We start from the raw sequence: 115,343 nt of genomic DNA, 5'->3' as shown, positions 1-115,343 counted from the left end.
CTCCTTTCTTTGGTCCGGGTATTAACGGGCTATATGATAAGACATGTCTGATACGTTCACGTTGGTTTTGAGTGAATTGATTTGAATAGCTGATAGCATAATCCATGATATTATAAGAGATAAACTCTATACCGTCACATCCTGTTCGTTTTACCAAATTTTCAAATGTATATTTTGCTTCCTCATTCTCATATATATAGTCACAATAGCTATCATACTCTTGTTTGTTATAGCTTTTAGTATCTTTGCAATAATCAGTATCTTCACACGTTCCATTAGTTGTTTCGGCAAAGACATGATGTAGTCCTAGATAATGTCCTAATTCATGAGCTAACGTGACAGTGATGTCTGCTGTAGTATATTTAGTTGAAGTAGATTCTTCATTAATATATAGACTGTTAATAGAGACACATAGTGGGAATTGTAAATTTGCTAATGTTAGATGAGAGTAGTCTGTTTTACTAAGCCCTTCTAAATAGTGGTTACCTGCAGTAGAAAAAGGAATATGGGAGATACCTAATGTTATTAAATTAGAATTAGAGCCCGAATCGAAGTTATAAACCATAATATTGATATATGAGTTCGGATCCCATAAGTATTTTACATATTTACCCGAATCATCATTCATAAAATCATCGCAGTTGATTGGATATGATTCTGACCATTGGATATATTCTACTCCGGGATTGGGTAATGTTTCTCCATTTTTATCTGTTGTTGCTAATGTAAAAGTAAGATTCATGTCTACGCTGTTATTCTTGTTTTTATACAGGCTGTTTACTTTGTCAAGTATATAGGATAAACGGCTTGAATTTACTTTCTGTAGAGAATTTCTATCTTCTTTATACAATACATGAAAGATAACAGGGATTTTATAATGGTATTCTTCAGCAGTGTTGGTAGAGCCATTTTGAGTTATTTGAATTGTTTTGCTAACCTTATGGCTTATAATAGTGACAGTGGCTGTTCTGGAAGCAGATTCCAAATTAGCATTAATAGTTAAGATTAACTTTCCATCATTTTCCCCTTTTTGTGTATTAGGAATACACCATTGTTTATTACTTGTTACAGTCCATGAAGAACTGCAAGTAATATCTATCGTCAATGATTCACCGCTTGCACTAATGTTATTGAACTTTGATTCTGATATATTTAACGTGGCAGAATCCGAATCATCGCATCCTATTAATATCCATAGTAATGGAAGAAGAAAAATTAATCTTGTTTTCATAAATAAAAGAGTTTTATATAAAACGCATGTTTCAAAGATAATGTTTTGATCTGAAATAGGATGGTTTATTTCAGTAAATATTCTACCTCCTTAAACATATAGCCTTTTTTGTTAAGCATCTCATCTTCCAGTATTAATCTTCCTTCGGGTTCTACACAAATGATTCGTGCAAGAAATTCACCGTTGGCATCTTTAAAACGATGCATTCCTTTCTTTCTGAAAAGAGACATTTCATATTGACAGGCTATTGATTCCGTATTCCCTTTTTTGAGGAAGTTATAATAAGACTGGATGCGCAACATGATGTTCTTCAGTATTTCAAATAGATCGAACTCTTTTCCGGTGATTTGTCGCAGTGAAACAGGATTAGGGGCAGAACTGTGAAATGTTTCCTGATTAATATTGATCCCGATTCCTGCAATACTTTGACTGATGTTCCGTCCCATCAGATCGTTTTCTATCAACATTCCACATATTTTCTTTTCTTTCCAATAAATATCGTTCGGCCATTTGATAGAGATATCGGTGGTATAGGTCTCCAGTTCTTCCTTAATAGCCAAAGAAATAATTTGTGAAATAAGAAACTGGCGTCGTGCTTCCAGGAATTCAGGGAAGATGACGGTGCTGAAAAGAAGATTCTTACCGGAATCTGATTCCCAAGAGTTGCCGCGTTGTCCACGACCGGAAGTCTGGAAGTCGGCGACTACGACAGTGAGTTCTTCCACTTTCTGTTTAGAACAGAGAGACTGCAGATAGTTGTTGGTAGAATTAGTCTCGCTGATATGAATCAATGGAACCGGGAATATTTCAGGGGAGAGCATCATATTCTGCACGTAACTTTTTGGTAAATTTTTTGATTACCTCGTCATAAGAGTGATCAATCAGTTGCTTGATCAATTTATCATCCACATCTCGGTCAAAGAATATCTGATTCCAGTATTTCTTGTTGAAATGCCATGCACCTTCCACACCATTATAATGGTCACGCAATTCAATGGCATATTCAGGATCGCATTTCATGGTAATCCTGTCAGGTGTATTGAAATTGATACATAAAAACATTTTACCCATGACCCTGATGGTTAGGAAATCATCACCGAAAGGTGTATCTTCCGTTACAGCTTTTTTGTTGAGGCTGTATTCTCTGGCTGTCTCTATATTCATAATTCTATCAATTATATACTCATTCGGTGTCTTTCAGCGTTGAATTTTAAAATAAAGGAGGGTAAAATGCTTCCTCTATATGTTCAATCTTGAAATTTATCTCATCGCCTACTATCGTAATGATATCAAAGCGTACAGGAGTATCAAGCTGAAACAATCTGATATAGGTATCCGCTGCGCGTACCGTACGTCTTATTTTGGGTAAATCAACAGCGTCTTCCGGTTCGGCAAATAGGGTATTGCTGCGGGTTTTCACCTCTACTACAATCAGTTCATTGTCCTTTGCTGCTACAATGTCCAGTTCGAAATGTCCTTTTCTCCAGTTCCGGTCACGGATGCAATACCCTTTCTGTTCAAGATAAGCTACAGCGGCATTTTCTCCGGCTTTTCCTAAATCATTATGTTTAGCCATCTTTTTTTGCAAATTTACTGCTTTTATTCTTTGTATTTACAGAAGTAAAAGTAATTTTGCAGAAGATATGAGAAAAAGGAGTAAAAAGTGCCTGAAAATGCATGTCGAATGTACCAAAAGGGAACGACGAATGAGCATTTTGTTGAGCGACGAAGAACAGCTGATTGTAGATCGTTATCTGGAGAAATATAAGATAACGAACAAATCCCGTTGGCTTCGTGAAACCATTCTCATGTTTATCCATAAAAATATGGAAGAAGATTATCCGACCCTTTTTGGTGAACATGACATGAGACGATAATCGATAATTAAAAATTAATAATTGAAAATTAAAGGGGGATGCTGGACGATATTTACTTCATGAAACAGGCTTTGATAGAGGCAGGCAAAGCTGCTGATCGGGGAGAAGTTCCTGTTGGGGCTGTCGTGGTTTGTAAGGAGCGGATTATCGCACGTGCCCATAATCTCACAGAAACATTGAATGATGTAACGGCTCATGCCGAGATGCAGGCTATTACAGCTGCTGCCAATGTGCTTGGTGGCAAATATCTGAACGAATGTACTTTGTATGTCACAGTTGAACCTTGCGTGATGTGTGCAGGAGCTATCGCTTGGGCACAAACTGGCAAGCTAGTATTTGGTGCCGAAGATGAAAAACGCGGCTATCAGAAATATGCAGGTTCAGCTCTACACCCTAAAACTGTGGTTGTAAAAGGAGTAATGGCTGACGAATGTGCTGCACTAATGAAAGAGTTCTTTGCTGCGAAACGAAAATAGAAGCGGTATCCTGTTTATTTGATTTCCTCAAAATCTACATATTCACCATCATCCTGGGTGAATATTTTTTTATGTCTTTTTTCCGAAATATTCTCGGAATATATTTCCTCTTCATCATTAATCGGACGACGATTTCCCTGGTCATAGTCCTGTTGGTTTGTATGTCCCGATTCCGTTTGTCTCGGGCGGGATGAAGATGAACCACGTCCTAATCCGAAAATAGTTCTTAGTATGAAGCCGACAATAGAAAGGCCAAATACAAAAATGGCGATGATAAAAATGAGTATAAATAAAAGTATATGCATTGGGCTATGATTTTTATGTTGTTACTTCGATAAAACTCATAGTACAACAAACGTGCCAAGAGATTGTTTATTTACTTTTTCTTGTAAAAAGTGAAAGTAAAATATACCATACAATGATGGCGGCGAAGCTGCTGATCCCCAGAAATATAAGGAGGGGAATACAGATAATCAGGAATATAAAACTGATTTTGTTGTCATTCCATGACAGATTTTTAAATTTCAGCGAAAACATCGGTATTTCTGATACCAGTAGTCCAGAAAACAGACAGACAAGTATAAGAAGGTAGACAGGATGGCAGTTGTCTGATATCAGGAAATCATGCGCCCCTGCTACTAGAGAGGCCCAGAACAACGCATTGGCAGGAACCGGAAGTCCGACAAAAGAACTGGTCTGTCGCGTGTCATTATTGAATTTAGCCAGACGCAATGCTGAAAAAACAGAAATTAAGAATGCCAAATAGGGTAGGTAAGGAGCGATGAACTCCATACTTGCCGGATAATACATTTCTTTGAACAGAGAGAATACGATCAGTGAAGGAGCAACTCCAAAACTGACATCATCTGCCAATGAGTCCAAGTCTTTTCCGATAATGGAATGTGCGTTGAGCATACGAGCCAACAATCCGTCGAAGAAGTCGAAAATGGAACTTAAAGCAATGAAAAGTAGAGCCAGTTCATATTTCCCTTCAAAAGCCATAACACAGGCAATACAACCGGAGAAAAGGTTTAGGCAGGTTACGGTATTCGGAATACTGTTTTTAATAACGTTTGTCATTGTGACAGAATTATTTAAGTTTGGCGATAACCGTTTGGTTACCGGTCGTTAATTGTCCCATGCTGACACATACTTCTGTGCCAATGGGTAAATACACATCCACACGGGAACCGAATTTGATAAATCCCATGTGTTCGTCAATATAACATTCTTCTCCTACTTCAGCGTAGGTGACAATACGGCGTGCCACTGCACCAGCAATTTGCCGGGTGAGTACTTCCACTCCTTCCGGAGTTTCGATCACTACCGTAGAACGTTCGTTTTCTGTGCTGGCTTTCGGCAACCATGCTTTCATAAAGTTTCCATTATGATGTGCTACCTTTTTAATGGTACCGTCCACCGGATACCAGTTGGCATGTACATTCACAATGCTCATGAAGATGGATATCATTAACCGGCGGTCATGGAAATATTCGTTTTCATCGACTTCTTCGATGACGACGATTTTTCCATCGGCAGGTGCAACGACAATCTTTTCAGTGTCCTGTCCGAAGAGACGGATCGGACATCGAAAGAAATTCACCATCAGCAGATAGACTGCTATACTCGCTACTGCTACCACATAAAATGGTATTTTGCAATCGATTCCCCAATAAAGAGCCGCATTAATCAATAGCAATAGCAAAAAGCTAGCCCATAATATATGTGTTCCTTCGCGGTGAATACGTATTTTTTTCAATTTCTTTAGTCGGCCCATGAATGCTGTTTAATGATATTGTCTGCAAAAATATACTTAATTTAAAAATTCAGCAAGTAAATGAGCATAGAAATGCGAATGTTGATAACTTTTTGAGGATTATTTTTGTTTATAACCCAGGAGGTAGTAATTTTATGCCTTCAAATTAACTACTTATCATTATGCAGGATTTCGTTCATTTACATGTCCATACTCAATATTCTTTGTTGGATGGTCAGGCTAGTGTAGCTCGTCTGGTCGATAAAGCCATGAAGAATGGGATGAAGGGTATTGCCGTGACCGATCATGGAAATATGTTCGGTATCAAGGAATTTACGAACTACGTCAATAAAAAGAACAGTGGTCCGAAAGGTGAAGTCAAGGATCAGAAGAAGCGAATTGCAGGAATTGAGGCCGGCACGATAGAGTGCGAGGATAAGGAGGCGGAGATTGCTGCTTGCAAAGCTAAGATTGTGGAAGCGGAAAACAAACTATTCAAACCGATTATCGGTTGTGAAATGTATGTGGCACGCCGCACCATGGACCTGAAAGAAGGCAAGCCCGACCAGAGTGGTTATCACCTGATCGTATTGGCTAAGAATGAAACAGGTTATCACAATCTTATTAAATTAGTATCGCACGCGTGGACGCGTGGTTATTATATGCGTCCGCGTACTGACCGTAGCGAACTGGAAAAATATCACGAAGGACTTATTGTCTGTTCGGCCTGTCTTGGTGGTGAGGTGCCGAAACGGATTACTGCCGGACAATTTGCAGAAGCCGAAGAAGCAATACAATGGTATAAGAACTTGTTTGGGGATGACTACTATTTGGAATTACAACGCCATAAAGCGACTGTCCCCCGTGCCAATCACGAGTGTTATCCGTTACAGGTGAATGTGAATAAGCATCTGATAGAGTATGCTAAGAAATTCAATATCAAACTGATTTGTACGAATGACGTTCACTTTGTAGATGAAGAGAATGCGGAAGCGCACGACCGTTTGATCTGTTTGAGTACCGGTAAGGATTTGGATGATCCTACCCGTATGCTTTATACCAAACAGGAATGGATGAAAACACGCGAAGAGATGAATGAACTCTTCGCTGACGTGCCTGAAGCATTGAGCAATACATTGGAGATTCTTGACAAGGTAGAATATTACTCTATCGATCATGCACCTATCATGCCTACTTTTGCTATTCCGGAAGATTTCGGAATGGAGGAAGGCTATCGGGCGAAGTTTACAGAAAAAGACTTGTTCGACGAGTTTACTCAGGATGAACATGGCAATGTGGTATTGAGTGAAGAGGATGCGAAAGCGAAAATCAAACGTTTGGGTGGCTATGATAAACTCTATCGTATTAAACTTGAAGGAGACTATCTGGCAAAACTAGCTTTTGACGGAGCTAAGAGAATTTATGGCGAACCTCTGACGGAAGAAGTCGAAGAACGAATGAATTTTGAGTTGTACATCATGAAAACAATGGGTTTCCCCGGTTATTTCTTGATTGTACAGGACTTTATCAATGCCGCACGTAAGGAACTGGGTGTATCGGTTGGTCCGGGACGTGGCTCGGCTGCCGGTTCGGCGGTGGCTTATTGTCTGGGTATTACGAAGATAGATCCTATCCAATATGATTTGCTGTTTGAGCGTTTCTTGAATCCGGATCGTATTTCCTTGCCTGATATCGATGTGGACTTTGATGATGACGGTCGTGGTGAGGTGCTTCGTTGGGTGACGAATAAATATGGTCAGGAAAAGGTGGCGCATATTATTACGTATGGTACCATGGCGACAAAGATGGCTATCAAGGATGTTGCACGTGTGCAAAAGTTGCCTTTGTCAGAATCAGACCGTTTGTGTAAATTGGTTCCTGACAAGATTCCTGACAAGAAACTGAATTTGCCGAATGCCATTGCTTATGTTCCCGAATTGCAGGCAGCAGAAGCGTCATCTGATCCACTGTTGCGGGATACGATCAAGTATGCCAAAATGCTCGAAGGCAACGTACGTGGTACGGGTGTGCATGCCTGCGGTACGATTATCTGTCGTGACGATATCACCGACTGGGTACCTGTCAGCACTGCTGATGATAAGGAAACGGGTGAAAAGATGCTTGTCACTCAATATGAAGGTTCGGTCATTGAAGATACCGGATTGATTAAGATGGACTTCCTCGGTCTGAAAACCTTGTCTATCATTAAAGAGGCCGTTGAAAATATCCGTTTAAGTCGTAATATTGAGGTGGATGTTGATGCGATCGATATCTCTGATCCGGCTACTTATAAATTATATAGTGACGGACGTACAATTGGTACATTCCAGTTTGAATCTGCCGGTATGCAGAAGTATTTGCGTGAATTGCAGCCTTCTACATTCGAAGATTTGATTGCCATGAATGCCCTCTATCGTCCGGGACCGATGGATTATATACCTGATTTTATTGATCGTAAACATGGCCGCAAACCGATTGAGTATGATATTCCGGTAATGGAGAAATACTTGAAGGATACGTATGGGATTACGGTCTATCAAGAACAGGTGATGCTTTTGTCGCGCTTATTGGCCGATTTTACCCGTGGTGAGTCTGATGCGCTTCGTAAAGCGATGGGTAAGAAGTTGCGTGACAAGCTGGATCACATGAAACCTAAATTTATTGAAGGCGGAAGAAAGAACGGACATGACCCGAAAGTGCTTGAGAAGATTTGGACAGACTGGGAAAAGTTTGCGTCTTATGCTTTCAACAAGTCGCATGCTACGTGCTATTCGTGGGTAGCTTACCAGACAGCTTATCTGAAAGCGAATTATCCTTCTGAATACATGGCGGCTGTGATGAGTCGAAGTTTGTCTAACATTACCGATATCACGAAACTGATGGACGAATGTAAAGCAATGGGTATTCAGACACTGGGGCCGGATGTGAATGAAAGTAACCTGAAGTTTACCGTAAACCATGATGGCGATATTCGTTTTGGACTTGGAGCTGTCAAAGGTGTAGGTGAAGCTGCCGTGCAAAGTATTATGGAAGAACGCAGGCTGAATGGTCCTTTCCTTGGAATCTTTGATTTTGTACAACGTGTCAACCTCAATGCCTGCAACAAGAAAAATATGGAATGTCTGGCATTAGCCGGAGGATTTGATAGTTTTCCGGAACTGAAACGGGAACAATATTTTGCTGTAAACTCTAAGGGGGAAGTGTTCCTGGAAACATTGATGCGTTATGGTAACCGTTATCAGGCAGATAAGGCGGCTGCCGTCAATTCCCTGTTCGGCGGCGAAAACGTTATTGATGTTGCAACTCCTGAAATACCTCAAGGGGTAGAACGTTGGAGTGATCTTGACCGTCTGAACCGTGAACGTGATTTGGTTGGTATCTATCTTTCCGCTCACCCGTTGGATGAATTCTCTATCGTATTAGAACATGTTTGCAATACACGTATGGCGGATTTGGAAGATAAAGCCGCACTTGTCGGTCGTGAAATAACGATGGGAGGGATTGTGACCAGTGTTCGTCGTGGAGTCAGCAAGAACGGAAATCCGTATGGTATCGCCAAGATCGAAGATTATTCAGGTTCTACCGAGATACCATTCTGGGGAAATGACTGGGTGACTTACCAGGGATATCTTAATGAAGGAACGTTCTTGTATATTAAGGCCCGCTGTCAGGCCAAGCAATGGCGGCAAGATGAGCTGGAAGTGAAAATCACCTCTATGGAACTTCTTCCCGACGTGAAAGAAGAACTGGTGCAGAAGATCACGATTATCATTCCCCTGTCTGTCTTGAACTCGGCTTTGGTCACTGAACTTGCTACTCTGACAAAGGAACATCCGGGAAATACGGAACTATACTTCAAGGTGACAGATGATGCTGATGTAACTCATATGTCGGTTGATTTGATTTCCCGTCCGGTTAGACTTTCAGTAGGCCGGGATTTAATAACATATTTAAAGGAACGTCCCGAACTGGGATTTCATATAAATTGATTATATGTATTTTCTCAGATGAATATCAGTCCCTTAATAAATGGCAAATATAAAAAGTATTTGGCAAAAACTAAGGTACAGTAAAATATGAAATCCGGTTTCTGTATTAACCCTCCTTTTTAATCAATTAAACAGGAGGGTTAATAGTGAGAATAATATTGTCTGCTTTAGCCTTTTTTGAGTTTTTTGTATTCTTTAGGAGGCATTCCCATGATTTTATTGAATAGACGTGAGAAGTAATAAGGATCGTCAATGCCTATTTTGTAGCAGACTTGGTTGATTTTTATGTTTGTGAAGTCCAACAGATAGCATGCCTGTTGGATTTTGAGCATATTAAAATAAGTCAGGGGGGAATATCCTGTTCGTTGGCTGAATAGTGAAGAAAAACGAGAAATTGAATAGCCCGTATGTTTGGCGATTTCTTGGAGTGTTAGTTTTCGTTCAATGTTCTCTTTCATGTAGTGTATTGTTTCAATGATTATATCTGTAGAGTTTGAATCCTGTTGAACGGCTCCTCTATATTGCTGAAGATATCTTAATGTTCCAAGATAGTGATAGAAGATGGAGCAGGTATATAATAGGTTTTCGTGGCTATATCCCATTCCTAGCGTATGCAAAATCTCCTCAAACATATCTATTCGGTTATTAATTCGGGAATGTATTCCTGGTTTGATTTCTATGGGATGTGAACATTGCGCAGAAAAATAGGGAGCCAACTTTCCTTTGAAGTGTATCCAATAGATAGTCCATGGTGAATCATCAGCAGAGCCATAGGAGTGAGGAATTCCAGCAGGCAAGATGAAATACTCATTGGCATTGACAGTATATCTTTTCCCATTTAGTTGATACCATCCTTTACCTTCATAACAATAAATAAATACATACTGGGAAATAGGCTCTGACCGCTCGATAAAGTGAAACTTTGCTTTGGGGTAATAGCCGATATCAGTAATATGTAAATGAGTCGATACGGGATTTTCTTCCATTTCATGTATAATGAATTGGGGAAGTACAACAGCTCTTTCGCCGCTAAATCCATCTTTTTTTTAATCATAGTATTATTATTGAAAGTGTTGTTAGAGTTTTATGGCTAATTATATAAAGCTATGTAGAGAATTAGCAATGTAAATGAATACAAATATATATATTATATAAATATAGTCAGTTTGTTATATTGCATTTTAACATAGTAGATAGTAGTGATTGCTTCTTTTCTTCTGATTGACTTATGGTCTTTATGCTATTTTTGTGGTCTGTGTTTTGCTAAGTAGTAAAATAGTCCATCTTTATATATTTTTTTCTATTTTCTGTATTGATATTATTGTTTTTCTTTGCAGCAACTTCTATTGATATATTATGAAAAAGAATAATGTTTATCTGTTATTGATTTGCCTGGTCTCGGCTATGGGTGGGCTGTTATTCGGCTATGATTGGGTAGTGATTGGTGGTGCTAAAATTTTTTATGAACCTTTTTGGGGATTGGAAGATTTGCCTGTGCTTCGCGGTTGGGCTATGAGTAGTGCTTTGGTCGGATGTTTGGTTGGAGCTTTACTCTCAGGACGTTGGAGTGACCGTTATGGACGTAAAAAAATGCTGATTATTGCATCATTTCTTTTTGTGTTGTCCGCTTATGGAACGGGCGCGGTTAATGATTTCGACTGGTTTATTTTTTATCGGATTGTGGGTGGATTTGGCATTGGAATCGCATCCAATATATCCCCTGTGTATATAGCGGAAGTAGCTCCAGCTCCGGTTCGAGGAAAATTCGTTTCTTTAAATCAATTAACTATTGTATTAGGTATATTGATGGCTCAACTTGCTAACTGGCAGATAGGAGAGTATTATGCGGCAGATTCAACGACTCTTAGTGCGGAAAGCGTGGAGTGGGCTTGGAGATGGATGTTTTGGGGAGAGTTGGTGCCTGCAGGGCTGTTTTTTATTCTTGCATTTATGATCCCTGAAAGCCCGCGTTGGTTAGCGGCTAATCAACAGATGGATAAAGCGCAAGTTATTTTAGCTCGAATTGGTGGAGATGACTATGCAAAGCAGACCTCGTCAGAGATAATTCGGCTAGTTACAGAGCAGCAACAGCAAAGCAATTGGAGACAACTTTTTCATCTGTCAGTTCGAAAGGTGCTGATAATAGGTATCGTACTGGCTATCTTTCAGCAATGGTGTGGTATTAATGTTATTTTCAATTATGCGCATGAGATATTTTCCGCGGCTGGTTATCAAGTCTCTGATGTTTTGATGAATATTGTGGTGACAGGTGTTACCAATGTTATTTTTACATTTGTGGCTATCTACACTGTAGATAAGTGGGGGCGCCGGAATCTAATGTTTATAGGTTCAATTGGATTGGCGGCAATCTATCTTATTTTGGGTACATGTTATTATTGCGGGGTGAGCGGATGGCCAATGTTGTTGCTCGTCATATTGGCCATTGCTTGTTATGCCATGTCATTGGCTCCTGTTGTCTGGGTAGTACTTTCTGAAATATTTCCGGTGAGAATACGGGGAATGGCAATGGCTCTTTCAACATTTTTTTTATGGGTGGCCTGCTTCTTCTTGACGTATACATTCCCTATTCTTAATGAATCTGTAGGAGCAGCAGGTATATTCTGGTTGTATGGTGGCATTTGTTTGGCGGGCTTTCTTTTTATCCGGTCAAATTTGCCTGAAACAAAAGGAAAGACATTAGAAGAATTAGAAAAAGAATTAATAAAAAATAGATAAAACATGATTGAAGAAGTAAAAGTTTGGGAGGAGGATATTCTTCTTCCTACCTATGCTATCGGCAAAGCTGAGAAAAATCCCATGTTTCTTGAGAAGCGGGTATATCAAGGTAGTAGTGGAGTTGTTTATCCATATCCTGTTATTGAAAAGATAGAAGATACTTGTAAGGAGCAAAGTTATCATGTTATCTATCTGGAAAATGAATATATCAAAGTCATGATTTTGCCCGAATTGGGAGGACGCGTACAAATGGCGTATGACAAGGTGAAACAGCGTCATTTTATATATTATAATCATGTCATAAAACCGGCTTTGGTGGGATTAACCGGACCATGGATTTCTGGAGGTATTGAGTTTAATTGGCCACAACACCATCGTCCGAGCACTTATTTGCCGGTTGACTATCATATAGAAAAGAAAGAAGATGGTAGTGCAATCGTTTGGGTAAATGAAAGAGAGCGTATGTTCCATCAAAAAGGTATGGCTGGTTTTACATTACGTCCGGGATGTGCCCGACTTGAAATACAAGGGAAAGTATATAATCCGACTCCTTTCCCTCAAACATTCTTGTGGTGGGCCAATCCTGCTGTCGCAGTGAATGAATATTATCAGTCGGTGTTTCCCGAAGATGTTAATGCAGTTTTCGACCATGGTAAACGTGACGTTTCTCGTTATCCTATTGCTACAGGAACCTATTATAAAATGGATTATTCCTCCGGAGTTGATATCTCTCGTTATAAAAATATCCCTGTACCTACTTCATATATGGCTATACGTTCAAAATATAATTTTGTAGGTGGATACGAGAATGATACACGTGCAGGAGTTTTACATGTGGCAAACCACCATATTTCACCAGGTAAGAAACAATGGACATGGGGTAATGGAGACTTTGGCCAAGCATGGGATCGTAATTTAACGGATACAGATGGTCCGTATATTGAGCTAATGGCCGGTGTGTATACAGACAATCAACCTGATTTTACATGGCTGCAACCTTATGAGGAAAAAACATTTGTCCAATATTTTATTCCTTATAGAGAATTGGGGGTAGTGAAAAATGCTTCTGAAGACATATTGATGAATATTGAAATAGGAGTGGACTGTGCAATTTTGAAGGTATTTGCTACGTCAACACAAACCGAACTTCATATAACTGTAACTCAATTTGGGAATACAGTCCTTGATATTATCAGAGATATTACTCCTGAAAATGATTTAAGAGAAAAGGTCGAAATTATAGAGATTAAAGACGTATGTGTCACTATCTCTAATTCCAAAGGAAAGTGCTTGTTGAAATGGAGACCAGAGCCAGAAGACATTAAGGAGGTACCGGAAGCGGCTAAGGCGGTTTTAGATCCGAAAGATGTCTCGACTACAGAACAACTGTATCTAACCGGTTTGCATCTGGAACAGTATCGCCATGCTACTTATATGCCTACTGATTATTATCAAGAGGCCCTGAACAGAGATCCGAGTGATGTCCGAAATAACAATGCTATGGGGCTTTGGCTATTGCGTAAAGGACAGTTTGCCAAGGCTGAATCTTATCTACGTCAGGCAGTAAAGACTTTGACAGAGAAAAATCCGAATCCTTATGACGGAGAGCCGCTATATAACTTGGGACTCTCTCTTAAATATCAAGATAAGCTTGCTGAAGCATATGACTATTTTTATAAGGCATGCTGGAATGATGCATGGCAGCATATGAGTTATTATTCTTTAGCACAGATATCAGCAACATGGAATGACTGGGAAAATGCGCTTTATGAAGTAGACAAATCATTAATGCGGAATTGGTGTAATTTACGAGGTAGGCATCTGAAAACAATCGTTTTGCGTCATTTGGGAGAAGTGGATAAAGCTTTGGCATTGATAGAGGAATCACTGTCTTATGATTATTTTAACTTTGGATGTAGTTTTGAAAAATACCTTATAACTGGAGATGAAGAAAATCTGCATTTATTGATGACACAAATGCGTAGAGAAAGCCATAATTACGAAGAGCTTGCTTTGGATTATGCCTCATGCGGATGTTGGGAAGAAGCACTTAAAGTGGTGAATGCCGCAATTGATTTTTCGGTATCACAACCGACACTATTATATTACTATAAGGCTTGGTTTCTGCTTCGGCTTGGTGAGACAGAAGCTGCTACGGCTGTGGCGAGAGTGGCTGAATTACAATCGCCGGATTATTGTTTTCCAAACACTTTGGAGGCAATATTAGCTCTTCAAACCGTCATCGGACTTATAAAGAAGGCTCCTAAAGCTTTGTATTATTTGGGTAATTTGTGGTATGACAAGAGACAATATGCAGAAGCTGTAGCTGCTTGGGAGACCTCTGTCGAACAGGATACTACCTTTCCAATTGTATTCCGTAATCTTTCTTTGGCATATTTTAATAAATTAGATCGAAAACAAGAGGCGGTTGCTTTATTGGAGAAGGCTTTTGGGTTGGATGTAAAGGATGCTCGTGTGTTGATGGAACTGGATCAATTATATAAGTGTCTTAACCGTCCGCATGAAGAGCGACTGTCTTTACTTGATGCATATAAAGAGGTTACGTTCTCGCGTGACGATCTTTATTTGGAGTATGTGACATTGTTAAATCAGTTAGGGCGTTATGAAGAAGCTATCCACCTGATTGATAACCGCCATTTTCATCCTTGGGAAGGTGGCGAAGGGAAAGTCCCCGCTCAATATCAATTGTCTCGTGTAGAATTGGTGAAAAAATATTTGAATTTGAAGGAATATGAAAAAGCATTGAAGTTGATAGATGAATGCTTTGTCTATCCTCATAACTTGGGAGAGGGTAAGTTGCAAGGAGCTCAAGAAAATGATTTCAATTATTATAAGGGTTGTATTATGCAAGCGATGGGACGGGATGCAGAAGCACAACGCTTATTTGTGAAAGCTAGTCGGGGAGATAGCCTGCCTGTAGCTGCAATGTATTATAATGATCAGAAACCTGATAAAATATTTTATCAGGGGTTAGCCTTCTTGAAAATGGGGGATGAAGAGAATGCTCGTAGTCGTTTTAATCGGTTGATTGATTTTGGTGAAAAACACTTATTTGATCGCTTCAAAATGGACTATTTTGCAGTATCTCTTCCTGATTTACAAATTTGGGAAGATGATATGAATAAGAAAAATCGCGTTCATTGCAACTACCTGATGGGACTTGGACATTTGGGGCTTGGTAATATGGAGAAGGCAAAAAGCTATTTTGATATTGCATCCCACTTGGATAATAACCATCAAGGTGTACAGATACATAGTAATATGATAAATAAGTAATAACTTCTTATGTCTGAAAAATATGAATAAACTAAAAATCAATCTGCTTTTATTGCTTCTGTATCCTTTGTTTGCAGGAGCTAAAGAGGTTAATCTTTCCTCGCCAAATAAAGTATTGCATGTTGCCGTGACGGCTGAAAAGAATGTTTCTATGCAGGTACTGCACAAAGAAAATGTCCTGTTTACAGTTCGTGATATTTACTTGGATACAGATCAAGGTATGTTGCCTAAGCTAAATGCAAAAGTACATTCAATAAAGAAAAATGCTGTTGATCAAATAATTGTGCCGGAAATAAAGGAGAAAAACTCTCGGATAGTTGATCGATATAATGAGATTTCATTACTGTTTGCTGACAAGACAAAGCTGGAAATTCGTTTATATGATAATGGAGTAGCTTATCGCATCTCTACCAATTGTAAAGGGGAGCTTACAATTTTTGATGAAGCTGCAGACTTTGCTTTTGATCCTTCTTCCACTTTGTTTTTTCAGAAAGACGCTAATATGAATAGTGACTATGAGGCACCTTATGTAGAACAGAAAATTCAAGATATAGAGCAAGGAGTAACAGGTAATTATCCGGCTTTAGTAAAAACTCCATCGGGAGTGAATGTGCTTTTATTAGAGTCTGATTTGCAGGATTATCCTTGTTTATGGTTAGAAAAAGGGAATAGGGATTTGAGAGCTCATTTCTGGAATTATCCTAAGACCTATAATGTTAAAGGTAATTCGAAGAACAGAAGACAAATTCTTACTTGTGAGAATTACATAGCTAAGACGTCCGGAAAGAGAACTTTTCCTTGGCGTGTGTTTGCTATAGCTTCGGAAGATAGGGATTTGCTGAATAATCAGTTGGTTTATCAGTTGGCACCTAAATGTCAGATTGAGACTCCTTCTTGGATAAAGCCGGGATGGGTAACTTTTGACTGGTGGGCACGACGAGGATTATATAATGTCGACTTTAAGGCTGGCATTAACACAGAGACTGCTAAATATATGATAGATTTCGCTTCCCATTTTGGCGTTCGTTATTTCTTATTTGATGATGGTTGGACATATAAAGAGGATTTGACACGGACGATTGACGGTCTTAATATGAAGGAGGTGGTAGATTATGCTACTTCAAAAGGAGTGGATGTGATGCTTTGGGTCACTTACGATCTGTTTGATAGCCAAATGGAAGCTGCGTTGGCTAAATTTTCCGAATGGGGCATTAAAGGATTAAAGATTGATTTTATCAACCGTTCTGATCAAGAGGCATCTAATTTCTACTGGAAAGCTGCAAAAAGAGCGGCTGAGTATAAGATGGTACTTGATTTCCATGGCGCATATCGTCCTGATGGATTAAGAAGAGCCTATCCCAATGTTTTGACAAGAGAGGCTTTGGTGGAATTTGAGCAGAACGGCGGAACTTATAAAGATAATCCGGATAATCGTTGCATGCTTCCTTTTATTCGTAATGTGGCCGGTCCTATGGATTACATCCCCGGAACATTGAATAATGCTACCAAAAAAACATTTCGTTTTAACCATGACACACCGATGGGGCAAGGTACAAGGGCACATTTCATGGCAATGGCCGTTATTGCTGAAAGTCCTATGCAGATGTTGCCAGATCCTCAATCTGACTATTATAAAGAGGCCGAATGTACGGAGTTTTTGGTAAATATCCCTGTTGAGTGGGATGAAATCGTGCCACTTGACAGTAGAATAGGTGATTACGTGACTATGGCTCGTAGAAGTGGAGATTCATGGTATGTAGCTGCTATTACAGATTGGAGTCCAAGAAAGATGAAACTGGATTTAAGCTTTTTGCCTAAAGGGAAGAAGTATAAGATGGAGATTTTTAAAGATGGCATTAATGCTGATATTCGTGCTATTGATTATAAACATGAATTTATAGAGGTTGAAGGTGGAGAAGTTATGAATATATCTTTAGCTTCAGGTGGAGGTTGGGTTGCCAAGATTTTTTAGTATCAAATCAGCATCAATATAAAACAGTAGTACGTGAGATTGTATGTTTGCAGTAAAATAGTCTATCTTTTTAGATAAATAGTCTATTTGAGTCTCTAAAATTATTCGCTTATTTTGCAATATTCTTAAGAATTGTTAGTTGTAATTAAGTCCGTAATATAAACCTTGTTTAATTAAATCTTTGTTTATGAAATGTAGTAATTTTATAAATCAGAACAAACGTTTCTGGATTTTTAGTTGGTTATGTGCTTTATCTGTTACGTTTATGTTTGCGCAAAACATAAGTGTAAAGGGATATGTGTTTGATAAGGGGACTGGTGATCCTTTGATTGGAGCGTCGGTTATTCAAAAAGGAACGCAAAATGGTGTCGTATCTGATGTGGATGGTAATTTTGTGATCAATATACCTATAAACGGTACATTGGTGGTACATTACATTGGTTATAATTCAAAAGAAGTTCAAGTGGCTTCTGCTGTGAAGAAATTGAAAATTGGGATGGAAGAGAATTCGCAGATTCTAGATGAAGTCGTTGCGATAGGCTATGGCTCTGCTAAGAAGAAGGACTTGACAGGTTCTATTGCTTCTATTAGATTGGAAGATTCTCCTCGTATGTCTCTTCCTAACATGAACGTGTTGGATGCTTTGAAAGGTCAACTTCCAGGTTTAGACATTGGTACTGCTACTAATGCGGGAGGTAATCCTAGCTTTAATATCCGTGGTCAAAACTCTATTAAGGCATCCAATAATCCATTGATTGTTGTTGATGGTGTTGTTCATCTCGGAAGTTGGAATGAGCTAAATCCTAGTGATATTGCTTCAGTAGATGTTTTGAAAGATGCGAGTTCCGCAGCAGTTTATGGTTCGAGAGCTGCCAATGGGGTAATTTTGGTTACAACAAAACGTGGTAAGAGTGAAAAGCCGACTATACGTTTTGGCGCGACTGTAGGCTTTCAGACTCCTACAACGAGACCGGATATGCTTTCTCCTGAAGGATATCTTCAATTAAAGAAAGACTTAAGAAGAATGAACGGTGCTTCTGAAGCGGATTTAGAATTGCAGAATCTGTTGACTCCATATGAGTATTCTGCTTACCAGGAGGGCAATATAATTGATTGGTATGATGAATGTGTTAGTATGGGGCTTTCTCAAGATTATCAGCTTAGCATTTCCGGGGGTACGGACAAACTGAACTATTATGTTTCTGGTCAGTTTCTTGATCAAGATGGTATTATGTACAATGACCAATTCAAAAAGTTCTCTGTAACCTCCAAAATAGAATCACAGGTTACAGACTGGCTGAAAGTTGGTTTAAAGTTGTCTGTTGTTAACAAAAATGCGGACGGTAAAGAAGCGGATATGAGAAACGCTGTAAACAACACTCCTTATGGTTATAAGTATGTTCGTTTTGAAGGGTTTGAACATGAGATGGAACGTTCTCCTCAGGGACATCAGACTACTATTAACCCGTTATGGCAGACAAGACAATTCAATGAAGACAGAAATCAGAATTATAATAGTGTGACATTTGCTCGTGTTGATTTGCCTTGGATAAAAGGTTTGTCTTATACATTCAACTTCTCTTTAAATCGTTGGGAAGGACATGGTGCAAACTTCCAAGATGAGCGTTATTTTATGAATACATTGGATGAAAAAGATCTCTATGATCAAACGAAGTATTTGGTAGACGCAAATGGTAGCAAAAGTCATTCTACACGTACAGACTGGTTTATGAACCATTTGATCAACTTCAATCGTACATTGGGTGATCATTCGGTAGACTTGACTTTATTGGCAGAACGTCAGAGGGCAACTACTACCAAGTCTGAATTGAGTGCAAAAGATTTCAAAGCAGCAGGTTCTACAGTTCTGGGTATTCATTCGCTTGAATTAGGTAATCCTGCTAAAAGAGGTATCAATACCGATAAAACAGTTCTTTCTCAATTGGCCTATATGGCTCGTGCCAATTACGCTTATAAACAGCGTTATCATGCATCTGCTTCTATACGTCGTGATGGCTATTCCGGTTTTGCGGATGGTAATAAATACGGTGATTTTTTCTCGTTAGCCGGTGCATGGACTGTGAGCAATGAGGCTTTTTTTAGAGATCATGTGAAGTTAATCAACTACTTGAAATTTAGATTATCTTATGGTGAAAATGGTAATCCGTCTGTCGGTTCCTATTCCACTTTCTCAAAAATGGGTTCCGGATCTTATTTGTTCGGTCAGGAAACAGCAAATACTTCAGCTTCAAGTGGCTTAGCTAACAAGGCACTTTCTTGGGAAAAGACTGGTGCATGGAATGTTGGAGTTGATTTCTCAATGTTCAATGATCGTTTGAGTGGTAATATCGATTATTACTCTTCAAGAACTGTTGATCTGCTGCTGAATCGTGCTATTCCTGTAATGAATGGTTTTCAGAATGTATCCGATAATATCGGTGAAGTGAAAAACTGGGGATTTGAATTCTCTTTGAGATCAAGGAATATTGAGACAAAAGATTTCTCTTGGTCTACAGGTTTGAATTTTTGGATGAACCGTAATAAGGTAGTTTCGCTATATGGCTTGGATGGTGATGGCGATGGTGTAGAAGATGATGATATCGCAAATAATCTTTTTATTGGCAAATCATTAGGTGCAGTCTATACTTATGTATTTGACGGCATTATTCAGGAAGATGACCTCGAGTATATGGCAATTTATGGTGGTAATCCAGGTGATGTTAAATTCAAGGATTTAAATAATGATGGTAAGATTGATGCTAACGGTGACCGTAAAATTGTAGGGTATTCCAAGCCTAACTTTACAATGACCATGTCCAATACCTTGACGTATAAAAACTTTGAACTCTATTTTTTACTGAACTGGATTTCTGGTGGTGGAAAAAATAATTATTATATTGCTGATAATATTTATGCTAATTATGTAGGAACCTTTGGCGGTGGCGGTACTGCTAACTGGCTGAATAAGGAATATTGGATGCCTGAACACCCTTCTAACAGGGTTCCTCGTCCAAATTATACGAATCCTTATCAGTATAAGTTCCCACAGCGTCATGACTTTTTACGTCTGCAAGACCTTTCTTTAGCTTATAGATTTGACGAAAAGCTCTTAAGTAAAACTCCTGTCCGGAGCTTGAAATTCTATGTGGCTGCAAAGAACCTTCTGACATTTACTTCTTGGGAAGGAATCGATCCTGAAACAGGTACGGCCTATGCTCATGGTAATCCTGCTTTGCGTAATATAACCATGGGAGTGGAAGTTACATTTTAAATTTAAAAATAGAGGAAAGATATGAAAAAATTAATATGCTTGGCATTGTCACTCTGTTCTCTCTGTGCATGTAATGACAGTGATTTTTTGAAGGAGAATGCAGATGATTTTCTTACAGTCGATAATTCTTATTTAAATGCTTCCCAGTTCAGAACTGGTTTGAATGAATTTTACCGAATTGTTCGTCAGAATTATAATTTTAGGGATGACCCTAATTATTTCTTTCAATTTGGTATTGGTACGGATATTATGTTTCGTCCAGTTTCTGATATGGATATGTATACAGACTGGAGTTTGGTAAATTCGACCACAGATATTTACCGTGTTGTTTATGGACGTCATTTTGGTATGCTTTATAATGTGAATACATTGTTGAAACAGACGGAAAATCCGGATGTAAGATGGAGCAATGAGGCTGAAAAGTTGGCGGCTCAGGCAGAAGCCCGTTTCTTTAGAGGATATTGTTACCGTTATTTAGGTTTTCTGTTTGGAGGGGTACCTATCCTGACGGAGCCGGTAGGAACTCCATCTCTTGCTTATACACGTGATAGTCGTGAGGATGTGTATAGACAATGTATCGAGGACTTTGATTTTGCGGCTAAGAATCTTCCGGTTTCTGTAACGGAGCCGGGAAGAGTGGTTCAGGCAGCTGCCTATCATTATTTAGCAGAGATGTATATTGCTCTTGGGGATGAAACTGGTGATAAGAGCATGTATCAAAAAGCGATAGATGCAGCCTCTATGGTCATTGACCAAAAGGTAGGAGAGTATCATTTGATGACAGAACGCTTTGGATGGCGTAAGGATGTAGCAGGGAAGGATGCCTTTTGGGATCTGTTCCAGATGAAAAGCGAAGATGGATTCTCTAATTTTAGTTATCAGACTGGAAACAAAGAGTCTATTTGGGTTATTCAGGTAGATAAATTCGTACAGGGTGGATTAAATGATGGCTTAGCTACCCGTACTGATCAAGAACGCGTATTCTGGCCTGCTTTTTGGGGAACTACAAAATTTGGTTATGACGGAAATGCCCGTGACTGGACTGGCCGTGGCATTTCTTGGGTACGTCCTACTCCGTACTTCTGTTACGATTTGTGGGGAAAATCAGGTTCGGAGGATCAGCGTAATGCGGAATTCAATATCAATCGTATTTATAGAGCTCCTAAACCAATCGTTAATGGTGTTGAAGTGGATGATCCTAATAAGGTTTACGAAACAGGTGTGACTTTGGAGGATGGAACAAATATTGTAGTAAAACTGAGACCGGGTGAGATTATTAAGAAAGAGTGGCTAACTACCAGACAAGATACAATGGAGCGTTTTTATCCTCGTATCATGAAATGTGGTTCAGATTGGCATTATGCTGCCGAACCGGCTAATGGTTTTGTAATGGAATGGTACGCTATCCGTTTAGCTGAAACTTATTTGATACGTGCTGAGGCGTATTTGAAGAATGACAACAAAGATGAAGCAGCTGCAGATATTAATGTAGTAAGAAACCGTGCCAATGCAAAACCGGTGGAAGCAGCAGATGTGGACATTGATTATCTACTGGATGAGAGAGCCCGTGAACTTTATGCTGAAGAATTCCGTACACTTACCCTATGCCGTATGGGACTGCTTTACGATAGGGTTAAGAGGTTTGGTTATGAGGCTTCTGCAAAGACTGTGCGAGAAAGGAATAACTTAGGTCCTATTCCCCAATCGGTTATTGATGCGAATTCCCAAGCAGAGTTCCCCAATAATCCAGGATTCTGATAAATTGTTGATATAGGTATTATTTAGATAATTATTAATTGGCAAGTTGATTTTGATTTATTACTGAATGGAGATAAATACTCTATTTTCTTGCCGATTAATTTCATTGAAAATCTTTATTAAACAGACATTATGAAAAACTATAGTTTTATAAATCTATTTGTTGTTATGGTGTTTTCACTTTTGTTGGGAGCATGTGACCATGACGACGATTATGTAAGTTATTCTATTGATTTAAAGGATACTCCGGATCAATACGAATATTTGGATGAAAATGGTGAATTGGAGATACCTTTGTATGTCGCCTCTGAGGCCGGCATAAAGAGTGCTTATTACAAAGTGGGCGTGAAAAATGATGAAGGTAAGGTTGTGATTGGTAATGCGGTAGATATTCCGGTTCCTGAAAAATCATCGAATGATGTATTGTCAGTTAAAATTCCGGTAGTCAAGAATATGTCCCATATATTCTTTGCTGTATTTGACAAAAACGATCAATTGTACAAGAGAACGGTTACTGTTGCAGAAGTAAGAAACGCTCCTGTTTTAGCATTTAAGGATAATGTTGACCAGAAAAAGACGGTTTGCGTAGGCATTCCTTTCAATATCAAAGGAGAGATTCAGAGCGAATACGAACTGGCTTCAGTTTGGGCTGTTCCGGTGGTTAATGGAGTGGAAAAAGAGGCAGTTCAAGGAAGTTTATCTTCTACTAATAATTTTGAGCTTTCTATTCCGGTAGAGGCTGGCTTACAGTCTGTTCTTGTAAAAGCAGCTAATGTTCATGGTGGAGTTGCTATTAAAGAATTTAAAGTTCTGAATGTAGTGATGGAAGATTTCTTGGACCTGACATTCACCAGTGATTTGACAGAATTGAACAGAACTATTATAGGTAAGGTAAAGTCAATTGATGGAATGATAGCATCAGGTTCTGATATCGTTTCCGTGAAATATGCAATAAAGAAAAATGGTTCATTGGGCAATTATACAGAATTACCTCTCATTGACAGTGAAGGGAATGAAGCTAAATTCTCTATCCAGTTAACAGGTGAAGAGGGGATGGAATCTGTGGAGATTGTTGCAGCCAATCAAGGAAATGTAATAACTATCGAGAAACCCAGAGTAAAGGTATTAAGTGCATCCAGAGTTACTTCTTTGACAGATGTTACTATGTCTACAGACCCTGCAGATAATGCTTGTTTCCTTGCATTATTTGAAGATACCCCTGTATTTGGTGTATCAACAGCGATAAATAAACAAGAAAGAATTGATTTTTACTTGGCAAACAAAGGAAATGGAGTTCAACCTTTGTCACCTCATGCTTATGGAGCAGGTGATGCTTATTATAATGCATCTAAACCTTATATTACTGGTTTTGAGACATTGACTTATGCCTTTATATCTGCTAAGCGGGGAAAAATAACTAAGGATGCGTTTGATGCTATCTCATCTGAGCAAGGGTTGCAAGAATTCTTGGAATCAAGTATCATACCTCCTTCTCCTGATGGTGAAAATTATAAGATTTACACAGCAAGTCGTCGGGTAGGCGATACATTTAATGATACAAGTAAGAAAGAGGGAGGTTTCCTTTTCGGTTGGGGTACTCATTCCCATCCGACTGTATCACCAGCTGTGGGTGTCAGCAATGTTGCATTTGCCATTTTCTATGTGAAAAGTGTGACAAAGAAGGCTAATGGTCATTGGACTATGGTGTTTGATGTGAAGTATCCATTGACAGATGAACGTGCTGCAAACACGGGTGGGTCTATAGCACCCTATGCTCCTTATCCATTGTAATTTCGGATAAGGAAAGAATCAAATAGCAAGGTGGAAGCTATTCATAAAGGGGCTGACTAAAAAGTTTTAACTTAATACCCCCCTCTGACTACAGACATATGTAGAAAGAATATTGTAAATAGAACTTTTTAGTTAGCCCCTGTTATTTTATTAGTAATTATAATTGGAGTAATAAGTTTAAAGCTGAATTGGAACTATGAAACTGAAAATATTTCTTGTTTTTTTCATTACCTCTCTGTTTTCTTGTTTGTCTGCCCAGGAACCAGTGCGTTTAAAGGTCATGACTTATAATCTGCGTTTTGGGGAGCTTTCTTCATTGAAGAATATTGCAGATTTTATTGTTGGAAATGAACCGGACTTCGTTGCTTTACAAGAACTGGATTGCATGACCAGACGTGAGAGAACACCACATCAGCATGACAAGAACTTTATAACGGAGCTAGGCTATTACACAAAGCTGTTTCCTCTGTATGGCAAAACTATACCTTATGCGGGTGGTTTTTATGGTATTGGAATGTTGACTAAATATCCGTATATAAATGTGCAGAAGATTATGTTGCCTAAACGGGATATCCGGCATGAAGCACGTGCACTGTTGATGGCTGAGATGGAACTGTCAAGTGGAGATACAATTATAGTAGCTTCCACCCATTTGGATTACACCTCTTCTGAATCTCGTGCCGAGCAATTGAAGGTGATTACCAAAATACTGGAAGAAAAGCGTTTCCCTATTATTTTAGGGGGAGACTTTAATACAAAACCGGATTCTGACGAGATAAAGAAATATTTTGGGACATGGCAGTCTCTTTCAGATAATACCGTATTGACATCCCCTTCCAAGCATCCTCGGAATAAGATAGATTATTTGTTTGGTTATCCCCAAAAGAGTTGGAGACTACTCTCTTCTAAAGTAGAGAATATATTGCTCTCCGATCATTTGCCGATTGTATCTGAAATAGAATTAGTTAATAAAGTAAAATAAGGTTATGAAGGTTTTTAGTTTTACTCTTCTTTTCATATTAAGTATGATGTCGGGATACGCTGAGAATACCGTCAAGGTTTTGTTCTCTCCTGATAATAATGTTGCATTCTCTGCTTACGAGGCAGGCGGTTTGCTGAAATACAAGATTTCTTATAAAGGAAAGCCTGTCATTTTGGAGTCACAACTTGGTATAGATGGTTGGTCGCAAAATCTGGAAATCGAGCGTATTGACTCTTTATCTGTAAATAAGACTTGGCATCCGGTTTATGGTGAACGAGCCGTAGTCGAGGATTGTTACAAAGAATATAACTATACGTTGAAAATAAAAGGACGGGGGAGTCGGCTTGCATTAATTGTGAGAGCTTATAATTCAGGTATTGGTTTTAGATATAAATATTTAGGCAGTTCTTATCTGCGTATTAGTAAAGAAGAAACAACTTTTGTCGTCCCTGAAAATACTTACTGCTGGTTTGCGCCTTTTGCTCAAGCAGAGCACAAACGTATGTTAGTGAAGGACTGGCCGGGTGAGGCCGAGAGACCGTTGACGCTCCAATTGGAAAATGGATTGTATGCAAGTCTGGCAGAAGCGGAAATGGTAAATTATAGTAGAACTAAGTTTGTGTTGCGGAAAGGTGAAAGTAATGTGATTCGTTGTAAAATGTATGATGCTGTGGAAGACATAGCTCCCTTTGAAACTCCTTGGAGAGTGGTGATGGTGGGTGAACAGCCTAAAGACCTAATCAACAATAATGATCTTATTTTGAACCTTAACCAGGCTTGCCAAATAGAGGATACGGAATGGATTAAGCCCGGACGAATTATCCGTACTGTTTCTTTGACAACAGAGGGAGCAAAAAAAGTAGTGGATTTTGCAGTAAAAAGAAATCTTGATTATATTCATTTTGATGCAGGCTGGTATGGCTCCGAAACTTCAAAAGATTCAGATCCCAGAAAGTCAGACGTTGATCCGCAACGTTGTTCTGTGAATGATTTGGATATACCTACCGTTGTGCAGTATGCAAAAAGTAAGGGAGTTGGGGTGTGGCTGTATGTCAATCAACGTGCTCTTGCTGCACATTTGGATGAGATTCTACCATTGTATGAGTCTTGGGGAATCGCAGGTATTAAATTTGGTTTTGTTCATGTCGGTTCGTTCAGGTGGAATATCTGGCTTCACGAGGCTGTTAAGAAATGTGCGAAATACCACCTGATGGTTGACATTCATGATGAATATAGGCCAACCGGTTTTAGTCGCACTTATCCAAACTTGTTGACTCAAGAAGGTGTAAGAGGCAATGAAGAATTTCCTGATGGGGTAAATAATACCACATTACCGTTTACTCGTTTTATTAGTGGCGCAGCAGACTGTACAGTTTGTTATTATCATAGAAAAGAGCTGAAACCCGGATTGGCACAGAGCCTAAATGCACGTTCATTGCTAAATACCTCTTGCCATCAGATGGCATTATCCGTCATTAATTACAGTCCTTTGCAGTTCTTGTATTGGTACGACACACCGGAAGATGTAAAAGATGAACCCGAATTATTTTTCTTTGATAACTTGCCCACTACATGGGATGATTCAAAGACGATTGATGGTGCTATTGGAGAATATATAACGATGGCCCGTAAAAAAGAGGGTGTTTGGTATGTCGGATGCATTACTAATAATGATGCAAGAGATTTGAACATCTCTCTCGACTTTTTGGATAAAAACAAGAAGTATGAGCTGACTCTATTTACAGATGGAGGCGAAAAAGTAAAAACAAGAACACATGTGGATATTAAAACGAAGAAAGTAACCAGTCGGACAATACTGAATTTATCGCTTTTACCTCGTGGTGGTGCTACAATGATTATTAAAGAATTGCAAAAGTGATATGAAGAGATGTATATTAGGTAGTCTGCTTGCACTTTTCTGTTCATGTTCTTCTCATTCTGATTTTGATGTGGCTTCTTCATTGAATTATTGTGAGGAACAAACTAAAAAAAGTCTTGCAGTGTTGAATGATACAACCCGAATGCCACGGAATATTTTGTCCGGTGAGGGACAAAAACAATGGCATTGTACTTCCATTAATGATTGGACAAGTGGTTTCTGGCCAGGTATTTTATGGTATGTGTATGAGTATACACGTGATGATGAAATCAAGAAACAGGCTGAACGTTACTCTTCAGCCTTGTTTCCTGTAGTAGATCGTAAAGCCGATAATCATGATTTGGGTTTTATGATGTTTTGTAGCTCCGGCAATGCTTACAGGCTTACAGGAGAGCAAAAATACAAAGAAATATTGCTTCGTACTGCTGATTCGCTAGCCACTTTGTTTGACAAGAGAGTGGGGACGATTCACTCGTGGCCCGGAATGCGGAAACAAAAGGGATGGCCGCATAATACGATTATTGATAATATGCTTAACTTGGAACTCCTGTTTTGGGCTTCTAAAAACGGGGGGAGGCAAAGATTTGTACAATATAGCTTATAGCCATGCGCTGGTGACTTCACAAAATCAGTTCAGAGAAGACTACAGTACCTGTCATGTGGTTGTATATGACACAATCAATGGGAAGCGAATCAGCCAATTAACCCATCAAGGGTATGCGGATAAGTCAATGTGGGCACGCGGACAGGCGTGGGCTATTTATGGTTTCACCATGTGTTATAGAGAAACGGGTGAACCGCTTTTTCTGGAGGTGGCACAAAAAGCAGCGGACATTTATTTGAAAAGACTTCCTGAAGACCATATTCCTTACTGGGATTTTGATGTTCCTAATTTACTCAATGAACCTCGTGATGCTTCGGCAGCTGCTGTGGTGGCCTCGGGATTGTTGGAACTTAGTTCGTATGTGAAAGACAAGGCAAAGTCAGGTGCATATTTAAATTCAGCAGTAGAAATGGTAGAAGCATTGTCTTCCCCTGCTTATCGAGGTGGACAAACTAACAATGCGTTCCTTCTTCATTCCACAGGACATAAGCCCGATGGAACGGAAATAGATGCGTCAATCATATATGCTGATTATTATTATATAGAGGCATTAATCCGCTTGAATAAAATTTATAATAATGGTAAGCCGAACAGTGATGAATAGATATGTTTTATTTATATACTTGTTATTCTTTGTTGGAACAGCTTTTGCCCAACAAGATGAGAATTTCTATTTTTATTCTACAGAGGATATCAGCAATATAAAATCCTCGTCTAAGACAAAGTGGGGGAATAAAATTTTGGGTAAACTTGCTGAAACCATTGCGGAAAGGGAAAAACATTCATTAGCTATACCTGCTTTGGAAGGTGGGCATGGGCATCATTATTTTTGTCCGATTCATAACACTCAATTTGTATTTGACTGGGAAAGTCCTAAAGCGCATTATTGCGCAGTATGTAAGAAGAAATGGGGTGATGTTGACAGGTATGACTGGGCATGGGTGAATTTTGTTCATGGAGCTAACTTGGACTATTTGAAGGCGAATATGTATTTGTATTTAGCTACGGATGAAAAAAGATATGCGGATAATATAACTTCCATGCTCTTGGACTTATCTCATAAGTATCCTGCCTATAAAATCCATGACCGGGAGCGAAAATATACTCCCGGCACTAGTGGCAAACTGTTCTCCCAAAGCTTGGATGAAGCTGTATGGGCTATAGATGCGGCCCGTGCATTTTTGGTTGCTTCTGTAGAAATGACGCTGCAAGAACGTCTTCAAATAGAAAAAGGTTTCCTGCGTCCCTGTGCTGACTTGCTGCTATCCAGCCGCGATAAGGGGAACTGGCAAGTTTGGCATAATGGAGGAATTATAGCATTAGGGGGTTGCTTTGAAAAATGATTCTATCATCAATGCTGCCTTAAACAAACCGGATCTGGGATATTATGATATGCAAAAAAAGAATGTATATAATGATGGCTGGTGGAATGAAGGATCGGTCGTTTATCATTTTTATCCTTTAAGGGCTATTCTTCTTTCTGCTGAGGCAGTAAGGTGTCGTCATATAAACCTGTATGATGAGAAGGTTATCAATATGTTTTTGTCTCCGGTCAATATGCTTTACTCGGATCTAATGTTTCCTTCTCAAAACGACGGTTGGTATGGAACAACATTGTTAGAACAGGCTGGCTTATATGAAATAGTTGCTTTGCGTACAGGAAATCAAAAGATAATAGATGTATTGGCAGCTTGTTATGAGAAAATAGAGCGAAAATCACCAGATGCGTTAATCAATGGAATGGAGCTGAAATCTCATGCTTCCGGTGTCTCTTTAAGTAGTCATTTATTCCCCGATTTAGGTGTTGGTGTGTTGCGTTCTAAAAATAAAACGATTGTTCTGAAGAATGGTCCCAGTGGTGGGGTGCATGGACATCCGGATAAATTGTCTATTAGCATTCATGACGGACGTAGGGAAATCCTGCCGGACTTGGGAACTACGGCCTATGGTGTGCCGGATTGCTATGCCTGGTATCGAAAAACAATATCTCATAACACAGTGACTATTGATAAGAAAGATCAAAAAGCATCTAAGGGGAAAATAGTATTATTTAAGCCAACTTCTTGTGGAGGTGTAATAGAGGCTGTGTCTGACAGTACGTATGTAGGAGTGAATATGCATCGCACTCTTTCCTTAGAAGGTATAAAGTTGGTAGATCATTTTACATGTGAGTCGGATGTGGAACATACTTATGACTATACATTGATATTGCGTGATTCCATCTCTCTACCGTCAGAAAGGAAAGACACATTACTTGAATATGAAAGGATATCGAAAGTACGTAGGAGTCCTGGTAAAGGCACCTTTTCTTTTTCTATGAGTGATGGAACAAAACTCTCTTTAGAAGTTCATTCTCCGTATGAATTATTTATTGGAGTAGCTCCCGGTATTCCACCTAAAGGATTGAAGAAAGGTGAAGATGTCTACCCGTTGATTATTCGAACCAAAGGTAAAAAAATGGATATTAAAACCATTTGGACTTTTGTTGATTGATTGCCTTAGATGTCTAAATTTCGGTAGAAGCGTAAGATGAAAGGAAGTCTTGTTAGAAAAATAAATTCATTAAAAAATATAATATGAAAATATTTCTTTCTGTTTTATTCGTTTGGTGTTGTACGTCTGTATACGGATATAATAAAATTTCAATAGATACATTGGGTAATGGAATTATCCGTTTGTCTGTAGGAACTCCGGACGAACATACCCCTTATGATTTTTGTCCGAAGAAACCCAAACAGGGAAGTTTGGAAAAACTACCTGAAGGTACGCTTCCTTTTATATTGGAAGATATAGACTTGCAAATTTTTAGCCGTGGTGGACGGGTGCGTATACCATTGCTGAATGACGAACAGCTTTATGGCTTTGGACTTCAAATAGGTTCATTCCAACAGAGGGGACTGAAGAAAAAGCCGATAGTAAATGACCATCCTCTGAACACATTAGGATACACGCATGCCCCTCAGCCATTTTATATTTCAAGCAAAGGATATGGCATTCTGATTAATACATTGCGCTATACAACTTTTTATTGTGGCACGCATACTGAAAAGCATACCCAAAAGAAAATAGTTTCCTCAAATGGTGAAGTGAAGAATTCAACAGAAGAACTTTATGAAAACAAGAAATCAGGCAATTATGTCTATATTGATATTCCTAATTGTAAAGGAGTTGAAGTTTTTGTTTTTAAAGCTTCCAATGTAAAAGAAGTTGTCCAAAAATACAATCTGCTTTCCGGAGGCGGCTGTTTGCCTCCGATGTGGGGACTTGGATTCAAATATAGAACGAAAACAGATTTTACTCAAGAAGGTGTGATGAGGATACAGGCTTATTTCAGAGATAAGAAGATTCCTTGTGACGTGATTGGATTGGAACCAGGATGGCATACCGCAGCTTATTCTTGTTCTTATGTTTGGAATGAGAAACGTTTTCCAAATCATCGTTTAATGTTAAAAGCCCTGAATGAGAATAACTATAAAGTGAATCTTTGGGAACATGCATATGTGCATCCGACATCACCATTGTGGGAGCTGCTGAAAGATTATTCAGGAGATTTTCTGGTTTGGGGTGGCTTAGTCCCGGATTTTGCATTGCCGGAAACAAGAAAGCGTTTCTCTGATTATCATAAACAGCTCATGGGAGAAGGTATTTCGGGATTCAAATTGGATGAATGTGATAATTCTGATATTTCTGTAGGCAATTCAACTTGGGGATTTCCTGAAATGAGCACTTTCCCTTCCGGAATGGATGGTGAGCAAATGCATCAGGCATTGGGACTATTGTATTTGAGAACATTAAATAATATGTATGAAAGCGAGAATCGGAGAACCTTTCAAGATTATCGCTCTTCCGGTTTGTTTGCTTCTTCCGTTCCAGCTTCTTTATATAGTGATATTTATGGATATAAAGATTACATTCAAATGATCAGTAACTCAGCTTTTGGTGGTTTGTTGTGGTCTCCGGAAGTTCGTCAGTCCGGTTCTAAACTTGAATTCTTCAGACGTTTGCAGCTCGTGTTGTTGTCAGCTCATGCTGTGGTAGATAGTTGGTTCCTGCAAAATCCTCCTTGGTTGCAATATGATAAGGATAAGAATAATACAGGAGTCTTTTTGGCCGACAGTGTTGAGATGGAGAATATAACACGCAAACTTATAAATACCCGCATGCGGTTGTTACCGTATTTATATAATGCATTTGCCCGTTATCATATGGAAGGTATTCCTCCATTTCGTCCTCTGTTGATGGATTTTCCTATGGATGCTAAAACACAGAATTTATCAGATCAATATATGATGGGAGATAATTTGCTGGTTGCTCCTTTACTGGATGATACTGGAAAGAGAAAAGTCTATTTCCCGGCCGGTGCATGGTATAATTTTAATACGAATGAACGTTACGAGGGAGGTCGAGAATACGAAGTTGCCATTGCTTTAGATGAAATGCCTTTGTTCGTTAAGGACGGTACAATTTTACCTTTGGCAGATCCGTTACAGTTTGTTTCTGAAACTTCTGTTTTTAATATAACCTGTCAGGTCTATGGTAATTCTGATGGAAAGCATTGTACATTATTTGAAGATGATGGGGTTAGTTATGATTTTGAAAATAAGAATCGTTATAATTGGTTGACATTGGGAGTTAAAAAGGGAAAAGGCTATTACAAACGTCAAGGTGCTTTCAATGGACGGAGATATAACATCAATAAATGGGCTTTTATAAAGTAAAAAGATGATTGGAGCTTATGATAAACAGGCAGACTAATAATAAGAAAGAACAGATGATTACTCTTAGGAATACCAATGGCTTAGTAGCCCGCTTCTCCACCTATGGAGCACGTTGGTTGGATATGTTTGTTCCCGACAGGAATGGTTGTTTTGAAGATATTTTGTTAGGATTCAGTGATTTGTCTGACTATAAATGTGCTTCAGAACAATATTATGGTGCTATTGTCGGACGTGTTTGTGGCCGTATCAAGAATGCTCATTTCAGTATAGGTGAGGAGTGTTATGAACTAGCTGCTAATGATATATATGGCAAACCTAAGTTCAATCATTTGCATGGAGGAATTTTAGGGTTTCATAATCGTTTATGGGATAGCTCGATTAAAGAGAATGAGCAGGGAGAAGAAACTGTTGTTTTTACCTGTTTGTCAAAAGATGGGGAGGAGGGGTATCCTGGTAATTTAAGTGTTTCTGTGAGCTATACATTAACTGTTGATAATTCAGTAGAAATGGTTTGTAGAGCTGTAACAGATAAAGTGACGCCTATAAATGTAACGAATCATGCTTTCTTTAATCTGGCTGGAGTTCGGAATAATATAGATGTGTTGTCTCATAGCCTTAGATTATGTTCATCTCAAATAATAGCTTGTGATGATAATCTGGTTCCTACTGGAGATTTGGTCTCTGTAGCCGGAACTGTATTAGACTTTAGGCAATCACGCCAGATTTCAGATGCATTAATGACTGACTACCTAGGGATTAAGCAACAAAAAGGTTTTTCTCTTGCTTATGCTTTATGTAATAAAAAAGAGTGCTCTCCCGCTGCTGAATTATATGATAAAGATAGTGGGCGGAGATTATCTGTTTATACCAATCAACCATCTTTGCAGGTATACACAGGCTATCTAATGGATGGTTCTGATGTGGGAAAAGGTAATATCCCTTATTATGCGAATGCAGGAATTGCTTTAGAAACTCAAGGATATCCCGATGCGGTACATTGGGAATGTTTTCCTTCTGTGCTTTTAAATGTTGATGAAGAATACTTGCAATATACGAAATATAAATTCTCCGTTGATGATTGTATGAACTTTTAAATGGATTAGTTACTTTAATAATAATCTTGTATTATGAAAAACTTGTTAGGTAAGAAGAGTATGTTATTGTTGCTTGTTTATACTTATTGTTTATCGGTATCTATGGCTGTTGCTACTGACAAAAGCTGTCCCGCACAAAAAGTAATAAACAGGCAATTTGGGGATAATATTGAAAATGTTATTTTTAAGATGATAGACCCTTGTGAAGGAAAAGAGACATTCTTGATAGAGTCTTCTAAAGGTGTCTTGACCATTAGTGGAAGTAGCCAAATAGCTTTATGTTATGCCTTTCGATATTATTTGAAAAATGTTTGTGGAGCAATGAAAACCTGGAGTGGAGATCATCTTTCTTTACCTAAAACGTGGCCGGAGTATAATTCTGCGAAGCAAACGACACCATACGATTACAGGTATTTCTTGAATGTTTGTACTTATGGCTATACAGCTCCTTATTGGAATTGGGAACGTTGGGAAAAGGAGATTGACTGGATGGCTTTGCATGGAGTGAATTTTCCTTTGGCTACAGTAGCGGCAGAGGCTATAGCCGAACGTGTGTGGCTACGTTTGGGATTGGATAAAAAGGATATACAGTCTTTTTTTACTGCTCCGGCTCATTTACCATGGCATCGCATGGGAAATTTGAATTCTTGGGATGGAGGACTGTCTGACAGCTGGCAAAAAGAACAGATAAATCTGCAACATTTAATTTTAAATAGAATGCGAGAGTTGAATATGCATTCCATCGCACCAGCTTTTGCAGGATTTGTACCTATGGCTTTTGTGGAGAAACACCCGGAGATTAAGTTTAATCATTTGAAATGGGGAGGTTTTGATGAAAAATACAATGCCTATGTATTGCCTCCGGACTCTCCTTTTTTTGTAGAGATAGGAAGGATGTTTGTGGAAGAGTGGGAAAAAGAATTCGGAAAGAATGATTTTTACCTGTCGGATAGTTTTAATGAGATGGAACTTCCCGTAGCGAAAGATGACACGGAAGGAAAGCATAAGTTGCTTTCCCAATATGGTGAAACCATTTATAAATCGATCTCTGCAGGTAATCCGGATGCTATATGGGTGACTCAGGGGTGGACTTTCGGCTATCATCATTCTTTTTGGGACAAGGAAAGCTTAACAGCTTTGTTAAGTCATGTGCCGGATGATAAGATGATAATAATCGATTTGGGGAATGAATTCCCGAAATGGGTATGGAAGACGGAACAAACTTGGAAGATGCATGAAGGATTTTATGGTAAGAAATGGATCTTTAGTTATGTTCCGAATTTTGGAGGTAAGAATTTGTTGACTGGAGATTTGGGATTGTATGCATCAGCCTCGATTGAGGCTTTGCGCTCTAAATATGGAGAAAATTTAGTTGGTTTCGGTTCTGCGCCGGAAGGTCTTGAAAATAATGAGGTCATATATGAACTGCTTGCAGATGCTGGTTGGAGTAAATCTGCCATAGATTTAGATTTATGGTTAAAAGAATATTGTATAGCTCGTTATGGGGGATATCCGAAGAATATGAGTGAGGCATGGAATTTATTAAGAAAAAGTTCATATGGTACATTCTATTCTTATCCCCGTTTTACTTGGCAAACTGCTGTTCCTGATATCAGGAGAAAGAGCAAAGTCGATATGAGTGATGATTTTTTTCATGGCATAGAGTTGTTTTTAAGTTGCTCCGAGAACTTGAAAGAGTCTGATCTTTATAGATACGATGCTATTGAATTTGCTTCTTATTACTTATGTGCAAAAGCAGATTTATTATATATAAAAGCATTGGAGAAGAAACAGATGGGTGCTAAGAATGAGGCTGATAAACTGTTGGAAAATGTTGTTTCTTTGTTACAGCAGGCAGATAAACTACTTTTGTCTCATCCTCTTCACCGATTGGATAGGTGGGTCGAACAGGCTAGAAACTGTGGTCAGTCTGTTGTGGAAAAAGATTTTTATGAAGCAAACGCAAAGCGTTTGATAACAACGTGGGGAGGAATACAGGAAGACTATGCAGCCCGCACATGGTCTGGCTTGATTAAGGACTATTATATACCTCGTTTGCAACTCTATTTTTCTGATAAGAATTTGGATGATTGGGAAGAAAAATGGATAATTACACCATGGCATAATACTACAGAGACTTTTCAGGAACCTTTGGATGAAGCTGTAAGATTAGTAAAGAGTGCCGTGGCCTTGTGATGTTCCATATTACGCAAATAGTCTATATATACTTTACGCTAAATATTTGAAGGATGAAGCATATTTATTATTCTCTTTTGTTGTTTATTATGGTGGCTTTGCCTATACAAGCCAAGTCGGATGGTGATGTCTTAGTTGCCGAATCTATGTTGAAGCGATTAATTCCGGCTTATGTGAATCAGTTTCAGTTTAAGAAAACAGACAGCGAGAAAGATATCTTTAGAATAGAGTCCACAAGTAACTCTAAAATACAGATAAGTGGGAACAATGCTAATTCGATGGCTGTTGGTCTGAATTACTATTTGAAATACTATTGTTTGACAACCGTTTCCTGGTATGCCAGTCAACCGGTGGAAATGCCGGAAACCTTGCCTGAAATTCCAGAGCCGATAGAAATTCCCGCAAAAGTAGATCAGCGTTTCTTTTTAAACTATTGTACTTTTGGGTATAGTATGCCTTTTTGGAAATGGGTTGACTGGGAGCGGTTTATAGATTGGATGGCTCTTAACGGTGTTAATATGCCTTTGGCTATAACAGGGCAAGAAGCTGTGTGGTATAAAGTGTGGAAGGAAATTGGTTTGAAAGATCAGGAGATTCTTTCCTATTTTACCGGACCTGTGTATTTGCCTTGGCATCGGATGGCAAATATTGACTCTTGGAATGGACCATTACCAATGGAATGGCTAGAGAATCAAGTCGATTTGCAGAAAAAAATATTGTCCCGTGAACGGGAATTGAATATGAAGCCTGTATTACCTGCATTTAATGGACATGTTCCGGCAGCATTAAAACGAATTTATCCCGATGCCAATATTCAGAGTTTGGGTAAATGGGCCGGTTTTTCAAGGCAATATCATTGTTCCTTCTTGAATCCTGAAGAACCTTTATTTTCCTTGATACAAAAGAAGTTCTTAAAAGAGCAGACACTTTTGTTTGGAACAGATCATATTTATGGGGTAGATCCTTTTAATGAGGTTGACCCTCCGAGTTGGGAGCCTGACTATCTGGGAAAAGTGTCATCGAAACTATATCATACTTTGACAGAAGCCGATCCTAAAGCCGAGTGGCTACAAATGACCTGGATGTTTTATTTTGATCGGAAGAAGTGGACCGCTCCCCGCATCGAGGCTCTTTTGAAAGGCGTACCTGATAATAAAATGTTCTTACTGGATTATCATTGTGAGAACGTAGAATTGTGGAAAACTACAAACTATTTTCATGGGCAGCCTTTTATCTGGTGCTATTTAGGAAATTTTGGAGGAAATACGGCTATTACGGGAAACGTAAAAGAGAGCGGTAGACGACTGGATATCGCATTGCGAGAAGGAGGAGATAATATGAAAGGTATCGGTTCTACATTGGAAGGACTTGATGTCGTTCAGTTTCCTTACGAATATATTCTTGAAAAAGCCTGGGCTACGAATAAGGATGATGAAGCTTGGGTGAATGCGTTGGCAGACCGTCATGTAGGGAGTGTATCTTTGCCGGTGCGTGAAGCATGGCAGATATTATTCAATGATATATATGTGCAGGTACCTAAAACAGCCGGGATTTTGCCGACCTACCGTCCTAAGATGGGAGAGAACAGTGGACGTACAAAAACGAACTACTCTAACAAGCAACTTTTGCTGGTATGGCAGAATTTGTTGGATGCCTCGGATTTGCGTCGTGATGCTTTGAGACTAGATGTGATTTCTGTTGGTAGACAATTGTTGGGCAATTATTTCCTGACTGTTAAGAATGAGTTTGACAAAATGTATCAGACCAAAGATCTGGCAGCTCTGAATATGCGTGCTTCTGAAATGCGCGAGCTCCTGGTTGATATAGACAAACTAACATCATATCATGATTATACCTCTCTATCTAAGTGGATTTCTGATGCCAGAGGATTGAGTAAGGATCCTGTAATTCAGGATTATTATGCGAAGAATGCCCGGAATCTGGTTACTACTTGGGGAGGAACTTTGAACGATTATGCGAGCCGGGCATGGTCCGGATTGATTAGTGATTATTATTCCATACGTTGGAATATGTATATAGATGCTGTATTGAGGGCAGTGAAGAGTAAGACAGAATTCAACCAAAAAGCACTGGATGATGCCATTAAGCAGTTTGAGGATCACTGGGTTTCTTCAAATAAGCAAGTGGAACGTAAAGTTGAAGGGGACTTGATGAATTACGCTCACTTTTTATTGAATAAATACAAAACAAGGCTAGAATGATGAATCGATTGATAGTAACTATAGTGGTATTATTGTCGCTGGTTTTAGAAAATCAGGCAATGGTTCAAAAGAAAGAGAAAGTCGACTGCAACTGGGAACCTGTAAAGTCTGCTCGTTTGGCGAACTATGGTGTGGTGACAGTGGATGAAATTAAGCAGGACATGAAGTCGGTACTAACTTATTTGGAAAAGAATACCCCCTCCCGTGTAGTTAATAAACAGAATGGGAAAATCATCACCGAATATGCCAAAATGGATCAGAATGCCCAACTCGAAAGAGGTGCTTTCAGCTTGATAAGCACTGAATGGGGAGCGACCTATTCGGCCATGCTTGCTGCGGCAGAGGCTACAGGAGAGGTGGAGTATAGCGATTATGTATATAAACGCTTCAACTTTTTAGCAGAAGTGACACCTCATTTTAAGACTGTGTATGAAAAATATGGCACTACCGATAGTATTATGATCCAACTCCTTGCTCCACGCACTTTGGATGACTGTGGAGCAATGTGTGCGGCGATGACAAAAGCTCAAATGACGAATAAGGATCTGAAACTGCAATCTATGATAGATGACTGTTTTAATGTCGTTATGTATCGGTCAGCAAAGTTGTCTGACGGCACATTTTCCAATGATCGCCCTTTTCGTCACACCTTATGGCTGGAGGATATGTTTAAGGGAATCCCTGCATTGGCATTAAGAGGACATTACTTGTCGTATGACCAGCAGAAATATTTTCAAGAAGTTGTACGTCAGATCAATCAATTTGCCGACCGTATGTTTGTGCCTGAGAAAGGGCTTTTCCGTCATGGATGGGTGGAAAGCATGAGTGAACATCCCGCCTATTATTGGGGAAGGGCGAATGGATGGGCTATGATGACACTTTGTGAAGTGCTTGATGTATTGCCTAAAGAACATCCGGACAGAGAACATTTGCTGGATTTGTTGCGACAGCACATTAGAGGAGTAGCGGCTTGTCAAGGCAAGAATGGCTTTTGGCATCAGCTATCCGACTGCGATGATTCTTATGATGAAACTTCGTCTACTGCTCTCTATGTATGCGCTATTGCTCACGCCATTAATAAGAGATGGGTTGATGCAATGGTTTACGGTCCGGTTGCTCTGTTGGGATGGAGTGCCGTCTCATCTGTTATCAACGCTGACGGACAAGTGGAAGGCACCTGTGTAAAGACCAGCATCGGTTTTGATCCGGCGTTCTATTATCATCGTCCGGTGAGTGCACTGGCTGCTCAAGGTTATGCTCCGGTCATTTGGGCAGGAGCGGAAATGGTCAATTTGATGAAACGTGAGCATCCGCGCATGAATGATGGTGCCGTTTGCTTTTATCCTACAATTCAACGGAGTGACCTGCCTGTATTCTCTTATTCAGAACCGGGAAATCCGCTTCAGTTTGTAGCCGGGTTGAGTCGCTTGGACAAAAAAGCTCCAGTGGTATTTGTCATAGGAGATTCTACGGTGAAATACCGGGCAGGTAACGGTGAATATGGCAGATGGGGTTGGGGAGGCTTTTTGCAGGCTTTCTTCGATATATCTCGTATCACAGTTGAAAATTGTGCCATGGAAGGGCGTAGCAGCCGCACTTACTATACAGAAGGATTGTGGGATAGGCTGTTACCGGCTATGCGGAAAGGCGATTATCTGATTATAGACTTCGGACATAATGACAGTGGTCCGTTAAATACCGGTCTGGCTCGGGGAGCACTGAAGGGGACAGACGATAAATCACAAAAAGTAGTTCTTGAGCGTGACGGAAGTATAGAAGAGGTATTCAGTTATGGACATTATATCCGTATGTATATCCGTCAGGCTAAAGCAAGAGGGGTTGAAGTGATTATTCTTTCTCATACGCCTGCCAATCAATGGCAAGATGGTAAAATGAGGCGTTGCACCCAAACCTATGCCAAATGGTCGAGAGAGGTGGCGGAACAAGAAAATGCTTATTTTGTAGATTTGAATGATATTGCAGCGAAGAAATTCGAGACTGTTGGTGAAGAGAAAACTAAGTCCCATTATATGGATATGGTACATACATCTAAAGAAGGAGCCATAATCAATGCGGAGGCAGTCATTGAAGGCATTCGTTATTTAGAGAAATGTCGTCTGAAGAGTTATTTGAAGAAATAGGAATCCATTAACCGTATGCCTGCCTCTTTAGTTCTTGCCATTTGTATAGGCTTTATAAAACACCGGAAAAGAATATCACCGATTAGAATAAATTGATTATATTTGTGGCGAGAATAAGCTAACAAAATAACATTTAATAATTAATACTTAAAAAAATGGCTTTAGAAATTACAGACAGCAACTATAAAGAGGTTCTTGCAGAAGGAAAACCGGTTGTTGTAGATTTTTGGGCTCCTTGGTGTGGCCCTTGCAAGATGGTGGCTCCTATCATTGAAGAATTGGCTGCGGAGTTTGAAGGACAAGTAATCATCGGTAAATGCGATGTAGATGAAAATGGCGATATGGCTGCCGAATATGGTATCCGTAATATTCCTACTGTATTGTTTTTCAAGAACGGTGAAATAGTAGACAAGCAGGTAGGTGCAGTTGCTAAACCGGTATTTGCGGAAAAAGTAAAGAAGCTTTTATAGTCGATAATACTTAATACCTATTACTTAATACTTAAATTACCATGGGACTGGAAGACGATTTTTTATTAGCAGATGCCGATGACGAAAAGACCATCGAGTTTATCAAAAACTATCTGCCTCAAGAACTGAAGGAAAAGTTCTCGGACGACGAATTGTATTATTTTCTCGATTTAATCGACGAGTATTACTCTGAAAGTGGCATTCTCGACGCTCAGCCTGATGAAGATGGTTATGTCAACATCGATTTGGAAGAGGTTGTGGCTTACATTGTAAAAGAAGCCAAAAAGGATGAAGTAGGAGAATATGATCCTGAAGAAGTCCTCTTTGTGGTTCAGGGAGAGATGGAATACGGAAACTCTCTGGGACAAGTGGACTAAACGACGTCCGGTCTCATTGTAGATAAAATTAAGATAAGGGGTGTGCTCTGTGAGTATACCCCTTTTTTGTGCGGTGTTTTTCTCAAACATTCTTATGCCTATGAGAAAAAGTTCTCACTGCGATGAGAAAAAATACTCATTGCAATGAGAATTAATTCTCACTGTGGTGAGAATAATCCCTTGCCTGAATAGTCTGAAACAGCGTATTCTGGTTATATTTCCTCCAATGCATAATACTGATAATCGCGAAGTATAGTCTGAAGAAATTTTTCCTGATTATCGTCACGAGGAGTAATGGAAAGCAGTTCCTGTACTTTCTTAGCAAGTGCCATGACACGTCTTGCCCGGTCTTTCTCGCTGGATTCCAGTGTTCGGGTAATTACATTCACTTGTTCGAGTGATAAATCAGCCGATTGCGGATATACCGGATTATAATTCTGGGTAAGATAATCGAATTCATCCAGGCTGACATGTATCTTACGGTAGTTTTTCTCTTTAATCACCATCGTACCGGCAGCAAGATCCCCTAACCGTTGATTGTTTTTATTCAATAAAACGACCAGAAGCCCCAGCCCGCTTGTGATGGGACCATCAATGGGGAAAAGAATCCATCTTAACAGATAAGAGCCTATACTGGGAGTGGAACCGTCCACTTTTACAACACGGATATTGATAAGTTTCTTCCCGAAACTCTGTCCGTGATTGAACATTTCGCAAAGAAAAGAATAACCGAGAATCGGCAAATAAACGATACACAGGAAAAAGAATAAACTGAATCCTGACGGTAAACTTAATTCGGATAAGAGAGTGGCAGTGGACAAGATGTAAAGCCCGATCAGAAAATAATCGATGATTAAAGCCATCAGTCGTTCGCCGATACTGGCTGGCGTTTGGCTGATACGAACGAATTGTCCGGTTATTATCGTAGATTCTGCCATTTCAGGTTAAACATTTTTAGGATTCCGTTGCAAATATATCATAATTCTCTTATTTTTGCTTCCGGTTTCGGACAAAACTTATCTGAAATCTATTGATAAGCATGAAAGAAGTAACGTTTATTCGTCGGAACATTGAAAAATGGAAGGAGACAGAGAAGGTTGTGGAGCGGGCGGCGAGTCTGTCTCCCGATCAACTGGCCGATGCATATACGGACTTGACAGCTGACTTGGCATTTGCTCAAACACATTTCCCGACTTCCCGTATTACTATTTATCTGAATAATCTGGCTTCGGCATTACATAACGAGATTTACCGGAATAAACGCGAGAAGTGGACACGCATTATTACCTTCTGGACACAGGAAGTGCCACGAACCATGCACGATGCACGCCGCGAATTACTGACCTCCTTTCTGATTTTTGTAGCCAGCGCATTAATCGGTGTATTATCAGCAGCGAATGATCCGGATTTTGTCCGGCTGATATTAGGAAACGGTTATGTAGATATGACACTTGATAATATAGCCAATGGTGAGCCCATGGCCGTGTATAACGGTTCTTCTGAAGTACCGATGTTTCTAGGCATTACGCTTAATAACGTGATGGTATCTTTCAACTGTTTTGCCATGGGATTGCTGACTAGTTTCGGCACAGGATATATGCTTCTTTCCAATGGCATCATGGTAGGAGCTTTTCAAACTTTCTTTTATCAACACGATTTGTTGTGGGAATCCAGTCTTGCCATCTGGCTGCACGGAACGCTTGAGATTTGGGCGATTATTGTGGCCGGTGCTGCCGGATTAGCTTTAGGCAACGGCTGGCTGTTTCCCGGCACCTATTCCCGACTGGAATCTTTCAGAAGAGGGGCGAAGCGAGGCTTGAAAATAGTGATCGGCACTGTCCCGGTATTCATTATGGCAGGCTTTATAGAAGGTTTTATTACCCGTCACACAGAACTTCCCGATATGTTGAGGCTTGGTGTGATACTCACTTCTCTGGCATTTATTATATTCTACTATATTTATTTACCAAATAGAAAAAAACATGGAATCACAGAAACCTAAGATTGCGATGTATGTGAAACGTCCTTTCGGTGAGAAGTTGAACGCTTCTTTTGATTTTATAAAAGAGAATTGGAAACAATTGTTTAAGTATTCAACTTATCTGATACTTCCTATATGCATCATTCAGGCTGCTAACTTTAGTGGTTTAATGGGAAGTATGACAGATCTTACTGCTATGCAGACTTCAGGAGGAATAGGTGAGAATCCATTGGCTGCTCTGGGACCCTCATTTGCATTGAATTATGCAGGAGTGATCTTCTTCTCATGCTCGGGAGGTTTGCTGCTGACTTCCCTGATTTATGCGATGGTACGATTGTACAATGAACGGGAAGAACGCCTGAATGGAATTGTATTTAGCGATATAAAATCGTTGCTGCTCCGTAATGTCAAGAGGCTGTTCCTGATGGGAATTGCTTGTGGTTTCTTGTTCTTCTTTGCGGTGATCCTTGTTGTTCTATTGGCTGTGTTAACACCTTTCACGCTCATTCTGACCATCCCGCTTTTATTCGCATTTATGGTACCTTTGGCATTAATGGCTCCCATCTACTTGTTTGAAGACATTTCGTTGGGCGAGGCATTTGCGAAAACATTCCGGCTAGGATTTGCTACGTGGGGCGGAGTCTTTCTGATATTACTGGTGATGGGGCTTATTGCCAGCGTATTGCAAGGAATCGTTTCTATACCCTGGTATGTGATCTATATTGTCAAAATGATCTTTACGATGAGTGATGGGGGGGCAACTTCTTCATCAGTCGGACTGAACTTCGCACAATATTTGTTCTCTATCCTGATGTTGTATGGTTCTTACTTGTCGGCTATATTCAGTATCGTCGGCTTGGTTTATCAGTACGGTCATGCATCGGAAGTGGTAGATAGCATAACGGTAGAAAGTGATATTGATAATTTTGACAAACTCTAAAACAGACCTCAACTAAATGAATCTCACTTCCCCGGCTGATACATTAGTCTGTGATACGGTGCAGATTGCCCTTTGGCAGTCTGATCCGGCATACAACTATAACCGTGAATTGATTACTCCGGAGATGAATGTCTTTGAGTGGATCAGCAGGCAGTTTGGGGAATTGATGCGTAAAATATTTGGCAGTCGTTTTGCTGAAGAGTATTCAGGGCTTATCCTGATATGTATTGCGATTTTTATTTTGCTGTTGATTGTTTGGTTTCTCTATCGGAAACGTCCCGAATTGTTTATGGTCTCTCGTAAGAATGCATTGCCTTATACGATTGAAGAGGATACAATTTACGGTGTGGATTTTCCGGGAGGTATTGCAGAGGCACTTTCCCGTCAGGATTACCGGGAAGCGGTACGTTTGCTTTATTTGCAAACTTTGAAACAACTTAGTGACGCAGAACGTATTGACTGGCAACTTTATAAAACACCTACCCAATATATTAATGAAGTACGGATGCCGGCATTCCGGCAACTGACCAATCATTTCTTGCGGGTGCGTTATGGTAACTTTGAGGCGACGGAAGAACTCTTCCTGACCATGCAGTCTCTACAGGGAGAAATAAAGAAAGGAGGCGTCTCATGAAAGGAAGCCGCTGGTTCATTATCTTTATTGCCGCCTTTCTATTTATCATGTTTGCAATAGAATATCATTTGCCGAAGAACTTTGTATGGAAGCCCACTTTCGGACATTATGATGAGCAACCTTTCGGATGCGCGATATTCGATAGTCTGTTGTCTTCTTCTTTGCCACAGGGCTACACCTTTTCGAAAAAAAGTCTCTATCAGTTGGAGCAGGAAGATACGACGCAGCGCAGAGGGGTATTGGTAATCTCTGATAATTTGAGATTGTCGGATGTTGATGTAAACGCTCTGTTGAAAATGGTGGAACGTGGAGATAAGATCATGCTGGTGAGTACCTTGTTTGGCAGATATCTGGAAGATACTTTGAGTTTCAGGTCTTATTATTCTTATTTCAGTCCGATGGCTTTGAAGAAATATGCAACTTCATTCTTGTTAAAAGACAGTCTGTGCTGGGTGGGAGATTCGGCGGTTTATCCCCGTCAGACCTTTTATTTTTATCCCCAGTTGTGCTCTTCTTATTTTTGGGGAGATTCGCTTCCTGAAAGGGTGCTGGCACAAAAAGTCCTTGAGTCGAATGAATTTAAATACGAAACCGAGGCGGACTCACTGGTCACGGATAGTGTTACTTATATGCCTGTAGCGATGTCCCGTCAGTGGGGTAAAGGAGAGGTCATTTTAGTTTCCACTCCGTTGATTTTCACCAATTACGGTATATTGGATGGCAAGAATGCAACCTATATTTTCCGTCTGTTGTCACAGATGGGAAAACTGCCCATAGTTCGTACAGAGGGATACATGAAGGAGACGGCACAGGTGCAGCAATCGCCTTTCCGCTATCTTTTGGCACACCAGCCGCTTCGTTGGGCGTTATATCTGACAATGATTACCATCATACTCTTCATGATATTTACTGCGAAGAGACGGCAACGGGCTATCCCTGTTATTCAGGAACCGGCCAATAAATCTCTTGAATTTACCGAACTGATAGGTACACTTTACTTTCAAAAGAAAGATCATGCGGATCTGGTCCGAAAGAAGTTTTCCTATTTGGCCGAAGAACTTCGGAGGGAGATTCAGGTAGATATTGAAGAAGTGGAAGATGATGAACGCTCTTTCAACAGAATTGCCCGGAAAACAGGAATGGATATACAAGAGATTGCGGAACTGATCCGCGAAGTACGTCCGGTGATTTACGGAGGACGTACGATTGATGCGGATCAGATGAAAGTGTATATTGATAAAATGAATGAAATAATCAATCATATCTAAAGAAGAAATTTATGGAAGAGAATACAGAACAGCGAGTAGATTTAACTCTCTTTTCCGAGAAGATACAAGAGTTGAAAGACCGGATTGCTTGCGTCATAGTAGGACAGGAGCAGACTGTCGATTTGGTACTGACGGCTATTCTGGCGAATGGACACGTATTGATAGAAGGTGTTCCGGGTGTTGCTAAGACACTGTTGGCTCGTTTGACTGCCCGTCTGATTGATGCCGATTTCAGTCGTATCCAGTTTACTCCGGACTTAATGCCGAGTGATGTGTTAGGTACGACTGTGTTTAATATGAAGACCAATGGCTTTGATTTTCATCAGGGACCGATTTTTGCAGATATTGTATTGGTGGATGAAATCAACCGTGCTCCTGCCAAGACACAGGCCGCCTTGTTCGAGGTAATGGAAGAGCGCCAGATCAGTATTGACGGAACCACTCACCGGATGGGAGAGCTTTATACGATTCTGGCTACCCAGAATCCGGTAGAGCAGGAGGGAACATACAAACTTCCCGAAGCACAGCTCGACCGTTTCCTGATGAAGATAACAATGGATTATCCCTCATTAGAGGAAGAAGTGAACATTCTGGAGCGTCATCATACCAATGCTGCATTGGTGAAATTGGATGATATCACTCCCGCCATTACCAAAGAAGAAGTGCTGTCCCTTCGTGCTTTTATGAATCAGGTGTTTGTAGATCGAACGTTGCTTCAATACATCGCATTGATTGTGCAGCAGACCCGTACCAGTAAAGCCGTATATTTGGGAGCCTCTCCACGTGCATCTGTAGCTATGCTGCAATCGTCGAAAGCTTATGCCCTTTTGCAGGGACGTGATTTTGTGACGCCGGAAGATATTAAGTTTGTAGCTCCCTATGTACTTCAGCACCGCCTGATCCTGACTGCGGAAGCTGAAATGGAAGGTTATTCTCCGGTGAAAGTGACACAACGTTTAATTGATAAAGTGGAAGTTCCGAAATAGTTGATAAATGATAGTTGATAGTTTATTGCTACAATCTAACCACAGTCTTTAATCTTTAATTTCTAATTAATCAGTTAATCAGTTGTTTTTAACTCGTCGTTTCTATATTGCCCTTGTCGTAGTTATCCTGTTATTGGGTAGCGGATACGTCTTTGCTCCGTTCTTTGTCATCGGGCAGTGGACTCTTTTTGTCCTGCTTCTGGTGGTACTGGCAGATGCATATTCTCTTTATCGCATTCGTGGAATCCGCGCTTTCCGTCAGTGTGCCGACCGCTTCTCCAATGGTGACGAAAATGAAGTGAGTATTCGGGTGGAAAGTAGTTATTCGCATCCTGTATCTTTAGAGATCATAGATGAGATTCCTTTTATCTTTCAGAAACGTGATGTTGACTTTCAGGTGAAGCTTGGAGCAAACGAGGGAAAAACAGTTACCTATCATCTTCGCCCTACTCATCGTGGTGTTTACTCTTTCGGTCATATCAGAGTTTTTGTGACCGGAAAAATCGGCTTTATATCCCGACGTTATACTTGTGCGGAACCTCTGGATATTAAAGTGTACCCGTCCTATTTGATGCTCCATCAATATGAATTGTTGGCAATAAGTGATAATCTGACTGAATTGGGAATAAAGCGTATTCGCCGGGTAGGACATCATACGGAGTTTGAGCAGATCAAAGAGTATGTAAAAGGTGATGATTACCGCACGATTAATTGGAAAGCAAGCGCCCGCCGACATGGACTTATGGTGAATGTATATCAGGACGAACGTTCCCAACAGATTTATAATGTGATAGATAAAGGTCGAGTGATGCAGCAAGCCTTCCGAGGGATGACTCTGTTGGATTATGCGATTAATGCTTCGCTGGTATTATCGTATGTTGCCATGCGGAAAGAAGATAAAGCCGGCTTAGTGACCTTTGATGAGCATTTCGATTCTTTTGTTCCTGCTTCTAAGCAACCGGGATATATGCAAACCTTGCTAGAGAATCTTTATAGTCAGCAGACCACTTTCGGAGAGACGGATTTCTCGGCTCTTTGTGTCCATTTGAACAAGCATGTCAGCAAACGTAGCTTGTTAGTACTATACACAAACTTTTCGAGTATAGGAGGTATGAACCGTCAATTATCTTATCTGAAACAATTAAACCGCCAGCATCGCTTGCTTGTAGTCTTTTTCGAAGATGTCGATCTGAAAGAATATATAGCTCAACCCGCAAAAGATACGGAAAGTTACTATCGTCACGTGATCGCAGAAAAGTTTGCTTACGAAAAGCGGCTGATTGTATCTACTTTGAAACAACATGGAATCTATTCCTTATTAACCACACCGGATAACCTTTCAATTGATGTGATTAATAAGTATCTGGAGATGAAGTCACGGCAACTATTGTAATATGAATATCAATAATAGTCTGACTTTTTATTCTTCTTTATTATTCCATAGAACTTATAATCCTATGGCTTTTCGTGTTTCCACAAAAAAGAATATAGCCATGCCGATAATGATAATCCCTAATATCCCATAGAAGAGTCGTGCCCGGTTGCGTCCTACGTTTCTGACAATGGTTTGCGCATTACGTGTTGTGAAGAACCAGTCCCAGTTAAGCAATGACGCCAGCAGGGAGACAGTTCCTGCCAGCGCAAAGATTCCTTGTACGATATATTGCCCGGTCATAGTTTAATCACTCTACTTCCGTCTTCCAATTCTTCAATCGTTACTTTTACGGCGTCACCCGGCAGTAATTCTTCCACCAGTTCCGGCCATTCGATAAAGCAGAGAGCACCACTGTAGAAATAATCTTCGTATCCCATGTCGTACACTTCACTTAGTTTCTTGATGCGGTAAAAATCGAAGTGATAGATTAACTCCCCGGTTTCGTCCGAACGGTATTCGTTGACAATAGCAAAAGTAGGAGAACTGATAACATCCGCTACACCCAATTCTTCGCAGAGTGCTTTCACAAATGTGGTTTTACCGGCACCCATCTTTCCGTATAAAGCAAATACTGTGTTGTCGCCCATAGCAGCGATGAATTCCCGGGCTGCTTCATGGATACTTTCCAGTGATTGAATTTTGATTTCCATATACTATATCTATTATGATGACTTTTTCCTGCAACAACTCTTTCCGATTTTGCAGACAGCATAAATCAGGATAGAGAAGAATATGATGGAAGCTCCCGAGGGGACTTTCCAATGATAAGAAATAAACAATCCGCCCAAGCATCCCAAGAAACCGATACCGATGGACAACCAGATGATTTTCTTGAAACTATAAGTGAAGAGGTTGGCCGTCATTTGTGGAATGGTGAGAAGAGATATGGCTAACACAATACCTACCATCCGCAGGCAGGCTACAATAGTCAATGCGATGAACATCATCAACACGTATTCGAATATCTCTACCGGAATCTTCTGCGAACGTGCAAATTCACGGTCAAAGGCAATATATACAATAGGACGGATAAACAGATAAAAGAATCCGGTCAGTATGAGTGCCAATATGCCGAGCATCCATAAGTCAATTTGATTGATGGTCAGGATATTCCCGAAAAGATAAGCTGATAAGTCTGGTGCAAATCCGGGTGACAAAAAGCTGAACATGATTCCGAGTGCCATTCCCAACGTCCAGAATACTGCAATGGCAGAGTCCTCGCGCATATCTTTCCGTCTGCTGAGCCACTCCACACCGAAGGCTGATAAAACCGAGAATACAGCCGCCGAGAGTATCGGGGAAATGCCGGCAAACAATCCTAACCCGATTCCTCCGAAAGAAGCATGAGTGATTCCTCCACTGATAAATACCAGGCGGCGGGTAACGATGTAGGTACCGATAATCCCACAGGCAATGCTTGCCAGCAGACTACCCAACAAGGCGTGTTGAAAGAATGTATATTGTAGTAAATCCAAGTAAATTAAAAATTAAAGATTAAAAATTAAAGACCGTGATTAGATGATAACAACAGGCCATCATCTCTCACCTATCATTTATCACCTATTACCTATTACCTCTCAACTTTCTCCGTTTCTTCTTTCTCCGATAATTAGAAAGACCTCGTCTTTGAGATCATCCGGCAGTTCGATGCCACGGAGTTGAAGACTACGCACCCATCCGGCCACTTCTACATCCAATGTTGTATACAGTACATCCCGAAACATATCTGTCTCTTCTTCCGTATATGCATTTCCAGGTCTGCCAATGAACTGGTCCAGCTCTTCATCATCGTAATATTCTATCTTTTTACTGACAGCAGCCAACAAACTATCCCGTTCGCATACTTCATGTTGGCCGCAGCATTCCACATCTACTTCCTTCACTTCCGGCATACGGTCCAGTTCGCCTTTCTCTATTTTCTTTTGTAGTCTTTTGTTGCGGATGATTCCGGCTATCAGCGCGATAATCCCCAGCAGTACCAGACTTATAATAAGTATCCACATGACAATATAACAGTTACAAATCAAATTTGTGCAAAGTTACTTATAAATTTGCATTCTATCATGTTAGGCTATCTATTTCTTTTCTTACTTTTGTATCTTACTAACCTAAAGTTCATACATGATGAAACAAAAGAAACTGTTATTTAGCTTGATAGGAGTATGCTTGTTATTAGGATTCTCTTCTTGTTCCAGTGAAGACAAAAGTGTGTTTGGGGACGACTTCGAGATTCCTGAATTGACAGATGCAAATACTATTCAATTCACGGTAGATGCTAGCGGTGAATGGAAGGTGATAGAAATGAATGCAGGTAGTGGACGAATTGCTATCGAATGGGGTGATGGACGATTACAAAAAATCGAACATCCCGATAATGCTTCGATTCAATATAGATATAAGCCTTCAAGGAGTTTCACGGTAAGGGTTTGGGCAGAGGAATTGACAGCTTTCAGTGTTAGTGGTGTGTTGATGCCGGTAAGTAATATGCATTTGGGGGATTTTCCCAGGATGAAGAGGATTGAATTAAATAGTATAAAAGAAAGCAGTTTCTTAGATTTGAATACTTCCTGCCCTAATTTGGAATATATGAATATTGGAAATTGGGAGGGTTTGGAAGAATTACATTTTGATGAGTGTCTGAATCTGAAAACGGTACAGGTATACACTAATCCGAAATTGACTTCCATAAAATTGGGGCATTGTGAATTTTTGACCTCGTTGTATTGTATAGATAATGGAATAACTTCACTTTCATTGAAAAAGTTACCAGCATTACATACGGTAGAGTTAACCGGTACACCGCAGTTGTCGGCTTTGGAAATAGATGATGATAATATGATTAGTGTATTGCATATTGAAGGATGTGTATTTCAGAAACTGGACTTTTTGAACAAGTTAATGTCATTGACTGAATTATATTGTAGCTCTAACAAATTGACAGACCTTGATACATCTGGTAATAAAAAACTGTGGTATTTGGATTGTTATAATAATCAATTAAAGAGTTTGTCTATCCCAATGAATAATAATTTGAGAAAACTTGATTGCCGATATAACAAATTGGATAAAGATCAACTTAATAATATCTTTAATACTTTGCCGGATGTTACAGGGTATCCCGCTTATTATGATAAATGTGTGATTATGTACAAGAATAATCCGGGAGCGGCAGATTGTGATGAGACTATATTACAGAATAAACATTGGCGGGTGAATTGAAACTTACCTTATCAATAAATGAAAAACGACTTAAGATATTTGAAGTATAATGAAGAGAAATTATTTACTATTAGCATTCCTGTTTGTTGGAAACATTACTTTTGCCCAATCTTCTATTGAGAGAGGGTTAAATACGATCAATCGTTCCTCCGCCGAGGCTACTATCAACTTTTTGGCAGGCGATGAGTTGCAAGGTCGTGAGGCGGGTTTTCACGGTTCACGTGTGACTTCGGAGTATATTGCCTCTTTATTGCAATGGATGGGAATCCCACCTTTGACTGACAGTTATTTCCAGCCTTTTGATGCTTATCGCAAAGAACGCCAGAAAAAAGGGCGCCTGGAAGTACATCCTGATTCCATAGCTAAACTGAAACAGGAAGTCCATCAGAAGCTCTCTATGAGGAATGTATTGGGAATGATTCCTGGTAAAAACACGAAAGAATATGTGATTGTAGGGGCTCATTTCGATCATTTAGGCATCGATCCTGCACTCGACGGCGATCAAATATACAATGGTGCTGATGATAATGCTTCCGGTGTATCGGCAGTGTTGCAGATAGCGAGAGCCTTTCTTGCCAGTGGACAGCAACCCGAAAGGAATGTAATCTTTGCCTTTTGGGATGGAGAAGAAAAAGGATTGCTAGGCTCTAAATATTTTGTACAAACTTGTCCTTTCTTGTCTCAAATAAAAGGGTATCTGAACTTTGACATGATTGGACGTAATAACAAACCTCAACAGCCTAAACATGTTGTCTATTTCTATACAGCCGCTCATCCGGCTTTTGGTGATTGGCTGAAAGAGGATATCAAAAAACACGGCTTACAGTTGGAACCGGATTATCGTGCCTGGGATCATCCGATAGGAGGAAGTGATAACGGTTCGTTTGCCAAAGTCAATATTCCGATCATCTGGTATCATACCGACGGGCATCCTGACTATCACCAGCCTTCCGATCATGCAGATCGATTGAATTGGGATAAAATAGTGGAAATTACCAAAGCATCTTTTCTCAATATGTGGAAGATGGCGAATGAGAAGTCATTTTAAGGAAACAGATAAAATACAATCCTGATAATGAACGGGAAAATGTGTCAGGATTGTACTTCTTATTTTTTGAGTATTCTTTTCAAGTAGTCGATATTTGGCAGATTCACAGTTTCAAAAACTCCTTTATAAAACAGGGCGAAGTTGTTGAAAACACAAGGCAATTGCTTTGCTTTTTCTAATGTGTCCACTTGAATGAAAGAAACAGGAACATTATTTGTTTCGCAATACTGTTTAATCATCTCAATGTATTGATAGATATAAGGGCATTGCATATCATAATAAACAGTCAGTTCTTCGCTTTCTATTTTTAGCCTTTTAGCATTTGGAGTGAATTTCGGGGTTGTCCCATCAAAAGAAAGGGCAAGCAATTCATATCCATTATCGGTAGTGTCAACCACCTCAAAGCCGAACTTCTTTGCAAATGATTGGTCTGAAAGCCAATTCTTCTGTTTTCTTGCTCCAAGCATACAAATGCCGGATTTACCTTTTTCTTTAGCATCAGTTATACAGTACTCCATCAACGAACTTCCATATCCATTTCCTCTGGGATTACCTAAAACCCATAAGCAATAGAGGTAATAGTAGTTGCCTCCTATTATCGGTACCCAGGCCTTTTCAAGAGGAGCATATTCAATAAAGACCGTAGCTTTTGCATTTAACTTTCTAAAAACATGACCTTCCTTCAGTCGGTCGGAAAGCCATTGCCGTTTTGCTTCAATGCCCGGATGAGATTTTTTACTACGGATAATGCAGCATAAATGCTCATTGGAAAGATTTTCTGCTGTTAAGTTTATGAAATCAGTATTCATATATGTTCTCGTTTTTATTTGGATAGTATCAATCAGCCAGTGGGGTAATTGTAACCCTTTATTGGCCTGTTGACAGACTCTCTTTGCAAATATAGCGAATTTGTGTAGATAATCTTTGTTTCCCGATGGTAGAATTCACGGAAGCTTTCTTTCTTAAATAGGAGAGACGGCGAATAAGAAGAACTTTACATCCGGCAATAAATAGCAGATGGCAAAAGACGAAATAGAATAGTCACATATTTCCATCTTTTAGAGATGAAAGCTACTTTTTTCTTTTTAGAAATAGCCTTTTTTATTTGTCTCACAGCCTTGTCAACAGGAGTAACCCAGAACAATCCTTCTCCTTTTGCCATGGCAGTGTCTACAAATCCGGGACGAATATCGGTCGTATAAATAGGATGGTGAGATTTGGTCGCTTTCTGCCGTAGCCCTTCCATATAATTGATTTGGTAGGCTTTCGATGCATTGTAGGCAGGGGCAATACCACTGCCCCGAGTACCTCCAACGGAGGAGATAGTAACCAGATGCCCGCTTTTTTGCCGTTCGAAATATCGGAATCCCCAGTCTACAATGTTGGTGAATCCTATCACGTTAGTTAGTAAGGTGGGTTCTTCCAGTTGGTAGGATAGTTCAGGGTTTAGTTCTCCGGTACCGGCACAGATAATCAGTATATCCATTCCACCCATTTTTTGAATGAGTGTCTCAAGGGATGAAATAGTGGATTGCGTGTCGGTGATGTCACACACTTGATAGAATAGTTTGTCTTCGTCACGGGCGCATACCTCTTTCAATAGATTTTCTCTACGGCCGGTAATGCCGATAAGGAAATCTTCTTGAGAATAAATTTCTGCTAATCCACGGCCGATGCCCGAGGTTGCACCTATAATTATAATTTTCTTCATGAAATACCGTATACTTTATTTGTCCGCAAAAGTAGGGGTAGGGAATAAATAAACTCTTGACTGAAATCAAGAATTTACTTTTGTACGACTTTTCTTCGGATACGGCTTAATGTTTCGGGACGAATCAGAAGGTAAGAAGCCAGTTCTTTTAAAGTAATCAGTTTCAGTAAGTCGGGACAACGGTTGATAATTTCGAGATAGCGTTCCTCCGGTGTCAGGCTGTACATTGAAATCATCCGGTCGTAGACCTCCCACAGCAAAGTTTCTGCAATGCGACGTCCCAACTTTTGGTGAGCGTCGTTGGTATCGTAGAATTCTGTCATTTGCTGGTAATTGATTACGTATACCGAGCAGTCACATAAAGCCTGTATATCTACATTGGATTTGTCCTGTAATTGAAAAGCCGGATAGTTGCCAACAAAAGAATGATCGAAAGTATATCCTACGATGCTGTTTTCGCCTGCACTGTTAGTACAACAGTACCGGAAAGAACCGGAACTGACGAACCCCATTGTTTTACATACTTCTCCTTGACGGGAAAAGTATTCTCCTTTCTTATAATAGGTCTGCTTCCCCTGTTGCAATACGAAATCTACAATAGGGGAGTAGTTGATATGGGAAGTATATTTATTGAAATCTTCCACAATGTCCGGAGATTATCCTTCGTTTATCACCTGAAATCCGGCCTGCTTCAAATCCTCCCAATATCCGGGATATGATTTGGTAACGACCTGCGGATCAGCAATAAGCAAATTAGAATGACAGATAACTGCCGGAGCAAATGCCATAGCCATCCGATGATCTTCGTAGGTGTCAATCACCGGAATTTCCTCCGGTTCACATCGTTCGCCATTCCACATTAATATGCTGTCATTTTCTTCCTCAATAACATATCCTAGCTTTTTAAGCTCTGTGCGCAATGCGGCAATACGATCAGTCTCTTTTATTTTCAGACTTTGTAATCCTGTGAAACGGAAAGGAATATTCAGCAAGGCACAAGTAACGACAAACGTCTGTGCCAAGTCCGGAATATCGACAAAATCCTCTTCCAGCCTTTCCGGCGCTTTACCTGTTTTTTTCAGTTTCACACCCTGCGATGTAAATTCGGTAGTTATGCCTAAGCGTGAGAAAACTTCTGCTCCCCGACTATCACCCTGATAGCTGTTACGGAACAATCCTAACAGCTCTATTTCTGCTTTGGGAGACAAGGCAGCAATCTGATACCAATAGGAAGCCGCGCTCCAGTCACTTTCCACTTTGAAAGGAATGCTCTGATAGAGTTGTGGAGCAACGGAAATACAGTTTGGAGAAGTCCATGCGGCTTTGGCTCCAAAGTCCTGCATCAGTTGCAATGTAAGATTAATATATGGACGGGAAATAATCTCCCCGCTCAAATGTAACGTCAAACCGTCTTTGAGTACCGGACCTATCATCAGTAAAGCAGATATATATTGGGAACTGACATTTCCTTTCAGTGTTATTTCATTTCCTTTCAGCTCTGCCCCTTTGATACATAGAGGAGGATACCCTTCATTGTGGGTATACTCTATTTCAGCTCCTAACTCCCGAAGAGCATTGACTAATATCTGTATCGGACGTTGCTGCATACGTGCTGTTCCTGTGATGGTCCGTTCTCCCGGAGTCACACTTAAATAGGCGGTAAGAAAACGCATAGCAGTGCCCGCAGCCATGATATCAATCATCTCTTTCCCTTCGGTGAGAGCCTTTATCATCACCTGTGTATCGTCACAATCAGACAGGTTTTCAGGAGCATACGTTCCTTTACCCAATGCATTGATGATTAATGCACGATTACTGATACTTTTAGAAGCCGGCAACTGGATAGCTGCTGTTACCGTTGAGGGAGGGATGAGTTTATAGAGCATCATATTTAAATATATTCTTTGTTATGAAGTACAAAAGTAGAGATTTATTCGGAGACTTCCAACTGGTTTTGGCTCTTGGTAAGGGAGTTGAGGTAGTATCTATCTCTTCCGGCTTATTCTTTTTATTATTAACAATGGTTTGTTTGGAAAGAAATTTTATATTTGCAGTATACTAATAATAAGCTCATGAAAATAAAATCCTTGTATGCCTTATTGTTTTGTATTTTTACGACTGGATGTTTGGACGGTCAGAAACAGTCGGATCATGCAATCCTTATCGCTTATACGTCAACAGAATTTCTGGAATTAGGCTCTTCTGTCTGTTATTTGAATGAACGAGGTGATACGGTGATTCCTTTTGGTAAATATCATTATGGAGGGAGTGATACCATACGGCATATCGGTTTTGTAGTGGAACCTCATACCCCCGGATGGACAACGATCAACAATAAAGGAGAAAAACTTTTTTATACCTTTAGCTTTGATAATGGGCCGGACTATGTAGAGGAAGGGCTTTTTCGTATCATAAACGATGAAATGTTGATGGGGTTTGCCGATACATTAGGGAATGTCGTCATCCAACCGCAGTTTGCTTTCGTTTTTCCTTTTAAAGACGGGAAGGCCGAAGTGACCTATACCGGGGCAAAGAAGGCAATGGATGATTATGGGGAGCATTGGACATGGCAAAGCGATCATTGGTTTTATATTGATAAAAAAGGTAATAAATTGAAATGAAAATATCGAATATACGTTTACTCAACCAACAGTTGTTAAGTCCTCTTTTCTCTCAACCGAAGGAACTTGTGTCATGGATGGGAGCCATACAGGCACAGAATTATTCCATGGTAAAGTGGGCAGTAGGAATGCGTTTGAAGTCGGCAACGATTCAGACTGTGGAGAAAGCGCTACGCGAGGGTGAGATTTTGCGGACTCATGTTATGCGTCCGACATGGCATCTGGTAGCGGCAGAGGATATCCGATGGATGTTGAAACTTTCTGCCGAGCGTGTGATAGCTGCCAATGAATCTTATGCGAAAGGACATGATTTGGATATTTCAGAAGAACTTTATGCGAGAAGTTATCGGTTACTGGAAAAGATTCTTAGTGGAAAAAAGAGTCTGACAAGGCAGGAAATTGCTGAACATTTTAGCCGTTCGGGAATTGTGGCGGATAATCATCATATGACTCGTTTTATGACACGAGCGGAACAGGTAGGTATTGTCTGTAGTGGAGAAGATAAAGGAAGTAAATGCACGTATGCGCTTTTGGAAGAACGTGTCCCGCCAATGCCCGAATTGACAAAAGATGAATCTTTAGCTCGTTTGGCCAGAAGCTATTTTCGGAGTCATGCTCCCGCCGTTTTGCAAGATTTTGTCTGGTGGTCGGGACTGCCTGTTACCGAAGCACGACAAGCTGTCTATCTGATTGATTCAGAATTGACTACGGAAGAATGGAATGGACAGACATGGTATATTCATGAAGATTGCCGGACTCGTGGAAAAGTCTCCGGAAGTTTACATCTTCTTCCTTCTTATGATGAATATTTGCTTGGGTATAAAGACCGGACAGACGTTTTGCCTAAAGAGCATTATGCAAAAGCATTTACGAATAATGGTCTGTTTTATCCGATTGTTCTTCATGAGGGGCAGGTGATAGGAAACTGGGATAAGTCTGTTAAAAAAGGAGGCTCGTTCATAGAACATTCATGGTTCCGGCTGGATGATTGTGTCGATGAAGTTGCTTTGAACCGTGAAAAGGACAGGTATATACGATTTTGGAAATAATATGAAAAACGTATATTCTATCTTTCTGCAATTCACCTCTATTAATTATAGTATTTGTTTTTAATCCCCTTCACCCGTGAATGCCCTATTTATCAGGTGTTCAGAAGAAAGGTGAAGGAGATAGATAAAATGCTATATCTGTAGAAAGAACGGATATACCTCTTATTAACTCTCAAAAGCATAGCTTTAGACTGGTTAAAGCTATGCTTTTCATTCCCTAAAGCTATGCTTTAGTCAGGTAAAACAACCTGTATATGTGAAGTACCTATTTATTCATTTGTTTTTTGGCCCATTCCAGTCTTCGTTGATCGGCTAATGGAGTCACTTTAAATTCTTCGAATGTAGCGGTGAAGCCTTTCCCGTCCGGACAAGCTCCCATCAACCCAACCATGACAGGACAATTATCTTGCAACCAACAAGTGCGCATCATAATATATTCTTTATCGTCACGTGAGAAAAATATTTCTACTGCATCCAAACGGCGGACTGCTTTTATCCATATAGAACGGGGAGCATCCGGCAACTGCACTACGCTCCAATCGCTAGTCCGATGCGTTACAACAGCACTCACATTCTGTTTGCCATCTACATATTCCACACCTGCTTTGATCCAGTTTTCATGGTCGATGCGCAGCATTAATCCCATTTGGTCGAAAGTTGTTACGTAATTGCCGGTTATCTTTACTTTGGCTTCGAATTCTCCACCGTAAGTGGCATAATAGAAAGGACCGTCGTCTACGGTAAATCCATAATGAGAAATCCGCCAGAAGTCAGTTTTTGCCGGAACGTCCATCACTAAAGTTTTACCATCTTTTATTTCCCATTGTTGAGGCTCATTCAGCCAGTTCATTTTATTCAAACTTTGTCCCATAGAAGAAGTTGCTACTGCCATAAAGGCTATTGACATGATTTTGATTTTTAAATATTTCATGATTATTTCTTATTTGATTATCTTTGTGGTGCAAAGATAGCACAAGCCGCCGTGTGTAACAATACTGAATAATAACCATTTTATAGAATGGACGTATTACAAAAGGAAATAGATGAAGTTTATGCAACGCAACCGATCACTGATGAAACATTGGATAATAGGGTTGTAGAGCAGCATCGGCGATTTATTCATTCATTGACAGAGATAAATGGCGGGTGTGCTGTAATTTCGGATCTTTCGAACAGGAAGAGTTATATTGCCGTTCATCCGTGGGCACATTTCTTGGGGTTGACTCCCGAAGAAGCTGCGTTAAGTGTAATTGATTCTATGGATGAAGATTGTATTTACCGGCGTATTCATCCTGAAGATTTGGTAGAAAAGCGGTTATTGGAGTATAAGTTTTTTCAGAAAACCTTTGCAATGCCTTTCGATGAACGGCTGAAATACCGAGGAAGATGCAGAATACGTATGATGAATGAGAAAGGAGTGTATCAGTATATTGATAACTTAGTGCAGATTATGGAAAATACTCCTTCGGGAAGTGCATGGCTGATCTTTTGTCTTTATTCCCTGTCGGCAGATCAACGGACAGAGCAAGGTATATACCCTACCATTACTCACATGGAACGTGGAGAAGTGGAAATACTTTTCTTATCGGAGGAACATCGCAATATATTGTCCGAACGTGAAAAGGAAATACTTCGCTGTATACGTAAAGGACTATCAAGTAAAGAGATTGCAACAACCCTTTATATCAGTGTGAATACAGTCAACCGGCACCGGCAGAATATTTTGGAAAAACTTTCTGTCGGGAATTCGATAGAGGCGTGTCGGGCTGCTGAATTGATGAAACTGTTGTAATTGTAATCCAATTTTTTCACCTGTTTTAAATGATCATGTGTGAATGCATCTACTACTACTTCAGTTTCCACCATAGAAATGGTGAAAGCTTTGGCGCCATATCCGAGATATTTCAGATTGCTCATTTCTGTTTGAAATAAAGCGGCTGAAATATCTCCGGAAGTGCCATAAGGTTTTAGTAGATTGGTATATTGTTTTTCTATTTCCTGAAAAAAGATTCGTTGCTCCATAAGGTATCGTCTGCATCGAAAGCTATAACTATAATAAGTCCTTTCATCGGTTTCGTCGTCAATTTATGATTTTTGTAGATATCCGGGTATCTCATAGAGCAAAGATAGAAGAAAAATCAATATATCATTTAAAAGTTGACTTTGATATTTTTTCGGAAAATAATATCTTCTGCATTTCTCCCGATCATAATTGTATAATCTCCATCAGCTTTTTCCCAACCGGACTGACCGTAATACGCTAGTCGATCAAAAGGAATTTTGAGTTGGATTGTTCGTTTCTCCCCTTTTTTTAAAAACACGTTTTCAACAGCTTTGAGCTCTTTTACCGGACGGGTTGATTCTCCCCACCATTTTCGGGTATATATCTGGATTAGTTCGTGTCCGTCCATTAAGCCGCTATTATAAATAGGTATGTTGACAGAAATAAATTTTTCCTCAATGCTGATGTCAGGCTGCCCATATTCAAAAGTTGTATAGGAAAGGCCGTAGCCGAATGGATATTGTGGCTTGTTGTCAATATCAATGTAACGACTTGAGTAGTTGCCTTCCTTGTCTACTGCCGGACGACCTGTGTTTTTATAATTATAGTATACAGGGATCTGACCTATATGCTTGGGAAAAGACATAGGTACTCTTGCCGACGGATTATATTTTCCTGTTATGACATCCACCATGGCATTACCGGCTTCTGTTCCGAGAAACCATGTATAAAGAATGGCGGGTGCTTTTTCTGCTATTTGGTTAAAGATTAGTGGTCTTCCACCCATTAGTAAGGTTATGCATTTTTTATTGACCTTATAAATTTCACAGGCAAGTTCTTCTTGTACTCCGGGAATATGTATGTCACCTCTTGAACGGGCTTCCCCACTCATTCCCCAGTTTTCTCCCAAAGCCAATATAACCAAGTCGGACTCTTTGGCTGACTTGATGGCAGCCGGAAAACCTGACCTATCATTACCGGAGATAGAACAACCTTCTATAAAAGTGATTTCAGTTTGTGGAAATTTGTTTTTGAGTGCTTCAAGTAAGGTGACGGCAACATCTGTTTCGGCAGCTACTGTCCAGTTGCCGTCCATAGCCCGTTGGAAATTGGCCAATGGTCCGATGACGGCTACTTTTTGAGGTATCTTCACTGGAAGCAGACTGTTGTTTTTGAGTAAGATAATGGACTTGCAAGCCATTTCGTATGCTGTTTTCCGGTGTGAATCCGTTAATATTTCATCAGCTTCTTTCTGGCTGTTGCAATATCGATACGGATCATCGAAAAGACCTAATTGATATTTTTGTACCAAGACTTTGCGAACTGCTTCATTTAAGGTAGCTTCTGAAACTTTCCCGGTTTCTACTAATTTCTTCAGTTGGTCGGAATAGACATTACTTTCCATATCAATGGTAACTCCTGCCTGAATGGCTTGCATAGCTGCCATTTCCCTGTCTTTGCTATAACCGTGTACTACCATCTCCCAGATGGAAGCCCAGTCGGAGACTACGAGCCCCTTATATCCCCATTGTTTATAAAGCAGATCATACAAGTATGCATTGCCGGAGGAAGGTACACCGTTAATCTCATTAAAAGAGCACATAAAACTGGCCACCCCATTCTCTGCTGCAACTTTGAACGGAGGAAGGTAAACATTATGTAATGTTTGCATAGAAATATCCACAGTGTTATAATCTCTGCCTCCGATAGCTGCTCCATAAGCTGCGAAATGTTTGGCGCAAGCCATTAGCTGGAGTCCGTCGTCGAAAGGTTGCTGGTAACCGTTAATCATTGCTTTCCCCATTTCGCAGGCCCAGTATGTATCTTCTCCCGGTCCCTCCATCACTCTTCCCCAACGAGGATCGCGAGCAACATCAAGCATTGGTGAGAAAGTCCAATGAATACCGGAAACCACCGATTCACGTGCTGACACCCGGCATGATTGCCATATGGCTTCTGTGTCGAAACTGGAAGCCATGGCCAGGGGAATAGGAAATACAGTCCGGTAACCATGAATGACATCCAGTCCGAAAAGAAGTGGAATATGCAGTCGTGATTGCATGGCGAGTTCTTGCATGGAACGAGTTGCATATTCACCGCATACATTCAACATAGATCCTATTTTCCCTTCTTTAATCAGTTTCCGCTTATCTCCGGAATCAGTGATAGGACCGGTTGCCATTTGGAATCCCGTTATCTGATTAAGTTGCCCTATTTTTTCATCCAATGACATTAACCGGATGATAGAATCTGCCTTGGTCTCATAACTTTGCTGGGCAAAGATTGAGGATGAAGTGATTATTCCTAAAAGGAGTATGATGATATGTTTCATGTTGTTTCTTATTTTTCAGTAACGCCTTTCCAGCTATCTGTACGAAATGGAATAGCGGGAAGACCTTGTGCATTAAATAGATTGGCGGCGGGGTTGTTGCTCCAAGCATAACGGACAGCAACCGGTTCTGCTATATTCTCGTTGTATACAATGATTTTTCCATTTGCATCAATAAATGCTTTTGCCCATACAAATTTCCGGTCTTCTCCGGCAATGCTGAATCCTTCCAGATAGCCATACTTGTTATGAATAGTCAATTGAGAACCATATGTATTCATGGTAATAACAGCTGTATTTTCTTTAAAACTGACATTCTGGAAAGTAGGACCGCTGTAAACAAGTGAGTCTCTGCCATAATCTTTGTGCAATGCAATTAAGGATAGGCGTCTGCCCACTTCCTGTTTATTTGTAGGGTGTATACTATAAGCGTCGCCGATGTCATATATAGTGGCCTGTCCTGTGTGTGGCAGTTCCAATGTCATAGCTTGAGATTCCCGAAGTTCTGCCCATGAACTTCCGACAGGGGTCGTGTCTTCCGGATACAGGTTGGCTAATTGTACCCAATAGAAAGGTAATTCATACCCCCATCGGGTTCGCCAATCTTTTATCTGTGTTTGAAATAGTGTCCGGTAATCATATCCTGCTCCTACATTATTCTCTCCCTGATACCAGATGACTCCTTTTATACGGAAAGGAGTGAGCGGATGAATCATTGTATTATATAAGGAGGAATGTACCATGTTGGGAGTTATATCCAATACATGGTAATCTGCATTGGCAACTGACATTTGATATTTCCAGTTTCCTGCCAGAGAGTGACGGGTATTGTCAATTTCCAGATAGATGTCCGCTTCCTGTCCCCACATGCCACCACTTCCTCCGTTATCAGTTACTCTGACAGTGATGTTGTTACTACCTTCTTTCAATATGCCGGGAGGTATGGAATAGATTCGTGGAGTATCCCATCCACTGGCATTACCAACTTTTGTTCCATTCACCCATGTGATATCTGCATCGTCGATGGTTCCAAGAGAAAGAGTGGCGGGTCTGCCTGCTTCCGTACAAGTTAAGTTCAGATCATATTTGAACCATACATGTCCGTCTATTAGTGATAAAGGAGTTGTTCCCCATTCACCGGGCACTTTCATTTCTTCCCATGCCACAGTGTTGAATCCGGGAATAAACCACTGGTTGTTAATTCCCGGATCATTTTCCATGGCATCCAGAAAAGCCTGTTTCTGTCCCTTGTTCTGGCGAATATATTCTTCCAGATTATTGACGACTTCCATGTTATATTGCTTTTGAACGTTGGAGGGGAGTGCAGTAAAAGCTTCATCACTAATCCATGTTTCAATATCTGTTCCTCCCCAAGAAGCGTTGATAATCCCAATAGGAATTTGCACTTCTTTATACAGAGCTCTGGCATAATAATAGGCTATTCCCGAAAAAGCTCCGACAGTGGAAGGAGAACATATCTCCCATTGGGCATTAAAATTGTCCTGTGGGCTGTTTTTGATGCTTTTAGGTACTTTTAATGCTCTGATTTCCGGATAATTGGCATTTTGAACTTCTTGCTTTGAATTGGCGGACTGTTCAACAGTCCATTCCATATTAGACTGTCCGCTGCATAGCCAGATGTCTCCAATCAATATATTTTCTATTTTAATACTGTTTTCTTTTCCCTGGACCGTTAGAGAATAAGGACCTCCATAAGGTATAGGAGATAAAATTATTTCCCAAGTGCCGTCTTTCTTACACCGTGTATTCACTTTCTGATCATGAATACTGACCGTCACAGTTTCATACCTGTTTCCCCATCCCCAAATCTTTATGGGCATATCCCGTTGTAACATCATGTTGTCGGTGAAGTATCCGGGCAGTTTGATTTCTGCCCGGATACTTTGAGAGATGAGTAAACAAAATATGACTAAAAAGAAAGTATCATATTTTTTGAATCTATCCATTTTTATACGTTTTTATCGATTAATTGTCTGTTGCAGGGATAAAGAGTACTGCATCTGCTACAACTATTCCATCTGCTTCTTCGTTCGAGATTCTCACATAGTTATCCATTCCCTTTGTAAGTTTATATTGCCCGATAGAGACCCATTCTCCGGAAGTTTGTCCTTCTACAACAATATCCGAAGATCGGATGATCTTTTTATGTAACTCATTTCCATCGTAAATGTCTATGTGCGTTTGTGTAGTAGCATTTTGTACTTTGGGGAAATAAGCATATATTTCATACAGATTGTCTACCGGTATGACCGGAGTATATTGTATGGTTTTAAGATTCTTTCCTTTGGAATCGTCAGAAAAGAAATCGGGACCATAAGCTTTCCATATTTCAGTTTTCCACTCTCCGGTACGTTGAACATGGGACGTATCATGGTTGTCTATCAGGATTTCCGGTTGGCTTTTGTCCGCCAATGGGTTTTCTCTGAATTCTTTCAGGATAGCTTTGGCATCTACTTTCTGTACGCAATTATCATATTTGTCAATAGCCTGACCGGCGGCAATGGCTGCTGATTGTGCTAATACCATGAATACCGGTTCCATGCGGATTGAGCCATATGCGATGTGTGACGTTGACAAACAAACAGGGACCAGCAGATTTTGCACTTCATTTTGTTTGGGAGTGATGGCTCTATATGAAATAGGGTAGGGGCTAAAGCCTCCGATTTCTACATTCCCTTCATTTTTCACCATGCCATTCACGATATGGCGGTCACAGTTATGTGAGTCCATGGTATAGGCGGCCCAGCCTATACCGTCCGTTACAGTTTCCCTGCCTTGGCAGTGATGTTGTGTCATGACCAGTTCACCGATCATCCGTCGGGCTTCACGTACATACAGTTGGTGTGTCCAGTGTCCATTGTCTGTGTATTCATCTTTCGGGTAACCCCATTCCAACATCTGGTTGCGGATTGATTCGGGAATCCGTTCGTCATGTCCCACGAAGTAGAGCAGGCCTTTGGTATAATCTTCATGGAATTTCCAAATTCGTGCCCGTTCTTCATAGTCAGCATCCGGGTAATTCCAATTTTCACCTATTACATCTGTAGAAAAACCTCCGAAGTTATTAATGTCTGTCTTTCCATTAGGCATATCACTCCAAATAAAAACATCTGTATGTTTATTCCATGGATGTAACTCTTTGAGCCGTAGCAATAATTCATAGCGTGAGGGATTGTAATTGTCCGGTTTGGTGATTGGAATCCGATTTTCCGGACGGTTTGTTAATGTTATCCTGAAGTTGTATGCCTGTACTTTTTTGTCACCGGTTCCATTTGAATTGACCGGAGCGGGATTGATACCATAAATTAACCCACTGGTTGAATCACCTTTTATCTTATAGGGGTCTATACCGTCAGGGAATTGATGACGGTCCATTAACTCGACACCATTATATGTTTCTCCATATTGACTGTTCGCTTCTCGTCCCACTATATAGGAAACACCACTTTTTGCCATCAAGTCTCCTTCGTAAGAACAGTCAATAAATACCTTTGCCCGCACTTTTCGATTGGTAGTATGGTTCGGATGTTTACTATCCTCCAATGTAATGGTGGTGATGGAGTTTCTTTGTTTTTCTACATCGGACAATCGGTTTTCATACCAGACTTCAATTCCCGCGCGTTTTATGTAGTCTTTGAAAATGGTTTCGGCCACGCTTGGCTCAAATATCCATTGTTCTAGTTTTCCATAGTGTGTGCCCAACCGGCGATAGAAATCTAGCGCTAATCCTTGCACTACATACTTGTTTCCAATGTCAGTAAATCCTAATCCTCCCGAACTCATGCCGCCTAAATGGCGGCCAGGTTCGATGAGTAAGACACTTTTTCCTGACTGTTGTGCCGTATAGGCTGCGATTACACCTGCCGATGTACCGCCATAGATACAAATATCTACTTCTTTAACTGATTGTGTACGGCAGGAAATCATTGTTGTCAGGATAACTGACAGTAATAATATTATTCTATTTTTCATTTTTACATTAAGTACTTTATAGGTTATTTATTTGAAATCAAAATTCATTACCTTAAAGGACATGGTAGATGAACTGCCTCCGGCAGCTTTTGCATAGATTCCAATCGTACATTCTCCTCCTGTTACATTAATTTGCATGGAATTCTCTTTCCAACCGCCTCCCGGTAATGTCATTTTCTGTTGCGTTTCGTTTCCGTTTTTATCAATCACAATGAAATAAACCCCGTCAGTGGCAGCTGAATTTCCCGGATAACCGGCTGCCTGACAAGATAATATGTAAACTCCATCGGTCAGGTTTGTAAGTTTTTGGGTGACTCTGCCTTCAAATCCGCTTGTTGCGGAGATATTGTTTTTAAGATAGTAAGCTCCTGTGGGGGAGCCGGCTGCAATGTATGCGTCAGTAGCCAGTCCGAACAGGCCGCTAGTACCGCTTGTTGTCCAATGTTCCATGCTGTTATTGATGAAAAAGCCGTTTTGTAGTATTGCATTGCCACTTTGTTTCACGATGATTGTTACATTTGGAAAATCTCCATTGGGATGTATCGTTATTGAGGTTCTTCGTTGTGTGACATCATTAGGAGACGCTGTAAGTTTGAAACCATTGGCGGTAATATCGCTTATGCTGCACCAAGTGTCAGTTGGAGGATCCACTGTATAATCTATATTTGTGGCAAGAGTCACATATAGTTCGCCACCGGCTTGTGCGAATGTTTTATTCAATTCCTCGTCTGCTATGGAGAAGTTAGGATCGCCTTGTTCTTGTGTAACTTTGATGATGTAGAAAGGAAACCCTACGGTAGCTACTACTACATCGACACTTCTTGTTGTTGTCAATGCATTTGTATTGACAGAGAAGAAAAAACCATCTTCCGTTTTTTCTCCGATGGTGCACCATGGCTCGGAAGACATAGGTACATAATTGTCTGTGGAAGTTACGGGTATGAATATTTCGCCACCACTTTTTCCGACAGTTAAATTTTGTGCGCTATCTACTTGGAAAATTTTTCCGGATAGTTCATTGTCTTTATCGCAACTAAATATGATTAATGCGAATGTGACTATCATTGATATTTTCAAATACTGCTTCATATGTAGATATAAATATAGTTATATATTTTATTTAGAAAATGCTCCCAAATAGTTGATTCCCTGAACCGGATTTCCAGCAAAATCAGTATCGGCCATTCCGTCGAACAATATTCCGTCCGTGAAAACTTTGGATTCAGTTGGCTGGAATCTTAGGGTCTGACTGAAACCATTGGCTGAAACGGGTGCATTTATTTTCGGATCATAACGGAGTGGAGATGAATCTATAATAAAGGAACTACCCACATGGAAAAACAGATTGTTTTCAAACGAATACTTCTCCATATTGTGGAGGTCTATTTTTCCCGTACATGGAGTCATTGACACAAAAATATTGTTCCGGTAAGAAATATCATGAGACTTTCCGGCATTAGCCCAGTCGTCAGTAAAAATGATTACTGGAGTTGTCCCATTATCCAACACAATTGTGTTGTTGTAAATGTCTGTTGCTCCCACATTACTTGAAACTGTCATCAGACTGCCACGGTAACTTCCGTCATTCTTGTAGAAAATGTTATTGCGGATAACCGTTCCGCTATGGTCTCCTGTTTTTATATTACACAGAAGAATGCCTCCTCCTTTATTATGATGAACATAATTGTATTGTACTAATGTGTTTTTGCAGGCAATATCCACATCAAGTCCCTGACCATCGGCACTGCCATGAGCCAGCCAAGTGTAGGCGGCTTCGTTGTATTGCATGACGATATTAGTACAGCTATAAGGCCAAAGGCCAGCACTTGCCTGTCCGTTTCGTCCGAGGAAGTTGGCATGGAAACAACGGTTATGATCAATATAAGAGTCGGTGGAGCCCATTAGGATCAAGCCGTCGCCACCGCAGTAGCTGAAATCATTGCCTTGTATCACCACATTTCTGGATGGGTACCAGTTTTGGTCGTCGCTAATATATTCATTATTGCCGTTGCCCGGTTTGTCACGTTGTCCCCATTTCCCCTGAATCAGGATTCCTGTGCGGCATACCTGACGAATAATGTTGTTGGTGATAAAGAGATTTTCATACCAGCTGGCACCTTGTTCTTGGGTTGTAGCATTTTCGATGATGATACCACCGAACTCTTTATTGGAGAAGCGGCTATCCGGTGCTATTTTTTCTACATCGATCGTTTCCGGATCAACATTTTCAAAAGGTATATCACCGGCCCAGTTCACTTCTTCGATGAGGCAGCCTGTAATTTCTACATTGAGGAAAGCTCCGGCACCTTGGATTTGGGTTTGTATGCGAATACCACGTGTTCCGGTCTTGTTGGTTACACGAATATTGCGGAAACGCATATTGTCATCCTGGATCAATACGGCTTGATCGCCTGTTCCGCTGATGGTAGGACGTTCTGTTCCTCCGTAAATGTCCATAATAAATGGCTTGTCGACACTACTGTTCAGATTTTTCAGAACCAGATTTTCTGCAAAGACAGAACCGCTTTTCAGCAGGACTTTCATCTTGGGAATCTTGGCCATATATGTAACTTTGGATAACGTTTTGAAAGGAGTTGCCTCGCTTAGGCCGTCATTTGTATCATCGCCTGTATCAGTATCTACATAATAGACAGTATAATCGCTTTCGTCGATGACGGGGATTGAAGGAGGAGTAATTCCCTTGTCGTAAGTCACTTCTATTGATTGATTGGGTTTGTTATCGATCGGGTCATTGTTCCCTTCACAACTGTAGCAACAGCAGATAAATGCATATAGCCATATATATTTTTTCTTCATATTATTAACTTGATTATGGTGAAAATATTAATTGGTATATCCCGGATTTTGCTTGACCACCCCTTCTGATTCGAGAATGTATTTGGAGGGTATGGCAAAACGTACTTTATGACTTGCCGACTGGCTATTGGGAAACATTGCCTTGGAGTCGGAAACAAATACTCCATGCCGTATTTTATCCTGACGCGACAAACCTTCTGCCATAAACTCATGTAACCGTTCGTTGAGGATGGCTTTATTGAAAGCATCCTTGTCCGACGTTTGTACATCAGTCAGTTCGGGTAAGTTTACGCGGTTGCGAATTTCATCAACGAGGTCGATAGCTTCCTGTGTCGGACCATTGTTGTTCATATTGATACATTCTGCTAATGACAGCATAACATCGGCAAAGCGGTAAACAATCAAATCTACTGAAGCAAATTCACCTCCGGTATAGGTATGGTCATCTACTTTTATGATGGCCGCTGCGTTAGCAAGGAATCCGTGCGTGCGGTCATTTGCTTCATTGGTGATACTGGTATAAGAAGTAACGATGGAGTTTAACCGGTCATCACCACTTTCAAAGGTGTCGTAGAAATCCCAGTTCATGCCGAAGGTAAACCAGCATTGCCTGTCCTCGCGATAGCGTACCGGCCAGAATTGAATGATACTTCGGTTTTGCATTCCATCGGCAAGTCCACATGGAATGGCATGGATGATCTCTTTGTTTTTGACATTATATTTGTTAAAAATTTCTCTGTATTTACCTTTTTCCATCAAATCATACGTGGTTCCGCGATAACTGTACAGTTCTCTTGCTATTTTTTCGGCTTCTGTATAATTTTTATCTATCATGTAGAATTTGAGTTTCAACATCAGTGCCAGTCCTTTGGACACTCGTCCCCAATCGTCATCTTGTCTGATGGGCAGTTCGGTGATGGCATCATCCAGATATTTGTGCATGATGGCGGTGTATTCGGTATCGCTCAAACGAGGGATAAGTATTTTTTCATTCGGATTAGCCAGTGCTTCTTCTGTGACCAATGGTACAGGGCCGAATAAGTCATAGAGAATGAAACCAATCCAAGCGTAAATACATTTTGCTTCAGCTATGGCTTTTGCTTTAAGCTTGTCGGTGATAGGGGCAGCTTCTATGCGTTTGATAGTTTCCAATACAGAAGTAAGTTTGTTATATTGCGAGTACATCCCTTCGGCAAAATCCTTGGCATACCCTGCGGGAGCATTTTCTTCCCAACGATGTTCCTGATATTGCGGATAACCTGTGGCAGTGGTCCAACGGCTAGCCAATGTACCAGAGGTGAAGTCAGACACTACCTGATAGCTATATTGGTCGACTCCGTAGAAACTGCCGTATCCCATTCGGAATGGACCGTAGTACAACCCTGCAAGTGCTTTGTTCACATCGTCTTCATTGCGGAAAAAGTTTTCAGGATAGATTTCATTGTATGATTCCCTTTCGAGTGTGCAAGCCTCCATTGAAAGGATTATTGACGCAATTGCTATTATGAATTGTATTTTTGTTTTCATGATGATAAGGGTTAAAATTTAATATCCACACCAACAGTGAAAGAACTGGTACTCGGATACGTGTACACATCGTATTCTGGATCATATCCTTTGTAAGGGGTGAGTGTCAGAATATTTTTCATAGATGCATAGAAACGCACAGACTGCAGGACCTTCTTGGTAATACTCTTGGGAAGTGTGTATCCTAACGTGATATTGTCCAGACGGATAAACCATGCCTTTTCCATAAAGTAATCGGCATATCCAAAACTTGACGAAGTATTCTGTGTGAAAGCCGGAATGGTAGACGTAGTATTATTGAAAGTGAATCGATCGTTGAAATAAGGAGAGGTGTTGGTGCCTTCATAAGGGCCATAAGCGATGTTCACCAGATAATCAGTGTTTTTATAATGATTAAACTTACCATACATATGGATGCTCAAGTCGAAATTCTTGTAGGAGAACGTGTTCGTCCAACTGACCGGTATCGGTGTCTTATTATGAATAACGACCAGGTCGGCATTATCGATCTTTCCGTCCGGTTCGCCCAAATACATCGGACGACCATCGGCGTCTCTCATTATACTACCATCTGCATCGTATAAATAGCCATTAATGTCCTTGATTTTAATAGTGCCGGGAAGGGCACCGGGCATATGAGGAACTGTTTCTCCGGGCATGATTAACCCGTCTGAAAGATAGCTCCAGACGTCGTTCCAGTCAATGTTACGGGCCGGAGTATTAATATCGAGTACCTCAGACGGATCTCGTTTGGAGGTAAAGTCACGATAATAAGTCAATGTGAACTGGCTGCGCCAATTGAATCCGGATTTGGTGACTACGGTTCCATAAAGTGAGAGGTCAACTCCTCGTGTGTTGTCTATTCGCTGAGTATTGTAATTTAATGTGTTGATTTCGTGATACGACATCAGGTTCTTTGTACCGATACGGTCTCTGATTTTTCGTTCGTAAACATCAATGGTACCGCCAAACTTATTATTGAAGAATCCGAAATCCAAACCGATATTGATGTCTTGCTGTGATTCCCAGGATAAATCTGGGTTGCCAAGTACGGCGAGTGCTACACCACTTGTCAATTTGTTATTGAAATAATAATCTTTTCCGGGAGTATAATAAGTACGAGTGCCGGTCAGACTTCCGGCATATCCGGTGATACCTGCTCCAAATCGGAGTTTTAAATTTGACAGCCATTCGATTGGTTTCATAAATGATTCTTCGTTCATACGCCATGCAACAGATATACCACCAAAATTACCCCATTGTTTATTGGCTGCAAAGTTGGACGACCCGTCTCTACGAAAATTGGCGGTCAGCAGGTAACGATCTTTATAGGTATAATTCAGACGTGCGATAAAAGAAGCGTTCTGGTCTGTAGTTTTTGAAGATGACGCAATAGGCTTTTCGTATGTACCAAGATCGAGGTTATGCCATTTCACTCCATCGTATGGAAATCCGCGATTTTCACCACTCAGGCTTTCCGATACCACTTTCTGATACTCCCAGCCCGCCATCAATGTTAAAGCGTGGTCGTTGGCAAATGTCTTGTTGTAAGTGGCGGTCATATTGATGTAGTAGTTCGACAAATTGTTTTCGTTGATTTTGGCGATTCCTCCATTGGCGTTGATCCCTTCTTGAGTAGTCATAGGGAAATATGCACCGGTACTGGCAAATTTCCGGTCATATCCTACGGTTGTTTTTACTACTAAACCTTTTGCTGGCATAATATCCAAGAAAGCGGAGGTCAGAAGGTTATCTTTCTGGGTTAGCATGGTGGCGTCCAGAATAGATGCGGGATTTTGGGCCAAACCATAGATGCGTCCAAGAGCGTAATTACCATTTTCATCTCGTATCGGAATCGTAGGATCATATTTGCGTACTGCCATGAAAAGGGTTGTTGATCCTGACTTTCCGGATATGGGCACATCATTCGACTTTATATGTGAGTAAGAGACTGTTATCCCTCCTTTGAAATACTTGCTGAATGTCTGGTCGAGGTTGATGCGGCCTGATGTCCGGTTGTAATCGTTATTCTTGACAATTCCGTCATTACCCATATATCCCAATGAAATGAGATAGTTGGATTTTTTACCGCTGCCACTGACTGAAAGATTGTAATCCTGTATCTGTCCGTTTCTTGTCACAGCATCATACCAGTCTGTTCCTCCTGTGAAATTCTGAATCTCGTCCCAGCTGTAATTCCATGCCTTTCCGGCAGCTTCGTAACGGCGGCGCATCTCGTTAATGTCTTCGGAAGGCGGAAGAGTTCCCCACGGATAATATCCGCTGGATTGCATCCACCGTTCAAGTTGAGAGTCATTGGAAGCGATCATGTATTCTTTGGGGTTCATTACTTCCGGTTTTTCTGCGATCCACTGGCCTGTATAGGAAGCTTTGAAGGAAACATTCACTTTCTCGTCTGTCGATCCGCGCTTGGTTGTGATTAGAATGACACCTCCGGCTGCACGGGAACCGTAGATTGAGGTAGCGCTGGCATCTTTCAAGACTTGAATATCCAGAATATCGTCCGGGTTAATATTATCGAGTACACTTTCCTTGTCACCTTTCCCGAAATTAAGCCCCGGATCAGGCTCCCACATCGTACTGACTGGTACACCATCTACTACAATTAATGGTGAAGCACCGGTGGCCGCACCGCGGATTTGCATCCAAACAGCGGCGCCCGGCTGACTGCTGGTTTGCGTGAAAGACATACCTGCTACTTGTCCTTTTAGTGCTTGTCCCAAAGTGGTGGAACCTATTTGAGGCATTTCTTCCCCTTTGATGGAAGAGATAGAACCTGTTAAGTCTCTTCTTCTTTGGGCACCATATCCGATGACTATTACTTCATCGAGTGTTTGAGTGTCAGGAATCATATTGACTTTCAGATTTGTCTGGTCTTTTATTTTCTGCTCTTGAGTGAGATACCCTAAATACGAGAATATTAGTGCGGTATTAGGGTCTGCATCAATGGTGAACTTACCGTCAATATCTGTAGTCGTACCTTTAGATACACCTTTAACCTGTATTGATACCCCGATGAGAGGTTCATTGTTCTCATCTACTACAACGCCTGTCAATTTTTTACCTTTTTCTTGCTTCATGGGGATAATGGCAAAGGTGTTTCCACTCTTTTTGAAGGTTAAGGACATTGGAGGCAATACCTTATTCAGAAAGGTTTCAATCGGCATTTGATTGACTGTAATAGTCACTTTCTTTTCTTTTGTCAGGTTTACATCCCGATATGTGAAACGATAAATTGTCTTATTTTCTATTTGGTCTAATACCTCTTGAAGACTTGCATTCTTGACCGATAGAGTGATCTCTTTGTTTTGAGCGCATAAATTCACCGGATGAATGACTAAAATGAAAAGAATACTAAACAAGATTAGATAATTATTGCTACATTTGTAGCGATAACTTTTCTTAAGATAAAAATTATCCATCATATTAAATATTAAGGTTGATACTAAAAACTATTTGCAAGTTTGTATTGACTATGGAACCGGAGGGTCTGCCAACCTTTCGGTTCCAATTATGTTAGGGTGCTCTCTCTTTCATATCTGTTTTTTTTTAAGTGATTACTTCATTCTTATCAGGATTTTACCATTTTTCTCTGTGTAGGTAAATTGATAGTGCATTTGTAAGAGTCGCAATACTCCATGAATATATTCTTCTTTAAAGCTACCGGTAAAGAGGTCGGTATTATATTTGTCTCCGGTTATCTGAATTTCGACTCCATAGCGTTTTTTCAACTTTTCTATGATATCAGAGAATTTGGCAGAGCGGAAAACTAGTTCTCCCCGTGTCCAGGCTGTTTCGAAGTGCCCGGTAGTTTGCCGGGAGGATAGCTGGTGATTCTTCTTTGAATAAATAACTTTCTGACTAGGTTTCATAATGATAGGATGCTGACTGTTATTTTTGGTAGTCAGTTTTACTGCTCCTTCTATCAAGGTTGTTTCTACTTCGTCCTGATCCGGATATGAGTTGACATTGAACTTTGTACCCAATACTTCAATTTCCACGTCATCAGTATGTACATGGAAAGGTTTTTCTGCATCTTTAGCTACTTCCAGATAGGCTTCTCCCGTCAGGTATATATCTCTTTGGTATAATCCGAAGTCGCTGGGATAGGAAAGGGAGGTGGCTGCATTCAGATATACTTTCGTACCGTCAGGGAGAGTGATTGCTGCTTTTTCTCCGCTTTCTACTTGGATGGCTAGCTGTTGATCGATAAATTTATTCAGTTTATCGTTGGTTATATATAAGTGGATTTGTATACCTATAAGTAAAGGGATTGCAATGACTGCCGCCACTTTTGCTATAAATAATAAGGTATGCCTCATGGATGATTGGGATTTAATGGAAAGTTTTCTTGCTATTTGCTCAAATGCTACAGGTGAGGTAGCTTTTGTTTCATATTGCTCCCATACGTCGGACATTGCCTGCTTTAATTCTTCATCTGATAACTCTGTAACAGAATTTTTCAGTACCTTTCGTTCATCCGGAGTGATATTCTCATTGATGAACTTATTTAATAGATTATTTATATGCTTTTCCATGTAATGACTTTGTTGTTCTATAAGTTAATACGGGAGGAACTAAAAAGTCTACTATGGGAAAGTGTTTTTTTTCGGTATTATTCAAAAAAAATGGTGAAAAGAAGAAGAAAAGCACTGCCCACTTCTTTTCTTAGAATGCGGATTGCAGCTGAAAGTTGGTTGTAAATGGTCTGTTCACTGATATTTAGCTTCTCGGATATTTGTGGGGAAGTCATTCCCATCTCTTTGCTTAATTCAAAAATTTCTTTTTGACGACTCGTCAGTTTTTCTTTTGCTTTATTCAGCCGTTCTACAAACAGATCATAGTCTAGTTTCTGTTCGACTGAAAAAGGATTGCTGATTGGTAGGTTGTCGGAATAATCCAGATAACTTTCAAAGATGGGATTGTTGAGACGTTTGCGGAACTCGTCTATAATTAGATTATGGGAAATTTTAAATAAATAAGATTTGAAAGATTGGGTGGGATCAATGCTTTCCCGGTTAGTCCATATTTTGATAAAAGTATCCTGAACAATGTCTTTGGATAACTCGTGAGAACGGGTCAATCCGAAAACAAATCCGTATAAATTACCGGCATACCTATTATATATAACTTTGAAGTCATTATAAGAGCCACACCGTAATCCTTCTATGTGCTTTTCAATCTTCATATCGATTACATTCCGTATTCTTAGAGACAAAGTTACTGAAATATTTCATAGAAATCTCTATCTTTGTTACTCGTTTTTTTTGAGTTTGAATTTTAATTGGATATACAACAATGAAAATAGGAGATAAAGTACGCTTTCTTAGTGAGGTAGGCGGTGGAATCGTCACTGGATTCCAAGGAAAGGATTTTGTGTTGGTGGAAGATGCAGATGGATTTGATATTCCGATGCCGATACGTGAGTGTGTCGTGATTGAAACGGATGACTATAATTTGAAGCGTAAACCGACTTCTTCTGCTCCAAAACAAGAGGGAACTGCTAAACCGATAAAACCGGAGATGCCCGTCATTCAACGCCAGCCGGAAGTGAAGGGAGGAGATACGCTGAATGTATTTCTGGCTTATGTGCCTGAAGATGCAAAGGCTATGATGACTACTCCTTTCGAGACTTATTTGGTAAATGATAGCAATTATTATTTGTATTACACTTATTTGAGTGCAGAAGGAAAAGCCTGGAAGAACCGTTCGCACGGGTTGGTGGAACCCAATACCAAATTGTTGCTGGAGGAGTTCACAAAAGATGTACTGAATGATATGGAGCGGGTGGCCGTTCAGTTGATCGCTTTCAAGGACGGTAAGCCTGCAGCTATCAAACCGGCTGTCAGTGTGGAAATACGGATTGATACCGTGAAGTTCTATAAACTTCATACCTTTAGCGATTCTGATTTCTTCGAAGAACCGGCGTTGATTTATGACATTGTGAAAGATGATATGCCTACCAAACAAGTATATGTTTCGGCAGAAGAACTTCAAGAGGCTTTGCTGCAGAAGAAGTCTGTAGATAAACCCAGATCACAACCTATTGTGAAACCGAACCATGCTCATGGTGGAAAGAGTGAGATTGTCGAAATAGATCTTCATATCGACTCTTTACTAGATGATACTCAAGGAATGGGTAATGCTGAAATACTGAACTATCAATTGGATAAATTTCGCGAAGTGATGGAGGTTTATAAGAACAAGCGTGAGCAGAAGATTGTCTTTATTCACGGCAAAGGAGATGGTGTGCTTCGGAAAGCCGTTCTTGATGAATTGAAGCGCAAATATAGTAATTGCCGTTATCAGGATGCTTCTTTCCAGGAATATGGGTTTGGAGCTACGATGGTGACTATTAAATAATAGAATAAAAAAAGTGGAAGCCCAAACTGGCTTCCACCCTCTCTCTCTTTTGCATATTACTCATTTTACTTATTCAGTTCAATACCTTTATTCTGTAAAGTGATGTTCATCAATGCAGCATACTTGGCATACTGTTCAGCACTAAGAGTCTTTCTCATCAGCTTCAAGTTACCATAAACAGCGTTACGCAATTTAGCTTCTTTATCTTTCTTTGCTGTTGTGGCTCTTGACATCTGTTCGGAGAAATAATCGCAGATGTTTGCAACCTCTTCACTCTGAACTGAATTCAAGTTCAAATATTTACCTAATTTACTAACATTGATGTTACCTTCCCATTTTGCAGTTGTAGGTTGATTTCCGGCTGCAAATGTTGTAGCAGCAAGGCAGAGCGCTGCCACTAATGTTAATCCTAAACGTTTCATAATACCTACTTTTTTAATTGTTATACCTAAAAACTATTCCTAAAAACAAATCTAATACCTATTGAAAATTAGTCTAAGCGCTTAGTTTTTTCTTTTTACCTATGCAAATATAAGAATATGTTTTATAGCATAAAAATAAAGAAAAGGAAAAGATTCTATTTAGCCTCATTTCTTGATGTAAGTCAAGAGATGATATGCTTTTTGATACAAAAACGGTTCTTTATGAAACATATTTGTAATACGTGTGCGAAAACGATAGTGGAAATAATCTGCTTTTTAGGATTTATTCCTGTTAAAATGATATTGAGCAAAGGAACGTGACTAGGAAAGGAACACTGAAATCAACAACAAAACCATGGAAAATGGAAATGATTACAAATTCTTTTCCCGAATATCGGGTAATAATAGGAAGAGTGGTATCCATTGTAGTGGCTCCACCAACAGAAATAGGGGCTAGCTTTCCGAAATACTTCACTAATAATGGCGCACACAGCAAAGCGATGATTTCACGCATGATATTGGAAAGTAATGCAATAGTTCCCAATTCGGGCCCCTTGTATTCAGTAATGAAAATGCTGGAAAGTGAATAATAGCCAAATCCGGCTCCGACTGCCATACAGTCTAAAGGGCCTCGTTGGCTCATAAAGGCTCCTGCTACGGCGCAGCCTGCTAATGTGCCAATGATCGTCATGATGGGAAGGAATACAAGCCGCGGATTCAGGGAGCGAAAACTCTTCAGGGTATTCGGATCGTTACCAATACTGATACCTACGCAGAACATGAGTCCGCAGAGGGCATAGTAACTGAGCTTGCTGTCGGTGAAGTCGTATGGAATGAGATGATAAACTCCACAAAGAGTACCGATAATGAAGAAAGAGACGATAATCAAACTACCTTTCATGCTTTTGTCTCCTTTCCTCTATTCCATCTATATAATAGATACCATAATCCCCAGGCACATAACGTACTTCCTGCAACGGCAGCTACAGTGATGATAATAGCTTCCAGTCCGAGAGTATGCAAACCTTTGATAATAGATTCGTTACCTCCTACATCTATTCCGAGAAGAAAGAGGAGAATCCATATAAGAAGAGTAATTATCTTGTGTATCCATGATAGTCTTTTACTGCGTAACAAGTAGCCAAGAAGCATCCCTGTCAGCATAATTCCAATAATGATAAACATAGTTAGTGCCTGCTTTTTGGCTGCAAAGATAGTATTAAATGTATATCCCGACTAATCTCCTCCACGATTTCTTTCGTAGCCATTGACAAACATTCGGTCATATCATCCAGGCAAGCGGCATTGGCGGACGGTGAATCTTCGAATCTTTGCGCTTTTGTAGTTTGCTGATATTCTGTAGAGTAAGTTTTGTCAAGCAGACAATCTTCCTTTTGAGTGAGGCGGATAGAAATGGCAAGACTGGAAGTTGCCGGGCGAATTTTGTTATTGACAACCTCCAACATTTCTCCCTCAAACCAAGGGATGCTTGACTGGTTGAGTTTGATTCTGCCATACGTCTCATTCTTTCTGATTTTTACTTCCAGCCGATAGGCGGAATCGGGAATTATTTTCCCTTTCTGATTATCTATCAGATGGTAGCAGGTGCTACTGTTACATTCGGTAAGCAGTGCCTCCGTCAGAAATTCCCGATAGAGTTGGGTGAGCGAAGACTCTCCTAACCGGAGATGGAAAAGCTCACCTTCGTAGTTATATAACAGTAACGGTATATACGCAGACTTTTTTCGTTTCACGCTCGTGTAATAATCCATGTTGGAATAGTCGATGAAGTCCAGATATACGGTTTGGTCTGCTTTCTCCTGATAGATAGGAGAAGTGAGCTCGTAATACAAGCTGGATTTTAAGGCTTGTATCTCTCTTAGCATACTCCGGCTGCTTCGGCAGGAACAGAACAGTGGGAGTAAGACAAATATGCATAATATACGATTGGTTACCATCGTTGTGGTGTTTCTATTTCAATTTTTTTGCTGACCTCTGTTGAGATTCCTATCATTCCGGTTCCTCCATGTACATTGCTGGGATATTTGATTGGTTCATCGATTGTCTCGTCATAAATGTCAGAGTCCACAAGGTTAAGCGCTTTCAGATAATAATATTCTACTTCCGTGATGCTTCTTAAGTGGATAATGATGTCCATTTGATGAAAAAATCCCTCTTCGCTGGCAGTTTCGACGTGTGTACTATTATATACTGTCATTGTATAAGATGTGTTTTTAAACCGGGAGTCATCGAATACCCCATAGATATTCCTTGCCGTGTCAAATAATCCGTTATCCTCATCTTGTCCGGTAGACGGTTGCCCGTCTGTCAGCACAATGTCTTCGCGTCCGATGAATGAGTAACTGTGCTTTGTCCAAAAGATGTACTCGCCTTTTCCCTCTTCTTCATAATTATATTTCCGTAAAGTAGTTTGTTTGTCCATCACAATGCGATAATAATTAGTTTCATTGGGACGGTCTTTGAGGGTTATCCGGTAACGAAGATATTTTCTTATGTGACCATACTCCAACATTGGAACGGTAAGAGTGTCGATGTTTTCTATTTCGGCAGGACGTTGAGGAACCGTTACTTCTGCCCACGCATGATATTTCCCGTCATCAGTAAGTGCATCGATACGTACCACGTCACCGGGAGTAAATTTGCTTGTAATGTTGAAGCGGCATTGCGGATCTCCTTCCTGTTTCGGTGGAAGGGGACGCAGGCTTTCTGTCAGTTGTCCGTTGACGCGTACCTCTATCGTTGCATTTTGGATATGAGTTGTAGCGTCCTTTCCTGTGAAGTTGAGGAAAAGAAGATTTGCCTGGCTTTCAGCATTAATCAGTGCATTCATTACTAATTTGGGCGGATTGTCCTTGATGCTGAAAGGAAGCTCATTCTCACACGAAACGATTATTAATGTTGCAATCAGTACGGATAAATAGTGTATAAAAGTTTTCATTGTCGGTTTAGAATTTATAAGTATAAGTAAACGAGGGTATTATAGGTAATAATGTATATTTCTTGATGACACCTTTTCCTTGTTCATTGTGAGCTCGGTAAATCCATGCCGGATTCATCGCGTTATACACATTGTATAGACTGATATTCCAAGTTCGTATCCCATGCTTGGTTTTTTTATTGAAATTGATGCCGATATTGAGCCGGTGGCTTGCAGGTAGGCGAAAGTTGTTCCGGTGCTCCACGTAGTTAGTTTCTCCGATAGTGGGAGATGTATTGGTAAAGCTGGGTTCGTAAGGGATTATCCATCCTCCGCCCGAACCGTTGTTTATACCGTCGTTAGGACGGATAATTGCTGTTTTTTCTTCGGGAATAGTACTTGTTCCCCCTGTGTAGAACGCCCAGGAAACCCCGATGTCGATGCGGTCGTTGAACTGGTGGTTGACCGTCAGGTTAATGCTGTGACGGCGGTCGTACTTGTACGGAAACCGTTCTCCGTTGTTAATGCCGCCTTTGGCGAATTTGCGGTCACTTTTAGAAAGGGTATAGGATAGCCATCCTGTAGTCTTGCCGACAGTCTTTTGTGCCATAAGTTCAATGCCCATCGAACGCCCTTTTCCCATCTCCACTTTGTTTTCCCAGCCTGCCGAAGTGCCGAAGAAACTGACTCCGTCTTTGTATTCCAGCACATTGCGCATAGCCTTATAATACCCTTCTGCCGAAAATTCCCAGCCTTTGATTCCCGTATAATATCCGCCTAGGGAAAACTGGTGGGATTGCATAGGTTTGATTTTTGGGGTTACAGGGACCCATAAATCAGTCGGCATACTGATGGGCATGGATGAAAGCAGATGTACGTACTGGCTCATTTGAGTATAAGATGTTTTCAGGGCAATATCCTTCACCAACTGATAACGGGCGGATATGCGTGGCTGAAAGGAAAAGTAGCTTTTATTCTGTACATGAAATAAAGAAAGATGGGCGCCCATATTCAGCCGGAAACGTGTGTTGAGTCTGAAATTATCTTCCGCATAAGCTGATATTTCATGTGCGTATAGAGGGTTGTTGTTTATGCTGTAGTATGTTTTCTCCTGTCCGACCTGTTTGCTGGTATGATCTGAAATTTTGGATGTCATGACTTCCGGGCGGAAGATATGGTATATATATTCTGTGCCGAACTTTATGCGATGGATAGGGCTGGGGTTGAAATCGAAGTCTATCTTATAGCTCCAGTCTTGAATGCCGGAACGGTAGTCAGCGGAATATCTGTTGACTTTATTTTCGGTTGATCCGAAGAATTGATTGGTCATGTATGAATGGATGCCAAGCTCGTAATTGTTGAAGGCGACTGTTGTGTTGCTGAACAGTCGGTTGTTGAATATATAGTTCCACCGGGCAGAGGCAATGGTGTTTCCCCAGTTCATTTTAGAACCGTCTTCATTGTCGGTGTTTTCGTCAAATTTAGTGGCGAAGTGGTCTTTACCATTGTATATGCTTAAGAAGAGACGGCTACGGTCGGAAAACTTATGGTTGATTTTGGCATTCACGTCATAAAAATAATAGCTGTATTTTTCGTCGTCGGGCATGAATGGTTTGGCAAGTAAATCAAGATAGGAGCGTCGGGCAGAGATATTAAAGGATGTTTTCCCCTTCACAATAGGACCTTCCAGATTGAACTTGCTGGTCAATAATCCGATACTAAGCATACCGTGGTACTTTTGCATATCTCCATCATTAGTACGGACATCGATTACCGAAGAAAGCCGACCGCCAAAGCGTGCCGGAAAAGAACTTTTGAATAGCATCACTTTCTTGACTGCTTCGGGAGTAAAAACCGAGAAGAATCCGAACATGTGATCTACATTGTATACCGGAACTCCATCCAGCAAGATTAGGTTTTGGTCGGGACTACCGCCACGTATATACAATCCCGCAGAACCGTCTACACCTGCCTGTACGCCAGGTATGAGCTGGATAGCTTTCATGACATCAGCTTCTCCCAGTATGCTCGGAGTACTTTTAATTTGTGTTATAGGGATTTCAATAGACCCCATCTGTGTAGCCATGGCTCCTGCTTCCGCTCGGTCCGAGACAACAACAACTTCCTGCAATTGCGTATTTCCTTGCATACGTATATTCATCAATGTATCCTGCGAGAGAATGAACTGACAAACTTCTGTGGCATAGCCTAAATAGGAAAAATGCAGGCTGGTCTCTCCTTCAGGTAGAGTGATGCTGTAAAAACCGTAAGGATTGGTGGTAGTTCCCTGATTCTGATGACTCTCAAAGATATTTGTTCCAATCAACGTCTCGGAGGACGTTCCGTCAGTGACATATCCGCTGATGGTAAACTTGCGGCTTACGTTTTTAGTTTTTTTCTTTTTTTGTAGCAGGATATAGCGGTCGGAGAACTGGTAACTGATTGTTTCATCCTTGAATACAATATCAAGTATCTCGTGCAGGGGCTTTTCTTTAACTTTCAGGTTGATTCTATGTTTGATATTGATTTCTTCGCTGTATATAAAGGAATAACCGGTTGAGTTTTCAATTATTTTGGTGAATTCCTTCAATGTCACATTTCGTAGTGTTAATGTAAGCCGGGCATTTGCGTTTTGTGCGTGTACCTGGGCGGTGATAAAGAACACCATACCTATCAGAACAATGGTTCTGACAGGCAGGTGGCCTTGGTGAATAGTTTTCATTTTAAGTCTGGTTTAGTAGTAATAATAATCTGTTTATTGTTTAATGAGTAGTTGAAATAACCGGCGTTATGTAATACAGATAAAATAGTCTCCAGATCTTCTCCATTGCGGAATCGTGCTGTGATCCGGTAATTTTGCAAAGTTGTGTCGGCTATATGGATAGTCGTTCCGAATGAGTTGGACAGTTCGCGGGCAATTTCCTGCAAAGGCAGATCATCGAATATAAATTCTCCCTGTCGCCAGGAAATTTCGTCTTCTGCATTTGCTAGAACTTTACGAGTGAGTTTTTCTTCCACCTTATTATATATAGCAATCTCGTTAGGCTTCAAAATCATACGAACAGACTTGCTTTTATTGCTGACTGCTACCGAGCCGGACAATAACGTTGTCTTTACATCCGGATTGTCAGGATATGCATCTACATTGAAATGGGTTCCCAATACCTGAACGTCGATTGTTTCAGTCTGCACGATAAACGGATGTTCTTTCTTCTTGCTTACTTCAAAATAAGCCTCCCCATTGAGTTCCACTTCCCGCTTGTCCGATTTAAACTTTTCCGGATAAGAAAGTGAAGAATAATGGTTGAGTGTCACTGTACTGCCATCGGGAAGACAGACCGTGCGTGTCTCTGCCAAGGTGGAAATCGTTTGTATGGTGGTTGGTTGTATATATAAATAGGCTGTCCACGTCGATAGGCAAAGTAGAGCTGCTGCCGCTGCTGCCGAGAAGGTACGTATCAGCATCAGACGCCGGGTATGTGACTTCAGTCTTTTCTCCAGCTTCGGGTAACTGGCTGTTGCTGAAAACCGTCCTCGCGGTGAACGCGTGGAAGCGACGAGCTTGTACAGTATTTCTTCTAATTCCGTATCGGTAAATTTCATAGTTTTTTCCGTATTACTCTTGATCTGTTATTTTCGTATCAACAGAATGGTCAACTTACTGATTCCGCCTTCTTTCCACTGGGGAGTACAGGATAAAGTGATATTCTGCTTCTTCAATATCATCTGTTTAGGATAGATTTTTAGAATAGTCGTAGCCGACTTCTTACCCGCTTTGATGATTATTTTTTTTTCTGTCAGCTGTACGACTGCCGCTTGTCCTGCTAAAAGAGTGGGCGTAGCAAGTATTACCGTCCGGTCTTCTTTCGTTTTTTCCGTTGCAACAATTTTAATTTTCAACTCACATTCGGATTTACCGCTTTCACATTCTATTGTTTCCTTCGAATGTTCGAATCCTGCATAGTCCTTCGGGAAATTGTCGTTATCATTGTTGCATGAAAACAGGCACAGACAAACTGATAGAAAGGCAAAGATTCTAATGATTGCGTCATTTAGCTTTTTCATTTTTTCTGTCTTTTAGGTGATTGATTTATTTGTTGATAAAGACCGGAGGTTGACAGAAACTCCCTACGCTCCTTTTCTAAATAATTGTTAATCTATTTCTGCCCGGCTAATCATCTCTTTGAGTCGTGTGATTGCTTTCTGAAGTTGTGCGTCCACTGTATTCGTGCTGATACCTAATTCCTCCGCTACCTGTGCGTAACTCTGTTTTTCTTCACGGATGCGAATGAATACTTCCCTGCAACGCTCCGGAAGCCGGTCGAGTGCTTTTACGTAAAGAGCAAACAATTCTTCACTGATGAGTGATTCTTCCGGCGAATAGCTCTGTTCCTGTGGCTCCGGCAGAGAATCGGGATGAATGTAAGTGTGTTTTAATTCTTTTTCCAGATAATTGAGCGAAGCATTCTTGACGAGAATGAAACAATAATCTTCGATGTTTCTCACATCAAGTAGATTGCTACGTTGTTTCCATAGTTTCAGAAATACGTCGAGAACGATTTCCTGCGACCATTCTTCCTGTTTCACATAGTAGTAGGCAATGCGGAAGAGGCGGTCGTAAGTCATATTGTAAAAGTTCCGGAAAGCAGTTTGCGAATCCAGTTCTTTCATTTGCCGCAATAACTTTCTAACTTCTGATTCGGTCATCGGCTTGCCGTTTGTTTTGTTAATCTACCCAAAGTAAATCACTCATTATACTGTCGGAGATGAAAATACCTTCACGAGTCAAGCGTAAGGCTCCGTCGTGTTCTTCCAGTTTCCCATTTTTCAGATAAGGCGCAGCCATTCTCTGGCAATACTCCCACATCTCATTGCCGAACATCTGTTTTAGCTTTTCTATAGGTGTTCCCCATACTGTACGTATGGTAGTGATTATAAATTCATTGTAGCGGGTCGTCTGGTCCAGATACTCTATTTCAAAAGCACGGCTGTCTTCCTCTATACCTTTTATATATGTATCGATGGAAGAAACATTCCATTCCCGTGTCATCCCGTCAAAAGAATGTGCCGACGGTCCGCACCCCAGATAAGGTATTCCTTTCCAGTAAGAACTGTTGTGGCGGGAGTACTTGTCCGGACGGCAGAAATTCGAAATTTCATAATGTTCAAATCCCGCTTTCTGCAGATGCTCTATCAGTAACGTGAAAAAATCTAAACTGGAATCTTCGTCCACCTCCGATATCTGATGCTGTTTTAACATATTATATATAGGTGTATCTTCCTCGTAAATCAGATGATAAGCGGAAATGTGCTCCACGTTCAGACTGACAGCCTGACGAAGATCATTCTCCCATCGTTCTTTGGTTTCTCCCGGTAATCCGTAGATGAGATCGATGCTTATATTTTGAAAACCGGCTTCCCGACATCTGTGAACAGCTTCGATAGCTGTACGGGCATTGTGACGACGTTTCAATAGTTTGAGAGTGGGATCGTCAAAAGTCTGTATTCCCATGCTGATGCGATTGAAAGGGAGCGAAGAAAGCATTTTCAGATATTCACTTGTCAGATCGTCGGGATTGGCTTCCAATGTGATTTCCTGCCAATGGCTTAATCCGTAATGTGTCCGGATCGTATCAAATATCTGTTCGAAATCTTCTTTTTCCAATTGAGACGGGGTTCCGCCACCGAAATAAACGGTTTCTATATCTTCTCTTTTCAGGTAGTCTTTCCGCATGGCTAACTCCTGGCAAAGTGCTCGTACATAACGGGTTTTGAGCTCGCTACGGGTGGTTGAGTAGAAATCGCAGTAGATGCACCGTGTTTTACAAAAAGGAATATGAAGATAGATACCTGCCATAGTTGTGCCGTTTGAGTTTAGTGGCTGTAAAAGTAAGATTATTATCAGATATAACAAAAAATCTTATTGACTGAAATCATTCTTATGAGGCGTTGCATAGATAAGTTGTCTGACACCCGGGTGTCGGTATGCCTGAGACCCGGGTGCTGAACAATCCGTTTGTGCAGTCTAAATATTATATGCATATATACTATTGAATGGTGGTTCGTATAGAAATTAAATTATGAGCAAGCAAAAAATGTTTATGTTAAAGATGTGTTACATAACATTGTTTAGTAACACCGTCATAAGTGTTGCTTTTCCCCCAATTAATCCCTAATTTGCGCATCACAAAATTAATGGTATGTGAGAAACATACTGAGTAATTACTAAAATCTTATATATTATGAAAGTATATCAGACTAATGAAATCAAGAACATTGCCTTGTTGGGAAGTTCTGGCTCTGGGAAAACCACTCTCGTGGAAGCGATGCTTTTCGAGAGTGGTGTTATAAAACGTCGCGGATCTGTTGCTGCAAAGAATACTGTTAGCGATTATTTCCCTGTTGAACAAGAGTATGGTTACTCCGTTTTCTCCACCGTTCTCCATGTAGAATGGAATAATAAAAAACTTAATATTATTGACTGTCCGGGATCGGACGACTTCGTAGGCAGTACAGTAACTGCACTAAATGTGACCGACACAGCAATCATTCTTCTTAATGGCCAATACGGCGTCGAAGTCGGTACGCAAAATCACTTCCGTTATACAGAAAAGCTGAATAAACCTGTTATTTTTCTAGTCAACCAGCTTGATAATGAAAAATGCGATTATGATAATATCCTCGAACAGTTGAAAGAGGCTTATGGCTCTAAGGTTGTTCCTATTCAATATCCAATAGCTACCGGTCCGGGCTTTAATGCGCTGATCGACGTGCTGTTGATGAAGAAATATTCGTGGAAACCCGAAGGAGGGGCTCCGACCATCGAAGATATTCCGGCAGAAGAAATGGATAAGGCTATGGAGATGCACAAAGCATTGGTAGAAGCTGCTGCCGAGAATGATGAAAATCTGATGGAGAAATTTTTTGAACAAGATTCTCTTACAGAAGATGAAATGCGCGAAGGTATCCGTAAGGGATTGGTCGCCAGAGGTATGTTCCCTGTATTTTGCGTTTGTGGAGGTAAGGATATGGGCGTTCGCCGCTTGATGGAATTCTTGGGTAACGTTGTTCCTTTTGTTTCTGAAATGCCGAAGGTGCAGAATACCGAAGGTAAAGAGGTGGCTCCGGATAGTAACGGACCGGAATCTCTTTACTTCTTCAAGACCAGCGTGGAGCCGCATATCGGTGAAGTTTCCTATTTTAAGGTAATGAGCGGTAAAGTTCATGAAGGAGACGACTTGCTGAATGCCGACCGTGGTTCGAAGGAACGTATTGCGCAAATTTATGTGGTAGCCGGTGGTAACCGCGTCAAGGTGGAAGAGCTGCAAGCAGGTGATATCGGTGCTGCTGTGAAACTGAAAGATGTGAAAACCGGTAATACACTGAACGGTAAGGATTGCGACTATAAATTCAACTTTATCAAATATCCGAATTCTAAATATACTCGTGCCATCAAGCCGGTGAATGAAGCGGATGTGGAAAAGATGATGAGTATTCTGAACCGTATGCGTGAAGAAGATCCTACCTGGGTGATCGAACAGTCAAAGGAGTTGAAGCAGACTTTGGTACACGGACAGGGAGAATTCCATCTTCGTACATTGAAATGGCGTTTGGAAAACAACGAAAAACTTCCGGTGAAGTACGAAGAACCGAAGATTCCGTATCGTGAAACAATTACAAAAGCCGCTCGCGCTGACTATCGTCATAAGAAACAATCCGGTGGTGCCGGTCAGTTTGGTGAAGTTCACCTGATTGTAGAACCTTATAAAGAAGGTATGCCTGTGCCCGATACGTATAAGTTCAATGGACAGGAATTTAAGATTACCGTGAGAGGTACGGAAGAGATACCATTGGAATGGGGTGGTAAACTGGTGTTTATCAACAGTATTGTCGGTGGTTCTATCGATGCACGCTTCCTGCCTGCTATTATGAAAGGTATTATGTCTCGTATGGAGCAAGGTCCGTTGACGGGTTCGTATGCTCGTGACGTGCGTGTCATTGTTTACGATGGTAAGATGCATCCGGTAGATTCTAATGAAATCTCCTTTATGCTTGCCGGACGTAATGCCTTTAGTGAAGCCTTCAAGAATGCCGGTCCGAAAATTCTGGAACCGATTTATGATGTAGAAGTGTTTGTTCCGTCTGATAGGATGGGAGATGTAATGGGAGATCTTCAGGGACGTCGTGCTATGATTATGGGTATGAGTAGCGAAAAAGGTTTTGAGAAACTGGTTGCTAAAGTACCTTTGAAAGAAATGTCTTCTTACTCCACTGCTCTTAGCTCACTCACCGGCGGACGTGCTTCGTTTATTATGAAGTTCTCTAGTTATGAGCTTGTTCCGACAGATGTTCAGGATAAGTTGATGAAGGATTTTGAAGCTAAACAAATTGAAGAATAAAGATAAATGATAGTTGATAGATGATATGTGATAGTTGATGGAAAACTTATTATCATATTCGTTATTTACTATCTGTTGCTTATAGACTATCAACTTAAACGTTAAAACTGTTCCCTTTTTTAAGTAAAAGGGGACAGTTTTTGTTTAACTATGATTAATAAAGATGGAAAAACGCAAGGAAAAGATTTAATTTTTTATTAAATTTGCAAACCAAAGGAGGGCTTTTATTGTTGTAGTAATCAGAATACAACCTAAATAGCTCCTTACGGTTAATTTCCGGGAAGTTCCGGTTAAATCAAGTTAATGCATTAGGAGTGTTAATTAGGGAGTGTTAATTTTGTTGCTATGAAGAAGTCAACAATTTGGATATTAGGTATTGTAATGGGGCTTTCCTTCCTTAGTCTGCTGTATTTGCAGGTTAGTTATATCGAGGAAATGATGAAAACCCGTAAGGAACAGTTTGATTCGGCTGTACGCAATAGCCTGGATCAGGTTTCCAAGGATGTGGAATATGCAGAGACTAGACGTTGGTTGATCGAAGATATTTCAGAAGCGGAAAGAAAAGCACTGATTGCGAATAACGCTTCCATACAACAAGACAACTTGATTCAGCAAACGCAACGGTTCACGGTGAAGTCTAAGGATGGAAAGGTATATTCGGATTTTGAGCTGAAAGTGATGACCACTAAGCCCTCCGAGCTTCCAAAGGCTATGATTTCTCCTTACAGGGGAACAAAGACCATTCCGGAAACTTCGCGTTCATTAGTGGAAGCCATCAAGAACCGGTATATGTATCAACGGGCGTTACTCGATGAAGTGGCCTGGCAGATGATTTATCGGGGGAGTGACAAATCGATTGGAGACAGAGTACGGTTCAAAGAACTGGATGACTATCTGAAATCGAGCTTATATAATAATAGTATAGACTTGCCTTATCACTTTACGGTGATTGACAAAGATGGTAGGGAAGTCTATCGTTGTGCGGATTATGACGCAAAGGGAAGTGAAGACGCTTATCAGCAGGCATTGTTCAAGAATGATCCGCCTGCGAAAATGAGCATATTGAAAGTGCACTTTCCGGGTAAGAAAGATTATATCTTTGACTCAATCAGTTTCATGATTCCGTCGCTGATATTTACGCTGGTATTGTTAGTGACATTCATCTTTACGATTTATATCGTATTCCGGCAAAAGAAACTGACGGAAATGAAGAATGACTTTATCAATAATATGACGCACGAATTTAAAACACCGATATCTACCATTTCATTGGCAGCACAGATGTTGAAAGATCCCGCGGTAGGAAAATCACCGCAGATGTTCCAACATATATCGGGAGTGATTAATGATGAAACCAAGCGCTTGCGCTTCCAGGTGGAAAAGGTGCTCCAGATGTCGATGTTCGAACGTCAGAAGGCAACTTTGAAGATGAAGGAGATCGATGCGAATGAATTGATTGCAGGTGTTGTCAATACCTTTGCTCTGAAAGTGGAACGATATAATGGTAAGATAACATCGAACCTTGAGGCTACCGATCCTGTTATATTTGCAGATGAGATGCATATTACAAATGTAATCTTTAATCTGATGGATAACGCGGTGAAATACAAGAAACCGGAAGAGGATCTGGAGCTGAAAGTGAGAACGTGGAATGAGTCGGGTAAACTGATGATTTCGATACAGGATAACGGTATTGGTATCAAGAAGGAGAACCTGAAAAAAATATTTGAAAAGTTCTATCGTGTACATACGGGTAATCTGCACGATGTGAAGGGCTTTGGACTGGGATTGGCTTATGTGAGGAAGATTATATTGGATCATAAGGGAACCATCCGGGCGGAAAGTGACCTGAACGTGGGAACTAAATTTATTATTGCATTACCTTTATTAAAAAATAATTGATATGGACGAGAAACTGCGTATTTTATTATGCGAGGATGACGAAAATCTTGGCATGCTTTTAAGAGAATATCTACAGGCAAAAGGTTATTCTGCTGAGTTATATCCTGATGGAGAAGCCGGTTATAAGGCTTTCTTGAAGAATAAATATGACTTGTGCGTGTTCGACGTAATGATGCCTAAAAAAGATGGCTTCACACTGGCACAGGATGTCCGTGCAGCAAATGCTGAAATACCTATTATCTTCCTGACTGCTAAAACGCTGAAAGAAGATATCCTGGAAGGATTTAAAATCGGTGCGGATGATTATATCACTAAACCGTTTAGTATGGAAGAATTGACGTTCAGAATTGAAGCAATCTTGAGACGTGTTCGTGGAAAGAAGAACAAAGAAAGCAATATCTATAAGATTGGTAAGTTTACTTTCGATACACAGAAACAAATTCTGTCGTCAGAAGGCAAACAGACTAAACTGACTACCAAAGAATCTGAACTGCTCGGATTGCTTTGTGCACATGCAAATGAGATTTTGCAACGTGACTTTGCTTTGAAAACAATCTGGATCGACGATAACTATTTCAATGCCCGTAGTATGGACGTGTATATCACGAAACTGCGTAAGCATCTGAAAGAAGATGATTCTATCGAGATTATCAATATCCACGGAAAAGGCTATAAGCTGATTACCCCGGAAGTTGAATCTTAATAATCGCATTTGAGATGACTACAAATAAAAAATCCCGGAAACATTCGTTTCCGGGATTTTTTATTGATTTCTGCGAAATTAATCTGCGATTTTCTTATTAATAATAATATAAGAAATGAGTCCCAGTACTACAAGTACTACTGAAGTACCCAGGATGGCGTTGTTGTTTACATTTCCTGTAAAGGAACAAGCCAACAGGATGACTACTCCGGCCAAGATTAATATCAATCCTAAGTTCTTTAATAAGCCTTTCATGCGTGTGTATTTTAATAGATTATAATATTCCAGTCACAAATTAAAGCATAATTCTTTAACGGGCGAAATTATTTGGATAAAAATTCCATTATAAATGCACGATTTAGTGGATTTTATGATTTTAAGTTCTGTTCTTCTGCTTAATCTTTCGTATTATAGAATACCTTTTTCAGTACCTCCTGACCAATGCTCAATTCGTCGAGAGTGATGCCATGAAGAGCCTCTTTCAGAGTCTGGCCGGCAATAACGCGTGCTTTTTCTTCCAGTTCTTTTCCGTCTTTAGTCAGGTGGATTAAATTGGTACGGCGGTCTTTTTTATCGGAAATGCGCACAACGAGATGCTGCCGTTCCATATTGTCTATCAAACGGGTCATGCTGGGTTTGTCTTTAAAAGTTGCATTACACAACTCTTGTTGTGTAACACCGTCTTTTTCCCACAGAAAAATGAGTACCGTCCATTGTTCCGGACTGATTTCCAGTCCGTTCTGACGGAAGTTACGGTACAGTTTCCGGTTGATTGCCGCGGAAACTTTGCCATTTAGTATGGCGAATATAAGCCGGATATCGAAATTAAATTGCTCTATCATGAAATTATTGTTTAAACAACTTTGCAAAGGTAAGTCACTTCCCGGATAAATCCTATCTTCGGATACAAAAAAAGATTAAATATTTGTAGTTCAAAATAAAATGTCTAACTTTGCACCCGCATTTAAAATCAAATAATTTATTTATTTAATTAAACGAAGTATGAATCAATACGAAACCGTTTTCATTTTAACTCCCGTTTTGTCTGACGTTCAGATGAAGGAAGCGGTAGAAAAATTCAAAGGCGTTCTTCAAGCTGAAGGTGCTGAGATTATCAATGAAGAAAACTGGGGACTGAAGAAATTGGCTTACCCAATTCAGAAGAAGTCTACAGGTTTTTACCAACTGATTGAGTTCAATGCAGATCCTACTGTAATTGACAAGCTGGAACTTAATTTCCGTCGTGATGAACGCGTAATCCGTTTCTTGACTTTCAAGATGGATAAGTATGCTGCTGAATACGCTGCAAAAAGAAGAAGTGTTAAATCAAACAAAAAGGAGGATTAATCATGGCACAACAAGTTCAATCAGAAATCAGATATTTGACTCCGCCGTCAGTAGATGTTAAGAAGAAAAAATACTGCCGTTTCAAAAAGAGTGGTATTAGGTATATCGACTACAAAGATCCTGAATTCTTGAAGAAATTCTTGAATGAACAAGGAAAAATCCTTCCGCGTCGTATTACAGGTACTTCTTTGAAGTTCCAACGTCGTATCGCGCAGGCTGTGAAGAGAGCTCGTCACTTGGCATTGCTGCCTTATGTAACTGACATGATGAAATAAGAAGGAGGAAAAGTATGGAAATTATATTGAAAGAAGACGTAGTAAACTTGGGTTATAAGAACGATATCGTAAACGTGAAATCCGGATACGGTCGTAATTATCTGATCCCGACTGGAAAAGCTGTCATCGCTTCTCCTTCTGCAAAGAAAATGTTGGCTGAAGAACTGAAACAGCGCGCTCACAAACTTGAGAAAATCAAGAAAGATGCTGAGGCTATGGCTGCTAAGTTGGAAGGCGTTTCTTTGACTATTGCAACTAAAGTTAGCTCAACCGGTACTATCTTCGGTTCTGTTGGTAACATCCAGATTGCTGAGGCATTGTCTAAGCTGGGTCATGAAGTTGACAGAAAGATCATCGTTGTAAAAGACGCTGTGAAAGAAGTTGGTAGCTATAAGGCTATTGTTAAACTTCACAAGGAAGTTTCGGTAGAAATTCCTTTCGAAGTAGTTGCTGAATAAGAGCAAATTTACTTCATATACAAAAAGCGATTTGTTCTGAATGGATGAATCGCTTTTTTTTGTTATCTTTGCTATTACTATTATGAAATTCAACTGTTGTTTTCTGAAGAAGAGGTTTTTGCTTCTGCTGATTGCTTTGGGAATTGGCAGTGTCCTTTATGCGAATGATGAGTTGAAACTATTGACGGATTCTTTGCGTAGAGTGATAGATGAGAAACATGTCTATGTTCAAAAGAAAGAGGAGAGGATAAACCGGATAAAATGTATGTTGAAAAGTCCCGGTTTGACTCTTGAAGGGGAGTATAGAATCAATTTACGGTTATATAGCGAGTATAAAAAATTTCATATTGATTCTGCTATTCATTATGTCGATCGTAATATCGAGATTTCCCACCAGTTGAATAAACCTTATTTCACCAACCAGTCGTCTTTAAATCTTAGTCTTTTGTATTCGATGTGTGGCAGATTCCGCGAAGCTGAGATTATTTTGAAAAGTATAAAGACGTCAGAACTTCCAAAAGATTTATTAATAGACTATTATCAGACTTACTCCAGTTTCTGGGGGCATTACTCCATTTCTGTTGCCAACAATCTGTATGGAAAGCAACAATCTGCTTATCAGGATTCACTGTTTGCTCTCATAGATCATACTTCCTGGGATTACCGGATGTCACAAGCTTCTTATTATATCTGGCGTGATACCTTAAAATCGAAGGAAATTTTTAAGGAATTGTTGGATATCGAGGAGGTGGGAACGCCTAATTATGCCATGATTACTCATTCGTATTCCAGATTGTGTCATCATCAGAAGAAATATGATGAGGAAAAGAAATATCTGATGTTGTCGGCGATTGCCGATACCCGGAATGCAACGCGTGAAAATGCCTCTCTTCAATCTCTTGCGTTGATACAATACGAAGAGAAGAATCTGGCCGATGCTTTTAAATTTACACAGTCCGCTATTGATGATGTAATTTCTTCCGGTATTCATTTTCGTGCAATCGAAATCTATAAATTCAATTCGATTATCAATACTGCCTATCAGGCGGAACAGGCTAAATCGAGATCGCATCTGACTACTTTTCTTATTTCTACAAGTATTATCCTTTTTCTTTTGATTCTGCTCGTTGTTTTCATCTATATTCAGATGAAGAAAACGTTGAAAATAAAGCAGGCATTGGCGCAGAGTAATGAGGAACTTCTGCGGCTGAACAATAAACTGAATAGTATGAACAGCCAGCTGAATGACACCAATAATCAATTGTGTGAAATTAATGGCATAAAGGAATATTATATAGCTGAATTCTTCGATGTGTGCTTTAGCTATATCCACAAAATGGAAAAGTATCAGAATATGCTGTATAAAATAGCTATTAATAAGTACTATGACGAGTTGATTAAGAAGCTGAAGTCGTCTGCGCTTATTGATGAAGAGCTTAGTGCACTGTATGCCCGTTTTGATAAGGTCTTTTTAGGTTTATATCCTACTTTTGTTTCTGATTTTAATGCTTTGTTGAAAGATGAAGAGAAGATTATTTTGAAGCCGGATGCTTTATTGAATAGGGAACTTCGTATTTATGCTTTATTACGTTTGGGTATTACGGATAGTGGGAAGATAGCGAACTTCCTTCGGTGCTCTACAAGTACGGTTTATAATTATCGTACGAAGATGAGAAATAAAGCTGCTGTCGACAGAGATGAATTTGAGAACGAAATTATGAAAATTAGTTCAACACAAGAGACATAATTGTTATTTTACTGCTGACCTCCTTTCCAAATCATCTACATTTTTTTGATATACTTAAAGTGTTAAGTGCTTGATTAATAGTGTAAAATGTTAATTTACTATCTACATAAAGTAGTGTAAGTCAAATAAGCCGTTATTTATTTGGCTAGATTTGCAATATCAGTTTTTTACTCATCAGCTTGATGGTGAAAATTGATACTTTATCTATTATTTGTACTTAAATTCACTATGTTTTATTATGAACACGCAATCTTCAGTAGACACGAGAATTAAAGTTGGAATTATCGGTTTTGGTAGAATGGGAAGATTCTATTGGGAAGCGATGACAAAAAGTGGGCGATGGAATATTGCTTATATTTGCGATACTGATCCGGAATCACGTCAATTGGCTAAGAAGTTATCTCCTGAATCTCTTATAGTAGAAGATAATCAAAAAATTTTTGAGGATGAAAGTGTACAGGTAGTCGGTCTTTTCACTTTGGCCGACTCACGGATGGAACAAATAGAAAAAGCTATTCGCTACGGCAAACACATTATTTCAGAAAAACCTATTTCAGATACCATGGAAAATGAGTGGAAGGTCGTGGAGATGACAGAAAACACCAACCTCATTTCTGCAGTAAACTTGTATCTGCGGAATTCCTGGTATCATAATCTGATGAAAGAGTATATCGAGCAGGGAGAAATCGGAGAACTGGCTATTATCCGTATTTGCCACATGACTCCCGGTTTGGCACCGGGCGAAGGTCATGAGTACGAGGGACCTGCTTTCCATGATTGTGGAATGCACTACGTCGATATTACCCGTTGGTATGCAGGCTGTGATTATAGAACATGGAATGCGCAGGGAGTGAATATGTGGAATTATAAAGATCCTTGGTGGGTACAATGTCACGGAACTTTCCAAAATGGCGTAGTCTTCGATATTACTCAGGGCTTTGTTTATGGACAATTATCTAAAGACCAGACACATAATTCGTATGTGGATATTATAGGTACCAAAGGAGTTGTGCGTATGACGCATGATTTCAATACCGCTGTTGTTGATCTGCACGGTGTCAATCAGACCATTCGTGTGGAGAAACCTTTCGGTGGCAAGAATATAGACGTGTTGTGTGACCTGTTTGCTGATTCGGTAGAAACCGGAAAGCGCAATTCCCGCTTACCGTCTATGCGCGATTCGGCCATTGCATCCGAATATGCGTGGACATTCTTGAAAGACACACGCAAACACGATTTGCCCGCTATTGGTAATTTGCGCACTCTGGAGCAAATACGCGAGCGAAGAAGAAACATGAAAAATGGATATGGATTGTTGCATGGCAACCTTCCAAAGATTATTAACCCTTAAATAAATAAAATCATGTCAAACATTTCGAGGAGAAAGTTTCTCAAAACGGGGGCTGCTGCTTTAGCAGGCATTACTATTGCTCCCAGTACTATTTTAGGTATGAGCCACGGGCATATTTCGCCTACTGACAAACTGAATCTTGCAGCCGTGGGTATTGGTGGTATGGGACATGCCAATATTAATCACGTGAAGGGCACTGAAAATATTGTGGCTCTTTGTGATGTGGATTGGAAGTATGCAAAAGGTGTGTTCGACGAATTCCCCAAGGCTAAAAAATACTGGGACTATCGTAAGATGTATGAAGAAATGGGTAAATCTATCGATGGTGTGATTATTGCAACTGCCGACCATACTCATGCTATCATCACTGCTGATGCAATGACAATGGGAAAACACGTGTACTGTCAGAAGCCGTTGACCCACTCTGTTTATGAATCTCGTTTATTGACAAATTTAGCTGCTTCAACAGGTGTTGTTACTCAGATGGGTAATCAGGGTTCATCAGACGAAGGTACGGATTTGGTATGCGAATGGATTTGGAATGGTGAAATCGGTGATATAACTAAGGTGGAATGTGCAACAGACCGTCCTATTTGGCCGCAAGGATTGAATGTTCCTGAAGGTGTAGATCGTATTCCTAGTACATTGAATTGGGATTTGTTTACAGGTCCTGCTAAAATGAATCCTTACAATGCTATTTATCATCCTTGGAACTGGCGTGGATGGTGGGATTACGGAACAGGTGCATTAGGTGATATGGCTTGCCATATTTTGCATCAGCCGTTTAGAGCATTGAAATTGCAATATCCTACCAAAGTGGAAGGATCATCTACTTTATTGTTGAATGCTTGTGCTCCGCAGGCACAGCATGTGAAAATGATTTTCCCTGCTCGTGAAAATATGCCGAAAGTAGCTATGCCTGAAGTGGAAGTACATTGGTACGATGGCGGTATGATGCCTGAACGTCCGAAAGGATTCCCGGAAGGAAAACAACTGATGCAGAGTGGTGGTGGTTTGACTATTTTCCACGGAACGAAAGATACTTTGATTTGCGGATGTTATGGACAGAATCCTTGGTTGCTTTCTGGTCGTAAACCAAATGCGCCAAAAGTTTGTCGTCGTGTTCCTAATGCTATGAACGGTGGGCACGAGATGGACTGGGTACGTGCATGTAAAGAAAATAAATCTAACCGTATCATGACTAAGTCTGATTTCTCAGAAGCCGGACCCATGAATGAAATGGTAGCAATGGGTGTATTGGCTATTCGTTTGCAAGCGCTGAATAAGACTCTTGAATGGGATGGAGCTAACATGTGCTTTACGAATATCGGTGATAACGAAACGATCCGTACCGTTATCAAAGACGGATTCAAGATTCATGATGGTCATCCGACATTTGATAAGACATGGACTGATCCGATTAATGCGAAACAGTTTGCTGCTGAATTAGTGAAACATACTTATCGTGACGGTTGGAGACTTCCTGATATGCCGAGATAAAAGTAAATTAAAAATTAAAAATTAAATAGTTGATATCATGAAAAAAGTATTTTATCCATTAGCTTGTTGTTGTCTTGCTGCAGGCGTTTTCGCTTCTTGCGGTGGTCAGAAGAAAGCAAATGCTCCGGAAGAGCAAAAAGTTGCGTTGTCTTACTCTAAATCATTGAAAGCACCGGAAACTGATAGTTTGAATCTGCCTGTTGACGAAAATGGTTATATCACAATCTTTGATGGTGAAACATTTAACGGATGGCGTGGTTATGGAAAAGACCGTGTTCCTACTAAATGGACAATCGAAGATGGCTGCATCAAATTCAACGGTTCTGGCGGCGGTGAAGCTCAAGACGGTGATGGTGGTGACTTGATCTTTGCTCATAAATTTAAAAACTTTGAGTTGGAATTGGAATGGAAGGTTGCTAAAGGTAGCAATTCGGGTATTTTGTATTTAGCTCAGGAAGTTACTTCTAAAGACAAAGATGGTAATGATGTGCTTGAACCTATTTATATTTCCGCACCTGAATATCAGATCCTGGATAATGCCAATCATCCGGATGCTAAATTGGGTAAAGATAACAATCGTCAGTCAGCTTCTTTGTATGACATGATTCCGGCAGTTCCTCAAAACTCTAAACCATTTGGCGAATGGAACAAGGCTAAGATTATGGTTTATAAAGGTACAGTGGTTCACGGACAAAACGATGAAAACGTACTTGAATATCATTTGTGGACAAAACAATGGACTGATATGTTGCAGGCAAGTAAGTTCAGCGAAGATAAATGGCCTTTGGCATTTGAATTGCTGAATAACTGTGGTGGAGAAAATCACGAAGGTTTCATCGGTTTGCAAGATCACGGTGATGATGTTTGGTTCCGCAACATCCGCGTGAAGGTTTTGGACTAATCGCATAAATAAGAAATAAGGCACGGATTACACGGATAACACGGTTTTTTAACTATCGTTATTATATAACAACCGCGTAATTCCGTGTAATCCGTGCCTATTTTTTCTATATAAATCTAATAATTGTAATTCCCTGATATCTATTATATGAAAACAAAAATTTATTTATGTGCGTTGGCTGCTCTTTTCATGATTCCACAGGCAATGACCGCGCAAACTAAGAAGAAAGCTAAAAAAGAAGTAGCTATTCAACTCTATTCTGTCAGAGATATATTGAATAAGGTAGACAATAAAGATGGTAAGTGTGACCCCACTTATACTGCTCTTCTGAAGAAATTGGCAAACATGGGATATACCGGTGTTGAAGCTGCCAATTATAATAACGGTAAATTTTATGACCGGACTCCTCAACAATTTAAGAAAGATGTCGAATCGGCAGGATTAAAAGTCTTGTCTTCACACTGCACGCGTGGACTGTCGAAAGAAGAACTCGCCTCCGGTGACTATTCGAAATCACTTGAATGGTGGGATCAGTGTATTGCCGATCATAAAGCTGCCGGTATGAAATATATTGTAGCTCCGTGGATGGATGTACCTAAGACGCTCAAAGATTTAGAAACGTATTGTGCATATTATAATGAGATAGGCAAACGTTGTAAACAACAGGGTCTGTCGTTTGGGTATCATAATCACGCTCATGAATTTCAGAAAGTAGAAGATAAAGTGATGTATGATTATATGCTGGAACATACGAATCCTGAATATGTCTTCTTCCAGATGGACCTTTATTGGGTAGTTCGCGGACAAAACAGTCCTGTTGATTATTTTAATAAATATCCCGGTCGTTTCAAGATATTCCATGTGAAGGATCATAGAGAGATCGGACAAAGTGGAATGGTAGGTTTTGACGCTATCTTTAAGAATGCAAAAACTGCAGGTGTTAACTATCTCGTTGCTGAAATCGAGGGCTATAGTATGCCGGTAGAAGAGAGTGTGGAAGTAAGCTTGGATTATTTGTTGAATGCTCCTTTTGTGAAGAGTTCATACGCTAAATAACGTGTGAATAGCTAAAATAAAGGCATAAAAAAAGTCTGTGCATGCTTTCGCATGGCAGACTTTCAATTCTCTCTAAGCTGTTTCTGAATTATTCAGCTACAGTTTCAGTTGCAGTGCTATCAGCATTCAAAGAATCTGCTGCTGCGGCTGCTGCTTGTTCAGCTTCAAGAGCTGCTGCTTCTACTGCTGCGATTGAGTCAGCGATACGGATAGAATCTGCAGTTGCTTTTGCTGCGTCAGCTGCTTTGTTACCACATGATGCGAATGATACTGCTACGATAGCTACGGCCATCAAAACTAATTTTTTCATTTTCTTTGCTTTTTAAAAACGTAATACAATCAATTGCTTTATTAAAACGTTGCAAAGGTATGTACTTTTTCAATATGTTGTTCTCGAAACACCAACTTTTTTTATATATTTTTTGTAACTAGCCACTTTTTCCCCACTTTCGTATGTTTAAAAACATGCTAATCGACAGCAATACTGTTATATAGGTATCTTTTTATGCTTCTTTTGGGAGTTTTTTCAAATTCCGTAGGATAAAGTTGGATTCTGCTGATTTTTTCATAAGCGGCTACATTGCTGTTCAGATTCTTAAGATTTTCATCCATGATTGTTTTCAGGTTATCCGGATTGTTTAATCCGAGAGAATCCAACGCTTCATAATCGGCATAAACGAGTGCTACTAATTTTTTGTTGCGTTCGATAACGAGACTTTCAAGAATGAAAGGTAGGTTATTCAGTTTTGTTTCCAACTCTTCGGGGAAGATGTTCTGTCCGTTTGAACTTAAGATCATGGTCTTGAGCCGTCCCCGGATGAAAATATTCCCGCTGTTGTCCATGCTACCGAGGTCACCCGTACGTAGCCAGCCGTCTTGTGTGAACACTTCCTCTGTTGCTTCCTGGTTCTTGTAATATCCTACCATCACGTTTTCTCCCCGGACTTGGATTTCTCCGGTTTCTGCTTCAGGGTTTTCCTTATAGATACGTGCTTCCATTATATCCAGAATCTTTCCGGAAGAGCCTTGTACAAATTCATCCCAAGGGGCATAGCTGATTAGTGGTCCACATTCCGTCATACCGTAACCGATAGTAAAAGGGAATTTAATTTTGTAGAAGAATTCTTCTACTTCTTTATCCATAGCGGCGCCACCGATAATGATTTCCTTAAACCGGCCTCCCAGTGCATCAATCAGTCTTTTGCGTATCTGGTTGTAGATCTGTGTGTCGAGCAGCGGAATATTGAGTGCCCACTTCATGCCTTTTTTATTAATGAGTGGTTGGATGATATTCTTATATATCTTTTCGATCACTAGCGGGACAGTAATAATAAGGTTGGGTTTCACTTCCTCAAAAGCCTTCATTATAATCTTGGGAGAAGGAGTTTTTCCAAGCAAAGTGACATGGGTGCCGACAGCAGTTGCTGTCAGAAAGTCGAACGCACAGCCGTATGCATGAGCGAGTGGGAGGAAAGAGAGTACCTTGTCTCCCTTTTTAAGAAGTTCGGTGCGGATACCGAAGGTAACATTTCCTGCCAGATTGTTCCCTGTCAGCATCACTCCTTTACTGAAACCGGTGGTTCCGGAAGTATAGTTTAATAGCATCACTTTGTCATTGGATAAAGTGGTATATTGAACATCTTCACGGGCAAATCCTTTCGGATACAAAGAATGCATTTCTTTATCGGTGTTTTTCAGAAACTTCTGTATGGTTTCTCCGTCACGCTGATAAAGACACCGGAAATCGGTCAGTGAGAATACGCCTCGCAGTCCCGTTAGTTTTTCCTCTTCCAGATTGTCCCAGATGCTGTCACTGGTGAACAGAAATATAGATTCGGAATGATTGACGATATGATGAACATCGTTGGGCGTAAAGTCTTGAAGGATGGGGACAATGATTGCTCCATACGTGATAGTTGCCATATAGGCGATGCACCAGTGAGCATTGTTTTTGCCGATAACTGAAATCTTATCCCCTCTGCGGAGGCTACAGTGTTTGAATAACAGATGTAAACGGGCGATTTTTTCAGCTACCTCCCCATAAGTATATTGGGTATCTTCTCCATAATCGGCGTAACAAGGTAGATCCCAATTTTCACGAAAACTATTTTCGTATAGTTTAATGAAATTCTCTTTAATCATTGCACGTTTTTTAGTGAATTGTGCAAAAATAGGAATAAACTTTCGTATCCAAAAGCGTTTTACTAATAATAATGTGTAACTTTGCAAAGTTAATGTGTTTATAACAGCTTATGATAGATACCACTGTATTTCAAAATAAGACAGCCGTTTATTATACTTTAGGCTGCAAATTAAATTTTTCAGAGACTTCAACTATCGGTAAAATTCTGCGTGAGGCAGGAGTCCGGACTGCGCGTAAAGGAGAGAAAGCAGATATCTGTGTGGTAAATACCTGTTCGGTGACGGAGATGGCGGATAAGAAATGCCGGCAAACGATTCATCGTCTGGTAAAACAACACCCAGGTGCTTTTGTGGTAGTGACCGGATGTTATGCGCAATTGAAGCCCGGCGATGTGGCAAAGATAGATGGAGTGGACGTAGTGTTGGGAGCTGAACAGAAGGGAGAATTGCTTCAATATCTAGGTGACCTCCAAAAGCATGAAAAAGGAGAAGCTATCACTACGGCGACCAAAGATATCCGTTCTTTTGCTCCCTCGTGTTCACGGGGAGACCGTACCCGTTTCTTTTTGAAGGTGCAGGATGGATGTGATTACTTTTGTTCTTATTGCACGATTCCTTTTGCCCGGGGGCGAAGTCGTAACGGGACTATTGCTTCCATGGTTGAACAGGCCCGTCAAGCAGCTGCCGAAGGAGGAAAAGAGATTGTTCTGACCGGAGTGAATATTGGAGATTTTGGTAAAACAACAGGGGAGAGTTTCTTTGATTTGGTAAAAGCGCTGGATCAGGTAGAGGGAATCGAACGTTATCGGATATCTTCTATAGAACCAAATCTGTTGACCGATGAGATCATTGAATTTGTGTCTCACTCCCGTAGTTTTATGCCTCATTTCCATATCCCTTTGCAGTCCGGTTGTGATGAGGTTTTGCAATTAATGCGCCGCCGTTATGACACAGCTCTTTTTGCTTCCAAAGTGAAGAAGATCAAAGAGGTGATGCCGGATGCTTTTATCGGTGTGGATGTGATTGTGGGAACCCGTGGAGAAACGCCGGAGTACTTCCAACAAGCTTATCAGTTTATTGAGAGTTTGAATGTGACCCAGTTGCATGTGTTTAGTTATTCCGAACGTCCCGGAACGCAGGCCCTAAAAATAGAATATGTGGTTTCCCCGGAAGAGAAACATCAGCGTAGTCAACGTTTATTGACACTGTCGGATCAAAAAACGCAGGCCTTTTATGCTCGTCATATTGGGCAGACAATGCCGGTGCTGATGGAAAAATCGAAGGCAGGTGCTCCGATGCATGGATTTACGGAGAACTATATACGTGTAGAGGTGGAAAGCGATGATTCGCTGGATAATAGGGTGGTCAATGTACGTTTGGGAGATTTTAATGAAGAGATGACAGCACTTAAAGGTACAATTCTGATATAAGTATGGGATCGAAACTTATCTACTGGTTGGTATATAGTGGGATGTGGTTGTTTTCGGCACTTCCGTTCCGGGTTTTGTATATGTTCTCGGATTTGAATTATCTGCTGATGTATCATATTGGAAAATATCGCCGGAAAGTAGTTCGGGGGAACCTGTTGAGATCATTTCCGGAAAAAACTGATGCCGAGAGATTGCAGATTGAACGCAAATTCTATCGCTATCTGTCGGATTATATGCTTGAGGATTTGAAATTGTTGCATATGTCTGCCGAAGAGCTTTGTGTGAGAATGATTTATAAGAATACGGAACAATATCTGGAACTGACAGAAAAGTACGGAGGCATTATTGTGATGATTCCTCATTATGCCAATTATGAATGGTTGATTGGCATGGGTGCGATCATGAAACCCGGAGATGTTCCCGTGCAGGTTTATAAACCGTTGAGAGATCAATATCTGGATAAACTTTTTAAGCGTATCCGCTCTCGTTTCGGAGGATATAATATTCCCAAACATTCTACTGCACGTGAAATTATTAAGTTGAAGCGTGATGGAAAAAGATGGTAGTCGGTCTGATTACCGACCAATGGCCCAGCGGATTTGATAGATATTGGACTACTTTTTTAGGGCAGGAGACTGCTTTTCTGAATGGTGCCGAGCGTATTGCTAAAATGATGAATTTCCCTGTTTTCTATTGCGAACTTAGTAAGAGACGCAGAGGATATTGTGAAGCGGAATTCAAACTAATGACGGAGACGCCGAAAGAAACCAAGGAAGGAGAAATCACTGAAATGTTTGCTCACCGATTGGAGCAGACAATTCGTAGAGAACCGGCATACTGGTTGTGGTCTCATAAACGCTGGAAATTAACCAGAGAGGAAGCTGAACAACAGGAAGAATTGAACAAGAAGAAAGAACAGCAATGAAAGTTTCAGTTGTAATCTTGAATTGGAACGGATGTGATATGCTCCGTACTTTTCTTCCGTCTGTTGTCCGCTATTCGGAAGGAGAGGGGATGGAGGTTTGTGTGGCTGATAATGGCTCTACAGACGATTCTGTGACTTTGCTTCAACAGGAATTTCCTTCTGTTAAGACGATTGTGCTCGATCAGAATTATGGTTTTGCAGACGGATACAATTTGGCATTACAGCAGGTAGATGCAGAATATGTAGTGCTTTTGAATTCGGATGTCGAGGTGACGGAGCATTGGCTGGAACCAATGGTTGCTTATCTGGATGCTCACCCGGAGGTGGCTGCCTGTCAGCCGAAGATACGGAGCCAGCGACAAAAAGAATATTTCGAATATGCCGGGGCAGCCGGTGGTTTTATTGATAAATATGGTTATCCTTTTTGTCGGGGGCGTATAATGGGCGTTGTGGAGAAGGATGAAGGTCAGTACGATACAGTGATTCCTGTTTTCTGGGCGACGGGAGCAGCCCTGTTTATCCGACGCGCTGATTATATGAATGCCGGAGGATTGGATGGACGTTTTTTTGCACATATGGAGGAAATAGATTTGTGCTGGCGACTTCGTTCGCGAGGACGTGAGATTGTTTGTGTGCCTCAAAGTGTTGTCTATCATGTGGGGGGAGCTACTCTTAAAAAAGAGAATCCTCATAAGACTTTTCTTAATTTCCGTAATAATCTTGTCATGCTCTATAAGAATCTTCCACAGGAGGAGTTAAATAAAGTGATGCGTATCCGGGCCTGTCTCGATTATGTGGCAGTGTTTAACTTCTTGTTGCAAGGGCATTGGGACAATGCTCGTGCTGTCATGCGTGCACGAAAAGAGTACCAACAGCTACGTCCTTCATTTTCTTTATCCCGTGAAAAGAATATGAGAAAAAAAACTTTGAATCCGATACCTGAACGGACAAAAAGTAGTATCTTGTGGCAGTTTTATGTGAGAGGATGCAAAAGATTCTCTCAATTGTCGGATTTAAAAGGATAGCAAATGGAAGCAAAGGTTAGAAGAGGCATCGGGCTGGTAGCGCATGATGCGATGAAAAAAGATCTCATCGAATGGGTATTGTGGAATTCGGAACTGTTGATGGGAAATAAATTCTATTGTACAGGTACTACCGGTACTTTGATATTGGAAGCATTGAAAGAGAAGCACCCTGATGAAGAATGGGATTTTACGATTTTAAAATCAGGTCCGCTGGGTGGTGACCAACAGATGGGATCACGTATTGTGGATGGACAGATTGACTATCTGTTTTTCTTCACTGACCCTATGACACTGCAACCGCATGATACGGATGTGAAAGCATTAACCCGCTTGGCTGGTGTAGAAAATATTGTTTTTTGCTGTAATCGTTCTACGGCGGATCATATTATTTCCAGTCCGTTATTTATGGATCCTGACTACGAGCGCATTCATCCGGACTATTCCGGCTATACAAAGCGTTTCCAGGATAAACCTGTGGTGACGGAAGCTGTTGAATCAGTAAATAGAAGAAAAAAGAAGAGAAAATAAGCCGGTAGTTTACGGCTGTGAAAATAGGAGCAGATTTTGCTTAAAAAAAGGAATGCAGATGATACGGATTACTTTATTAATATCGTATTATCTGCATTTCGTTATTTATGTTTCATTACCAACAATGTGATATCTTATTTCTTGCTGCAGTGTAGCTCAATTCCTGCGGACTCTATATCTGCTCCCATCGGTGGATTCCGTTTGGAAAGCCGGAGTTCTATTTCTTCAATACAGGGGAATTGGGCAAAGAGTTTTTGTATAATCCGTCCGCTCACGTGTTCCAGCAATTTTGAGGGAATAGCCATTTCGTTTTTTATCACCTGATGTACTTCGGCGTAGTTGACGGTGTCGGTAACTTCGTCTGTCCGGGTAGCTTTGCTGATATCCACTTTCAGTTTCAGGTCAATGATATATTCATTTCCGATCAGATTTTCTTGCGGTGCAACTCCATGATAGGCGTAACAACGAATTTCTTTCAAAAGAATATAGCTACTGTTTATCTTCATATATTGTCTTTTTAGTGTGATCTTGTTTGACTTTTAACAGGTCTTTCTGTGCAACCATTTGTGGAATCACTTTTAGAAAGACGGGGGTGAGCAGAATGCAGATACTTAGTGTTATAAGCAAAAGTACACTTGCCTGTGCCCAACTATTGTGAATATAACGGCTGGCCAATGGACCTAAAAAATGAAGTATCGGTCCATGAATACTTAAGGTGATGATCGAATATCGCCCTAAGTAAGAAATAACCTTTATTTCCTTTACTTTTTTGCAAAGTAACATAATCATAAATATTCCTGCAAATGCAGCGATATATACTTGAAAAATATTTCCCGTATAGTTGTTGGTGCGCATACCCAATGTGGTAGCGGTAAAGTACATGACTACCAGTGCCAATAGAACGAAAACCGGGATCAACTTGTCGAAACGATGACTGGGATACAGAAAAAAGTTATACCGCCGAATCCAGAAACCGGCTACATAGAAAGGGAGGGCGGTCATGGAAACATCTATATACAAAGGCAACTCTATCTGTAACTTTCCGAGATAAAATCCTGTGCAACCAATCAGGAGTGTGACAGCAAACATGATAGGCAGGTGTTTCTCACGCAGAAAGTGGATCAGATAAAACAGGATATTGCAGTTGAATAGTGCAAGTAGAAACCAAATCGGAGGATTGAACTTGATAAGGTCATGTCCATGAAACACTACCAAGAGCTCATTCCATGATACAGGCAGTTGAAATACCCCGGGTGCTATTTTCCAAACGATATATTTCATTAGAAATGCGCTTAGATAGAAGAAAAGAAAAGGGATAATCAACTTGTTTATTTTCCGTAGGATAAATCCGAACAAGCCTTCGTATGATTTGAAAAATACTCCAGAGATAAAGAAATAAAGCGGCATGCGAAAACAGGAGAGCATGGAATTGGTATCCAGCTGTTCGAAGGCTCCTCCAACGTGCGCTATTACTACAAGGATGATGCAGACTCCTTTGGTTAAGTCCACGAAATCAATACGTCTGCTTTGGTTGCCTTCCATTATCTCTTTTCAATTTCACTTTTCGGCGCAAAGATACTTCATAAATTGGAATAAAAAGAGTTAGTGCCTTTTATCTTATTTATTCGGATCTCTTCCTGTATTTTTTATCAGTTCACAAATCTTATCATTGAGTGTTTTTGCTTTCATCAACTGTTCCAATGTGAGGTGCATCCGGTATCGCCAATAATTTCGTGGATTTGATGGAATATTAATCCGTTCTTCCGCCACATTCGGATTTCTCCACTTCTCGTCTATTGATAACCAATCTTGGAAAGACAAGATGCAGAGAATAGAATTACTGTTGAGATGATTGCGTACAATTTCCTCGCACAACTCGGGAGTAGCAGTGGTTGGTGCAGTACCGTAGTGTCCTAACGTTGCATTATAGTAGCGTTGGGTCTGTTGATAATCTTCTTCCCACCAGCCACGCAGGGTAGACATATCGTGGGTGGAGATTGTGCAGACAGACCGGTATGGATACTCATTCAAATGCCCGAATTCATACATTGGATTTTTAGGCATCCGCTGAATTTCCAAACTGAGAATACGGAGATCATTCATCACTGATGATACACAAGCAGGAATCATCCCCAGATCTTCTCCACAAACCAACATACGGGTGGATTGTGTCAGCTGGGGCAATTTCTTCATGGCCTGTTGAAACCAGAACTCATTGTGTCGGTGGTAATAATACTGGTCGTATAGTTTGTTAAAAGCATTCTTCTCCTCTTCGTTTAGCAATCGGAATACGAAATCTCGTTGTACGCCGATTCGAGGGTGGTATTTCCCTTCCTCTTTTTTGTCCGCAACAAATAAAACGTTGCTGATTAATGAATAAAGCCCTTCCCGAATCCAGATACTATCTTCATCATTTTTGCCGGCAAAGAATTGTTCTACTTCCCTTTGCGTCTCAAATCCCGGTTTCATCCGATAGGTACCGGAGTCGTCAACTAATTGGAGAAAGTCTTGTTTTACCAAGTTGGTATGGGGGCCGAACAACTGTCCAAGGAAAGATTCATGAATAGATGGGAGCAGGTATTCATCCCGGAACGTGAGGCCATAACTTTCGATTTCTTCCCGACTCATGGGGAGAGAAGGATCAAACTGACCTAACAATCCGTGTACGGCGTGCATCGGTATTTCCCAGATACGGAAAAAACCGAGGATATGATCGATCCGGTAGGCATCGAAGTATTCCGCCATTTTCTGAAAACGTTTCATCCACCAGCGGTAGCCGTCTTTTTCCATGACATCCCAGTTGTATGTAGGAAATCCCCAGTTTTGCCCGTTGATGGAGAAATCATCGGGTGGAGCACCTGCTTGTCCGTTGAGATTGAAGTAATGAGGTTCTGTCCAGGCTTCTACACTGTTGCGGCTGATACCGATTGGAATATCTCCTTTTAATACAACACCGTGTTGGCGGGCATATTCGGTTGCAGACAGTAATTGCAGGTGCAGGTGATACTGAATATAGTAATACAATGAGATATGAGGATAGTCTACGGTTTCCGGCTGGCACATTTTTTCTATATCTTCCGCATTATAAACAGAGTGTCGTGGCCATTTACGGAAATTGGGTGTTTTGTAGGCGTCGCGCAGATAACTGAAGACTGCATAGGGTTGCAACCATTCTTTGTTGGCTTCAAAGAAGTCTTTGAAACCTTTGGAAGCTAAGACTTTTTTTCCTTCCTGTCGGAATAGTAAGTTGAAAAACTCCCATTTAGTCTGGTTTACTGCTTCGTAGTCAATGGCAGGCAGACTGTTCAGTTCTTTTTGCTTTTTGTTGAATTTCGATGCGGCTTCTTTGTCTTTCAGAGTTCCCATTTGCTTGATATCCGCATACATTGGGTGGAAGGCATAAATGGAAATGCTGTTATAGGGGTAAGAGTCGGTCCATGTGTGAGTCATGGTGGTGTCATTGACCGGTAAAATCTGAATAACTTTCTGATGGGTGATTACTGCCCAGTCGATCATACGTCTCAAGTCACCAAAATCACCTACTCCAAAACTTTTCTCTGATTTTAAGGAGAATACAGGTATGGCGATTCCCGCACCTTTCCAGGCGGGAATGTCGAAATAGGCATACCGGTCGGAGATCACGAGCGTTTCGTTTGTCTTCAGTTCCGGGTCTGCCAGATAACGGTTGGGGTTCTTTTCCCAGCAGTCCGCTTTCTTTTCTTGTTTGTTGTAGAGGATGAATTTGTATTCCAGCGGGTATTTTAGTTTGCTGGCATCCAATTCTATCTGCCACTCCGGAAAATGGACGTCACTCATTAGAACCGCTTTCTCCGGGTCCCAGTGGCCTAATGATTTCTGGTTACCACAAATCGCCAGACAATAATCTTTATTGATATGTGGAGCATAGGCTTTGATTACCAGTCCCTTCTTATAACTTTGCGGGATACTTTCTCTCTCGGGATGTGCCAGTAAAGCTTCTGTAAAAGCTGAACTATAAAGGTACGACTGTTCCGGAATGTTTTTCCAGCAATCATTGATTCTGTATATCTTCTTGGAAGTGCCTGATAGGAAAATAGATCTTGGAAAACTGTCCCATTCCTTGCGGATAACTATTCCGTTCTGTTCTATCTGATAGTTATAATTGATAGCCATCCCTTCATGGGGGATTTCAAGCTCAACTTTTGCCGTCCAATAGATACCATCGGTGGTGTGTAAAGGAATTGATTCCGGAAATAAGCCGGAAATTCTTACTTCTTCTCCCCAATTGGTACGGTATTCAATATTAAATGATAGAATCATATATATTAGATTTTAATTGTACATATAAGACACTGCAAGTATAAGACATTTTTTTGAATAAAAAATAAAAGGAGCCGCATTGGACTCCTTTTAATCTTTTGTTTATATATTAATTAACATACGTAGGACTATTATCCACACCTGGAAGCACCGCAAGTTGTACAAATCAGACAGCCTTCCTGATAAACCAATGTCTCATTACCGCAGTTCGGGCATTTCTTACCTTTGGCTTCTGTTCCATCTTGAATATACTTCTTCAATGCACGTTCCACACCGTTTTTCCAAGTGTTGATACTTTCACTGTTTAATTGGAGAGAGCCAACCAGTTTGATAACCTGTTCAATCGGCATCCGGTAGCGAAGCACACCAGAAATCAATTTAGCATAGTTCCAATATTCTTTGTTGAACTTCTCTGACAATCCTTCAATGGTCGTCTTATATCCGCGTTTGTTCTCGAATTGGAAGTCGTAACGTTTGGTACCGTCTTCATCTACATTTTTGATGATACGTCCGCAAGTCACACTCTTAGGTAGCAAGATACCTTCATCATCATCTTGCAAACCTGTGAATATTTCATAAGGGTGTCCATCTAATAATCCGACAAAAGCCACCCATTTTTCTTTGTTGTTCTGGAAACGGACAACATCTGCTTCCAATATTCTCGGACGTACCTCTACAACCGTAGGCGGTTTGCAAGGAGGAAGGTCTTCTTTCTTTTCCTTATTTGATTTAGTGGAAATCAAAACTCCGGAGCGTGAACCGTCGCGATATACGGTACAGCCTTTACAGCCGGATTTCCATGCTTCTACATACAAACGGTTTACTAAATCCTCGTCTACATCATTCGGTAGATTGATCGTTACGCTGATGGAGTGGTCTACCCATTTCTGGATTCTTCCCTGCATCTTCACCTTCATCAACCAGTCGACATCGTTGGAAGTTGCTTTGTAATAAGGAGATTTAGCAACCAGTTCATCAATTTCTTCTTGGGAATAGCGTTTGGCCGGATCGTATCCGTTAGCTTCCATCCAGGTCACAAACTTGTGATGGAATACGATATATTCTTCGAATGCATCTCCTGTTTCGTCTACAAAATCTACATGTACATTCGTATCGTTCGGATTAACCTTTCTTCTGCGTTTGTAAACAGGCAGGAATACAGGTTCGATACCGGAAGTTGTCTGTGTCATCAAACTGGTAGTTCCGGTTGGAGCAATTGTCAGGCAGGCAATGTTACGGCGACCGTATTTCTTCATGTCCTCATACAGTTTCGGGTCAGCTGCTGCCAGGCGTTGGATGAACGGATTATTCTGTTCACGTTCGCTATTGTATATTTCGAAAGCACCACGTTCTTTGGCCATTTCCACTGAAGAACGGTATGCGCCGAGAGCTACTGTCTTGTGTACTTTTTCAGAGAATTCTGTCGCTTCTTCCGTTCCGTAACGCAATCCCAATGCAGCAAGCATATCACCTTCTGCAGTGATACCTACACCAGTACGGCGACCTTGTCCACTCTTCTTGTAGATTTTCTCCCAAAGTGTGCGTTCTGCATGTTTTACTTCTTCATTTTCCGGATCTTCGTCAATCTTGGTCATGATACGTTCGATTTTCTCGAGTTCGAGGTCGATGATATCATCCATGATACGTTGAGCAAGAGCCACGTGTTTCTGGAACAGGTCAAAATCAAAATAAGCATCCGGTTTGAACGGATTCACTACATAGGAATATAGATTGATAGCCAATAGACGGCATGAATCGTAAGGACATAGAGGAATTTCTCCGCATGGGTTGGTAGATACAGTTCTGTAACCCAGATCTGCATAGCAATCAGGCACGGACTCACGGATAATCGTATCCCAGAATAAAACTCCCGGTTCTGCTGATTTCCATGCATTATGAACGATTTTCTTCCACAAGGTAGAAGCGTTGATTTCTTTGGTAAATGTCGGGTTGGCAGAGTCAATAGGATATTGCTGTACATACGGCTTTTCATCTACGGCAGCTTGCATGAAAGCATCGTCCAGCTTGACAGAAACATTGGCTCCGGTTACTTTGCCTTCAGTCATCTTGGCGTCAATAAATGCTTCGGAATCCGGATGTTTGATGGATACACTCAACATCAGTGCACCACGACGTCCGTCTTGAGCTACCTCACGAGTAGAATTCGAATAACGCTCCATAAATGGAACAAGGCCGGTGGAAGTCAGTGCCGAGTTTTTAACGGGAGAGCCTTTCGGACGGATGTGTGATAAATCGTGACCTACACCACCGCGTCTTTTCATCAGTTGCACCTGTTCTTCGTCGATTTTGATAATAGCACCGTAAGAGTCGGCTGCGCCATCCACTCCGATAACAAAGCAATTGGATAGTGAAGCAACCTGATAGTCGTTACCGATTCCTGTCATCGGGCTACCTTGGGGGACGATGTACTTGAAGTGATCTAATAAATCATACAGTTCTTTTGCTGTCAACGCATTCGGATACTTTGATTCTACGCGTGCCACTTCATTTGCAATTCTCCAATGCATGTCTTCCGGGGATTTTTCATAGATATTACCGAAAGAATCCTTTACTGCGTATTTGTTTACCCAAACCCTTGCAGCAAGCTCGTCGCCTTGAAAATATCGTAAAGATTCTTCATAGGCTTCGTCGTAAGAATAAATTTGTTTTTCCACGATTCAATTTGTGTTAAATCTCGTTTTTAATAAGTAATATGTAGAAGTTTACTTATCGTTAACAAATGTATCCGCAAAGCTAAGAATGTTTTTTCATCTATCAAAATAAAAATGAAATAATTTATTAACAGGTTGCAAGTTTTCCATTTGTTTATGCTAAGTATTTGATAAACAGTTGAAAGTGTTTTTTGTTCAAAGGTTAAAGTTCTCCAAAAAGAAAACTATTCTATTCTGCTAGTGTGGTAGAATATTTTTTTTCTTTTTATATCTTTGCAAAAAAAAGATATGTTTGAAACCGTAAAGAACAGAAGAACTATTCGGAAATATCTGCCTAAAGATATAAATCCTGGTTTGTTAAATGATTTGCTCGAAACCTCTTTTCGTGCTTCTACGATGGGGGGAATGCAACTTTATAGTGTAATTGTGACTCGTGATGCAGAAATGAAGGAGAAACTCTCGCCTGCTCATTTCAATCAGCCTATGGTAAAAAATGCACCGGTCGTATTGACTTTTTGTGCTGATTTTCGTCGTTTCAGCAAATGGTGTGAACAGCGGAAAGCTGTGCCGGGCTATGATAATTTAATGTCTTTTATGAATGCCTCCATGGATACTTTGCTCGTTGCTCAGACTTTCTGTACACTGGCGGAAGAAGTAGGACTCGGCATTTGTTATTTGGGGACTACTACTTATAATCCTCAAATGATTATCGATACTCTCCAGCTTCCCGAACTGGTATTCCCTCTCACCACAATAACGGTAGGCTATCCGGATGGTATTCCCGCACAAGTAGACCGCTTGCCTTTGGAAGCTGCCGTGCACGATGAAAAATATCACGACTATACACCGGAAAAAATAGATAAACTTTACGCCTACAAAGAATCATTGCCGGAAAACAAGCAGTTTATCGAAGAAAATGAAAAAGAAACATTGGCTCAAGTCTTTACGGACGTGCGTTACACAAAGAAAGATAACGAATTTATGTCCGAAAATCTATTGAAAGTACTTCGCCGGCAAGGATTCTTTTAAGTATTAAGTATAAAGTATTAAGTATTAAGTATTATCCATGCGGACAAGCTTTATTATGCGGTTTCGCACCAAGGTAATACTTAATACTTTATACTTAATTTCAGTTTCTCTTCTTCAGTAACGACTCTATTTCCTGTACTTCTGCATGAAAGCTCTTGTCTACCTCCAATTGTCCTTTTACGGTTTTGCAGGCGTGAAGTACTGTTGCATGGTCTTTGTTACCGATGAACTTACCTATTTTAGAAGTTGAAAAGTCTGTGTGGTTTTTAGCTAGATACATGGCGATCTGTCGTGCTTGAACGACTTCTCTTTTTCTGGATTTTGTATGTATGGCAGACGGCTCCAGGTCGAAATGTTTGCATACCACTTTGAGAATATCATCAATAGTGACAGCTTTCGTTTCATTGTGAACCACGCCATGTACAATGTGTTGTGCTAAATCCAGGTCTATTTCCTTATTGAAAATAGTAGAACGGGCCATGATAGCGATGACGATACCTTCCAGATCACGTACACTTTCATTCACATTCTCGGCAATATAGTCAATCACTTCTGCCGGAAATTGTAACCCGTCACGGTGTATCTTGTTGCGTAGAATATTTTTGCGAAGTTCTACGGTCGGCTTTTCCAGCTCGGCTACCATACCCCATTTGAAACGGGTCAGGAGGCGTTCTTCGATACCCTGCAATAATACGGGAGCACGGTCCGAAGTCAATATGAGCTGTTTACCATTCTGATGTAAATGATTGAAGATATGGAAGAAATTGTTTTGAGTCTTGGTGACACCGGCAAACTCCTGAATATCGTCAATGATTAATACATCGATCGTCTGATAAAAATTAATAAAGTCGTTGGTCGTGTTATTTCGTACAGAATCCGTATATTGTACCTGGAACAAATGTGCCGAAACGTACAATACTCTTTTCTCTGGATAAATTTCTTTGATTTTTGTGCCTATTGCGTTTGCCAGGTGTGTCTTTCCCACTCCGGATGCTCCATAAAGGAATAACGGGTTGAAAGCGGTCCCTCCCGGTTTTTGCGCTACAGCTTCTGCTACACTTCTTGAAAGTTTATTGCTGTATCCTTCAATGAAGTTCTCAAAATTATAATTGGGATTCAAATGCGGGTCCAGATCTTGAACGGCAGGAGCCTGTAAGAAACTGGGAGCTTTGTTTCCTCCGATTATACTTTTAGGGGTAACAGCTGTAGAACGATTGCTTGCTTCGAGATTCACGGTTTGATTTGGAATCGAAGTCTTGTCCACCATGACGTTGTACATCAACTTGGTGCCTTCGCCAATGACCTTATATAATGTCTTGCGTATTAGATCTACGAATCTCTCTTCCAGAATTTCATAGAAAAACTGGCTCGGGATCTGTAAGATCAAAGTTTTGTCCTCATATTTCAACGGAACAATAGGGGCAAACCAAGTATTATATGTCGTCTCAGGAACATTGTCTTTAATTACGTCGAGACAGCGGTTCCAAAGTACGACATGATTTGATTCAATCAT

At 40.4% G+C, this 115,343-nt stretch carries 93 protein-coding genes and 4 pseudogenes (1 of these 97 running past the window's edge); 50 read left to right on the top strand and 47 right to left on the bottom strand.

What is annotated here, in order from left to right; genetic code table 11:
- The 4 genes from NXV01_RS00490 to NXV01_RS00475 all read right to left on the bottom strand — a co-directional run.
- Positions 1 to 1,231: the 5' portion of a zinc-dependent metalloproteinase lipoprotein gene (locus NXV01_RS00490; RefSeq protein WP_148365269.1), read on the bottom strand. 62 nt of this gene lie to the left of the window's left edge; only the first 1,231 of its 1,293 coding nucleotides appear in the window; it begins with the start codon at positions 1,229 to 1,231; the stop codon falls past the left edge of the window.
- Positions 1,232 to 1,296: 65 nt separating this feature from the next.
- Positions 1,297 to 2,055, bottom strand: a complete 759-nt coding sequence (locus NXV01_RS00485; RefSeq protein WP_148365268.1) for a biotin--[acetyl-CoA-carboxylase] ligase — start codon at positions 2,053 to 2,055, stop codon at positions 1,297 to 1,299.
- Positions 2,039 to 2,395, bottom strand: a complete 357-nt coding sequence (locus NXV01_RS00480; RefSeq protein WP_259021521.1) for an MmcQ/YjbR family DNA-binding protein — start codon at positions 2,393 to 2,395, stop codon at positions 2,039 to 2,041. The genes NXV01_RS00485 and NXV01_RS00480 overlap by 17 nt, the downstream gene beginning before the upstream one ends.
- A gap of 46 nt (positions 2,396 to 2,441) precedes the next feature.
- Entirely contained in the window at positions 2,442 to 2,807 is a 366-nt protein-coding gene (locus tag NXV01_RS00475) for a YraN family protein (RefSeq protein ID WP_148365266.1), read from the bottom strand.
- 67 nt (positions 2,808 to 2,874) lie between these two features.
- On the opposite strand from NXV01_RS00475, the gene NXV01_RS00470 reads away from it, so the two are divergent.
- Both NXV01_RS00470 and NXV01_RS00465 read left to right on the top strand, forming a co-directional pair.
- Positions 2,875 to 3,108 carry a hypothetical protein gene (locus tag NXV01_RS00470; RefSeq protein ID WP_004299215.1) on the top strand — a complete coding sequence of 78 codons (234 nt, stop codon included), beginning with the start codon at positions 2,875 to 2,877 and terminating at the stop codon, positions 3,106 to 3,108.
- Between the two features lie 38 nt (positions 3,109 to 3,146).
- A complete protein-coding gene (locus tag NXV01_RS00465) occupies positions 3,147 to 3,584 on the top strand; it encodes a nucleoside deaminase (protein WP_148365265.1) in 438 nt (145 codons plus the stop codon).
- Positions 3,585 to 3,598: 14 nt separating this feature from the next.
- Here the strand turns inward: NXV01_RS00465 and NXV01_RS00460 are convergent, their stop codons facing one another.
- From NXV01_RS00460 to NXV01_RS00450, 3 genes are all read right to left on the bottom strand, one after another.
- Entirely contained in the window at positions 3,599 to 3,889 is a 291-nt protein-coding gene (locus NXV01_RS00460) for a DUF4834 family protein (protein WP_148365264.1), read from the bottom strand.
- Between the two features lie 67 nt (positions 3,890 to 3,956).
- Positions 3,957 to 4,664 carry a CDP-diacylglycerol--serine O-phosphatidyltransferase gene (gene pssA, locus NXV01_RS00455; RefSeq protein WP_148365263.1) on the bottom strand — a complete coding sequence of 236 codons (708 nt, stop codon included), beginning with the start codon at positions 4,662 to 4,664 and terminating at the stop codon, positions 3,957 to 3,959.
- Positions 4,665 to 4,674: 10 nt separating this feature from the next.
- Positions 4,675 to 5,361 (bottom strand): phosphatidylserine decarboxylase family protein, encoded by a 687-nt coding sequence (locus NXV01_RS00450; protein WP_004299219.1) that lies wholly within the window; start codon positions 5,359 to 5,361, stop codon positions 4,675 to 4,677.
- A gap of 161 nt (positions 5,362 to 5,522) precedes the next feature.
- Here NXV01_RS00450 and dnaE point away from each other — a divergent pair, with 161 nt between their 5' ends.
- Positions 5,523 to 9,329, top strand: coding sequence for a DNA polymerase III subunit alpha (dnaE, locus tag NXV01_RS00445; RefSeq protein WP_259021520.1), 3,807 nt, complete (start codon positions 5,523 to 5,525; stop codon positions 9,327 to 9,329).
- A 167-nt stretch (positions 9,330 to 9,496) separates the two neighbouring features.
- Here dnaE and NXV01_RS00440 read toward each other — a convergent pair whose 3' ends face one another.
- Entirely contained in the window at positions 9,497 to 10,315 is an 819-nt protein-coding gene (locus tag NXV01_RS00440; RefSeq protein WP_259021518.1) for an AraC family transcriptional regulator, read from the bottom strand.
- Between the two features lie 370 nt (positions 10,316 to 10,685).
- Here NXV01_RS00440 and NXV01_RS00435 point away from each other — a divergent pair, with 370 nt between their 5' ends.
- The 19 genes and pseudogenes from NXV01_RS00435 to NXV01_RS00340 all read left to right on the top strand — a co-directional run bounded on the left by NXV01_RS00435 (position 10,686) and on the right by NXV01_RS00340 (position 40,837).
- On the top strand, positions 10,686 to 12,065 hold the full coding sequence (locus NXV01_RS00435; RefSeq protein WP_148365260.1) for a sugar porter family MFS transporter: 1,380 nt from the start codon (positions 10,686 to 10,688) through the stop codon (positions 12,063 to 12,065).
- Positions 12,066 to 12,068: 3 nt separating this feature from the next.
- Positions 12,069 to 15,362, top strand: coding sequence for a DUF5107 domain-containing protein (locus NXV01_RS00430; protein ID WP_259021517.1), 3,294 nt, complete (start codon positions 12,069 to 12,071; stop codon positions 15,360 to 15,362).
- Between the two features lie 22 nt (positions 15,363 to 15,384).
- On the top strand, positions 15,385 to 17,334 hold the full coding sequence (locus NXV01_RS00425; protein ID WP_148365258.1) for a glycoside hydrolase family 97 protein: 1,950 nt from the start codon (positions 15,385 to 15,387) through the stop codon (positions 17,332 to 17,334).
- 187 nt (positions 17,335 to 17,521) lie between these two features.
- A complete protein-coding gene (locus NXV01_RS00420) occupies positions 17,522 to 20,605 on the top strand; it encodes a TonB-dependent receptor (protein ID WP_148365257.1) in 3,084 nt (1,027 codons plus the stop codon).
- A gap of 21 nt (positions 20,606 to 20,626) precedes the next feature.
- Positions 20,627 to 22,363, top strand: coding sequence for a RagB/SusD family nutrient uptake outer membrane protein (locus tag NXV01_RS00415; protein WP_148365256.1), 1,737 nt, complete (start codon positions 20,627 to 20,629; stop codon positions 22,361 to 22,363).
- Between the two features lie 132 nt (positions 22,364 to 22,495).
- Positions 22,496 to 24,154 carry a hypothetical protein gene (locus NXV01_RS00410; RefSeq protein WP_259021515.1) on the top strand — a complete coding sequence of 553 codons (1,659 nt, stop codon included), beginning with the start codon at positions 22,496 to 22,498 and terminating at the stop codon, positions 24,152 to 24,154.
- A 280-nt stretch (positions 24,155 to 24,434) separates the two neighbouring features.
- A complete protein-coding gene (locus NXV01_RS00405) occupies positions 24,435 to 25,136 on the top strand; it encodes an endonuclease/exonuclease/phosphatase family protein (RefSeq protein WP_259021514.1) in 702 nt (233 codons plus the stop codon).
- Between the two features lie 4 nt (positions 25,137 to 25,140).
- Entirely contained in the window at positions 25,141 to 27,015 is a 1,875-nt protein-coding gene (locus tag NXV01_RS00400) for a glycoside hydrolase family 97 protein (protein WP_259021513.1), read from the top strand.
- A 1-nt stretch (position 27,016) separates the two neighbouring features.
- Positions 27,017 to 28,223: pseudogene (locus tag NXV01_RS25990) on the top strand (glycoside hydrolase family 88 protein).
- A gap of 136 nt (positions 28,224 to 28,359) precedes the next feature.
- Positions 28,360 to 28,962 carry a hypothetical protein gene (locus tag NXV01_RS00385; RefSeq protein WP_259021510.1) on the top strand — a complete coding sequence of 201 codons (603 nt, stop codon included), beginning with the start codon at positions 28,360 to 28,362 and terminating at the stop codon, positions 28,960 to 28,962.
- Positions 28,952 to 30,112, top strand: a complete 1,161-nt coding sequence (locus NXV01_RS00380; RefSeq protein ID WP_259021509.1) for a heparinase II/III-family protein — start codon at positions 28,952 to 28,954, stop codon at positions 30,110 to 30,112. Before NXV01_RS00385 ends, NXV01_RS00380 begins: the two co-directional genes overlap by 11 nt.
- A gap of 83 nt (positions 30,113 to 30,195) precedes the next feature.
- On the top strand, positions 30,196 to 32,337 hold the full coding sequence (locus tag NXV01_RS00375; RefSeq protein ID WP_259021508.1) for a TIM-barrel domain-containing protein: 2,142 nt from the start codon (positions 30,196 to 30,198) through the stop codon (positions 32,335 to 32,337).
- A 17-nt stretch (positions 32,338 to 32,354) separates the two neighbouring features.
- Complete coding sequence (locus NXV01_RS00370) at positions 32,355 to 33,431, top strand: aldose epimerase family protein (protein WP_217721266.1); 1,077 nt, start codon at positions 32,355 to 32,357, stop codon at positions 33,429 to 33,431.
- Positions 33,432 to 33,533: 102 nt separating this feature from the next.
- Positions 33,534 to 35,627, top strand: coding sequence for an alpha-N-acetylglucosaminidase (locus NXV01_RS00365; RefSeq protein WP_259023408.1), 2,094 nt, complete (start codon positions 33,534 to 33,536; stop codon positions 35,625 to 35,627).
- A gap of 53 nt (positions 35,628 to 35,680) precedes the next feature.
- Complete coding sequence (locus NXV01_RS00360) at positions 35,681 to 37,849, top strand: alpha-N-acetylglucosaminidase (RefSeq protein ID WP_259021506.1); 2,169 nt, start codon at positions 35,681 to 35,683, stop codon at positions 37,847 to 37,849.
- A pseudogene (locus NXV01_RS00355) lies at positions 37,849 to 39,228 on the top strand (glycoside hydrolase family 105 protein); the annotation flags it as partial. The gene NXV01_RS00360 and the pseudogene NXV01_RS00355, both read left to right, overlap by 1 nt.
- A 66-nt stretch (positions 39,229 to 39,294) precedes the next feature.
- Positions 39,295 to 39,990: a rhamnogalacturonan acetylesterase gene (locus tag NXV01_RS00350; RefSeq protein WP_259023407.1), complete on the top strand. Its 696-nt coding sequence runs from the start codon at positions 39,295 to 39,297 to the stop codon at positions 39,988 to 39,990.
- 155 nt (positions 39,991 to 40,145) lie between these two features.
- Positions 40,146 to 40,460, top strand: coding sequence for a thioredoxin (trxA, locus tag NXV01_RS00345; RefSeq protein WP_004307938.1), 315 nt, complete (start codon positions 40,146 to 40,148; stop codon positions 40,458 to 40,460).
- 41 nt (positions 40,461 to 40,501) lie between these two features.
- Positions 40,502 to 40,837, top strand: coding sequence for a hypothetical protein (locus NXV01_RS00340; RefSeq protein ID WP_004307939.1), 336 nt, complete (start codon positions 40,502 to 40,504; stop codon positions 40,835 to 40,837).
- A 212-nt stretch (positions 40,838 to 41,049) separates the two neighbouring features.
- Here NXV01_RS00340 and NXV01_RS00335 read toward each other — a convergent pair whose 3' ends face one another.
- Entirely contained in the window at positions 41,050 to 41,775 is a 726-nt protein-coding gene (locus NXV01_RS00335; protein ID WP_148365248.1) for an RDD family protein, read from the bottom strand.
- Positions 41,776 to 41,876: 101 nt separating this feature from the next.
- Between NXV01_RS00335 and NXV01_RS00330 the strand changes: the two genes are divergently transcribed.
- The 6 genes from NXV01_RS00330 to NXV01_RS00305 all read left to right on the top strand — a co-directional run bounded on the left by NXV01_RS00330 (position 41,877) and on the right by NXV01_RS00305 (position 48,039).
- Positions 41,877 to 42,839, top strand: a complete 963-nt coding sequence (locus NXV01_RS00330; protein ID WP_148365247.1) for a stage II sporulation protein M — start codon at positions 41,877 to 41,879, stop codon at positions 42,837 to 42,839.
- Positions 42,820 to 43,758 carry a hypothetical protein gene (locus tag NXV01_RS00325; protein ID WP_259021505.1) on the top strand — a complete coding sequence of 313 codons (939 nt, stop codon included), beginning with the start codon at positions 42,820 to 42,822 and terminating at the stop codon, positions 43,756 to 43,758. Before NXV01_RS00330 ends, NXV01_RS00325 begins: the two co-directional genes overlap by 20 nt.
- A 16-nt stretch (positions 43,759 to 43,774) precedes the next feature.
- Positions 43,775 to 44,392, top strand: coding sequence for a DUF4129 domain-containing protein (locus NXV01_RS00320; protein WP_148365245.1), 618 nt, complete (start codon positions 43,775 to 43,777; stop codon positions 44,390 to 44,392).
- Positions 44,389 to 45,660 (top strand): DUF4350 domain-containing protein, encoded by a 1,272-nt coding sequence (locus tag NXV01_RS00315; RefSeq protein ID WP_259021504.1) that lies wholly within the window; start codon positions 44,389 to 44,391, stop codon positions 45,658 to 45,660. Before NXV01_RS00320 ends, NXV01_RS00315 begins: the two co-directional genes overlap by 4 nt.
- A gap of 11 nt (positions 45,661 to 45,671) precedes the next feature.
- Complete coding sequence (locus NXV01_RS00310) at positions 45,672 to 46,646, top strand: MoxR family ATPase (protein WP_259021503.1); 975 nt, start codon at positions 45,672 to 45,674, stop codon at positions 46,644 to 46,646.
- Between the two features lie 82 nt (positions 46,647 to 46,728).
- Positions 46,729 to 48,039 carry a DUF58 domain-containing protein gene (locus NXV01_RS00305; protein WP_258978275.1) on the top strand — a complete coding sequence of 437 codons (1,311 nt, stop codon included), beginning with the start codon at positions 46,729 to 46,731 and terminating at the stop codon, positions 48,037 to 48,039.
- Between the two features lie 54 nt (positions 48,040 to 48,093).
- Here the strand turns inward: NXV01_RS00305 and NXV01_RS00300 are convergent, their stop codons facing one another.
- From NXV01_RS00300 to NXV01_RS00285, 4 genes are all read right to left on the bottom strand, one after another.
- On the bottom strand, positions 48,094 to 48,321 hold the full coding sequence (locus NXV01_RS00300) for an immunity 17 family protein (RefSeq protein WP_117934321.1): 228 nt from the start codon (positions 48,319 to 48,321) through the stop codon (positions 48,094 to 48,096).
- Positions 48,318 to 48,731: a tRNA (adenosine(37)-N6)-threonylcarbamoyltransferase complex ATPase subunit type 1 TsaE gene (gene tsaE, locus NXV01_RS00295; protein ID WP_008998923.1), complete on the bottom strand. Its 414-nt coding sequence runs from the start codon at positions 48,729 to 48,731 to the stop codon at positions 48,318 to 48,320. Before tsaE ends, NXV01_RS00300 begins: the two co-directional genes overlap by 4 nt.
- Positions 48,732 to 48,743: 12 nt before the next feature.
- Positions 48,744 to 49,556, bottom strand: coding sequence for a metal ABC transporter permease (locus NXV01_RS00290; RefSeq protein ID WP_007757858.1), 813 nt, complete (start codon positions 49,554 to 49,556; stop codon positions 48,744 to 48,746).
- A 102-nt stretch (positions 49,557 to 49,658) separates the two neighbouring features.
- Complete coding sequence (locus tag NXV01_RS00285) at positions 49,659 to 50,084, bottom strand: phospholipase (RefSeq protein WP_259021502.1); 426 nt, start codon at positions 50,082 to 50,084, stop codon at positions 49,659 to 49,661.
- 118 nt (positions 50,085 to 50,202) lie between these two features.
- Between NXV01_RS00285 and NXV01_RS00280 the strand changes: the two genes are divergently transcribed.
- The gene (locus tag NXV01_RS00280; RefSeq protein WP_259021501.1) at positions 50,203 to 51,300 is read left to right on the top strand and encodes a leucine-rich repeat domain-containing protein; all 1,098 of its coding nucleotides are present in this window, start codon (positions 50,203 to 50,205) and stop codon (positions 51,298 to 51,300) included.
- A gap of 49 nt (positions 51,301 to 51,349) precedes the next feature.
- Complete coding sequence (locus NXV01_RS00275; protein ID WP_195649154.1) at positions 51,350 to 52,348, top strand: M28 family metallopeptidase; 999 nt, start codon at positions 51,350 to 51,352, stop codon at positions 52,346 to 52,348.
- 59 nt (positions 52,349 to 52,407) lie between these two features.
- Here the strand turns inward: NXV01_RS00275 and NXV01_RS00270 are convergent, their stop codons facing one another.
- The 4 genes from NXV01_RS00270 to aroA form a co-directional block, all read right to left on the bottom strand.
- Positions 52,408 to 53,157, bottom strand: coding sequence for a GNAT family N-acetyltransferase (locus tag NXV01_RS00270; protein ID WP_148365237.1), 750 nt, complete (start codon positions 53,155 to 53,157; stop codon positions 52,408 to 52,410).
- Between the two features lie 185 nt (positions 53,158 to 53,342).
- A complete protein-coding gene (locus NXV01_RS00265; protein ID WP_259021500.1) occupies positions 53,343 to 54,059 on the bottom strand; it encodes an SDR family NAD(P)-dependent oxidoreductase in 717 nt (238 codons plus the stop codon).
- A 74-nt stretch (positions 54,060 to 54,133) separates the two neighbouring features.
- The gene (locus tag NXV01_RS00260; protein WP_122136413.1) at positions 54,134 to 54,703 is read right to left on the bottom strand and encodes a Crp/Fnr family transcriptional regulator; all 570 of its coding nucleotides are present in this window, start codon (positions 54,701 to 54,703) and stop codon (positions 54,134 to 54,136) included.
- Between the two features lie 12 nt (positions 54,704 to 54,715).
- On the bottom strand, positions 54,716 to 55,945 hold the full coding sequence (gene aroA / locus NXV01_RS00255) for a 3-phosphoshikimate 1-carboxyvinyltransferase (RefSeq protein ID WP_217721334.1): 1,230 nt from the start codon (positions 55,943 to 55,945) through the stop codon (positions 54,716 to 54,718).
- A gap of 186 nt (positions 55,946 to 56,131) precedes the next feature.
- Between aroA and NXV01_RS00250 the strand changes: the two genes are divergently transcribed.
- Both NXV01_RS00250 and NXV01_RS00245 read left to right on the top strand, forming a co-directional pair.
- Positions 56,132 to 56,680 carry a WG repeat-containing protein gene (locus NXV01_RS00250; RefSeq protein ID WP_259021499.1) on the top strand — a complete coding sequence of 183 codons (549 nt, stop codon included), beginning with the start codon at positions 56,132 to 56,134 and terminating at the stop codon, positions 56,678 to 56,680.
- The gene (locus NXV01_RS00245) at positions 56,677 to 57,729 is read left to right on the top strand and encodes a winged helix DNA-binding domain-containing protein (protein WP_217721262.1); all 1,053 of its coding nucleotides are present in this window, start codon (positions 56,677 to 56,679) and stop codon (positions 57,727 to 57,729) included. The genes NXV01_RS00250 and NXV01_RS00245 overlap by 4 nt, the downstream gene beginning before the upstream one ends.
- A 265-nt stretch (positions 57,730 to 57,994) precedes the next feature.
- Here the strand turns inward: NXV01_RS00245 and NXV01_RS00240 are convergent, their stop codons facing one another.
- A complete protein-coding gene (locus NXV01_RS00240) occupies positions 57,995 to 58,636 on the bottom strand; it encodes a DUF1349 domain-containing protein (RefSeq protein ID WP_195649189.1) in 642 nt (213 codons plus the stop codon).
- A 111-nt stretch (positions 58,637 to 58,747) separates the two neighbouring features.
- Here NXV01_RS00240 and NXV01_RS00235 point away from each other — a divergent pair, with 111 nt between their 5' ends.
- Positions 58,748 to 59,521, top strand: a complete 774-nt coding sequence (locus tag NXV01_RS00235) for a response regulator transcription factor (RefSeq protein WP_195649149.1) — start codon at positions 58,748 to 58,750, stop codon at positions 59,519 to 59,521.
- Between the two features lie 50 nt (positions 59,522 to 59,571).
- Here the strand turns inward: NXV01_RS00235 and NXV01_RS00230 are convergent.
- The 10 genes and pseudogenes from NXV01_RS00230 to NXV01_RS00185 all read right to left on the bottom strand — a co-directional run.
- Positions 59,572 to 59,798, bottom strand: a pseudogene (locus tag NXV01_RS00230) (HAD family hydrolase); the annotation flags it as partial.
- Between the two features lie 81 nt (positions 59,799 to 59,879).
- On the bottom strand, positions 59,880 to 62,063 hold the full coding sequence (locus tag NXV01_RS00225) for a glycoside hydrolase family 3 N-terminal domain-containing protein (RefSeq protein ID WP_195649148.1): 2,184 nt from the start codon (positions 62,061 to 62,063) through the stop codon (positions 59,880 to 59,882).
- Positions 62,064 to 62,071: 8 nt separating this feature from the next.
- Entirely contained in the window at positions 62,072 to 64,027 is a 1,956-nt protein-coding gene (locus tag NXV01_RS00220; protein ID WP_217721261.1) for a sialate O-acetylesterase, read from the bottom strand.
- Positions 64,028 to 64,046: 19 nt separating this feature from the next.
- Complete coding sequence (locus NXV01_RS00215; RefSeq protein WP_195649146.1) at positions 64,047 to 66,053, bottom strand: FAD-dependent oxidoreductase; 2,007 nt, start codon at positions 66,051 to 66,053, stop codon at positions 64,047 to 64,049.
- Between the two features lie 27 nt (positions 66,054 to 66,080).
- The gene (locus NXV01_RS00210; RefSeq protein WP_195649145.1) at positions 66,081 to 67,118 is read right to left on the bottom strand and encodes a BACON domain-containing protein; all 1,038 of its coding nucleotides are present in this window, start codon (positions 67,116 to 67,118) and stop codon (positions 66,081 to 66,083) included.
- A 51-nt stretch (positions 67,119 to 67,169) separates the two neighbouring features.
- Positions 67,170 to 68,870 (bottom strand): right-handed parallel beta-helix repeat-containing protein, encoded by a 1,701-nt coding sequence (locus tag NXV01_RS00205; protein WP_234132423.1) that lies wholly within the window; start codon positions 68,868 to 68,870, stop codon positions 67,170 to 67,172.
- Positions 68,871 to 68,897: 27 nt separating this feature from the next.
- Positions 68,898 to 70,397 carry a RagB/SusD family nutrient uptake outer membrane protein gene (locus NXV01_RS00200; protein ID WP_234132425.1) on the bottom strand — a complete coding sequence of 500 codons (1,500 nt, stop codon included), beginning with the start codon at positions 70,395 to 70,397 and terminating at the stop codon, positions 68,898 to 68,900.
- An 11-nt stretch (positions 70,398 to 70,408) separates the two neighbouring features.
- Positions 70,409 to 73,843, bottom strand: a complete 3,435-nt coding sequence (locus NXV01_RS00195) for a TonB-dependent receptor (protein ID WP_258978267.1) — start codon at positions 73,841 to 73,843, stop codon at positions 70,409 to 70,411.
- Positions 73,844 to 73,975: 132 nt separating this feature from the next.
- The gene (locus tag NXV01_RS00190; RefSeq protein ID WP_195649141.1) at positions 73,976 to 74,956 is read right to left on the bottom strand and encodes a FecR family protein; all 981 of its coding nucleotides are present in this window, start codon (positions 74,954 to 74,956) and stop codon (positions 73,976 to 73,978) included.
- Positions 74,957 to 75,033: 77 nt separating this feature from the next.
- The gene (locus tag NXV01_RS00185) at positions 75,034 to 75,606 is read right to left on the bottom strand and encodes an RNA polymerase sigma factor (protein ID WP_195649140.1); all 573 of its coding nucleotides are present in this window, start codon (positions 75,604 to 75,606) and stop codon (positions 75,034 to 75,036) included.
- 110 nt (positions 75,607 to 75,716) lie between these two features.
- On the opposite strand from NXV01_RS00185, the gene NXV01_RS00180 reads away from it, so the two are divergent.
- Positions 75,717 to 76,781 carry a DUF2027 domain-containing protein gene (locus NXV01_RS00180; protein WP_259021497.1) on the top strand — a complete coding sequence of 355 codons (1,065 nt, stop codon included), beginning with the start codon at positions 75,717 to 75,719 and terminating at the stop codon, positions 76,779 to 76,781.
- Between the two features lie 65 nt (positions 76,782 to 76,846).
- Here the strand turns inward: NXV01_RS00180 and NXV01_RS00175 are convergent, their stop codons facing one another.
- The 10 genes from NXV01_RS00175 to hemW all read right to left on the bottom strand — a co-directional run bounded on the left by NXV01_RS00175 (position 76,847) and on the right by hemW (position 85,998).
- On the bottom strand, positions 76,847 to 77,203 hold the full coding sequence (locus NXV01_RS00175) for a hypothetical protein (protein ID WP_004299310.1): 357 nt from the start codon (positions 77,201 to 77,203) through the stop codon (positions 76,847 to 76,849).
- A gap of 292 nt (positions 77,204 to 77,495) precedes the next feature.
- The gene (locus NXV01_RS00170; protein ID WP_004326224.1) at positions 77,496 to 78,104 is read right to left on the bottom strand and encodes a lysine exporter LysO family protein; all 609 of its coding nucleotides are present in this window, start codon (positions 78,102 to 78,104) and stop codon (positions 77,496 to 77,498) included.
- Positions 78,101 to 78,388 carry a LysO family transporter gene (locus NXV01_RS00165; RefSeq protein WP_008650120.1) on the bottom strand — a complete coding sequence of 96 codons (288 nt, stop codon included), beginning with the start codon at positions 78,386 to 78,388 and terminating at the stop codon, positions 78,101 to 78,103. Before NXV01_RS00165 ends, NXV01_RS00170 begins: the two co-directional genes overlap by 4 nt.
- Before the next feature lie 2 nt (positions 78,389 to 78,390).
- Entirely contained in the window at positions 78,391 to 79,089 is a 699-nt protein-coding gene (locus NXV01_RS00160) for a hypothetical protein (protein ID WP_234132427.1), read from the bottom strand.
- A 65-nt stretch (positions 79,090 to 79,154) separates the two neighbouring features.
- The gene (locus tag NXV01_RS00155; protein ID WP_259021496.1) at positions 79,155 to 80,162 is read right to left on the bottom strand and encodes a DUF4249 domain-containing protein; all 1,008 of its coding nucleotides are present in this window, start codon (positions 80,160 to 80,162) and stop codon (positions 79,155 to 79,157) included.
- A 7-nt stretch (positions 80,163 to 80,169) separates the two neighbouring features.
- A complete protein-coding gene (locus NXV01_RS00150) occupies positions 80,170 to 82,863 on the bottom strand; it encodes a TonB-dependent receptor (protein WP_259021495.1) in 2,694 nt (897 codons plus the stop codon).
- Positions 82,860 to 83,744, bottom strand: coding sequence for a FecR family protein (locus NXV01_RS00145; RefSeq protein WP_258978257.1), 885 nt, complete (start codon positions 83,742 to 83,744; stop codon positions 82,860 to 82,862). The genes NXV01_RS00150 and NXV01_RS00145 overlap by 4 nt, the downstream gene beginning before the upstream one ends.
- A gap of 27 nt (positions 83,745 to 83,771) precedes the next feature.
- On the bottom strand, positions 83,772 to 84,206 hold the full coding sequence (locus NXV01_RS00140; protein WP_148365224.1) for a hypothetical protein: 435 nt from the start codon (positions 84,204 to 84,206) through the stop codon (positions 83,772 to 83,774).
- Positions 84,207 to 84,293: 87 nt separating this feature from the next.
- On the bottom strand, positions 84,294 to 84,848 hold the full coding sequence (locus tag NXV01_RS00135; RefSeq protein ID WP_074559149.1) for an RNA polymerase sigma-70 factor: 555 nt from the start codon (positions 84,846 to 84,848) through the stop codon (positions 84,294 to 84,296).
- Positions 84,849 to 84,867: 19 nt separating this feature from the next.
- Positions 84,868 to 85,998, bottom strand: a complete 1,131-nt coding sequence (gene hemW / locus NXV01_RS00130; protein WP_258978252.1) for a radical SAM family heme chaperone HemW — start codon at positions 85,996 to 85,998, stop codon at positions 84,868 to 84,870.
- A 385-nt stretch (positions 85,999 to 86,383) separates the two neighbouring features.
- On the opposite strand from hemW, the gene NXV01_RS00125 reads away from it, so the two are divergent.
- The 3 genes from NXV01_RS00125 (at position 86,384) to NXV01_RS00115 (ending at position 91,145) form a co-directional block, all read left to right on the top strand.
- Positions 86,384 to 88,540, top strand: coding sequence for a translation factor GTPase family protein (locus tag NXV01_RS00125; RefSeq protein ID WP_074559147.1), 2,157 nt, complete (start codon positions 86,384 to 86,386; stop codon positions 88,538 to 88,540).
- A 345-nt stretch (positions 88,541 to 88,885) separates the two neighbouring features.
- Positions 88,886 to 90,442 (top strand): sensor histidine kinase KdpD, encoded by a 1,557-nt coding sequence (locus tag NXV01_RS00120; protein WP_074559146.1) that lies wholly within the window; start codon positions 88,886 to 88,888, stop codon positions 90,440 to 90,442.
- Position 90,443: 1 nt separating this feature from the next.
- The gene (locus NXV01_RS00115) at positions 90,444 to 91,145 is read left to right on the top strand and encodes a response regulator transcription factor (protein ID WP_004299326.1); all 702 of its coding nucleotides are present in this window, start codon (positions 90,444 to 90,446) and stop codon (positions 91,143 to 91,145) included.
- A gap of 78 nt (positions 91,146 to 91,223) precedes the next feature.
- Here NXV01_RS00115 and NXV01_RS00110 read toward each other — a convergent pair whose 3' ends face one another.
- Positions 91,224 to 91,400, bottom strand: coding sequence for a hypothetical protein (locus NXV01_RS00110; RefSeq protein WP_167511779.1), 177 nt, complete (start codon positions 91,398 to 91,400; stop codon positions 91,224 to 91,226).
- A gap of 140 nt (positions 91,401 to 91,540) precedes the next feature.
- The gene (locus tag NXV01_RS00105; RefSeq protein WP_004299328.1) at positions 91,541 to 91,987 is read right to left on the bottom strand and encodes a MarR family winged helix-turn-helix transcriptional regulator; all 447 of its coding nucleotides are present in this window, start codon (positions 91,985 to 91,987) and stop codon (positions 91,541 to 91,543) included.
- A gap of 160 nt (positions 91,988 to 92,147) precedes the next feature.
- On the opposite strand from NXV01_RS00105, the gene rpsF reads away from it, so the two are divergent.
- The 8 genes from rpsF (at position 92,148) to NXV01_RS00065 (ending at position 99,780) form a co-directional block, all read left to right on the top strand.
- On the top strand, positions 92,148 to 92,492 hold the full coding sequence (gene rpsF / locus NXV01_RS00100; protein WP_004306610.1) for a 30S ribosomal protein S6: 345 nt from the start codon (positions 92,148 to 92,150) through the stop codon (positions 92,490 to 92,492).
- 2 nt (positions 92,493 to 92,494) lie between these two features.
- On the top strand, positions 92,495 to 92,767 hold the full coding sequence (gene rpsR / locus NXV01_RS00095) for a 30S ribosomal protein S18 (RefSeq protein ID WP_002562536.1): 273 nt from the start codon (positions 92,495 to 92,497) through the stop codon (positions 92,765 to 92,767).
- 14 nt (positions 92,768 to 92,781) lie between these two features.
- On the top strand, positions 92,782 to 93,225 hold the full coding sequence (gene rplI, locus NXV01_RS00090) for a 50S ribosomal protein L9 (protein WP_004299330.1): 444 nt from the start codon (positions 92,782 to 92,784) through the stop codon (positions 93,223 to 93,225).
- 82 nt (positions 93,226 to 93,307) lie between these two features.
- Positions 93,308 to 94,972, top strand: a complete 1,665-nt coding sequence (locus NXV01_RS00085) for a DUF6377 domain-containing protein (protein ID WP_148365222.1) — start codon at positions 93,308 to 93,310, stop codon at positions 94,970 to 94,972.
- Positions 94,973 to 95,210: 238 nt separating this feature from the next.
- Positions 95,211 to 96,323, top strand: a complete 1,113-nt coding sequence (locus NXV01_RS00080; RefSeq protein ID WP_074559145.1) for a Gfo/Idh/MocA family protein — start codon at positions 95,211 to 95,213, stop codon at positions 96,321 to 96,323.
- 12 nt (positions 96,324 to 96,335) lie between these two features.
- Positions 96,336 to 97,823, top strand: a complete 1,488-nt coding sequence (locus NXV01_RS00075) for a Gfo/Idh/MocA family oxidoreductase (protein ID WP_074559144.1) — start codon at positions 96,336 to 96,338, stop codon at positions 97,821 to 97,823.
- A 37-nt stretch (positions 97,824 to 97,860) separates the two neighbouring features.
- Positions 97,861 to 98,724 (top strand): DUF1080 domain-containing protein, encoded by an 864-nt coding sequence (locus NXV01_RS00070; RefSeq protein ID WP_074559143.1) that lies wholly within the window; start codon positions 97,861 to 97,863, stop codon positions 98,722 to 98,724.
- Positions 98,725 to 98,871: 147 nt separating this feature from the next.
- The gene (locus NXV01_RS00065; RefSeq protein WP_195649134.1) at positions 98,872 to 99,780 is read left to right on the top strand and encodes a sugar phosphate isomerase/epimerase; all 909 of its coding nucleotides are present in this window, start codon (positions 98,872 to 98,874) and stop codon (positions 99,778 to 99,780) included.
- An 88-nt stretch (positions 99,781 to 99,868) separates the two neighbouring features.
- On the opposite strand, the gene NXV01_RS00060 is transcribed toward NXV01_RS00065, so the two are convergent.
- Both NXV01_RS00060 and NXV01_RS00055 read right to left on the bottom strand, forming a co-directional pair.
- Complete coding sequence (locus NXV01_RS00060) at positions 99,869 to 100,090, bottom strand: hypothetical protein (RefSeq protein WP_004306615.1); 222 nt, start codon at positions 100,088 to 100,090, stop codon at positions 99,869 to 99,871.
- Between the two features lie 158 nt (positions 100,091 to 100,248).
- Positions 100,249 to 101,922 carry a long-chain fatty acid--CoA ligase gene (locus NXV01_RS00055; protein WP_259021493.1) on the bottom strand — a complete coding sequence of 558 codons (1,674 nt, stop codon included), beginning with the start codon at positions 101,920 to 101,922 and terminating at the stop codon, positions 100,249 to 100,251.
- Positions 101,923 to 102,032: 110 nt separating this feature from the next.
- Here NXV01_RS00055 and mtaB point away from each other — a divergent pair, with 110 nt between their 5' ends.
- From mtaB to NXV01_RS00035, 4 genes and pseudogenes are all read left to right on the top strand, one after another.
- Positions 102,033 to 103,352 (top strand): tRNA (N(6)-L-threonylcarbamoyladenosine(37)-C(2))-methylthiotransferase MtaB, encoded by a 1,320-nt coding sequence (gene mtaB / locus NXV01_RS00050; protein ID WP_259021492.1) that lies wholly within the window; start codon positions 102,033 to 102,035, stop codon positions 103,350 to 103,352.
- A 2-nt stretch (positions 103,353 to 103,354) separates the two neighbouring features.
- A pseudogene (locus tag NXV01_RS00045) lies at positions 103,355 to 104,277 on the top strand (lysophospholipid acyltransferase family protein).
- The gene (locus NXV01_RS00040) at positions 104,274 to 105,302 is read left to right on the top strand and encodes a glycosyltransferase family 2 protein (RefSeq protein WP_074638124.1); all 1,029 of its coding nucleotides are present in this window, start codon (positions 104,274 to 104,276) and stop codon (positions 105,300 to 105,302) included. The pseudogene NXV01_RS00045 and the gene NXV01_RS00040 overlap by 4 nt, the downstream one beginning before the upstream one ends.
- 3 nt (positions 105,303 to 105,305) lie before the next feature.
- Complete coding sequence (locus tag NXV01_RS00035; RefSeq protein ID WP_074559136.1) at positions 105,306 to 105,830, top strand: methylglyoxal synthase; 525 nt, start codon at positions 105,306 to 105,308, stop codon at positions 105,828 to 105,830.
- Between the two features lie 134 nt (positions 105,831 to 105,964).
- On the opposite strand, the gene folB is transcribed toward NXV01_RS00035, so the two are convergent.
- The 4 genes from folB to NXV01_RS00015 all read right to left on the bottom strand — a co-directional run bounded on the left by folB (position 105,965) and on the right by NXV01_RS00015 (position 112,804).
- Complete coding sequence (gene folB / locus NXV01_RS00030) at positions 105,965 to 106,336, bottom strand: dihydroneopterin aldolase (RefSeq protein ID WP_148365219.1); 372 nt, start codon at positions 106,334 to 106,336, stop codon at positions 105,965 to 105,967.
- The gene (locus NXV01_RS00025; RefSeq protein ID WP_148365218.1) at positions 106,320 to 107,372 is read right to left on the bottom strand and encodes an acyltransferase family protein; all 1,053 of its coding nucleotides are present in this window, start codon (positions 107,370 to 107,372) and stop codon (positions 106,320 to 106,322) included. The genes folB and NXV01_RS00025 overlap by 17 nt, the downstream gene beginning before the upstream one ends.
- 75 nt (positions 107,373 to 107,447) lie before the next feature.
- On the bottom strand, positions 107,448 to 110,129 hold the full coding sequence (locus tag NXV01_RS00020) for a 4-alpha-glucanotransferase (protein WP_259021491.1): 2,682 nt from the start codon (positions 110,127 to 110,129) through the stop codon (positions 107,448 to 107,450).
- 131 nt (positions 110,130 to 110,260) lie between these two features.
- Positions 110,261 to 112,804 carry an adenosylcobalamin-dependent ribonucleoside-diphosphate reductase gene (locus NXV01_RS00015; RefSeq protein WP_074559132.1) on the bottom strand — a complete coding sequence of 848 codons (2,544 nt, stop codon included), beginning with the start codon at positions 112,802 to 112,804 and terminating at the stop codon, positions 110,261 to 110,263.
- Positions 112,805 to 113,089: 285 nt separating this feature from the next.
- On the opposite strand from NXV01_RS00015, the gene NXV01_RS00010 reads away from it, so the two are divergent.
- Positions 113,090 to 113,830 carry an NADPH-dependent oxidoreductase gene (locus NXV01_RS00010; RefSeq protein ID WP_074559158.1) on the top strand — a complete coding sequence of 247 codons (741 nt, stop codon included), beginning with the start codon at positions 113,090 to 113,092 and terminating at the stop codon, positions 113,828 to 113,830.
- A 100-nt stretch (positions 113,831 to 113,930) separates the two neighbouring features.
- On the opposite strand, the gene dnaA is transcribed toward NXV01_RS00010, so the two are convergent.
- A complete protein-coding gene (gene dnaA / locus NXV01_RS00005; protein WP_074638126.1) occupies positions 113,931 to 115,343 on the bottom strand; it encodes a chromosomal replication initiator protein DnaA in 1,413 nt (470 codons plus the stop codon).

The sequence above is a fragment of the Bacteroides sp. BFG-606 genome, assembly GCF_024788145.1.
In the GTDB taxonomy this organism is placed as follows: Bacteria; Bacteroidota; Bacteroidia; order Bacteroidales; family Bacteroidaceae; genus Bacteroides; species Bacteroides vicugnae.
The sequence above is the reverse complement of the archived record's forward strand: the minus strand, read 5'-3'. Positions and strand labels throughout refer to the sequence as shown.

Bases quoted from the DNA above. Each gene is read 5' to 3' on its own strand.
- NXV01_RS00485 (WP_148365268.1), bottom strand. From the start codon at position 2,055: ATGATGCTCTCCCCTGAAATATTCCCGGTTCCATTGATTCATATCAGC.
- NXV01_RS00480 (WP_259021521.1), bottom strand. From the start codon at position 2,395: ATGAATATAGAGACAGCCAGAGAATACAGCCTCAACAAAAAAGCTGTA.
- NXV01_RS00475 (WP_148365266.1), bottom strand. From the start codon at position 2,807: ATGGCTAAACATAATGATTTAGGAAAAGCCGGAGAAAATGCCGCTGTA.
- NXV01_RS00470 (WP_004299215.1), top strand. From the start codon at position 2,875: ATGAGAAAAAGGAGTAAAAAGTGCCTGAAAATGCATGTCGAATGTACC.
- NXV01_RS00465 (WP_148365265.1), top strand. From the start codon at position 3,147: ATGCTGGACGATATTTACTTCATGAAACAGGCTTTGATAGAGGCAGGC.
- NXV01_RS00460 (WP_148365264.1), bottom strand. From the start codon at position 3,889: ATGCATATACTTTTATTTATACTCATTTTTATCATCGCCATTTTTGTA.
- pssA (WP_148365263.1), bottom strand. From the start codon at position 4,664: ATGACAAACGTTATTAAAAACAGTATTCCGAATACCGTAACCTGCCTA.
- NXV01_RS00450 (WP_004299219.1), bottom strand. From the start codon at position 5,361: ATGGGCCGACTAAAGAAATTGAAAAAAATACGTATTCACCGCGAAGGA.
- dnaE (WP_259021520.1), top strand. From the start codon at position 5,523: ATGCAGGATTTCGTTCATTTACATGTCCATACTCAATATTCTTTGTTG.
- NXV01_RS00440 (WP_259021518.1), bottom strand. From the start codon at position 10,315: ATGGAAGAAAATCCCGTATCGACTCATTTACATATTACTGATATCGGC.
- NXV01_RS00435 (WP_148365260.1), top strand. From the start codon at position 10,686: ATGAAAAAGAATAATGTTTATCTGTTATTGATTTGCCTGGTCTCGGCT.
- NXV01_RS00430 (WP_259021517.1), top strand. From the start codon at position 12,069: ATGATTGAAGAAGTAAAAGTTTGGGAGGAGGATATTCTTCTTCCTACC.
- NXV01_RS00425 (WP_148365258.1), top strand. From the start codon at position 15,385: ATGAATAAACTAAAAATCAATCTGCTTTTATTGCTTCTGTATCCTTTG.
- NXV01_RS00420 (WP_148365257.1), top strand. From the start codon at position 17,522: ATGAAATGTAGTAATTTTATAAATCAGAACAAACGTTTCTGGATTTTT.
- NXV01_RS00415 (WP_148365256.1), top strand. From the start codon at position 20,627: ATGAAAAAATTAATATGCTTGGCATTGTCACTCTGTTCTCTCTGTGCA.
- NXV01_RS00410 (WP_259021515.1), top strand. From the start codon at position 22,496: ATGAAAAACTATAGTTTTATAAATCTATTTGTTGTTATGGTGTTTTCA.
- NXV01_RS00405 (WP_259021514.1), top strand. From the start codon at position 24,435: ATGACTTATAATCTGCGTTTTGGGGAGCTTTCTTCATTGAAGAATATT.
- NXV01_RS00400 (WP_259021513.1), top strand. From the start codon at position 25,141: ATGAAGGTTTTTAGTTTTACTCTTCTTTTCATATTAAGTATGATGTCG.
- NXV01_RS00375 (WP_259021508.1), top strand. From the start codon at position 30,196: ATGAAAATATTTCTTTCTGTTTTATTCGTTTGGTGTTGTACGTCTGTA.
- NXV01_RS00370 (WP_217721266.1), top strand. From the start codon at position 32,355: ATGATAAACAGGCAGACTAATAATAAGAAAGAACAGATGATTACTCTT.
- NXV01_RS00365 (WP_259023408.1), top strand. From the start codon at position 33,534: ATGGCTGTTGCTACTGACAAAAGCTGTCCCGCACAAAAAGTAATAAAC.
- NXV01_RS00360 (WP_259021506.1), top strand. From the start codon at position 35,681: ATGAAGCATATTTATTATTCTCTTTTGTTGTTTATTATGGTGGCTTTG.
- trxA (WP_004307938.1), top strand. From the start codon at position 40,146: ATGGCTTTAGAAATTACAGACAGCAACTATAAAGAGGTTCTTGCAGAA.
- NXV01_RS00340 (WP_004307939.1), top strand. From the start codon at position 40,502: ATGGGACTGGAAGACGATTTTTTATTAGCAGATGCCGATGACGAAAAG.
- NXV01_RS00335 (WP_148365248.1), bottom strand. From the start codon at position 41,775: ATGGCAGAATCTACGATAATAACCGGACAATTCGTTCGTATCAGCCAA.
- NXV01_RS00330 (WP_148365247.1), top strand. From the start codon at position 41,877: ATGAAAGAAGTAACGTTTATTCGTCGGAACATTGAAAAATGGAAGGAG.
- NXV01_RS00325 (WP_259021505.1), top strand. From the start codon at position 42,820: ATGGAATCACAGAAACCTAAGATTGCGATGTATGTGAAACGTCCTTTC.
- NXV01_RS00320 (WP_148365245.1), top strand. From the start codon at position 43,775: ATGAATCTCACTTCCCCGGCTGATACATTAGTCTGTGATACGGTGCAG.
- NXV01_RS00315 (WP_259021504.1), top strand. From the start codon at position 44,389: ATGAAAGGAAGCCGCTGGTTCATTATCTTTATTGCCGCCTTTCTATTT.
- NXV01_RS00310 (WP_259021503.1), top strand. From the start codon at position 45,672: ATGGAAGAGAATACAGAACAGCGAGTAGATTTAACTCTCTTTTCCGAG.
- NXV01_RS00300 (WP_117934321.1), bottom strand. From the start codon at position 48,321: ATGACCGGGCAATATATCGTACAAGGAATCTTTGCGCTGGCAGGAACT.
- tsaE (WP_008998923.1), bottom strand. From the start codon at position 48,731: ATGGAAATCAAAATTCAATCACTGGAAAGTATCCATGAAGCAGCCCGG.
- NXV01_RS00285 (WP_259021502.1), bottom strand. From the start codon at position 50,084: ATGTGGATACTTATTATAAGTCTGGTACTGCTGGGGATTATCGCGCTG.
- NXV01_RS00280 (WP_259021501.1), top strand. From the start codon at position 50,203: ATGATGAAACAAAAGAAACTGTTATTTAGCTTGATAGGAGTATGCTTG.
- NXV01_RS00275 (WP_195649154.1), top strand. From the start codon at position 51,350: ATGAAGAGAAATTATTTACTATTAGCATTCCTGTTTGTTGGAAACATT.
- NXV01_RS00270 (WP_148365237.1), bottom strand. From the start codon at position 53,157: ATGAATACTGATTTCATAAACTTAACAGCAGAAAATCTTTCCAATGAG.
- NXV01_RS00265 (WP_259021500.1), bottom strand. From the start codon at position 54,059: ATGAAGAAAATTATAATTATAGGTGCAACCTCGGGCATCGGCCGTGGA.
- aroA (WP_217721334.1), bottom strand. From the start codon at position 55,945: ATGCTCTATAAACTCATCCCTCCCTCAACGGTAACAGCAGCTATCCAG.
- NXV01_RS00250 (WP_259021499.1), top strand. From the start codon at position 56,132: ATGAAAATAAAATCCTTGTATGCCTTATTGTTTTGTATTTTTACGACT.
- NXV01_RS00245 (WP_217721262.1), top strand. From the start codon at position 56,677: ATGAAAATATCGAATATACGTTTACTCAACCAACAGTTGTTAAGTCCT.
- NXV01_RS00240 (WP_195649189.1), bottom strand. From the start codon at position 58,636: ATGTCAATAGCCTTTATGGCAGTAGCAACTTCTTCTATGGGACAAAGT.
- NXV01_RS00235 (WP_195649149.1), top strand. From the start codon at position 58,748: ATGGACGTATTACAAAAGGAAATAGATGAAGTTTATGCAACGCAACCG.
- NXV01_RS00225 (WP_195649148.1), bottom strand. From the start codon at position 62,063: ATGAAACATATCATCATACTCCTTTTAGGAATAATCACTTCATCCTCA.
- NXV01_RS00220 (WP_217721261.1), bottom strand. From the start codon at position 64,027: ATGGATAGATTCAAAAAATATGATACTTTCTTTTTAGTCATATTTTGT.
- NXV01_RS00215 (WP_195649146.1), bottom strand. From the start codon at position 66,053: ATGAAAAATAGAATAATATTATTACTGTCAGTTATCCTGACAACAATG.
- NXV01_RS00210 (WP_195649145.1), bottom strand. From the start codon at position 67,118: ATGATAGTCACATTCGCATTAATCATATTTAGTTGCGATAAAGACAAT.
- NXV01_RS00205 (WP_234132423.1), bottom strand. From the start codon at position 68,870: ATGAAGAAAAAATATATATGGCTATATGCATTTATCTGCTGTTGCTAC.
- NXV01_RS00200 (WP_234132425.1), bottom strand. From the start codon at position 70,397: ATGAAAACAAAAATACAATTCATAATAGCAATTGCGTCAATAATCCTT.
- NXV01_RS00195 (WP_258978267.1), bottom strand. From the start codon at position 73,843: ATGATGGATAATTTTTATCTTAAGAAAAGTTATCGCTACAAATGTAGC.
- NXV01_RS00190 (WP_195649141.1), bottom strand. From the start codon at position 74,956: ATGGAAAAGCATATAAATAATCTATTAAATAAGTTCATCAATGAGAAT.
- NXV01_RS00185 (WP_195649140.1), bottom strand. From the start codon at position 75,606: ATGAAGATTGAAAAGCACATAGAAGGATTACGGTGTGGCTCTTATAAT.
- NXV01_RS00180 (WP_259021497.1), top strand. From the start codon at position 75,717: ATGAAAATAGGAGATAAAGTACGCTTTCTTAGTGAGGTAGGCGGTGGA.
- NXV01_RS00175 (WP_004299310.1), bottom strand. From the start codon at position 77,203: ATGAAACGTTTAGGATTAACATTAGTGGCAGCGCTCTGCCTTGCTGCT.
- NXV01_RS00170 (WP_004326224.1), bottom strand. From the start codon at position 78,104: ATGAAAGGTAGTTTGATTATCGTCTCTTTCTTCATTATCGGTACTCTT.
- NXV01_RS00165 (WP_008650120.1), bottom strand. From the start codon at position 78,388: ATGTTTATCATTATTGGAATTATGCTGACAGGGATGCTTCTTGGCTAC.
- NXV01_RS00160 (WP_234132427.1), bottom strand. From the start codon at position 79,089: ATGCTAAGAGAGATACAAGCCTTAAAATCCAGCTTGTATTACGAGCTC.
- NXV01_RS00155 (WP_259021496.1), bottom strand. From the start codon at position 80,162: ATGAAAACTTTTATACACTATTTATCCGTACTGATTGCAACATTAATA.
- NXV01_RS00150 (WP_259021495.1), bottom strand. From the start codon at position 82,863: ATGAAAACTATTCACCAAGGCCACCTGCCTGTCAGAACCATTGTTCTG.
- NXV01_RS00145 (WP_258978257.1), bottom strand. From the start codon at position 83,744: ATGAAATTTACCGATACGGAATTAGAAGAAATACTGTACAAGCTCGTC.
- NXV01_RS00140 (WP_148365224.1), bottom strand. From the start codon at position 84,206: ATGAAAAAGCTAAATGACGCAATCATTAGAATCTTTGCCTTTCTATCA.
- NXV01_RS00135 (WP_074559149.1), bottom strand. From the start codon at position 84,848: ATGACCGAATCAGAAGTTAGAAAGTTATTGCGGCAAATGAAAGAACTG.
- hemW (WP_258978252.1), bottom strand. From the start codon at position 85,998: ATGGCAGGTATCTATCTTCATATTCCTTTTTGTAAAACACGGTGCATC.
- NXV01_RS00125 (WP_074559147.1), top strand. From the start codon at position 86,384: ATGAAAGTATATCAGACTAATGAAATCAAGAACATTGCCTTGTTGGGA.
- NXV01_RS00120 (WP_074559146.1), top strand. From the start codon at position 88,886: ATGAAGAAGTCAACAATTTGGATATTAGGTATTGTAATGGGGCTTTCC.
- NXV01_RS00115 (WP_004299326.1), top strand. From the start codon at position 90,444: ATGGACGAGAAACTGCGTATTTTATTATGCGAGGATGACGAAAATCTT.
- NXV01_RS00110 (WP_167511779.1), bottom strand. From the start codon at position 91,400: ATGAAAGGCTTATTAAAGAACTTAGGATTGATATTAATCTTGGCCGGA.
- NXV01_RS00105 (WP_004299328.1), bottom strand. From the start codon at position 91,987: ATGATAGAGCAATTTAATTTCGATATCCGGCTTATATTCGCCATACTA.
- rpsF (WP_004306610.1), top strand. From the start codon at position 92,148: ATGAATCAATACGAAACCGTTTTCATTTTAACTCCCGTTTTGTCTGAC.
- rpsR (WP_002562536.1), top strand. From the start codon at position 92,495: ATGGCACAACAAGTTCAATCAGAAATCAGATATTTGACTCCGCCGTCA.
- rplI (WP_004299330.1), top strand. From the start codon at position 92,782: ATGGAAATTATATTGAAAGAAGACGTAGTAAACTTGGGTTATAAGAAC.
- NXV01_RS00085 (WP_148365222.1), top strand. From the start codon at position 93,308: ATGAAATTCAACTGTTGTTTTCTGAAGAAGAGGTTTTTGCTTCTGCTG.
- NXV01_RS00080 (WP_074559145.1), top strand. From the start codon at position 95,211: ATGAACACGCAATCTTCAGTAGACACGAGAATTAAAGTTGGAATTATC.
- NXV01_RS00075 (WP_074559144.1), top strand. From the start codon at position 96,336: ATGTCAAACATTTCGAGGAGAAAGTTTCTCAAAACGGGGGCTGCTGCT.
- NXV01_RS00070 (WP_074559143.1), top strand. From the start codon at position 97,861: ATGAAAAAAGTATTTTATCCATTAGCTTGTTGTTGTCTTGCTGCAGGC.
- NXV01_RS00065 (WP_195649134.1), top strand. From the start codon at position 98,872: ATGAAAACAAAAATTTATTTATGTGCGTTGGCTGCTCTTTTCATGATT.
- NXV01_RS00060 (WP_004306615.1), bottom strand. From the start codon at position 100,090: ATGAAAAAATTAGTTTTGATGGCCGTAGCTATCGTAGCAGTATCATTC.
- NXV01_RS00055 (WP_259021493.1), bottom strand. From the start codon at position 101,922: ATGATTAAAGAGAATTTCATTAAACTATACGAAAATAGTTTTCGTGAA.
- mtaB (WP_259021492.1), top strand. From the start codon at position 102,033: ATGATAGATACCACTGTATTTCAAAATAAGACAGCCGTTTATTATACT.
- NXV01_RS00040 (WP_074638124.1), top strand. From the start codon at position 104,274: ATGAAAGTTTCAGTTGTAATCTTGAATTGGAACGGATGTGATATGCTC.
- NXV01_RS00035 (WP_074559136.1), top strand. From the start codon at position 105,306: ATGGAAGCAAAGGTTAGAAGAGGCATCGGGCTGGTAGCGCATGATGCG.
- folB (WP_148365219.1), bottom strand. From the start codon at position 106,336: ATGAAGATAAACAGTAGCTATATTCTTTTGAAAGAAATTCGTTGTTAC.
- NXV01_RS00025 (WP_148365218.1), bottom strand. From the start codon at position 107,372: ATGGAAGGCAACCAAAGCAGACGTATTGATTTCGTGGACTTAACCAAA.
- NXV01_RS00020 (WP_259021491.1), bottom strand. From the start codon at position 110,129: ATGATTCTATCATTTAATATTGAATACCGTACCAATTGGGGAGAAGAA.
- NXV01_RS00010 (WP_074559158.1), top strand. From the start codon at position 113,090: ATGTTTGAAACCGTAAAGAACAGAAGAACTATTCGGAAATATCTGCCT.
- dnaA (WP_074638126.1), bottom strand. From the start codon at position 115,343: ATGATTGAATCAAATCATGTCGTACTTTGGAACCGCTGTCTCGACGTA.